This is a genomic window from Streptomyces sp. NBC_00536 (assembly GCF_036346295.1).
Classification (GTDB): Bacteria; Actinomycetota; Actinomycetes; order Streptomycetales; family Streptomycetaceae; genus Streptomyces.
In genome coordinates this window covers 6,283,398-6,398,740 of sequence record NZ_CP107819.1, presented here as the reverse complement: position 1 = coordinate 6,398,740, position 115,343 = coordinate 6,283,398, and the positions used below count along the sequence as shown (strand labels likewise).

General features: G+C 71.1%; 83 protein-coding genes and 1 riboswitch (2 of these 84 cut by a window edge). Of the genes, 34 read left to right on the top strand and 49 right to left on the bottom strand.

Annotated features, from left to right (window positions below; translation table 11 throughout):
• Positions 1–264 carry the 5' end (the start) of a beta family protein gene (locus OHS33_RS27825; RefSeq protein WP_330333142.1) on the bottom strand. It extends 795 nt beyond the left edge of the window, so 264 of the gene's 1,059 nt are visible here — the first part of the coding sequence; the start codon lies at positions 262–264; its stop codon lies beyond the left edge, outside the window.
• A gap of 339 nt (positions 265–603) precedes the next feature.
• Here OHS33_RS27825 and OHS33_RS27820 point away from each other — a divergent pair, with 339 nt between their 5' ends.
• Positions 604–2,466: a DUF2075 domain-containing protein gene (locus tag OHS33_RS27820; RefSeq protein WP_330333141.1), complete on the top strand. Its 1,863-nt coding sequence runs from the start codon at positions 604–606 to the stop codon at positions 2,464–2,466.
• A gap of 196 nt (positions 2,467–2,662) precedes the next feature.
• Positions 2,663–2,791 carry a DUF6408 family protein gene (locus OHS33_RS27815; protein ID WP_330333140.1) on the top strand — a complete coding sequence of 43 codons (129 nt, stop codon included), beginning with the start codon at positions 2,663–2,665 and terminating at the stop codon, positions 2,789–2,791.
• Between the two features lie 61 nt (positions 2,792–2,852).
• On the opposite strand, the gene OHS33_RS27810 is transcribed toward OHS33_RS27815, so the two are convergent.
• Positions 2,853–4,961, bottom strand: a complete 2,109-nt coding sequence (locus OHS33_RS27810; RefSeq protein WP_330335234.1) for a DUF2075 domain-containing protein — start codon at positions 4,959–4,961, stop codon at positions 2,853–2,855.
• A 326-nt stretch (positions 4,962–5,287) separates the two neighbouring features.
• Between OHS33_RS27810 and pglW the strand changes: the two genes are divergently transcribed.
• Together pglW and pglX are read left to right on the top strand one after the other, a co-directional pair.
• The gene (pglW, locus tag OHS33_RS27805; protein WP_330333139.1) at positions 5,288–9,931 is read left to right on the top strand and encodes a BREX system serine/threonine kinase PglW; all 4,644 of its coding nucleotides are present in this window, start codon (positions 5,288–5,290) and stop codon (positions 9,929–9,931) included.
• Positions 9,928–13,560: a BREX-2 system adenine-specific DNA-methyltransferase PglX gene (pglX, locus tag OHS33_RS27800; protein WP_330333138.1), complete on the top strand. Its 3,633-nt coding sequence runs from the start codon at positions 9,928–9,930 to the stop codon at positions 13,558–13,560. Before pglW ends, pglX begins: the two co-directional genes overlap by 4 nt.
• Before the next feature lie 72 nt (positions 13,561–13,632).
• Here pglX and OHS33_RS27795 read toward each other — a convergent pair whose 3' ends face one another.
• A complete protein-coding gene (locus tag OHS33_RS27795; RefSeq protein ID WP_330333137.1) occupies positions 13,633–13,842 on the bottom strand; it encodes a DUF397 domain-containing protein in 210 nt (69 codons plus the stop codon).
• Entirely contained in the window at positions 13,824–14,666 is an 843-nt protein-coding gene (locus OHS33_RS27790) for a helix-turn-helix domain-containing protein (protein WP_330333136.1), read from the bottom strand. The genes OHS33_RS27795 and OHS33_RS27790 overlap by 19 nt, the downstream gene beginning before the upstream one ends.
• Positions 14,667–14,855: 189 nt before the next feature.
• On the opposite strand from OHS33_RS27790, the gene OHS33_RS27785 reads away from it, so the two are divergent.
• The 7 genes from OHS33_RS27785 to OHS33_RS27755 all read left to right on the top strand — a co-directional run bounded on the left by OHS33_RS27785 (position 14,856) and on the right by OHS33_RS27755 (position 27,622).
• Positions 14,856–15,086, top strand: coding sequence for a hypothetical protein (locus OHS33_RS27785; protein ID WP_330333135.1), 231 nt, complete (start codon positions 14,856–14,858; stop codon positions 15,084–15,086).
• Positions 15,083–15,322: a hypothetical protein gene (locus tag OHS33_RS27780; protein ID WP_330333134.1), complete on the top strand. Its 240-nt coding sequence runs from the start codon at positions 15,083–15,085 to the stop codon at positions 15,320–15,322. Before OHS33_RS27785 ends, OHS33_RS27780 begins: the two co-directional genes overlap by 4 nt.
• A 186-nt stretch (positions 15,323–15,508) precedes the next feature.
• Complete coding sequence (gene pglY, locus OHS33_RS27775; protein WP_330333133.1) at positions 15,509–19,405, top strand: BREX-2 system ATPase PglY; 3,897 nt, start codon at positions 15,509–15,511, stop codon at positions 19,403–19,405.
• Positions 19,402–22,302, top strand: coding sequence for a BREX-2 system phosphatase PglZ (pglZ, locus tag OHS33_RS27770; RefSeq protein WP_330333132.1), 2,901 nt, complete (start codon positions 19,402–19,404; stop codon positions 22,300–22,302). Before pglY ends, pglZ begins: the two co-directional genes overlap by 4 nt.
• 38 nt (positions 22,303–22,340) lie before the next feature.
• Positions 22,341–24,089: an AIPR family protein gene (locus OHS33_RS27765; RefSeq protein ID WP_330333131.1), complete on the top strand. Its 1,749-nt coding sequence runs from the start codon at positions 22,341–22,343 to the stop codon at positions 24,087–24,089.
• Positions 24,090–24,134: 45 nt separating this feature from the next.
• Positions 24,135–25,460, top strand: coding sequence for a BREX system ATP-binding protein BrxD (brxD, locus tag OHS33_RS27760; protein ID WP_330333130.1), 1,326 nt, complete (start codon positions 24,135–24,137; stop codon positions 25,458–25,460).
• Entirely contained in the window at positions 25,460–27,622 is a 2,163-nt protein-coding gene (locus OHS33_RS27755; protein ID WP_330333129.1) for a DEAD/DEAH box helicase, read from the top strand. The genes brxD and OHS33_RS27755 overlap by 1 nt, the downstream gene beginning before the upstream one ends.
• 842 nt (positions 27,623–28,464) lie before the next feature.
• On the opposite strand, the gene OHS33_RS27750 is transcribed toward OHS33_RS27755, so the two are convergent.
• Positions 28,465–29,799: a class I SAM-dependent RNA methyltransferase gene (locus tag OHS33_RS27750; RefSeq protein ID WP_330333128.1), complete on the bottom strand. Its 1,335-nt coding sequence runs from the start codon at positions 29,797–29,799 to the stop codon at positions 28,465–28,467.
• 165 nt (positions 29,800–29,964) lie between these two features.
• A complete protein-coding gene (locus OHS33_RS27745; protein WP_330333127.1) occupies positions 29,965–32,037 on the bottom strand; it encodes an APC family permease in 2,073 nt (690 codons plus the stop codon).
• A 277-nt stretch (positions 32,038–32,314) separates the two neighbouring features.
• Between OHS33_RS27745 and OHS33_RS27740 the strand changes: the two genes are divergently transcribed.
• Together OHS33_RS27740 and OHS33_RS27735 are read left to right on the top strand one after the other, a co-directional pair.
• Positions 32,315–32,983, top strand: a complete 669-nt coding sequence (locus OHS33_RS27740) for a potassium channel family protein (protein ID WP_330333126.1) — start codon at positions 32,315–32,317, stop codon at positions 32,981–32,983.
• A complete protein-coding gene (locus tag OHS33_RS27735; protein WP_330333125.1) occupies positions 32,980–33,642 on the top strand; it encodes a potassium channel family protein in 663 nt (220 codons plus the stop codon). Before OHS33_RS27740 ends, OHS33_RS27735 begins: the two co-directional genes overlap by 4 nt.
• A 91-nt stretch (positions 33,643–33,733) precedes the next feature.
• Here OHS33_RS27735 and OHS33_RS27730 read toward each other — a convergent pair whose 3' ends face one another.
• The 7 genes from OHS33_RS27730 to OHS33_RS27700 form a co-directional block, all read right to left on the bottom strand.
• A complete protein-coding gene (locus OHS33_RS27730) occupies positions 33,734–34,501 on the bottom strand; it encodes a DUF3159 domain-containing protein (RefSeq protein ID WP_330333124.1) in 768 nt (255 codons plus the stop codon).
• Positions 34,502–34,504: 3 nt separating this feature from the next.
• Positions 34,505–34,924 carry an OB-fold nucleic acid binding domain-containing protein gene (locus tag OHS33_RS27725; protein WP_330333123.1) on the bottom strand — a complete coding sequence of 140 codons (420 nt, stop codon included), beginning with the start codon at positions 34,922–34,924 and terminating at the stop codon, positions 34,505–34,507.
• Positions 34,925–34,948: 24 nt separating this feature from the next.
• Complete coding sequence (locus OHS33_RS27720) at positions 34,949–35,635, bottom strand: response regulator (protein ID WP_330333122.1); 687 nt, start codon at positions 35,633–35,635, stop codon at positions 34,949–34,951.
• The gene (locus OHS33_RS27715) at positions 35,632–38,259 is read right to left on the bottom strand and encodes a sensor histidine kinase KdpD (protein WP_330333121.1); all 2,628 of its coding nucleotides are present in this window, start codon (positions 38,257–38,259) and stop codon (positions 35,632–35,634) included. Before OHS33_RS27715 ends, OHS33_RS27720 begins: the two co-directional genes overlap by 4 nt.
• Before the next feature lie 169 nt (positions 38,260–38,428).
• A complete protein-coding gene (locus OHS33_RS27710; protein ID WP_330333120.1) occupies positions 38,429–39,205 on the bottom strand; it encodes a DUF3710 domain-containing protein in 777 nt (258 codons plus the stop codon).
• A gap of 1 nt (position 39,206) precedes the next feature.
• Positions 39,207–39,743 (bottom strand): dUTP diphosphatase, encoded by a 537-nt coding sequence (dut, locus tag OHS33_RS27705; protein ID WP_330333119.1) that lies wholly within the window; start codon positions 39,741–39,743, stop codon positions 39,207–39,209.
• Positions 39,743–40,327, bottom strand: coding sequence for a PaaI family thioesterase (locus tag OHS33_RS27700; protein WP_330333118.1), 585 nt, complete (start codon positions 40,325–40,327; stop codon positions 39,743–39,745). Before OHS33_RS27700 ends, dut begins: the two co-directional genes overlap by 1 nt.
• A gap of 58 nt (positions 40,328–40,385) precedes the next feature.
• Here OHS33_RS27700 and OHS33_RS27695 point away from each other — a divergent pair, with 58 nt between their 5' ends.
• Positions 40,386–40,841: a DUF3093 domain-containing protein gene (locus tag OHS33_RS27695; RefSeq protein ID WP_330333117.1), complete on the top strand. Its 456-nt coding sequence runs from the start codon at positions 40,386–40,388 to the stop codon at positions 40,839–40,841.
• Here the strand turns inward: OHS33_RS27695 and OHS33_RS27690 are convergent.
• From OHS33_RS27690 to OHS33_RS27675, 4 genes are all read right to left on the bottom strand, one after another.
• On the bottom strand, positions 40,836–41,753 hold the full coding sequence (locus tag OHS33_RS27690) for a hypothetical protein (RefSeq protein WP_330333116.1): 918 nt from the start codon (positions 41,751–41,753) through the stop codon (positions 40,836–40,838). The two genes, OHS33_RS27695 and OHS33_RS27690, sit on opposite strands and share 6 nt — an antisense overlap.
• 11 nt (positions 41,754–41,764) lie before the next feature.
• On the bottom strand, positions 41,765–42,061 hold the full coding sequence (locus OHS33_RS27685) for a DUF4193 domain-containing protein (protein ID WP_283449648.1): 297 nt from the start codon (positions 42,059–42,061) through the stop codon (positions 41,765–41,767).
• A 383-nt stretch (positions 42,062–42,444) separates the two neighbouring features.
• Positions 42,445–43,692: a sensor histidine kinase gene (locus OHS33_RS27680; protein WP_330333115.1), complete on the bottom strand. Its 1,248-nt coding sequence runs from the start codon at positions 43,690–43,692 to the stop codon at positions 42,445–42,447.
• 5 nt (positions 43,693–43,697) lie between these two features.
• Positions 43,698–44,351, bottom strand: a complete 654-nt coding sequence (locus OHS33_RS27675) for a response regulator transcription factor (protein ID WP_030008767.1) — start codon at positions 44,349–44,351, stop codon at positions 43,698–43,700.
• 266 nt (positions 44,352–44,617) lie between these two features.
• Here OHS33_RS27675 and OHS33_RS27670 point away from each other — a divergent pair, with 266 nt between their 5' ends.
• Positions 44,618–44,797 (top strand): hypothetical protein, encoded by a 180-nt coding sequence (locus OHS33_RS27670; protein WP_330333114.1) that lies wholly within the window; start codon positions 44,618–44,620, stop codon positions 44,795–44,797.
• A 282-nt stretch (positions 44,798–45,079) separates the two neighbouring features.
• On the opposite strand, the gene OHS33_RS27665 is transcribed toward OHS33_RS27670, so the two are convergent.
• Positions 45,080–45,880, bottom strand: a complete 801-nt coding sequence (locus tag OHS33_RS27665; RefSeq protein ID WP_330335233.1) for an inositol monophosphatase family protein — start codon at positions 45,878–45,880, stop codon at positions 45,080–45,082.
• A gap of 55 nt (positions 45,881–45,935) precedes the next feature.
• Complete coding sequence (locus tag OHS33_RS27660) at positions 45,936–47,123, bottom strand: ferrochelatase (protein WP_330333113.1); 1,188 nt, start codon at positions 47,121–47,123, stop codon at positions 45,936–45,938.
• A gap of 171 nt (positions 47,124–47,294) precedes the next feature.
• Between OHS33_RS27660 and OHS33_RS27655 the strand changes: the two genes are divergently transcribed.
• Together OHS33_RS27655 and OHS33_RS27650 are read left to right on the top strand one after the other, a co-directional pair.
• Positions 47,295–48,569, top strand: coding sequence for an MFS transporter (locus OHS33_RS27655; protein WP_330333112.1), 1,275 nt, complete (start codon positions 47,295–47,297; stop codon positions 48,567–48,569).
• Positions 48,499–49,848: a D-arabinono-1,4-lactone oxidase gene (locus tag OHS33_RS27650; protein WP_330333111.1), complete on the top strand. Its 1,350-nt coding sequence runs from the start codon at positions 48,499–48,501 to the stop codon at positions 49,846–49,848. The genes OHS33_RS27655 and OHS33_RS27650 overlap by 71 nt, the downstream gene beginning before the upstream one ends.
• Positions 49,849–49,880: 32 nt before the next feature.
• On the opposite strand, the gene OHS33_RS27645 is transcribed toward OHS33_RS27650, so the two are convergent.
• Complete coding sequence (locus tag OHS33_RS27645; RefSeq protein WP_330333110.1) at positions 49,881–50,786, bottom strand: hypothetical protein; 906 nt, start codon at positions 50,784–50,786, stop codon at positions 49,881–49,883.
• Positions 50,787–51,342: 556 nt separating this feature from the next.
• Between OHS33_RS27645 and sepH the strand changes: the two genes are divergently transcribed.
• Complete coding sequence (gene sepH / locus OHS33_RS27640; protein WP_330333109.1) at positions 51,343–52,374, top strand: septation protein SepH; 1,032 nt, start codon at positions 51,343–51,345, stop codon at positions 52,372–52,374.
• Between the two features lie 523 nt (positions 52,375–52,897).
• On the opposite strand, the gene OHS33_RS27635 is transcribed toward sepH, so the two are convergent.
• Positions 52,898–53,770 (bottom strand): sulfurtransferase, encoded by an 873-nt coding sequence (locus OHS33_RS27635; protein WP_330333108.1) that lies wholly within the window; start codon positions 53,768–53,770, stop codon positions 52,898–52,900.
• Between the two features lie 183 nt (positions 53,771–53,953).
• Between OHS33_RS27635 and OHS33_RS27630 the strand changes: the two genes are divergently transcribed.
• Positions 53,954–54,742: a VOC family protein gene (locus OHS33_RS27630; RefSeq protein ID WP_330333107.1), complete on the top strand. Its 789-nt coding sequence runs from the start codon at positions 53,954–53,956 to the stop codon at positions 54,740–54,742.
• Here the strand turns inward: OHS33_RS27630 and OHS33_RS27625 are convergent.
• Positions 54,708–55,472 carry a hypothetical protein gene (locus OHS33_RS27625; RefSeq protein ID WP_330333106.1) on the bottom strand — a complete coding sequence of 255 codons (765 nt, stop codon included), beginning with the start codon at positions 55,470–55,472 and terminating at the stop codon, positions 54,708–54,710. The two genes, OHS33_RS27630 and OHS33_RS27625, sit on opposite strands and share 35 nt — an antisense overlap.
• A 218-nt stretch (positions 55,473–55,690) precedes the next feature.
• Between OHS33_RS27625 and OHS33_RS27620 the strand changes: the two genes are divergently transcribed.
• Complete coding sequence (locus OHS33_RS27620; protein WP_330333105.1) at positions 55,691–56,317, top strand: TetR/AcrR family transcriptional regulator; 627 nt, start codon at positions 55,691–55,693, stop codon at positions 56,315–56,317.
• Between the two features lie 52 nt (positions 56,318–56,369).
• Positions 56,370–57,887, top strand: a complete 1,518-nt coding sequence (locus OHS33_RS27615; RefSeq protein ID WP_330333104.1) for an MFS transporter — start codon at positions 56,370–56,372, stop codon at positions 57,885–57,887.
• Between the two features lie 59 nt (positions 57,888–57,946).
• On the opposite strand, the gene OHS33_RS27610 is transcribed toward OHS33_RS27615, so the two are convergent.
• The 5 genes from OHS33_RS27610 to OHS33_RS27590 all read right to left on the bottom strand — a co-directional run bounded on the left by OHS33_RS27610 (position 57,947) and on the right by OHS33_RS27590 (position 65,636).
• Positions 57,947–59,050 carry a zinc-binding dehydrogenase gene (locus OHS33_RS27610; RefSeq protein WP_330333103.1) on the bottom strand — a complete coding sequence of 368 codons (1,104 nt, stop codon included), beginning with the start codon at positions 59,048–59,050 and terminating at the stop codon, positions 57,947–57,949.
• Positions 59,050–59,862, bottom strand: a complete 813-nt coding sequence (locus OHS33_RS27605) for a phytanoyl-CoA dioxygenase family protein (protein WP_330333102.1) — start codon at positions 59,860–59,862, stop codon at positions 59,050–59,052. Before OHS33_RS27605 ends, OHS33_RS27610 begins: the two co-directional genes overlap by 1 nt.
• Positions 59,863–59,916: 54 nt before the next feature.
• Positions 59,917–60,693 (bottom strand): SDR family NAD(P)-dependent oxidoreductase, encoded by a 777-nt coding sequence (locus OHS33_RS27600; RefSeq protein WP_330333101.1) that lies wholly within the window; start codon positions 60,691–60,693, stop codon positions 59,917–59,919.
• 25 nt (positions 60,694–60,718) lie between these two features.
• The gene (locus OHS33_RS27595) at positions 60,719–61,696 is read right to left on the bottom strand and encodes a TauD/TfdA dioxygenase family protein (RefSeq protein ID WP_330333100.1); all 978 of its coding nucleotides are present in this window, start codon (positions 61,694–61,696) and stop codon (positions 60,719–60,721) included.
• Between the two features lie 61 nt (positions 61,697–61,757).
• Complete coding sequence (locus OHS33_RS27590; protein ID WP_330333099.1) at positions 61,758–65,636, bottom strand: amino acid adenylation domain-containing protein; 3,879 nt, start codon at positions 65,634–65,636, stop codon at positions 61,758–61,760.
• 328 nt (positions 65,637–65,964) lie between these two features.
• Between OHS33_RS27590 and OHS33_RS27585 the strand changes: the two genes are divergently transcribed.
• Positions 65,965–67,776 carry a phosphatidylglycerol lysyltransferase domain-containing protein gene (locus OHS33_RS27585; RefSeq protein ID WP_330333098.1) on the top strand — a complete coding sequence of 604 codons (1,812 nt, stop codon included), beginning with the start codon at positions 65,965–65,967 and terminating at the stop codon, positions 67,774–67,776.
• Positions 67,777–67,863: 87 nt separating this feature from the next.
• On the opposite strand, the gene OHS33_RS27580 is transcribed toward OHS33_RS27585, so the two are convergent.
• Positions 67,864–68,661, bottom strand: a complete 798-nt coding sequence (locus tag OHS33_RS27580) for an AfsR/SARP family transcriptional regulator (protein WP_330333097.1) — start codon at positions 68,659–68,661, stop codon at positions 67,864–67,866.
• A 910-nt stretch (positions 68,662–69,571) separates the two neighbouring features.
• Between OHS33_RS27580 and OHS33_RS27575 the strand changes: the two genes are divergently transcribed.
• From OHS33_RS27575 to OHS33_RS27550, 6 genes are all read left to right on the top strand, one after another.
• Complete coding sequence (locus OHS33_RS27575) at positions 69,572–69,934, top strand: hypothetical protein (protein ID WP_330333096.1); 363 nt, start codon at positions 69,572–69,574, stop codon at positions 69,932–69,934.
• Positions 69,935–70,072: 138 nt separating this feature from the next.
• Positions 70,073–70,789 (top strand): DUF5819 family protein, encoded by a 717-nt coding sequence (locus OHS33_RS27570; protein ID WP_330333095.1) that lies wholly within the window; start codon positions 70,073–70,075, stop codon positions 70,787–70,789.
• A complete protein-coding gene (locus OHS33_RS27565) occupies positions 70,789–71,856 on the top strand; it encodes a hypothetical protein (RefSeq protein ID WP_330333094.1) in 1,068 nt (355 codons plus the stop codon). The genes OHS33_RS27570 and OHS33_RS27565 overlap by 1 nt, the downstream gene beginning before the upstream one ends.
• Positions 71,849–73,033 carry a M23 family metallopeptidase gene (locus OHS33_RS27560; RefSeq protein WP_330333093.1) on the top strand — a complete coding sequence of 395 codons (1,185 nt, stop codon included), beginning with the start codon at positions 71,849–71,851 and terminating at the stop codon, positions 73,031–73,033. The genes OHS33_RS27565 and OHS33_RS27560 overlap by 8 nt, the downstream gene beginning before the upstream one ends.
• A gap of 88 nt (positions 73,034–73,121) precedes the next feature.
• Positions 73,122–75,128 carry a S53 family peptidase gene (locus OHS33_RS27555; protein ID WP_330333092.1) on the top strand — a complete coding sequence of 669 codons (2,007 nt, stop codon included), beginning with the start codon at positions 73,122–73,124 and terminating at the stop codon, positions 75,126–75,128.
• Complete coding sequence (locus OHS33_RS27550; protein ID WP_330333091.1) at positions 75,125–76,567, top strand: phytoene desaturase family protein; 1,443 nt, start codon at positions 75,125–75,127, stop codon at positions 76,565–76,567. The genes OHS33_RS27555 and OHS33_RS27550 overlap by 4 nt, the downstream gene beginning before the upstream one ends.
• A gap of 13 nt (positions 76,568–76,580) precedes the next feature.
• Here the strand turns inward: OHS33_RS27550 and OHS33_RS27545 are convergent, their stop codons facing one another.
• The 4 genes from OHS33_RS27545 to OHS33_RS27530 all read right to left on the bottom strand — a co-directional run bounded on the left by OHS33_RS27545 (position 76,581) and on the right by OHS33_RS27530 (position 82,572).
• A complete protein-coding gene (locus tag OHS33_RS27545) occupies positions 76,581–77,231 on the bottom strand; it encodes a thymidine kinase (RefSeq protein WP_330333090.1) in 651 nt (216 codons plus the stop codon).
• Between the two features lie 68 nt (positions 77,232–77,299).
• Complete coding sequence (locus OHS33_RS27540; RefSeq protein WP_330333089.1) at positions 77,300–78,505, bottom strand: alkaline phosphatase family protein; 1,206 nt, start codon at positions 78,503–78,505, stop codon at positions 77,300–77,302.
• A complete protein-coding gene (locus tag OHS33_RS27535; RefSeq protein WP_330333088.1) occupies positions 78,505–79,104 on the bottom strand; it encodes a DUF5998 family protein in 600 nt (199 codons plus the stop codon). Before OHS33_RS27535 ends, OHS33_RS27540 begins: the two co-directional genes overlap by 1 nt.
• 45 nt (positions 79,105–79,149) lie before the next feature.
• Positions 79,150–82,572, bottom strand: a complete 3,423-nt coding sequence (locus tag OHS33_RS27530) for a GNAT family N-acetyltransferase (RefSeq protein ID WP_330333087.1) — start codon at positions 82,570–82,572, stop codon at positions 79,150–79,152.
• Between the two features lie 244 nt (positions 82,573–82,816).
• Between OHS33_RS27530 and OHS33_RS27525 the strand changes: the two genes are divergently transcribed.
• Positions 82,817–83,098, top strand: coding sequence for an HPr family phosphocarrier protein (locus OHS33_RS27525; protein ID WP_330333086.1), 282 nt, complete (start codon positions 82,817–82,819; stop codon positions 83,096–83,098).
• 213 nt (positions 83,099–83,311) lie between these two features.
• Here the strand turns inward: OHS33_RS27525 and OHS33_RS27520 are convergent, their stop codons facing one another.
• The 4 genes from OHS33_RS27520 to OHS33_RS27505 all read right to left on the bottom strand — a co-directional run bounded on the left by OHS33_RS27520 (position 83,312) and on the right by OHS33_RS27505 (position 88,093).
• A complete protein-coding gene (locus OHS33_RS27520) occupies positions 83,312–83,977 on the bottom strand; it encodes a GntR family transcriptional regulator (RefSeq protein ID WP_330333085.1) in 666 nt (221 codons plus the stop codon).
• Positions 83,978–84,131: 154 nt separating this feature from the next.
• A complete protein-coding gene (locus OHS33_RS27515; RefSeq protein WP_330333084.1) occupies positions 84,132–84,935 on the bottom strand; it encodes a M23 family metallopeptidase in 804 nt (267 codons plus the stop codon).
• Positions 84,936–84,947: 12 nt separating this feature from the next.
• Positions 84,948–85,105: riboswitch (cyclic di-AMP (ydaO/yuaA leader) on the bottom strand.
• 238 nt (positions 85,106–85,343) lie between these two features.
• A complete protein-coding gene (locus tag OHS33_RS27510) occupies positions 85,344–86,711 on the bottom strand; it encodes a M16 family metallopeptidase (protein WP_330335232.1) in 1,368 nt (455 codons plus the stop codon).
• 20 nt (positions 86,712–86,731) lie between these two features.
• Positions 86,732–88,093, bottom strand: coding sequence for a M16 family metallopeptidase (locus tag OHS33_RS27505; protein ID WP_330333083.1), 1,362 nt, complete (start codon positions 88,091–88,093; stop codon positions 86,732–86,734).
• 187 nt (positions 88,094–88,280) lie between these two features.
• On the opposite strand from OHS33_RS27505, the gene OHS33_RS27500 reads away from it, so the two are divergent.
• Entirely contained in the window at positions 88,281–90,740 is a 2,460-nt protein-coding gene (locus OHS33_RS27500) for a DNA gyrase/topoisomerase IV subunit A (RefSeq protein ID WP_330333082.1), read from the top strand.
• Positions 90,741–90,746: 6 nt separating this feature from the next.
• Here OHS33_RS27500 and OHS33_RS27495 read toward each other — a convergent pair whose 3' ends face one another.
• A complete protein-coding gene (locus tag OHS33_RS27495; protein WP_330333081.1) occupies positions 90,747–91,823 on the bottom strand; it encodes a CobW family GTP-binding protein in 1,077 nt (358 codons plus the stop codon).
• A gap of 41 nt (positions 91,824–91,864) precedes the next feature.
• On the bottom strand, positions 91,865–93,022 hold the full coding sequence (locus OHS33_RS27490) for a citrate synthase/methylcitrate synthase (protein WP_443065362.1): 1,158 nt from the start codon (positions 93,020–93,022) through the stop codon (positions 91,865–91,867).
• Between the two features lie 70 nt (positions 93,023–93,092).
• On the opposite strand from OHS33_RS27490, the gene OHS33_RS27485 reads away from it, so the two are divergent.
• Entirely contained in the window at positions 93,093–94,367 is a 1,275-nt protein-coding gene (locus OHS33_RS27485) for a citrate synthase (RefSeq protein ID WP_330333079.1), read from the top strand.
• Positions 94,368–94,406: 39 nt separating this feature from the next.
• On the opposite strand, the gene OHS33_RS27480 is transcribed toward OHS33_RS27485, so the two are convergent.
• The 7 genes from OHS33_RS27480 to OHS33_RS27450 all read right to left on the bottom strand — a co-directional run bounded on the left by OHS33_RS27480 (position 94,407) and on the right by OHS33_RS27450 (position 107,537).
• Entirely contained in the window at positions 94,407–96,884 is a 2,478-nt protein-coding gene (locus tag OHS33_RS27480) for a discoidin domain-containing protein (protein ID WP_330333078.1), read from the bottom strand.
• 63 nt (positions 96,885–96,947) lie between these two features.
• Positions 96,948–98,552, bottom strand: coding sequence for a glycoside hydrolase family 13 protein (locus OHS33_RS27475; RefSeq protein ID WP_330333077.1), 1,605 nt, complete (start codon positions 98,550–98,552; stop codon positions 96,948–96,950).
• A 37-nt stretch (positions 98,553–98,589) separates the two neighbouring features.
• Positions 98,590–99,465 (bottom strand): carbohydrate ABC transporter permease, encoded by an 876-nt coding sequence (locus OHS33_RS27470; protein WP_330333076.1) that lies wholly within the window; start codon positions 99,463–99,465, stop codon positions 98,590–98,592.
• 30 nt (positions 99,466–99,495) lie between these two features.
• A complete protein-coding gene (locus OHS33_RS27465; RefSeq protein ID WP_330333075.1) occupies positions 99,496–100,401 on the bottom strand; it encodes a carbohydrate ABC transporter permease in 906 nt (301 codons plus the stop codon).
• 106 nt (positions 100,402–100,507) lie between these two features.
• Positions 100,508–101,911, bottom strand: a complete 1,404-nt coding sequence (locus tag OHS33_RS27460; protein WP_330333074.1) for an ABC transporter substrate-binding protein — start codon at positions 101,909–101,911, stop codon at positions 100,508–100,510.
• Between the two features lie 225 nt (positions 101,912–102,136).
• Positions 102,137–103,147 carry a LacI family DNA-binding transcriptional regulator gene (locus OHS33_RS27455; protein ID WP_330333073.1) on the bottom strand — a complete coding sequence of 337 codons (1,011 nt, stop codon included), beginning with the start codon at positions 103,145–103,147 and terminating at the stop codon, positions 102,137–102,139.
• 103 nt (positions 103,148–103,250) lie between these two features.
• Complete coding sequence (locus OHS33_RS27450) at positions 103,251–107,537, bottom strand: discoidin domain-containing protein (protein WP_330333072.1); 4,287 nt, start codon at positions 107,535–107,537, stop codon at positions 103,251–103,253.
• Between the two features lie 215 nt (positions 107,538–107,752).
• Here OHS33_RS27450 and OHS33_RS27445 point away from each other — a divergent pair, with 215 nt between their 5' ends.
• On the top strand, positions 107,753–109,384 hold the full coding sequence (locus OHS33_RS27445) for a sensor histidine kinase (protein WP_330333071.1): 1,632 nt from the start codon (positions 107,753–107,755) through the stop codon (positions 109,382–109,384).
• Positions 109,381–110,091: a DUF7342 family protein gene (locus OHS33_RS27440; RefSeq protein WP_330333070.1), complete on the top strand. Its 711-nt coding sequence runs from the start codon at positions 109,381–109,383 to the stop codon at positions 110,089–110,091. Before OHS33_RS27445 ends, OHS33_RS27440 begins: the two co-directional genes overlap by 4 nt.
• A 15-nt stretch (positions 110,092–110,106) precedes the next feature.
• Here the strand turns inward: OHS33_RS27440 and OHS33_RS27435 are convergent, their stop codons facing one another.
• The 3 genes from OHS33_RS27435 to OHS33_RS27425 all read right to left on the bottom strand — a co-directional run bounded on the left by OHS33_RS27435 (position 110,107) and on the right by OHS33_RS27425 (position 114,514).
• Positions 110,107–111,699 carry a solute symporter family protein gene (locus OHS33_RS27435; RefSeq protein WP_330333069.1) on the bottom strand — a complete coding sequence of 531 codons (1,593 nt, stop codon included), beginning with the start codon at positions 111,697–111,699 and terminating at the stop codon, positions 110,107–110,109.
• Complete coding sequence (locus OHS33_RS27430) at positions 111,696–112,208, bottom strand: DUF485 domain-containing protein (protein ID WP_330333068.1); 513 nt, start codon at positions 112,206–112,208, stop codon at positions 111,696–111,698. Before OHS33_RS27430 ends, OHS33_RS27435 begins: the two co-directional genes overlap by 4 nt.
• A gap of 185 nt (positions 112,209–112,393) precedes the next feature.
• Positions 112,394–114,514: a DNA gyrase/topoisomerase IV subunit B gene (locus tag OHS33_RS27425; RefSeq protein ID WP_330333067.1), complete on the bottom strand. Its 2,121-nt coding sequence runs from the start codon at positions 114,512–114,514 to the stop codon at positions 112,394–112,396.
• Between the two features lie 444 nt (positions 114,515–114,958).
• Between OHS33_RS27425 and OHS33_RS27420 the strand changes: the two genes are divergently transcribed.
• The gene (locus OHS33_RS27420; protein WP_330333066.1) at positions 114,959–115,192 is read left to right on the top strand and encodes a DUF7455 domain-containing protein; all 234 of its coding nucleotides are present in this window, start codon (positions 114,959–114,961) and stop codon (positions 115,190–115,192) included.
• Between the two features lie 144 nt (positions 115,193–115,336).
• Here OHS33_RS27420 and OHS33_RS27415 read toward each other — a convergent pair whose 3' ends face one another.
• On the bottom strand, positions 115,337–115,343 hold the 3' portion of the coding sequence (locus OHS33_RS27415) for a S1 family peptidase (RefSeq protein ID WP_330333065.1). 833 nt of this gene lie beyond the right edge of the window; the window shows 7 of its 840 coding nt (coding positions 834–840); its start codon lies off the right edge, out of view; it ends in the stop codon at positions 115,337–115,339.

Here is a 115,343-nt window from a genome sequence, read left to right as displayed (position 1 = left end):
CGGTATCAACTTGGTAAGGACAGATACGTCCTCCGCGCCCGCGAAGGGGGCGTCCAGCCAGGCTGGACTGTATCGATGGGCCTTGGACACCGTGGCCACATCCCGGCGGACCTTCGCGGCCAACTCGGCCGGCGGGAGACCAGGGCGTGGTGGCAGGTTCCAGACCGGTGCCAATGCGCTCTGAACGTCCGGGCGGAGCCGGGAGTAGGCGGCGGCCGCATGCGGCCGGGTCGGCAGGACGGGAACGTACAGCAGTCCGGACATGGCGGTTCCCCCTTCGGCACTGCCCGTGCCCTACCCCATGGGTCATCAGGGTGGGCAGTCGTGCCGGGCCAGGAAAGAGCGCCGTTTCGGCCACGTCTGCGAGTCGCGGCAGAACTTCCGGCTCCGGTTGGTCCGCCTCCACGATTCGTCTGCGACCGCTGAAGCCCCCTGAGGTCCCCCGAACTGGGTCAGGCGATCGCCCTGCCGCATGATCCACGCACTGCCATAAGATGACGAAGACCATCTCAGCGGCCCGCCGGGCTTCCGTTCCACTGCCGTGGGACCGAAGGACATGCCCCCACCCGCACGAGTTACTCCGTGCTGCCTGGGGGCGATTTCTTGCTGTTCCGTGAGTCTGCGGCGTCCTTGGCCAACCCCACCCGTCTCGAGGGACGGCTGACGGAAATCCTGACCGAGAACTTCCTCCACAGGCACGGTTACCAGCCCCGTTCCTCGGAAGTCCGGTCATGGGAGCACAGCATTCCGGCCCTCACGAATGCCCTGGTCGAAGCTGGGCTCGGTGAGGTCGAAATACTGCTGGAGTACGGGCTGCCCCTGACCAGCAAGCGCGCGGACGCGGTACTGGCCGGCGTACATCCGGCCTCGGGCGAGCCGTCGTACGTCGTCGTGGAGCTCAAGCAATGGAGCGAGGCTCACCCCGAGGAAGACGATCCGCTGCGGTGCCGCGTCCCCTCCTACCGGGATCCCGTCCTCAACCCGATCGAGCAGGTGCGGGGCTACTGCGACTACCTGGTGTCGTTCAACGGGGCGCTCGAGCGGAACCCCGAGTCCGTCACCGGAGTGGCCTTCCTGCACAACGCGACCGAGTTCGGGGTCGCGGGACTGCGCGAGGTCGAGGAGGACAACCGGGGCCGGATGTTCACCGGCGACCAGCGCGGCGCCTTTCTGGACTACCTGCGCTCGAGGCTGGCCCCCAAGCCGGGTGCCGCTGCAGCAGACGACCTCCTGCAGGCCAGGGTGAAGCCGTCCAGGCAGTTGATGGCCGTGGCCGCCGACGAGGTCCGCGACCGGGAGCAGTTCGTGCTGCTGGACGAGCAGCGACTCGCCTACGAGACGGTGATGGCAGCGGTCCGCAAGGCCCGGCGGTCCAAGCGCAAGCAGGTGGTCGTCGTGACCGGCGGGCCCGGATCCGGCAAGAGCGTGATCGCCCTGTCCGTGCTCGGCGATCTGTACCGGCGCGGTGTACCCGCCCTCCACGCCACCGGGTCGCAGTCGTTCACCAAGACGATGCGCAAGGTCGCGGGCGCACGCAAGCCCGAGGTCCAGCGCCTGTTCCGCTACTTCAACAGCTTCATGGACGCCGAGCCGAACGACATCGACGTACTCGTCTGCGACGAGGCCCACCGGCTCCGCAAGACCTCCGCCAACCGATACACCGCGGCCGCCCTGCGTACCGGGCGCCCACAGGTGGCCGAGCTGATCGATGCGGCCCGGGTTCCGGTGTTCCTGCTCGACCAGCACCAGGTGGTGCGTCCGGGCGAGATGGGTACGGTCGAACAGATCCGGCAGGCTGCGGACGAGCAGGAAGTGGACTTCACCCTGGTGGAACTGGACAGCCAGTTCCGGTGCGGAGGCAGCGACGCTTACCTGCGCTGGGTGACCGGTCTCCTCGCCCTGGAGGACGACGGGCCGATCGAGTGGAAACCGGACGGCAAGGTGCAGCTGTCGACGGTCGACGGTCCACGGGAGTTGGAGGACTTTCTCGACGACAAGCGCGCTCAGGGCTACGGCGCCCGGCTGTCCGCCGGCTACTGCTGGAGGTGGACCACGAAGATCACTCCGGCGATGACGACGCTGCCCGCCGACGTGGTGATCGGCGACTGGTCGAAGCCGTGGAACCTGTTCGGGGACCGATCCTTCCTGGGCGCACCCCCGGCCCCGCTCTGGGCCACCGACCCGGCGGGCTTCGGCCAAGTCGGTTGCGTGTACACGGCGCAGGGTTTCGAGTACGACTGGTCGGGCGTGATCATGGGGCCCGACCTGGTCTGGCGGACCGACCGATGGGTGGTCGACCGTACGGCTTCGAAGGACCCATCCTTCGCCAAGGCGACGCCGGACGAAGACGTCGACCGTCTCATCCGCAACACGTACAAGGTCCTGTTGACCCGCGGCATGATCGGAACGGTCGTCTACTCAACGGATCCCGAGACGCGCGAGAAGCTCCGCTCGCTAATTTCCTGAGTCAGGGAACCGATCGACCGATATCATGATCCCGCTGCGCACCTTCCCGGAGGGTACGAGGCTGCGGTTCATGCACGAGGCCGAACAGGCTGTGAGTGACGAATGGTTGTGCCCGTCGTGTGGTGACACACGACGTGAGCGTGGCTGCCCGCAGGGCGCCCCCTGCCATTCAGTTCTCACAACCTGGAGTGGCCGTATGACCTCCGTCGAGTACAAGCCTGCGCGTCGTGAACGGATTCGCGAGATCCTGACCGACATCGCTGTCGGAGTCGTCTCCAGTCTTCTGGTGACGGCCTTGACCACGGTGGCAGACCTGCTCTTCTGACGCAGGTAGGTGGCGGGCCCGGCGAGCCCGCCACTCCACTGCCCGGTGCCGATTCTCCGCATCAGAAGAGTCGCGGGTCGGGAGGGCCCTTCCGCCGCTTGCGATTGCGCCTCCCCTTGGCTTTCGGCAGGTGGGGTGGGCGGGCCTCCTTCGAGAGGTTCCCGTAAGTGGGCCGTAGCCCGTGGATCTCCACCTTCCCTGCCCATGCCTTCAGGTAGGCACGCGTCTCCTCGTCCGTGGAGTACAGGACCGTCGCGCGGCTCGCCCGGGTCAGCAGCACCTGGTAGGCCTGGCGGACGAGCCGCGCGAAGTCGTCGTCGTCCACGCCGGAGGCGCTGACCTTCGGGTCGAACGAACCGGGCCGTTCGACACGCTTGATGTCCGACTCCGGGCCTTCTTTGCGCTCCTTGCCCCGGCGGAACACCCACTTGTTACCACGGCGCACCATGTCCTCGCCCATGATCACACCGCACCAGTCCCATTCCAGGCCCTGCGCCGTGTAGACGCAGCCGATCTGGCCAAGGCCTTTGGGATGGACGGACCAGATGTCCGAAGGCGGCACCCCGTCCGCGCAGTAGGTTTCGCTCTTCGCGTTCCACGGCCGGTGCCAGTCACCGATCCGGACATCGGCTTCCAGGTGCTTCTCGGCACCCACCGGCTCCGTCCAGGGCCAGCAGTAGCCGGCGACCATGCGCGCGGACGCGCCGGCCCGGGCCTCCGTCAGGATGATCCGTTCGAGCTCCTCCGGGGTGTCCACGACCTCAATGTGCATCAGCCCGTCCGGCCGCCAGGGCTCCGGCTTCTCGTCCGTCGCACGGAGTACGGTGCGTACCCACCGGATGTAGGCGTCACTGCCACCGCACCGGAACTGCTCGCGCAGGCCGTACTCGAGAAACTCGGCACCGCGACGCTCGGCCGCGTCCTTGATCAGCGCGACGGTGCCGACTTCCTTGGGGCGCACGGACTGCCCCTCGTCCAGGAAGAACACCGTCAGCCGGGACGCGTCGAGGAGCTCGTCCACCTGCGGCCCCTTCCCGTATTTCTCCCGCTCCTGCTCCGTCCAGAACCGATTCGTCGAACGGTCACGCAGGCGGTGCGCCTCATCGCAGATCAGAACGTCCAGCGGAGGGACCGGGGTCTCGACGAATTTGCTGAAGTAGACGAACGTCTCCTTGAACTCCTTGTCGCCATAACCGACGTGCTCCTGAATGGCCGCGTTGAAGGCCCGGCTTCCGCTGGCGTACTTCACGGTCCGGCCCTGCGCCTCGAGCTGCGCCTTGATCTGCAGGCCGATGGCGCTCTTGCCCGTACCGGCGCCACCTGTCACCACGAAGATCACGCGCCTCTCGTCGGGAACCAGAGCGGGCTCGTAGGGGTCGGGAAGGACCTTGGACGCAGCGTCCAGGATCTGTTCAGCAACGGCCCTCTGCCGTCCGCGCAGGGTGAAGACGGTGTCGTCGCCTCGGGACCAGTTCATGGCATCCAGCAGCGGAGTGTTGCGCAGCCCCATGGTCCGCAGCATGGTCTCCGCTTCCGAGGCCCCTCCCTCGGCGGCAAAGTTCGCCCGGAGGTCGTCGAGGAACTGGGCGCGCCGGTCGGCCGTGTAGACCCGGGCGTACGCACCCGTCGGTGCATCCACACCGATCAACGGACGTACGGAGTCGTCCGTGGCGTTGTGGAGATAGGTGAAGCCCCCGCACTCGAAGGCGGCGTTCCCGAAGGGACCCTTGCTGCTCGTGAACGCCTCGTAGCACTCGCGCAACTGCAGCGCAGGGTGCTTCTTGTCGCCGAAGTCCGGCACGTGCACCAGTTCCGCAGTGGCCCGTTCGATCCTGGTCACCGTCGACCAGCGCTTCAATTCGACGAGCTGCACGGACGGCCGGTGTTCGTGCGGATGCCGCCCGACCAGGACGACGTCGACGAGCAGGGGATCCGGACCGTCCGCCTCGGCGAGCGAGGCGGCGCACTCGACCACCATCTCCACGTTCCCACGGCCGGCGGCGACCAGGTCGTTCGCCAGGCTGATCAGGCTCTCCGCCCATGCGGATCGCTCCGTGACCGAGGCGTCCGAGCCCCGGAAGTGCCGCCAGCGCGCAGCGAGGTGCGGCACCATGTGGCGCCGCGAATGCAGAGTGAGCAGGTCCTGCGCCGAAAGCTTCAGCAGGAGCATGGACACGGGTGGTTCCCCCAGGGCACGAGTAGCTCGTGCGGGTGGGGGCATGTCCTCGCCTGGCAAGGAAGTCCGTCGGGCCGCAATCGGTATCGGTGATCTTAGGGAAAGGCTTCGCCTCCCGGGAAACACGGCAGTGGCCCTTGGCCAGAACCTGGGCAACGCGGCCGGATCACACCCGTCCCGCAAGCAGGAGCAACCCTGCCCGCTTCGTCACAGCTGCCCCTGATGTCACCACTCACCGTTAGGATCTCCGAAGAGCATTTACCGCCGGATGGCCGAGCCGGACAGCTCTTCAGCAGGAAGCTACGAAGCGGGGGCGGCACATGCGGGAAGGCCGGTGGACCACGGTCACCGAGTCCGAGTACGACCACGAGCACCGCGGTCTGGAGTCCATCCGCGAGAAGCTGCCGGACTCCGATCCGTGGCGGGCCTGGTCGAACTTCACCTTCACCGCGAACACGGGTCACGTCCGCGAGATCGACCTCCTCGTCATCGCCCCCGGCGGGGTCTGCATGATCGAGCTGAAGAACTGGCACGGCTCTCTGACCAGTGAGAACGGCACCTGGGTCCAGACCACGCCCAACGGCCGCCGGGTCCCGCACGGCAATCCGCTGCACCTGGTCAACAAGAAGGCGAAGGAGCTCGCCGGCCTGCTGGGCCAGAACGGCAAGCGCGTCTGGGTCGCGGAAGCCGTCTGCTTCACCGCCGACGATCTGCGCGTGCGGCTCCCCGCCCACGACGAGAACGGCGTCTACACCGTCACCGACCTGGTCGCGATGCTGAACCAGCCGCCGCGCGACGAGCGCCGGCGGATCACTGCCATCGACTCCCGCGAGATCAAGACCGCACTGGAACGCGTCGGCGTCCGCCCCAGCAACGCCAAGTACAAGGTCGGCCCGTACGAGCTGGACCGGAAGTCCTTCGACTCCGGCCCCACCTGGGCCGACTACCTGGCCCGCCACAGCGAGCTGCCCGAGCTGGCCCGCGTACGCATCTACCTGCGCGAGCGCGGCTCCGACGCCACGATCCGGCAGTCCGTGGAGAGCGCGGCGCGGCGGGAGGCCGCCGTACTGCGCCGCTTCCGCCACCCGGGTGCCGTCCAGCTCAAGCAGTACGACCCGTCCGGGCACGCCTCGGGCCCCGCCCTGATCTTCGACTACCACCCGCAGACCCTGCGCCTGGACGAGTACCTCCTCCAGTACGGGGAGAAGCTCGACATCCTCAGCCGCATGGCCCTCATACGACAGCTGGCCGAGACGATGCGCTCCGCGCACTCTAGCCGCATCCACCACCGGGCGCTGGCCGCCCGCTCCGTGCACGTCATGCCGCGCAACCGGGGCCGCGAGGGACAGGCCGTCGGTGAGGACGCGGCCTGGCTCTCCCCCCACCTGCAGATCTCCGACTGGCAGATCGCCACGCAGCGCAGCGGCACCGGCGGCGCCGGGCAGGGCATGACCCGGTTCGCTCCGACCGCCCTGTCCGCGATGCACCTGGCCGAGGGCTCCGACCCGTACCTCGCCCCCGAGCTGACCGCCCTCAACGCCGACCCGGTGTACCTCGACGTCTACGGCCTCGGCGTCCTCACCTACCTCCTCGTGACGGGCAAGGCCCCGGCCGCGAGCCAGGCGGAACTGCTGACGCGGCTGGAGGCCGGCGAGGGCCTGCGCCCCAGCTCCCTCGTGGACGGCCTCTCCGAGGACATCGACGAGCTGGTGCAGGCGGCCACTGCCTACCGGCCGGAGCAACGCCTCTCCACCGTCGACGAGTTCCTGGAGATGCTGGAGTTCGTCGAGGACGCCCTCACGACCCCGGCCGCGCCTCCCGCGCCGGAGGCGCCCGAGAAGGACCCCCTCGAAGCCGTCGCCGGCGACGTGCTGGGCGGCCGCTGGCAGGTCCGGCGCCGCCTGGGCACCGGCTCGACCAGCCGCGCCTTCCTCGTACGCGACCTGGAGGCCGAGGCGCGCAAGACGCGCCCGCTGGCCGTCCTGAAGGTGGCGCTCTCCGACAACCGGGGCGAGATCCTCGTCCACGAGGCCGAGATCATGGGCCGGCTGCGCGCCGACTCCCGCGTCATCCGGCTCGTGGAACCGGAGCCGATCAAGATCGCCGACCGTACCGTCCTGGTTCTCGAGTACGTGGGTGACGAGCGCGACGAGTCCGGCGAAGGCGCCGAGTCCGGGGCCACCCGTACCCGCCGCCGCGAGGAGACTGTCGCCCGCCAGCTGCGCGAGAGCGGCCGGCTCCAGATCGACCAGCTGGAGGCCTACGGCGACTATCTGTTCGGCGCCGTCGACTTCCTGGAGGGCGAGAGCGTCTGGCACCGCGACATCAAGCCGGACAACATCGCCATCCGCATCCGCCCGAACCGCACCCGCGAGCTCGTCCTCATCGACTTCTCCCTGGCCGGATACCCGGCGAAGGACTACGAAGCCGGTACGGAGGGCTACCTCGACCCCTTCATCGGCACCCTCACCCGCACCGCCTACGACTCCCACGCCGAGCGGTACGCGGTCGCCGTCACCCTGCACCAGATGGCCTCGGGCGAGCTCCCCAAGTGGGGCGACGGCTCCCTTCCGCCCCGGATGACGGACCAGGAGACCCACCCGCACCCCACCATCGCGAAGGACGCCTTCGAGCCCGCGGTGCGGGACGCACTGGTCGCCTTCTTCGAGAAGTCTCTGGCCCGGGACGCCGCCCGGCGCTTCCCCGAGCTGAAGCCGATGCGGGACGCCTGGAAGAAGATCTTCCTGGATGCCTCGCAGACCGTGCCGTCCAGCCACCGCTCCCGCCACCCGGAAGCAGCCGAGGGCCCTGCGGGCGGCAATGCCCAGCCCGTCATCGCGGACGCCGAACCGCTTACGGCCGAGCAGCAGCGCGAGCAGCGGGCGGCGGAGGTGACCCGCGACACCCACCTCTCGGCGGCTGGCCTCACCCCGGCCGCCGAGGCGTTCCTCTACGGCCTGCACGTCACCACGGTCGGCGAACTCCTCGACTACAGCCGCCGCAAGCTCCTCAACCAGCCCGGCCTGGGCGCGAAGACCCGCAGCGAAGTACAACGCCGCCAGCGCGAGTGGGGCGACCGGCTGCGCGAGACCCCGATCTCGCCGCTCACCCCGAGGGGCCGGGCCGAGGCCAAGGAAGAACTGGCCCAGCTGTCCGCCACCGAGTCCGCGCTGCTGAGCACTCTGGCCACCGGCGACGACGCGGGCGGCCTCACCGGCTCCGCCCTGCGCGCGATCAGCCTGGACACGTTGGCCACGATCTTCGTCCCGGAGCTCAACAACAACCGCTCGAACCACAACAAGGTCGAGACGGTGCGCCTGCTCCTGCGCCTCCCCAATGCCCAGGGCGACCTCCCGGACATCGGAGTCTGGCCCAAGCAGAAGGACGTGGCGGACGCACTCGGTCTCTCAGCCGGCCGGATCCCGCAACTCCTCAAGGAGGAGCGCAAGCGCTGGAAGAAGCACCCGGCGGTGCGGGCGCTGCGCGCCGAGATCCTGGATCTCCTCTCCGACCTGGGCCGGGTCGCCTCCGCCGCCGAGATCGCCGACGCGCTCGCCGTGCGCCGGGGTACGCAGCTGTCCGAACGCGAGCAGCGGCGTGCGCTGGCGCTCGCCGCCGTACGGGCCGTGGTGGAGGTCGAGCAACTGGAGCCGGAGGAAGCCGAGTTCCAGCACCAGCCGAACCGCAAGGCCACGGAGGAGGCACTGGGCGCGGGCCTGCTCGCCCTGGACGTCCGCGAGGACGACTCCCCCGACACCCCGACGGCACCCGGGCTGCTCGACTACGCCACCCGCCTGGGCCGCACGGCGGACCGCCTGGCCAAGCTCGAAACCCTGCCGACGGCGACGACGGTGCTGAGCGAGCTCGGTTCCCTCACCCCGCCGCCGGGCTCGGTGGAATGGGACGAACGCCGCCTGGTGGAACTGGCGGCGGCCGCCTCCCTCAACGCGGCGGCGACCCCGCGCCTGGAGGTCTACCCGCGCGACCTGTCCCTGGTACGCGCCCTGCGGCTGACCCAGGCCGGTCTGGTCCGCCTCATCCCGGGCGTACCGGAGGCGCGCCAGCCGGGCGTGACGGGCGAGGACGTCCACGAGCGAGTCCGGGCCCGCTTCCCGGAACTGGTCCTCCCGGATCCCCGAGGCGGCTTCTCCCACGACCTCCCGACGGCCGGCCCGCTGACCAAGGCCCTGCGGGACGCCGGCTTCGACCTGACGGAGTCCACACGCGCGGACACCAAAACCCTGCGCTACCTCCCGACCCGGATGGACAGCGCGTCCAGCTACCTGACCACCGGTGCGTGGCGGCAGGCCACGGATGTGGGGGCGGTGACCCCCTACGCGGACGACGCCGTGGTGGCGGGCGCCGCCCGCGCGAGGGAACGCCTGGCAGCGTCGGCTCGCCGTGACGGCTACCGCGTCCTTACGGTGCACCACCACCGCCCGGAGGAAGCGGTACGCGCGCTGGGTGCTGACCCCATCGGCGCCCAGGCCGTCTCGGTGACGGCGCTCTTCCTGGAGGCGATGCACGCGCTGGCCCCGGAGGGGTCGAAGCCGACGTGGGAGACCCTGCTGAAGGCGGACGTGGCGGAGGCGGGCTCGCGGGGCGCGGTGAAGTTCGCGGAGTACGCACGGACGGCGTGGGGTGCGGTGGAGCCTCAGGTACGCAACCTGCTGGACCGCGCCACCGGCACCGGCCCGGTCCTCCTGACGGAGGCCGCGGTCTTCGCCCGCTACGACGCGATGGGCGTCCTGGACCGGCTGGCGGAGGCCGCACGCCAGGGCGGCCGCGGCCTGTGGCTGCTGGTCCCGCAGGGCGACCCTTCGCGGGAGCCGAAGCTCAGCCAGGTCGCGGTGGCGTACCAGGCAGGCCTGGGCGAATGGATCGAACTTCCGGACTCGTGGGTCAAGGACGCGAATCCGAGCAAGGCAGCAGTGATGGACGGAACCGAGGGAGACACCAAGTGATCGACCGCAAGGCCCTGTTGAACGACCTGAAGCAGCAGGTCAAGGCGGTCGAGACGGACCTCGGCAAGCAGGTGAAGGCTGTTGCCGAGGTAGGCACCCGCCTGCGTACCGAGTACGACCAGGCCCGCAAGCTGGGCCGCACGGCGGCGACGTGGAACTCCTGGCTGGACGACCGGGTCACGCAGGTCGCGGTGGCCTGGGTCCTGGGCACGGTCTTCGTCCGCTTCTGCGAGGACAACGAGCTCATCCCGGAGCCGTACTTGACGGCCCCGGACCCGGATCGTCGTGACCTGGCGCTGGCCCGGTACGAGGAGTACGTGGCGAGTGACGCCGACCCGACGTTCCGCGGCTGGCTGGAGCGCGCGTTCGCGGACTTGGGGGCCGGCCAGGCGGGCAAGTTGCTGTTCGACCGCAAGCACAACCCGCTGTTCCAGATCCCGTTGTCCCACGACGGCGCACGGGAACTGATCGCGTTCTGGCGCGAGCGCGATGAAGCGGGCATGCTGGTCCACGACTTCACCGACAAGCTGAACGAGGACGGCACTGAGGGCTGGGACACCCGCTTCCTCGGCGACCTGTACCAGGACCTCAGCGAGGCGGCCCGCAAGACGTACGCGCTGCTCCAGACCCCTGAGTTCGTGGAGGAGTTCATCCTCGACCGGACGATGGACCCGGCGGTCCGCGAGTTCGGCTACGAGGGCCTGAAGATGATCGACCCGACGTGCGGATCGGGCCACTTCGTGCTCGGCGCGTTTCGTCGCCTGGTGCGCGTGTGGGGCGATGCCCAGCCTGGCAGAGACATTCATGAGCGCGTGCGCGCTGCCCTGAATTCGGTGCACGGCGTCGACCTGAACCCGTTCGCGGTAGCCATTGCGCGATTCCGGTTGCTGGTCGCGGCGATGGCTGCGAGCGGGGTCCGGACGATGACGAAGGCCGCGATGTACGAGTGGCCAGTGCACGTGGCGGTCGGGGACTCGCTAATTAAACGCCGACACCAGCAGGGCAGCCTGTTCGAAGGTTCAGAGGCCGAAGGCACAGACGAGCTGGCCGAGTTTCAGTATGTGACGGAAGACGTGCACGAGCACCCTGAGATCCTCCGCCAGGGGCGATACCACGTGGTGGTCGGTAACCCGCCGTACATCACAGTGAAGGACAAGAAGCTCAACGATCTGTACCGGCGGCTGTACGACGCCTGCGCCGGCAAGTACGGCCTGTCAGTGCCGTTCGCACAGCGCTTCTTCGAGCTAGCCAAGGCGGGGGATCCCGAGAGCGGGCGCGGATACGGCATGGTCGGCCAGATCACGGCGAACTCATTCATGAAAAGGGAGTTCGGTGCAAGACTGATCGAGACGTTCTTCGGCCACGAGGTGGAGCTGACGGAGGTCATCGACACGTCAGGTGCGTACATTCCAGGGCACGGGACCCCTACGGTCATCCTGGCGGGCAGGCGGCGCGGGGGGAGCCACCGATCCGCAACGATTCGCACGGTGCGAAGTGTCCAGGGGGAGCCCGCCGCGCCTCATCGCGGCGAAGAGGGAAAGGTTTGGAGGGCAATTGTCGATCAAATCGACCAACCGGGCACCGTTAGCCAATGGGTCTCGGTTGATGATCTGAAGCGTGAGCGCTACTTCGGAAAGCAGCCTTGGGTACTGTCAGATGGCGGCCTGGAGATGCTTGAGAAGATCACCGAAGTCAAGCAGGCGGTCTTGAAACAGGACGTTTCGCGCATTGGGTTCTACGGAATCATGGGCGCTGACGACGCGATGACAGCCGTCTCCCGCACATTCCGCAGGTTCCAGGCGGAGGAAGCATACGTCAGGCGGCTCGTTGCGGGCGACGAGGTGCGAGACTTCGCGTTCCTGGATGGGGACAACGCCTTCCACCCGTACGACGTTAAGCGCAATCTGCAACAGCTCAGCTCGTTCGCTCGACTGAACCGCTGGCTCTGGCACTCTCGTACGGAACTAGGAAACAGGGCCACCTTCTCCGGAGGAACCTACTTCAGTGACGTTCGCCCCTGGTGGCAGTGGCATCAGCTCCCCAAGGATCCCAAGACACATGCTTGGACGATAACGTTCGCGGAAGTAGCAACACACAACCATTTCGTGTTGGATCGCGACAGAAAAGTCTTCAAGCAGACTGCACCGGTGATCAAACTGGCTGAGGATGCCAGCGATGAGCAGCACATTCAACTCATTGGCCTGCTCAACAGTTCTACAGCGGCGCTATGGCTCAAGATGCGGTGCCACAATAAGGGGAGCACCGTCGACGCCAAGGGGGCACGTCAGTCGACGGTTCCGTTCGAAGATTTCTACCAGTTCAATGGCACCAATGTGGCCGATTTCCCGCTGCCTGCCAAGTACCCGAGCCTCCTGGCCACGGCACTAGATAGCCTCGCCCAACAGCTCGCTGCGGCAAGCCCCTCCAGCCTGGCCGACGGGGCCATCCTTAGCACTCCCAAACTCCGGGTGGACCGCGACACGTGGCACTCCACCCGCGCCCGCATGATTGCCCTTCAGGAGGAGCTGGACTGGCAGGTCTACTCGCTCTACAAGCTCAACCCCGAAGACCTGCGCGCCTCTGAGGACCCCGACTCGGCCGACATCCCCAACCTCGCCCTGGGTGAGCGCGCTTTCGAGATCGTACTCGCACGGCGGGTAGCAGCCGGCGAGGCCAGCGATGAGTGGTTCAAGCGGCACGGGTCCACGCAGATCACCGAGATCCCCGAACGCTGGCCTGCCGCTTACCGGGAGGTCGTCCAGAAGCGGATCGACGCCATCGAGTCGAGCCGCGCCATCGGCATGGTCGAGCGGCCGGAGTACAAGCGGCGCTGGGCCACCGAAGGGTGGGACGCGCTTCAAGACAAGGCGCTTCGGTCCTGGCTGCTTGACCGTATCGAGAACCGGGACCACTGGTTCGACGAGAACGGGATGCCCGCCCTCGTCACGCTCTCCCGGCTCACCGACGCGCTCTCCCGCGACGAGGACTTCGTCTCCGTCGCCAAGATTTACGCGCCCCGCAAGGAACTGCCCGCCGTCGTCGCCGAGCTGATGACCGACGAGCACGTGCCGTTCCTCCCCGCCCTGCGCTACAAGCCCTCCGGGCTGAAGAAGCGTGAGGACTGGGAGCACGTCTGGGACCTCCAGCGGCAGGAGGACGCCGCACCGGACGAGCCGGCCAAGCGGAAGATCCGGGACGGCATCCCCGTACCGCCGAAGTACACCTCGGCGGACTTCCTGCGCGCCTCCTACTGGAAGGCACGCGGCAAGCTCGACGTGCCCAAGGAGCGGTTCATCTCGTACGGGCAGACCAACGCCCCCACGCCCGACCTCTACGGCTGGGCCGGTTGGGACCACCAGGAGCAGGCGTACGCCCTCGACGCGTACATCGCTTCCCACGAGGCGCTGACCTCCGAGGAGCTGACGCCGTTCCTCGCCGGGCTGCTGGAACTCCAGCCCTGGCTCGAGCAGTGGCACGACGAGTTCGACGCGAACTTCGGCGCCTCACCGGCCGCGTTCTTCCGGGGCGACCGGCAGATGGTGCAGGGCGAGCACGGCCTGACCGACGACGACCTGCGCACCTGGCGCCCGGCCGCCACCACCCGAGGCCGCCGCACGACCAAGAAGTAGAGCCAACGACCACATCCAGACGGCCTCCGAGAACCCAAGGGTTCTCGGAGGCCGTCTGGATGTGGTCGTTCCTCAGCTAGGCAGTTGGAAGTCCTTGACGGCGGTGACGAAGGCCGACCAACCGCCTGCCGGAAACACGAGCACCGGACCGTGCAGGTCTTTGCTGTCCCGCACGGGGACGATGGCGGCGAAGCCGTCGGCGACCTCGACGCATTGGCCGCCGTCCTGGTTGCTGTAGCTGCTCTTGCGCCACGTCGCGGCGGTCAGGTCGATGGATCGCACGGCACTTCCTCCAACATGCGCAGGATGAACTTCCGCGACTCGGCCGGGGAAAGCGCCAGGTCACGTGTCGCATCGTACGCACGTTGCAAGCGCTCCACCGTCGCGTTCTCCTCGATGAGCTCGCCCCGGTAGCCGTTCTCTGTGTAAGCCACGGTACGCCCGTCAGGCAGACGGAGGAACATGACATCGGTGGTCGAAAGTCCGTGCAACCCGGCTTTCTCCGGCAGCACTTGAATCGTCAGGGTCGGCGCCTCCGCCAGCTGAGCCAAGTGCTCCAACTGCTCCCGCCACTCCCCCGCGTCCTGCAGCGCCGTTCTGAGCACGGCATCGGAAAGGATGGTCCGGAATGGTGGCGCCCCCTCCCCTTCCAGCAGGCCCCTCCGTCCCATCCGCGCTTCTACCTGCTGCGTCAGCTCTGCTCCGCTGAATCCACCAGAAGCCAGCAACTCCCTTGCGTACCCAGGCGTCTGAAGCAACCCCGGCAACACACTCACCGCGAAGTGCCACAGGCTCACCGCCTCGGCCTCCAGCGTCATGTACCGCCGATACCGCTCCCTGAACTGCGTCTTGTCCCCGCGCGCCAGCTCCCACAGCACCAACAGCATCCCCGACGTCCCGTAGTGCTGGTCCAGCGCCTGGACCACCTCCGGACCGCCCAGGGTCTCGCCCTTCTCCATCTTCCCGAACAGCGACCAGTCCCACCCCAGCCGCTCCCCCAGCTGCCGCAGGCTCGCCCCGCTGCCCGTCCGCAGCTGCCGCAACTCCTGCGCGAACCGCTGCCGCGGCTCCTGGCTCCGGCCCGTAACGACCCGCCGTGGCGGCATCGCGGCTCCCTTCCCTGATCTCCGTGGAAGGTGTGGAACTACCGCTCCGGGCCGGGGAACCACACCCCCGCCCACGGTGTCGCCGGCCTCCTGCGGATGCATGCTCGTAGTGCCCGGGCTACGCACCGTAATCCACCCCGCGCCCTCAGGTCCGGGAATCCAGAGCACAGCCAGCCGAAGGAGTCCGCCATGCCCACCTCCCGCCCCACCACCCCCAACCAGCTCAAGGTCAAGGAGGCCATGGACGCCCGCGACGCCCTCGCCACCGCCCTCCACCGGGCCGGCATCCAACTGCCCGCCATGGATGTCCGTACCCCCTGGGCCGACGAGGCCCGTTACGCCCTCGTGCACCTCGGCCTCTGCTCCGCGCCCGTGGCCCACGCCCTCGCGGAAGTGATCACGAAGGGCGCCTCCACGTGACGGACGCCCCAGTCCCTGTCCCTGCCATCGGCGACACCGTCCGGGACACCCACCACAACCGACTCGGCATCGTCACCGACCGCCTCGGCCCCCACCTCCGGCTCCGCCCCCTCGCCGGCGGCCTGGAGTGGGACGCGGAACCGGAAGACACCGAGCCGGTCAGCTCCCTGGAAGCCCTCCGGGCCCGCCTCGCGGAGGTGAACGCCCGCAGCCGCGCGCCCCGTCCGAACGGCTGAGCGGGCCACCCGCCCCGCGCCCCGTCGTTGTCAGTGCCCGCTGCCATCCTGATCCGCGGGGGATTTCCGCCCATCAGCCCCGTAACCAGCGATGATGCCGGACAATGTCCCGAGGACCTTGACCCGGTACCCGTACCGGCACGGACAGCGACGGCGACGGCCGTCAGAAGGTGAGCGAGACGCGCAATGGCCCAGCAGCCGCCCCTCCTCCGCGATGTGATCAACATCAAGGAGTCGATCTCCACGTCCGACTTCGTCCTTCAGCTCTCCGAGGCCACCACCCCCGAGGGTGCCGAGCTCGCGCTCAAGGACTACGTCGTCACGGAGCGGCTGCTGGAGAACTTCGACGAGGCCCTCGGGCTCATCAAGGCCTCCCTCGACGGTCACACCTCCAAGGCCGCGTACCTCCACGGTTCCTTCGGTTCCGGTAAGTCGCACTTCATGGCCGTGCTGCACGCCCTGCTCAGCGGAAGCCCGGCCGCCCACCACCGCGCCGACTTCGACTCCGTGCTGACCAAGCACGAGTGGCTGACCGCGGACGGCAAGAAGTTTCTGCTCGTGCCGTACCACATGCTCGGGGCCAAGGCCCTGGAGCAGCGGGTCCTCGGCACCTACGTGAGCCACGTCAAGAAGCTCCACCCCGAGGCCCCGACCCCCCGCGTCTACCGCACCGACTCCCTCTTCGCGGACATCCGCGCCATGCGGGAGCGGATGGGCGACGAGGCCGTCATCAAGGGGCTCGCCACCGTCGGCGGGGCGGCGGACGAGGACGACGAGTGGGGCGAGTCCTTCGCCTGGACCCCTGCCCTCCTCGACACGGCGATCGCCGCCGAGGAGATCCACGAGGCCGGGTACGCGCTCAACCTCGTCGCCCCCTCCACCCCGGTGGAGCTGCGCGCCCGCCTGGTCCAGGACGCCAGCACCAACCTGCTGCCCGGCTTCACGCAGAACGCCACCGAGAACGAGCACGGCTTCATCTCGCTCGATGCCGGCCTGTCCGTCATCGCCGAGCACGCCAAGTCGCTCGGCTACGACGGCCTGATCCTCTTCCTCGACGAGCTGATCCTGTGGCTGGCCACCCTCATCCACGACCAGAAGTTCGTGGCCCGCGAGGCCGGCAAGATCACCAACTTCGTGGAGGGCGCCGACGCCCGCCGGTCCATTCCGATCGTGTCGTTCATCGCCCGCCAGCGCGACCTGCGCGAGCTGGTCGGCGAGGAGCTGTCCGGAGCTGCCGAGTCCTCCATCCAGGACACCCTCAACCAGGCCTCCGGCCGGTTCGACAAGATCACCCTGGAGGACCGCAACCTCCCCCAGGTCGCGCACGCCCGCCTGCTCCAGCCCAAGGACGACGGGGGGACGTCGGCCGCGCTCATCAACGCCGAGTTCGAGAAGACCCGTAAGGTCCGCCAGGAGGTGTGGGACACCCTCCTCGGTTCCGACCGCGGGGCCGACGGCGTCGGGGCCGACGAGGAGAGCTTCCGGCTCACGTACCCCTTCTCCCCGGCCTTCATGGACACCCTCGTCCACGTCTCCTCCGCGCTCCAGCGCAACCGCACCGGTATGAAGCTGATGGGCCAGCTCCTCGCCGACCATCGCCACGAGCTGCGCCTGGGCGACCTGATCCCGGTCGGTGATCTATACCCGCTGATCACCGCGGGTGGCGACAAGCCGTTCACCGACAGCCTCAAGGTCGTCTTCGAGGCCGCCGACAAGCTGTACCGGACGAAGCTCCGGCCCTTCCTCCTCGCCACGTACAACGTCTCCGAGGAGGACATCGAGCAGTACACGCACCGGCCCGAGAGCATCACCGACGCGGCTCTGCGGGGCCGGGTGAAGACCTTCGTCGGCGACAACCGCATCATCGGCACCCTCCTGCTCTCCGCGCTCGCGCCGAGCGTGCCCGCCCTCGCCGACCTGACCATCCGCAGGCTGTCCGCGCTCAACTACGGCTCGGTCGTCGCCCCGATCCCCGGCCGTGAGTACGGCATCCTGAAGAACAAGGTCGACGACTGGGCCGGCCGCTTCCCGGAGATCAAGGTAACCGGCACCGACACCAACCCGGGCGTACGTCTGGAGCTCTCCGGCGTGGACGTCGACTCCGTCATCGCCAACGCCAACGTCAACAACAACCCGGGCAACCGGCTCGCCCTCGCCAAGCGCCTACTCTCCGAGGAACTCGACGTCACCCACGGCCAGTTGGTCGAGGAGCTGCAGTTCGTCTGGCGCGGCACGAGCCGCGCCGTCGAGGTCATCTTCGGAAACATGGCGGATGAGGACGAGCTGCCCGACCACGACCTGATGCCCCGTGAGGAAGGCCGTTGGCGCATCGCCATCGACCTCCCCTTCGACGACGGCGAGTACGGACCCCGCGAGGACGCCATCCGCATCCAGCGCCTGCGGGAGAAGCAGCAGGGCGAGCGGTCGCGCACCGTCGCCTGGCTGCCCACCCACCTCTCCAGCCAGCGGTACGCGGACTTCTGCCGGCTCGTGGTCATCGACAAGGCCCTCGCCGACGACCAGCGCTTCGACAGCCAGTACGCCGGCCATCTGAACGCCGACAACCGCGCCCGCGCCAAGGGGCTCTTGGAGACCCAGCGCGAATCCCTGCTCAAGAACGTCAAGGCGGCCTTCAAGCAGGCCTACGGTCTGGCCGAGAAGAAGCCCGCGGACGTGGAGCTGGGCTTCGGCGACCACCTGGAATCACTGCGCGAGGTCGACGGGCTCACTCTCTCCTTCGGCCAGTCGCTGCGCGACGGCATCCGGCACATCGCCGGCAAGCTGCTCGCGACGCAGTTCCCGGACCACCCGGACCTCGACCCCGAGAACAGTGGGACGGTCGTCAAGCCCGCCGACGCCAAGCGGGTCTTCACGCACCTCCGGGCCGCAGCCGAGGCGCGCGACGGCCGGACCGAGGTCCCGGCCGCCGACCGGACGCTGATGAAGCGGATCGCGGGGCCGCTGCGCCTCGGGCAGCAGAAGGAGGCGTACTTCGAGCTGTCCCCGTACTGGGCGGACCACTTCCGCCAGCTCGCCCGCGAACAGGGCGTCACCGGCGACCTCACTCTCATCACGCTCACCGACTGGACCGACAAGCCCGCTCCGCGCGGACTGCCCGACTTCCTCGCGCGGCTCGTCGTGGCGGCCTTCGCCGAGATGGACGACCGCGTCTGGGTGCGCGAGGGCGCTCCCCTCGACCCGGCTCCGGAGCTCACCCAGATCAAGGACCGCGACGCCCTGCGCAGTCAGCCGCTCCCTTCCCCGGAGGACTGGGAGTCGGCCCGGCAGCGCTTCGCGACGGTCTTCGGCCTGCCGGCGCCCACCCTGCTGCGCGGACGCATCGTCAACCAGTTCGCCCGGCAGATCGCCGACCAGGCCCGCGGCGTCCAGGAGGCCTCCGCCGAACTGGCCGAGCGGCTCAACGAGCACGCCGGGTTCCTGCACCTCGACCAGACCGCGGAGACGGGCCGCCTCGCACTCGCCCGACGGGCCGTGGAGTTGCTCAAGGAGGTGACCGGCGCGGCCGGTCACGGGGCGGCCGGGGCGAAGAAGACGGTAGAGGCCCTCGCCCGTTTCGACCTCGGCCCGATGACCGCCGAGCAGTACGGGACGTCGGTCAAGCAGGCCCGGAAGGTGGCCGAAGCGCTTGCCACGGCCTCCTGGAGCACCCTGGACCTTGCCTCGGCCGAGGGCCCGGAGGGAGAGGCGCTCCTCGACTCCCTGCGCAACGTGGCCCGCAGCGATCACCAGCGGACGGACAAGCTGGAGGAGGCCCTCGTACGCACCCAGCGCGAGGTCCTGGCCCTGGTGAAGCGGAACCGGGCGGTCTCTCCCCCAACGCCGGTGGCTCCCGCCCCGGGGCCCTCCGATGTCCCGCTGGACACGCCCACCCGCGATCCCCGGGTTCCCCACGACCGGCCGCAGCCGGTCTCCCCCACCCCGGCCCAGAAGCAGCGCACCAGCGGCGCCCGCACCACGACGGCCTCGCGCGCCGTGGCCGAGCTCCAGGCCGAGCTGGCCGAGCTGGCCGCCGCCGAGCCCGGCGCCACGATCGAGATCACCTGGCGGGTCGTCGGCCGATGAGTGTCGCCTCCCCCACCGTCGCCGTCAGACTGAACCTCGCGACCGTCACCCAGTACCTGTCCTCCCAGAGCTCCCTCACCGGTTCCCTGGGTGGGAGCGGCCGGCGCCGTGCCGTGCTGCTTCGCTCGGCTCCCCAGTGGGAGGGTCCGGCCGAGCCCGCGTGGGGCGACGGGCTGACCGCGCGCATCGCACCCGCGCCCTCACCGCTGGCCGTGCACGAGCTGCTGCTCGACCACCTCGACGGCAAGGCGCCCGGACCGGCCGTACTCGTCGTGCTGACCGACCGCGAGCAGAACGAGCTCGACCCCGCCATCCTGGCCCGGGCGCACAAGAAGCGCGTGGACACGGTCGACAGCTGGGACGTCGTCCGCGACGCGTTCCGTGCCCAGCAGGTCGATCCCCGGCTCAAGGAATCCAACTGGGCCGCGGAGGCCCTCCTCGACGCCACACCGCCCAAGGGCGGGGGCTGGCCGCCCGTCGCGGGCGGCATGCTCTCCCGGCGCACCGCCCTGTCCTCCCTGGCCCTGCGCCGGCTGCGGCTCGGCAGGTACGACAACGAATCGGAGTCCACGGGCAGGGCGCCGAGCGGTGACACCTTGGACACGCACACGCTGTTCGGCTGGTCCCTGTCGGCCGGCGGACCCGAACTCCTGCTGAAGCTGCGCCGGCCGGAGCGGGCCGGGCTGGCCGCGTTCCTCGGCGAGGAGGACCAGGCCGGTCTCGCCGGACGGGCGCTCCTCGCGCTCGTCGAAGCCGACCACGGCGCGGATGCGGTGGCCTTCGGGCTCGTCTGTGCAGCGTTGTGGGTCCACTGCGAGGCGGACTCCGCCGCCTACACGGCCCGGGGCCGAGCCGAACGGTGGTTCGGCGAGCAGCCCCTCGCCAAGGGTGAGGAGCTCGACCTCCTCGTGTCCCGGTTCGGGCTCGCCGCCGAGGAGTACGTATCCGCACTGCTCACCTCTGCGGCCCGTGGTCCCGGCGGTGACTCGGAGGCCGTGCGCGAGGCCCGGCGGCTCAGTGACACCGTCCTGGACCGGGCGTCCGTACTAGTCCGCCAGTTCGGTGCGGAAGACGCTGCCGAAGCCAGCTCGCTGCTCGCGGCGGGCCTGGAAGCACGCTTTGCGGCAGTGGGCCGCGCCCTTGCCGCGGGGCAGCCCCTCGTCGTCTCGGAAGCCGTACACGCCTTGGGCGAGCACCGGCGGGCCGACGGGCTCGAGGCCCGGGCCCGGGTGGAACGGGCCCGGATGGGCCAGCGCCTGGCCCAGTGGCTGGCCGGTGACCCGGCCGTCACGTCGGACACGTTGGCCGATGCCCTGCAGCGCCATATCGCCGAGACCGGCTGGGTGGACCGGGCGCTGGAGCACGTCGAAGCGGGCGGCGATCCGGATCCCGCACTGAAGTCGGCGTACGACAAGCTCGGCGAGCAGGTGCGCCGCAAGCGGCGCGAGATCGACGGCGACTTCGCCCGCGCACTGGCCGGCTGGACCTCCGCCGGTACCCAGCCCGGCTCGATGCTCACCGTGGAGACGTTCCTCGACCGGGTGGTGAAGCCGGTCGTGCGCAGCGGGACGGACCGCCGCGTCCTCTTGCTGGTCCTGGACGGGATGAGCGCGCCGATCGCCAGTGAGCTGGGCGAGGAACTGCGCGCTTCATGGGCCGAGTTCGATCCGCTGGACGAGGGGGCCCCGCGCCGCCGCGCCATGGCCGCGGCTCTGCCCACGCTGACGACGGTCTGCCGTACGTCCCTGTTCGCGGGAAGGCTGACGAAGGGCACCCAGGCGGAGGAGAAGAAGCTCTTCCCGGCTCACGCCTTCTGGGGCGGGGCACCGGCCGCCGTCTTCCACAAGGATGAGCTGCGTGCAGAGGGATCCGGGGACACCTTCGGCCCGGCGCTCACCGAGGCCCTCGGCGACGGGCGGACGCATGTCGCCGTCGTGCTGAACACCATCGACGACCGGCTCGCCAAGGAGCAGAAGCTCGGTGACGGGGCCTGGCGCCTCGACGAGATAGGGCGTCTGCGCGATCTGCTGCGGGTGGCCGCCGCCCAGGGCATGGCGGTGATCCTGACCAGCGACCACGGCCACGTCGTGGACCGGCGCGGTGTCAAGGTGGATGCGGCCGCCCCGGATTCGGCGCGTCACCGGGCGCCCGGTGGCGCTCTGGCCGAGGCGGAGGTGGCGCTGTCGGGCCCCCGCGTGATCTGGCCCGAAGCGGGCGGCTCGATCGTCGCGCTGTGGGACGCGGACTCGCGCTACACCGCGCTCAAAGCGGGCTATCACGGGGGCGCGTCCCTGCGTGAGTTCACCATCCCCGTGCTCGCCTTCCTCCCCTTTGGTGCGACACCGCCGGGGAGTTGGCGCGAGCTGGGCGATCAGCGGCCGGCGTGGTGGTTCCTGGACGGTCAGGAGCCCTCTCATGCAGCCCTCCCTGCCCCCGCATCGCCTGCTCCACTGGAGCGGCACAGCCGACAGAGGCCGACGAAGGCCCAGGCCGAGCTGGCCCAGACCCACGATTCCCTCTTCGATGTCGCGCTGGTTCCCGCAGGTGAGGACGAACAAGCCCTCCTCACACCGACCCTGGTGTCTCCCGACGATGCCCTCGTCGCGGCGCTCTTCACCGCGGAGGCGTTCAACGACCAGGTGGGCCTCCTCGCCCGCAAGCCACCGATGGACAAGGTCGAGAGGGCCGTTCGGGCTCTTCTCGATGCGGGTGGCACCCTTCCTGTCACCGCCGTGGCACAACGCGTCGACTATCCCGCAGCCCGGGCGGACGGTTTCGCCGCGGTCCTGCGCCAACTGCTCAACTACGACGGCGTCCAAGTGCTGGAAACCTTGCCGGACGGCCGCACCCTTCGGCTGAATTCCGCTCTTCTTCGCATGCAATTCGATCTAGGCTGACGGCTTGTACGCAGCTGCACTGATGATCCGAGGAATGCATGAGCGCCAATGACCGCGTCCTGATCAACCAGATGGTCGAGGAGTGGCGGAACTCCCGTACGGTTCCGCTGTCCTTCGACGCCGCCTTCGAACGGTTCGCCTGTGAGCATGCGCTCCACGGCTTCGGGTTGTCCGAGGAGGAAGTGGAAGCCGGGGTCATTGGCGGCTCCGACGACGGTGGGCTCGACGGGGTCTACGTCTTCCTTGGGAACCGGCTGCTGCACGAAGACAGCGACATCCTGCACGACTCCTCCGCCGCCTCGAACGTGGAGTCGGGGACGCAGCTGACCCTGTGGCTCGTCCAGGCCAAAACGAGCGCCACCTTCTCAGAAGTCGCCCTCGACAAGGTGGCATCGACCTGCTCGACCCTGCTCGACCTCTCGGCTGAAGAGTCGGCCCTGAAGGTGCTGTACGCCGATGACCTCATCGCCCGCTTCAGGCTGTTCAAGGACGCGTTGCAGCGACTGCTGAAGCGGCACCCCACCGTGCTGATCAAGTTCTCCTATGTGACGCGCGGCGAGGCGAACGAGGTCCATCCCAAGGTTCAGGCCAAGGCGAAGCTCCTGGAGGCCCAGTTCAGCAATGCCTTCGCCGTCTCTACGGGCGAGGTCGAGTTTCTGGGTCCGGCGGAATTGTGGAAGCGCGCCAGCACCCTGCCCTCGTACACGCTGGAACTCCCCTACATGGAGAGCATCACCCACGGCACCAGCCACGTCGCCCTGGTCGCCCTCGGGGACTACATCGACTTCCTCAGCGATGACTCCGGGACGATCAAGTCGCACATCTTCGACTGGAACGTTCGCGACTACCAGGGGAACGTCGAGGTCAATCGGGAGATCACCGCTTCCCTCCTGAATCCGGACGCACCCGAATTCTGGTGGCTCAACAACGGCATCACCATCGTCTGCTCCCAGGCGACGTCCATCGGGAAGCGGCTCAGCCTGTCGGACGTACAGATCGTCAACGGTCTCCAGACGTCCTACACGCTGCACGAAACACTGCGCGAGCGGTACAGCACAGAACCGTCCGACGATGTCTTCAGCCGCCTCGTGCAGGTGCGCATCCTCGTCACCGCGGACCAGGCCGCTCGCGACGCCGTCATCCGGGCCACCAACCGCCAGACGTCGGTTCCGGTCGCGTCGCTGCGCGCCACCGACGACATTCAGCGCCAGATCGAGTCGTACTACCTGGAACACGAGTGGTTCTACGACCGCCGCAAGAACTTCTACCGCAATCAGGGCAAGACCACCGACCGTATCGTCAGCATTCCGCTGCTGGCCCAGTCCGTGATGGCGATGGCTCTCGGGCGTCCCGACGACGCACGGGCTCGCCCGTCGAGCCTCCTGAAGTCGGACGCAGACTACCGGCGCGTCTTTTCGGAGAAGACGGAACTGCCGGTCTACCTGTGGCTGTCCAAGGCGCAGAGGCAAGTGGACGAGTTCCTGCAGACGCGTCCGGAGCCTATCTCACGCTCTCAGTACACCAACCTCCATTTCCACCTCGCCATGCTCGGAGCCACCGATCTGGTCGGCAGGGTGTTCAACCGTCCCGACTTCCTGAACAATTCTGCTCGCGAAGATGTTTTCCCGCTCCCCGCCAAGCTCGAATCCCTCTGGAACTCCCTGCTGGAACAGTTCGAGAACTTCCAGAAGGAGCGCGGGTGGGGCCCGGACAAGGCTGCAAAGAGCGGCGAGTTCGTGACCTACCTGACGACCAACCTGGGTTACGGGAGCCTGCGCCAGAAGTGACCCCGGTCAACGGGCCCGACCCGCGGCGGATGGGAGACTGAAAGGGTGATCGAGCCTCGCCCCACTTCTGTCTCCGCCGCCCGTCGGCGGACCGCCATCGACGCGCTGCGGCGTGGCGCCGTCCCCGAGAGCGGACTGGACCTCCTGGCCACCGGCCTCGACCGGTTCGAGTCCGCTCTCGACGCCGAGCTGGACGGCGTCGCTTCCGGCGGGTCGGTGTTCAAGGCGGTGCGTGGCGAGTACGGGTCGGGCAAGACCTTCTTCACGCGGTGGCTGGGAGAACGGGCCAAGCGGAGGGGTTTCGCCGTGGCCGAGATCCAGGTCTCGGAGACCGAGACCCCGCTCCACAAGCTGGAGACGGTCTACCGGCGCCTCACGGAGCGGCTGACCACGGCGAGCTTCCCGCCGAGCGCGCTCCGGCCCGTCGTGGATGCGTGGTTCTACGCCTTGGAGGAGGACGTCCTGGCGTCCGGCGCCGACGAGGAGGATCTCCCGCAGGAGGTGGAGATGCTGCTGACCTCGCGCCTGGCCGAGGTTTCCCGGCATGCCCCGTCTTTCGCCACGGCGCTGCGGGGCTACCGGTCCGCCCTCGCCGAGGGTGACGAGGCGACGGCGGCGGCCGTCCTGGCCTGGCTGGGCGGCCAGCCGCACGTGGCGGCGGCTGCCCGGCGCTCCGCCGGCGTCCGGGGCGACCTCGACCACTTCGGGGCCTTCGGCTTCCTGCAGGGCTTGTTGACGGTGTTGCGTGACTCCGGGCACAAGGGTCTGTTCGTCGTCCTGGATGAGGTCGAGACCCTGCAGCGCGTCCGTTCGGACGCCCGGGACAAGGCGCTGAATGCCCTTCGACAGCTCATCGACGAGGTGCACTCCGGCCGGTTCCCCGGCCTCTACCTCGTGATCACCGGAACTCCTGCGTTCTACGACGGACAGCAGGGCGTGCAACGGCTGGCTCCGCTCGCCCAGCGCCTCGCCACCGATTTCACCACCGATCCGCGCTTCGACAATCCGCGTGCGGTCCAGCTGCGGCTGTCCGGCTTCACGCAGGAGTCACTGGTCGAGCTCGGGGTGACCATCCGGGACCTCTACGCGGAGGGGGCCGGCTCCCCCTACCGCGTCAAGACGCTCGCCGACGATGCGTACGTCGCAGACCTCGCCCGGGCGGTCGGCGGAGCCCTCGGGGGGAAGGTCGGTGTGGCGCCTCGGCTGTTCCTGAAGAAGCTGGTCGGAGACGTCCTTGACCGCGTCGACCAGTTCGAGGACTTCGATCCCCGTCAGCACTACCGCCTTACGGTGACGAGAAGCGAGCTCACGGACGTGGAACGCAACCTCGCCGCCGCGGGATCGGCCGACGACATCGACCTGGACGTGTAATGGGTGACGCAGACCCGGTGGACCGCCTCGATCCCGTCGTCCTTCACCATGTGGTGAACACCCTCGGCTGGCCCGACCTACGACCGCTGCAGCGGGCCGCGATCAATCCCCTCATGGACGGCGAGGATGCGGTGCTGCTCGCGCCCACCGCGGGCGGCAAGACCGAGGCCGCCTGCTTGCCGATCCTTTCCGCCATGTCCGAACAGCACTGGTCCGGTACCTCCGTTCTCTACCTGTGCCCGCTCAAGGCCCTGCTCAACAACCTGGTCACGCGTGTCGACTCGTACGCCCAATGGCTGGGCCGCCGCGCCGAGCTGTGGCACGGAGACACCAAGGAGTCGCAGCGCAGACGCATCCGTACGGACTCGCCCGACATCCTGCTCACGACTCCCGAGTCGCTGGAGGCCATGCTCATCGGGGTCAAGACCGACCACGCCCACCTGCTGGGCAACATCCGGGCGGTCGTCGTGGACGAGGTGCACGCCTTCGCGGGGGACGACCGAGGCTGGCACCTCCTGGCGGTCCTGGAACGGCTGGAGCAGGTCACGGGCCGCCCCATCCAGCGCATCGGACTGTCTGCGACCGTTGGCAATCCGCAGCAGCTCCTCACGTGGCTGCAGGGCTCCGGGGCGGGGAAACGCCCGGGACGGGTCATTGCCCCGGACCACGTCGTCGCGCCCGCTGTTGCCGGAAAGCCCGGCACCTCGCCCGCGAGCACGCGCCCCGCGGGCGAGGTGGAGCTGGACTACGTAGGGTCCCTCGACAATGCCTCCAAACTCATCGCCACCTTGCACCGCGGTGAGAAGCGGTTGGTGTTCTGCGAGTCCAGGCGGCAGGTGGAGGAGCTGGGGGCCGCATTGCGGGCGCGCGAGGTGACGGTGTTCCTCTCGCACGCCTCGCTGTCGGCTGACGAGCGAGCCAGGTCGGAGCAGGCCTTCGCCGAGGCTCGCGACTGCGTCATCGTCTCCACTTCCACGCTGGAACTGGGAATCGACGTAGGCGACTTGGACCGGGTCATCCAGATCGACTCGCCCCACACAGTGGCGTCTTTCCTCCAACGCATCGGCCGTACGGGCAGGCGCCCAGGAAGCACGCGCAACTGTCTTCTCCTCGCCACCGGCAAGGACTCCCTGCTCCAAGCTGCAGCCCTCCTGCTGCTCTGGGGGCGCGGCTGGGTCGAACCGGTGACCCCTCCGCCGGAGCCGCGCCATCTCGTCGCGCAGCAGCTGCTCGCCGCCACACTCCAACAGCACCGCATCGGCGACCAGCTGTGGCAGGAGATGTGGAACGGGCTCGCCCCCTTCGACCGCTCGGCGGCTCCGGTCCTGCGTCACCTCCTCAGCGAGGGCTTCCTCGACGAGGACAGCGGAATGCTGTTCATCGGCCCCGAGGCAGAACGTCGTTTCGGCCGACGGCACTTCATCGAGCTGACGGCCTCGTTCACCGCGCCTCCGCAGTTCACCGTTCTGTCCGGGCGCACCGAGATCGGGCAGACCGATCCTTCCGTACTGACGGAGGAGAGGCCGGGGCCACGCCGTCTGCTGCTCGGCGGGCGCAGCTGGCAGGTGACGTTCGTCGACTGGGGGCGCAAGCGGGTCTTCGTCGAGCCGGTCGACAGCGGCGGTGTCGCCAAATGGTCGAGCGGATCGCTCGCCGGCCTGTCGTACGCCTTGACACGCGCGATGCGCGACGTACTCCTCGGCGCAGACCCTCCGGTGTCCCTCACCCGGCGGGCCGAAGTCTGCCTGCTCGAATGGCGCGAAGAGGACGCCCCCCAACTGGTCGATCCTGACGGATCCCTGATCACTCGCCTGGGAACCGACGTGCGCTGGTGGACCTGGGCCGGCTACCGCACGAACGCCACGCTGGCGGCGACCCTCCCATTGATCACCGACCCCATCCAGCGTCCGACGGACTGCTGCGTACGGCTGCGGGAGGATCTGACGCCCGAAATGTGGCGTACGGCTCGGGACGGCGCCGATGGCGGTGCTGCACTGGTACTGCCAGATGTCGACCATCGGGCAGTGCACGGCCTGAAGTTCTCTGCAGCACTGCCGGAGCGCCTCGCGGTGGCAACGGTCGCCGCTCGACTGGCCGACTTCGACGGAGCACGCGCCGCGTTGGAGGGGCCGGTGCTCTTCTACACCGGGCCTGCCGCCTGACACCTCCTGCAGCGCACTGCCCCAGTCTGGCCCTTTCCCACAGATGAGCTCTGGAGACCAGGAGTAGGAGGCCACCTCGGCTCCCGGTCCCGTGGCAACCTGATCCCGATTCACCCCACTGACCGTGGCCCCGCCTGCAAAGAGGGCTGCGGCCGCTGCGAGCCCACCTGTCGCGCTGGTCACGCCGAACACAGCTGTGGCGCAGGGCGTCAGAGACCAGATGTGCCAGTTCACGTGCGAGCGGCCTCCCCCTGCCTGCTCCCGAAGCAAAGAGGTAGTGCTCGTTCCGCTGTACGAGCGCTGCGATCAGCCGTTCCGTGCCCAGGCGGACCCTCCGACGCACAGTGGCCGAGAACTCTCTCGTCGCATGCCGGGCTTGAGCCCGCAGCACACGACACAGTCCGCGGAAGACCTTGCCTGCCGGATGGGCCGGAGAGAGACGGTGCTGAGGCATTGATTGCGTAGGCCGACGGCCACGTGCAAGAGCTGAACCCACTCAACGAGACGCTCCGCCTACCGGATGTTCCCGAACCCCGCGCCGAGGAGCTGCAGGCGTTCCTGCGTGGCTGGAGCGGCTACGGCGCCCCGGCCAAGAAGGCCCTCTCATGTCACAGAGAGTATTCGGAGAGGTAAGGCCAGAGCGCCGGTATGGACGGGCCAACCAGGTCACCGAAAGCGAAATTGGGCGCCTCTCGCAGCAGGGTCACAACCTGATGCGAGGGGCACCCTTCCTCGACTGACGGCCCATCAGGCATCGCTGACTGCGTGCGTCAAATGTGCGTCACGAGCGTCGTGATATCGCCCACAACGCGCACATAATGCACACTGCCCGAACCTACAGGTCAGGCGCCTTTCGCGACCGGCTCCAGGATTGCCACGCACTCCACGTGGTGGGTCATCGGGAAGAGGTCGAAGACGCGCAGGGTGCGGACCTTGTAGCCGTTGTCCTTGAAGTACGCGAGGTCGCGGGCCAGGGCGGCCGGGTCGCAGGCGACGTAGGCGATGCGGCGGGGGGAGAGGCCGGCCAGGTGGCGGACCGTCTGCTTGCCCGCGCCCGCGCGGGGCGGGTCCAGGACGATCAGGTCGCACTCGCTGATCTTGGTGCGCGGCAGGACCTGCTCGACCTTGCCGTGCTCGATGCGGACGCGCTCCATGTCCTGGAGGTTGTGCCGGGCGTCCTCGACCGCGCGCTTCGTCGACTCGATGCCGAGCACCGCGCCCGTGTCCCCGAGTCGCTCGGCCAGGGCGCCGGCGAAGATGCCGACGCCGCAGTAGAGGTCGAGGGCCATCTCGCCCTTGCGCGGCATCAGGCCCTGCATGACGGCCTTGACCAGGGTGTCGGCGGCCTGCGGGTGGATCTGCCAGAAGCCGCCCATGCCGACGCGGTAGGTGCGGCCGTCGGAGCGCTCGCGGACGAAGGCGCGGCCGTGGACGCGGTGGATGCCGCCGTCCTTCTCCTCGACCCGCAGGACCGAGACCGGCTTGTCCAGCTCGACCAGCGGCAGGCGGCCGCCGGGCTGCGGGGTGAGGACGACCTGGCGGTCACCGGAGCCGGAGGCGGCGATGGCCTCGACGGCGGCCAACTGGGGCCACTCGCGCTTCTCGATGCCCAGCTCGGTGACGCCCGGGGACGCGATCATGCAGTGGTCGACCGGCTGGATGTCGTGCGAGCGGTGTTTGCGCAGACCGGCGTGACCGTCCTCGTCGATCGCGAACTGCACGCGGGTGCGCCAGGCGGGCACCTGTCCGGCGGGCAGCTTGTCGCCCTCGGCGGGCAGGACCGTACCGTCCCAGCCGGCCTCTTCGGGGGTGAGTCCGGCCAGCCGCTGGAGCTGCTCGGTCACCACTTCGCCCTTGAGCCGGCGCTGGGCGCCGGGCTTGGCGTGCTGCCAGTCGCAGCCGCCGCACTTGCCGGGGCCGGCGTACGGGCAGGGGGCCTCGATGCGGTCCTTGGACGCTTCGAGCACGGTGATCGCGTCGGCGCGCAGGAAGCGGGAGTCCTCGTCGCCTTCCGTGACCTTCGCGATGATCTTCTCGCCGGGCAGGGTGTGCCGGACGAACAGGACCCGGCCCTCGGCGGTGCGGGCGATGCAGTGGCCGCCGTGGGCGACGGCGCCGACCTCGACCTCGTACTCTTCCCCGACCAGTGACTTCTTCGTCTCGTTCTGCTCGGTCATGGTGGGGAAACTCCAAGGATCAAGGGCGGGGCGTACAAAAACGTGCGGGGCGTACAAGAACGTACAGGGATGTTCCGGGCGCATGAGAACGGCCGGACAGCCGACCCACCAGTTTACGTGGATCTCGTCCGGCCGTTCACCAATCGTTCAGCGGGTCGCGGCGGGCTACTTCGCCGCCGCGTCCTTGTCCTTCGACTTCGGCGGGCGGGGCGATCGCGGCGTGTCCACGGGACCGCGGCGCACCGCACCCGGCGCGTTCCAGTCCGCACGGCGCTTGGCGCGCTTCTTCGCCAGCTCGGAGGACTCCAGCTGGTAGGGCACCGAGGTGACCATCACACCGGGGGTGAAGAGCAGACGCCCCTTGAGCCGCAGCGCGCTCTGGTTGTGCAGCAGGTGCTCGTACCAGCGCCCGACGACGTACTCAGGGATGTAGACGCTGACGGCGTCGCGCGGGTTCTCGCTGCGCAGCCCCTTCACGTACTCGATCACGGGCCGGGTGATCTCCCGGTACGGCGAGTCGAGGATCTTGAGCGGCACGTTGATCCCGCGCCGTTCCCACTCCTCGCGCAGCGCCTTCGTCTCGACCGGGTCGACGCTGATGCTGAGCGCCTCCAGGGTGTCCGAGCGGGTCAGCTTGGCGAAGGCCAGGGCCCGCAGCGTGGGCTTGTGGACCTTGGAGACGAGGACGATGGAGTGGACCCGGGAGGGTCGCACGCTGTCCTCGGAGGGGCCTTCGGCGGCCGCGATCTCGGTGGCGACCCGGTCGTAGTGCTTCCGGATCGCGGTCATCGTGCCGTAGAAGATCACCATGCCGAGCAGGGCGACCCAGGCGCCGTGCGTGAACTTGGTGGCGAGTACGACGACGAGCACGAGCCCGGTGAAGATCGCGCCGAAGGTGTTGATCGCCCGGGAGCGGTGCATCCGGCGGCGGGCCGCCGGCTCCGTCTCACTGCGCAGGTGGCGGTTCCAGTGCCGGACCATGCCGATCTGGCTGAGCGTGAAGGAGACGAACACGCCGACGATGTAGAGCTGGATGAGCTTCGTCGAGTCGGCGTCGTAGATCCACACCAGCAGCATCGCGGCGCCGGCGAGCAGCACGATGCCGTTCGAGAAGGCGAGCCGGTCACCGCGGGTGTGCAGCTGGCGCGGCAGGTACCGGTCCTGGGCGAGGATCGAGCCGAGCAGCGGGAAGCCGTTGTACGCCGTGTTGGCGGCCAGGAAGAGGACGAGCGCGGTGGCCGCGGCGAGCACGATGAACAGGAAGCTGCCGTTGCCGAAGACTGCCTCGGCGACCTGGGAGATCACCGGGTGCTGGACGTAGCCCGCGCCGACCGGGACGCCCTTGTCCAGCAGGTCGGTGCCGGGGCTCTCGGCCATCCGCACGTTGGTGGCCATGGCCAGGGCGATGATGCCGCAGAACATGGTGACGGCCAGGCCGCCCATGAGGGCGAGGGTGGTGGCCGCGTTCTTGCTCTTGGGCTTGCGGAAGGCGGGGACGCCGTTGCTGATCGCCTCGACGCCGGTGAGCGCGGCGCAGCCGGAGGAGAAGGCCCGTAGCAGCAGGAAGACCAGCGCGAAGCCGGCCAGCCCCTGGTGTTCGGCCTTGATCTCCAGATGGGCCGTCGGGGCTTCCATGGTGTCGCCCACGACGAGGCCGCGCCAGGCACCCCAGGCGATCATCACGAATACCGCGCCGACGAACACATAGGTCGGGATGGCGAAAAGATTCCCGGATTCCTTCACGCCGCGCAGATTCATCAGCGTGAGCAGCAGAATCATGATCATCGCCGAGAGCACCTTGTGCTCGATGACGAAATCGACGGCGGAACCGAGGTTCTCGACTCCGGAGGAGATGGATACGGCGACGGTCAGGACGTAGTCGACCAGCAGGGCGCTGGCGACGGTCAGGCCCGCCTTGGGTCCGAGGTTGGTGTTGGCGACCTCGTAGTCGCCGCCGCCGCTCGGGTAGGCGTGGACGTTCTGCCGGTAGGAAGCGACCACCGTGAACATCAGCACGACGACCGCTACCGCGATCCACGGGCTGAAGTGGTACGCCGACACGCCCGCGATCGACAGGACCAGCAGGACCTCGCCAGGGGCATATGCCACTGAGGAGAGCGGGTCGGAGGCGAAGACGGGGAGGGCGATCCGCTTGGGGAGGAGCGTTTCTCCGAGGCGGTCGCTGCGTAGCGCCCGGCCGATCAGGATCCGTTTGGGCACGTCGGTCAGTTTGGACACGCAGAGGATCGTAAGCGTTGGGAAATTCGCCTGGCCAACCACCACCCCCACCGCGGGGGCATTCGCAGACCACACGCCCCCAAGAGGCGGCACCGGGGCGGCATCGAGATGACACTCGGGCCACACTGGTGACCGCCCGTGTGTAGCTTGGGCCATGGTCTGAGACCCTGTTAAGCCTGAGCAGGTAACAAGGCTGGTCCCCGTGGGACACCCGACGGAAACTCCGGAAGGGAATTCCACGGCAGGCCGCCAGCCGCCGACAGCCGGAAGGACGGCCGTGCACATCGTCATTATGGGCTGCGGAAGAGTGGGCTCCGCCCTCGCGCAGACCTTGGAGCAGCAGGGGCACACGGTCGCCGTCGTCGACCAGGACCCCACCGCGTTCCGCCGACTGGGGGCGTCCTTCGGGGGCCGCCGCGTCACCGGCGTCGGCTTCGACCAGGACACCCTGCGCGAGGCCGGCATCGAGGAGGCGGGAGCCTTCGCCGCGGTCAGCAGTGGTGACAATTCCAACATCATCGCCGCTCGGGTGGCCCGGGAGATGTTCGGCATCGAGAACGTCGCCGCCCGGATCTACGACCCCAAGCGCGCCGAGGTCTACCAGCGCCTGGGCATCCCCACCGTCGCGACCGTGCGGTGGACCGCCGACCAGATGCTGCGCAGGCTGCTGCCGTCCGGGGCCGAGCCGCTGTGGCGCGACCCCAGCGGCGGGGTCCAGCTGGCCGAGGTGCACACCTCCGCCGCCTGGATCGGCCACAAGGTGAGCAACCTGCAGGAGGAGACCGGCGTACGCGTCGCGTTCCTCACCCGGCTGGGCGAGGCGATGCTGCCGACCTCCCAGACCGTGCTCCAGGAAGGCGACCTCGTCCACGTGATGATGCGCACGGACGAGATCGACAAGGTCGAGGCGGCCTTCGCCGAAGGCCCCGAGGAGGCACACGCATGAGGGTCGCGATCGCCGGTGCCGGCGCAGTGGGCCGCTCCATCGCGGGCGAACTGCTGGAGAACGGGCACGAGGTCCTCCTCGTCGACAAGGCACCGACCGCCATTTCGGTGGAGCGGGTGCCGCAGGCCGAGTGGCTGCTGGCCGACGCCTGCGAGATCACCTCGCTGGACGAGGCCGCGCTCCAGCGCTGCAACGTGGTCATCGCGGCCACCGGTGACGACAAGGTCAACCTCGTCGTCTCGCTGCTCGCGAAGACCGAGTACGGGGTGCCGCGCGTGGTGGCCCGGGTCAACAACCCGAAGAACGAGTGGCTCTTCAACGAGGCCTGGGGCGTGGACGTCGCCGTCTCCACCCCGCGCCTGATGTCGGCCCTGGTCGAAGAGGCGGTGAGCGTCGGTGACCTGGTCCGGCTGCTGCGCTTCAGCCACGGCGACGCCAACCTCGTCGAGCTGACCCTGCCGCCGGAGTCCCCGGTCGCCGGGACCCAGATCGGCGAGATCAGCTGGCCCGAGGACACCTCGCTGGTCACGATCATCCGCGGCAACCGGGTGCTCACCCCGCACCCGGAGGAGACCCTGGAGTCCGGCGACGAACTCCTCTTCGTGGCCGCCCAGGCCCGCGAGGAGCAGCTGGAGGAACTCCTCCAGGCCCGGCGCTGACCGGGGCGAGCACGCCCGTACGTACGGAGAAGGGGGCGGGAGGCCATCGGCCTCCCGCCCCCTTCTCCGTGAATCCCTGTGAACGCCGTGCTCAGACCTGCCGGTGGCGCGCCGCCTTGGCCGCCTTCGCCTCGGCCTTGCGCTCCTTCTCGGCGGCCTCCTCGGCCTCCCACTCCGCCATCACGTCGATCGGCGGCGGCGCGGTGGCCAGGAACAGCCAGGTGAAGTACACGGCCAGCACCATCGGCGGCAGCTTGAGCGCGATCAGCACCCAGCCGAGCTGCGTCGCGTCTCCCCAGAAGTACAGCGGGAAGAGGATCGCGTACTTGGCGAGGAAGATCAGCCCCCAGGCCAGGCTGGCCTTGGTGTAGGCCTTCTTGCGCCCCGGATTGCGGGTGCGCCAGGACAGGTTCTCCTTGAAGACCGGTCCGAGCATCACCCCGAGCAGCGGGAAGCCCACGAGCGCGGAGAGCGTGAAGGCCACGCCGAGTCCCGCGCCGTAGATCATGCCGGGCAGGTAGAAGCCCTTGGCGGTGCCCGTGAACAGGGCGAAGGCCACGCCCACGCCGACGCCGAACACTCCGCTGAAGGCGTGCTTGACGGTGTCCTTGCGGGCGAGCCGGACGATGACGAGCAGCACGGCCACCGCGCCCGCCGCGATGGCGGAGATCGTCACGTCCTTGTTGACCGTGTAGACCATGACGAAGAGCAGGCCCGGGAACATGGTCTCGACCGTGCCCCGGATGCCGCCGAAGGCGTCGAAGAGCGCCGCCTGGGTCACGGCCTTCTGGTCGGCGGTCGGCTGCGCGTCGGGCTGCTGGCCCGTCGGCTGATGGGTCGGTTTGTCGAGTGACGTCACCGGCTAGTGCTCCTGTCCGAGCGGTCGGAGTTCGTACTTCGGGTTGAAGAGGACCCGGCGTCCATGGCTCATGGAGATCCGCCCGGAGGCGATCATGCGCCTGCCCGGTTCGATACCCACGATCGAGCGACGGCCGAGCCAGACGACGTCCAGCGCGGCGGAGCCGTCGAACAGCTCCGCCTCCAGCGCCGGCACGCCCGCCCTCGGCCGCAATGTGACCGTGCGCAGCGTACCGGTGACCTTGACTATCTGGCGGTCGTGGCAGTCGCAGATCCGCGTGCACCCCGCGGCTTCTGCGTCCTCCTGCAGCTCCGCCGAATGCAGCTCCTCCTGGGAGGTGGACAGCCGCTCTATCATCCGGCGGAACCGGCCCCCCGGCCTGGCCGGTTTCGCGGGCTTCTCGGGACGCGGTTCAGCACTCATACAGGAAGCGTACCGGCGCGTCGGCTACCTCTCGAAGCGGTATCCCATGCCCGGTTCGGTGATGAAGTGCCGGGGGTGCGAGGGGTCGGCCTCCAGTTTGCGGCGCAGCTGCGCCATGTAGACCCGGAGATAGTTCGTCTCGGTGCCGTACGAGGGCCCCCAGACCTCCTGGAGCAGCTGCTTCTGGCTGACCAGCTTGCCCCCGTTGCGGACGAGGACCTCCAGCAGGTGCCACTCGGTCGGGGTCAGGCGTACGTCGCGCCCTTCCCGTACGGCCTTCTTCGCGGCCAGGTCCACGGTGAAGCCCGCGGTCTCCACGATCACCTCGTCCTCGCCCGACCCCGCGCCGGGTTCGGCCCGGCGGACGGCCGCGCGGAGCCGGGCCAGCAGCTCGTCCATGCCGAAGGGCTTGGTGACGTAGTCGTCGGCGCCCGCGTCGAGCGCCTCGACCTTCTCGTCGGAGCTGTGCCGCGCGGAGAGCACCAGGATGGGGACCCGGGTCCAGCCGCGCAGCCCCCTGATCACCTCGACCCCGTCCATGTCGGGCAGGCCGAGGTCGAGGACGACCACGTCGGGGTGACGGGCCGCGGCCAGTTCCAGGGCCTGCGCCCCGTCGGCGGCGGCGTCGACCTCGTACTTGCGCGCCTTGAGGTTGATCACGAGGGCTCGGACGATCTGCGGCTCGTCGTCCACCACGAGCACCCGGGTCATTGAGGTCCTGCCTTCTGTCGTACGTCGGTCGGTGCGAGGGAGTCGGTCGGTGTCAGGGAGTCGGTCGGGCTGAGCGGGTCGGTCGGTGTGAGGGAAAGCCGCGCGGCCGGGCGGGGCCCGGCCGGGGCGGCGGCGCGCAGGGTGAGCACCATGGTCAGTCCGCCGCCGGGGGTGTCCTCGGCGGCCAGGGTGCCGCCCATGGCCTCGGCGAAGCCCCGGGCGACGGCGAGCCCGAGGCCCACTCCGGCGCCGCGCGGGGCGTCCCCGTGGCGCTGGAAGGGGGCGAAGATCTTGTCCTTGGCCTCGTCGGGGACGCCGGGGCCGCGGTCCACCACGCGGACCTCGACCCGGTCACCGAGGAAACTCGCGGCGACGGTCACCGGTTCCCCGCCCGGGCTGTACTTGACGGCGTTCTCGACGACGTTGGCGACGGCCCGCTCCAGCAGCCCCGGGTCGACGGCGACCATCGGCAGCGACTCGGGCACGTCCAGCAGGACGCTGTCCTCCGGTACGCCGCCCAGCGCCATCGGGACCACCTCGTCGAGGTCGATCTCCCGGATCAGCGGGGTGACGGTGCCGGTCTGCAGCCGGGACATGTCGAGCAGGTTGCCCACGAGGTGGTCGAGCCGGTCGGCGCCCTCCTCGATGCCCGCGAGCAGCTCGGCCCGGTCCTCCTCGGACCAGTCCACGTCGTCGGAGCGCAGCGAGCTGACGGAGGCCTTGATCGAGGCGAGCGGGGTGCGCAGGTCGTGGCTGACGGCGGCGAGCAGGGCGGTGCGGATCCGGTTGCCCTCGGCCATCCGGCGGGCGTCCTCGGCCTCGCCGACCAGGCGCTGGCGGTCCAGTACGACGGCGGCCTGCGCGGCGAAGGCGCCCAGGACGCGGCGGTCCTCGGCGGGCAGCACCCGCCCGCTCAGGGCCAGCGCCATGTGGTCCCCGATGGGCATGTCCACATCGGCGTCCTCGGGGCGGGCCACCGGGTCCGGGCCGACGCTCCCGGCGGGGGTCCAGGGCTCCACGTCGCTCTCCCGTTCCAGCAGGGCCACGGACTCCATGGCGAAGGTCTCCCGGACCCGCTCCAGCAGGGCGTCGAGGGTGGTCTCGCCGCGCAGCACGCTGCCCGCGAGGAAGGAGAGGATCTCGGACTCGGCGCGCAGCCGGGCGGCCTGGTGGGTGCGCCGGGCGGCCAGGTCGACCACGGAGGCGACCGAGACGGCCACGCCGAAGAAGACCGCGATGGCCACGATGTTCTTGGGGTCGGAGATGGTGAACCGGTGCAGCGGCGGCGCGAAGTAGAAGTTGAGCAGCAGGGACCCGAAGGCCGCGGAGGCGAGCGCCGGCCAGAGGCCGCCGAGCAGCGCGGAGGCGACCGTCAGCGAGAGGAAGAGCAGCATCTCGTTGGCGAGGCCGGGGTCGGCGGCGACGTGCGTGAGCACCAGGGCGAGCAGCCCGGGCAGCACGACGCCGACCACCCAGCCGGCCACGATCCGGTTGCGCCCGAGCCGGGCCGCCGAGCGCACGACGGGCAGCCCGCGCCCCTTGGCCACCGCCTCGTGGGTGACGATGTGGACGTCGAGGTCGGGTCCGGAGTCGCGGGCCACGGTGGCGCCGACGCCGGGGCCGAAGACGTACTGCCAGGCCTTGCGGCGGCTGGAGCCGAGGACGATCTGGGTGGCGTTGACGCCCCGGGCGAATTCCAGCAGGGCGTCGGGGACGTCGTCGCCGATCACATGGTGGAACGTTCCGCCAAGATCCTCGACCAGGGTCCGCTGGACCGCCAGCTCCTTGGGCGAGGCCGCGGTCAGCCCGTCGCTGCGGGCGATGTAGACGGCCATGATCTCGCTGCCGGAGCCCTTGGCCGCCATCCGGGCCGCGCGGCGGATGAGCGTACGTCCCTCCGCGCCGCCGGTCAGCCCGACGACGATCCGCTCGCGCGCCTGCCAGGTGGAGCGGATGTTGTGCTCGCCGCGGTACTGCTGGAGGTATTCGTCGGCCCGGTCGGCCACCCACAGCAGCGCCAGTTCGCGCAGCGCGGTGAGGTTGCCGGGCCGGAAGTAGTTGGACAGGGCCGCGTCGACCTTGTCGGGCTGGTAGACGTTCCCGTGCGCCATCCGGCGCCGCAGCGCCTGGGGCGACATGTCGACCAGCTCGATCTGGTCGGCCCGCCGGACCACCTCGTCGGGGACGGTCTCCCGCTGGCGGACCCCGGTGATCGCCTCGACCACGTCGCCGAGGGACTCCAGGTGCTGGATGTTCACGGTGGAGATCACGTCGATGCCGGCCTTGAGCAGGTCCTCGACGTCCTGCCAGCGCTTGGCGTTGCGCGAGCCCGGCACATTGGTGTGCGCCAGCTCGTCCACCAGGGCGATCACGGGCTTGCGGGCGAGCAGCGCGTCCACGTCCATCTCGGTGAAGGCGGCTCCGCGGTAGGTCACCTGGCGGCGCGGCGTCTGCTCCAGGCCGTGCAGCATCACCTCGGTGCGCGGGCGCCCGTGGTGCTCGACGAAGCCCACGACGCAGTCGGTGCCCCGTTCCACCCGCCGGTGGCCCTCGGACAGCATCGCGTAGGTCTTGCCCACACCGGGCGCCGCACCGAGGTAGATCCGTAGTTTGCCGCGTCCCATGCGCTCATTCTCCGGGACGAGTCGGCCGAATACGCACGGATGACCACCCGTACGGACATCCCTGACGCTTCTCTGACGGCTTCCGACGCGATCGCGCCGCCCCGGACGCAGCTGTGGGCCGCACCCCGCGAGGGTGCGGCCCACGGCCGGAAACGCGTCGTACGGGTGCTCAGCGGACCTCGGTGATCTCCGGTCCGCGCTCCAGCTGCCCCATGCCGCCGGAGAAGCGCGAGCCTTCCTGCTCCTCCGTCTGCACGCCGTCCGGCACCATCTGGGCGTCGTTCGGCAGCTTCAGGACGATCGGGTCGCGCGGGGCCATAGGGCCCTCGCCACGGACCACGACGGTGTCGCGGAAGATCTGCTCCAGCACGCCGGCGGCCTCGGGACGCACCGCGCCCTGGCCGGAGATGACACCGCGCAGGAACCAGCGCGGGCCGTCGACGCCGACGAAGCGGACCAGCTGGGCGCCGGTCTGGCCGTCGGGCAGCGGAACCGGGACCTGCGCGCGCAGCTCCCAGCCCAGCGGGCCCTGGACCTCTTCGATCATGCCGCCCTGCTGGGTGATGCCCGCGCCGATCTCCTCGCGGACCTCGCCCCAGATGCCTTCCTTCTTCGGCGCGGCGAAGGCCTGGAGCTGCACCGCGCTGTCGTGCAGCACGACGGTCGCGGCGACGATCGCGTCCCCGGCGACCTCGACACGCAGCTCCATGCCCTCGACACCCGGTACGAGGATGCCGCCGAGGTCGACCCGGCCCTCGGCCGGAGCCGAGACCTCGGAGTCGTCCCAGGGGCCGTCCGGACGCGGGGCCGGCGGCAGGTTCAGCCTGCGCGGCTCGCTCGCGGCGGAGTCATCGTCGACGTCCTGGCCCTCGGCCTCGATGCCGTCGACCTGCTCGGCCGCGCTGCCGTCCTTGACGGAGTCGTTCTTCTTGCGACGTCCGAACACGTCACTGTCCTTCCCGGTCGGTTACGACCGAAGCGTAGCCATTCCCACCCTGCTGACCAGCCCCGGATCCGGCCACGGCCGTATGACCGCCGGTGGACCCGAAGCCCCCCTCGGCCCGTGCCGAGCCGGGAAGCTCCGCCACCTCGTGGAAGCGCACCCTCTCGACCCGCTGGACAACCAGCTGGGCAATGCGGTCGAAACGCTCGAACCGTACGCTCTCGCGCGGGTCGAGATTGACCACGATCACCTTGATTTCCCCACGGTACCCGGCATCCACCGTCCCCGGGGCATTCACCAGCGCGAGCCCGCAGCGTGCGGCCAGTCCGGAGCGCGGGTGCACGAAGGCGGCGTACCCGTCGGGCAGCGCGATGGACACGCCGGTGGGCAGCACGGTCCGCTCGCCGGGAGCCAGCTCGGCGGCCTGGGTGGTGACCAGGTCGCAGCCGGCGTCACCGGGGTGACCGTAGGCGGGCAGGGGCACCTCGGGGTCGACGCGGCGGATCAGTACGTCGACGGGCGCGTGGGCGTTCTGGGACATCAGGGGTTCACCTCGAAGGCGCGAGCGCGCTTGGCCTGGTCCGGGTCGGCCATCGCCGCCCGGATCTCCTCGGGTCGTCCGTTGTCGATGAAGTGGTCGACCTTGACCTCGATGAACAGGGCGTCGGCACGGAGCGCGACCGGGCCCTGCGGGCCGCCTATCCGGCCGACCGCCGTGGAGTAGATCTTCCGTCCGGCGACGGCGGTGACCTCGGCCTCCAGGTACAGCACGGTGTCCACCGGCACGGGCCGCACGAAGTCGGTCTCCAGCCGTCCGGTCACCGCGATGACGCGCAGCAGCCAGTTCAGGGAGCCGAGGGTCTCGTCGAGCGCCGTGGCGAGCACACCGCCGTGGGCCAGGCCCGGGGCGCCCTGGTGGGCGGGCTTGACGGTGAACTCGGCGGTGACCCGCACGCCCTCGCCCGCCCTGGCCTCCAGGTGGAGTCCGTGCGGCTGGCCCCCGCCGCAGCCGAAACAGTGCTCGTAGTGCGCACCGAGGAGTTCGCCGGGTGCCGGGGCATCGGGGTGCCGCACCGGCGCCGTGGCATCGGCGGGAGGCGTCAACGCTGTGTTTCGTCCACTCACAGGCGCAGACCTTACCCGCGCCACCGGCCACGGGTCGCCCCGTGCCAAGCTTGGAGCCATGCAGCTCTCCCCCGCGCACCACGACGAACGACTGACCGCCCCCCGCGCCTGGTGGGGGATCTCCGTACTGCTGGGTCTGTCGTGCGCGCTGATGCTGCTGCCGCTGGGCACGCTGCCGCTGCTGGCCGGGCTGGTCGGCGGGACGGCCCTGGCGGGGCTGGTGGTGAGTTCGTACGGGTCCGCCCGCGTCCGGGTGGTGAACGGGGCGCTGAGCATCGGGGACGCGCGGATCCCGGTCTCGGCACTGGGCGAGCCCGAGGTGCTGGACGCCGAGGAGGCGCGCGCCTGGCGGACGTACAAGGCCGATACCCGCGCCTTCATGCTGATGCGCAGCTACGTGCCGACGGCGGTCCGCGTGGAGGTCACCGACCCCGCGGACCCGACGCCGTACGTGTACGTCTCGACGCGGGAACCGGAAGCCCTGGCGGCGGCCCTGCGCGCGGCGCGGTCATAGTCCCTGCGGGGCGGGCCCTTCGAGGGCGGCCCTGGTGGCCTCGGGAAGGGGCTGGGTGGGCTGCTCCAGGGGCGGCAGCTGTCCCAGTGCGCTCCAGGGCACGGCCCGGGTCCGCAGGTCGCTGCGGACCTTCTCGGCGAGTTTGCGGGTGTCGCGGCGGTTCATCACCGCGCCGACGGCCGCGCCGACCATGAACGGCATCAGGTTCGGCAGGTTCCGCACCATCCGCTTCATGATCTGCTGGCGCAGCTCCCGCTTCATCTGGCCGCCGAGGGCGGCATTGAGCGTCGTGGGCCGGGAGAGGTCCACGCCCCGCTCCTCCGTCCACGCGGTGAGGTAGCCGAGGCTGCGCTCCTTCAGCGTGCCGGGGGGCCGCAGGCCGTAGACCTCGTGGAGCTCGGCGATCAGCTTGAACTCGATCGCCGCGACGCCGGTGATCTCCGCGGCCAGTTCGGCCGGCATGGCGGGCGGCACGGGCAGCATCGCCGCCGCACCGATTCCCGCGCCGACGGTCGAGCTGGCGTTGGCGGCGCCCGCGATCAGCTTGTCGGCAAGCTGATCGGGACCCAGGTCCGGGAACTGCGCGCGCAGGGTCGCGAGGTCCCGTACCGGAACGCGCGGGGCGTTCTCGATGATCCGGTCGGTGACGAACAGGGCCACGGCCCTGACTCCCTCACCGCCCTTGCGCACCCCGTTCTTGACGGCGTGCAGCCGACGGGCCGCGGCGGCTCGCCGGGGCTCCTCGGCAGCCCCCGCGGCCGAGGGAGCGAGTCCTCCGGCCCCGGAGGGCAAGGCGGGCACGCCGGGCGCTTCGGGACCCGTTGCCGGGTCCGTGGCTCCCTCGTGCGTTTCCACCGGATCATCCTGCTGTTTTCGCAAGCGCAGCCTGCGAAAAGGCGTCGAGCCCGTCACGGCCGACGCTCCTAGTCGCAGTCGCGACAGATCGGCTGACCGTTCTTCTCCCGCGCCAGCTGGCTGCGGTGGTGAACCAGGAAGCAGTTCGTGCAGGTGAACTCATCGGCCTGCTTGGGCAGGACCCGGACGGCCAGCTCCTCATTGGAGAGGTCCGCACCGGGAAGCTCCATGCCCTCCGCCGCGTCGAAGTCGTCGACATCGACGGTCGAGGACGACTTCTCGTTACGACGAGCCTTCAGCTCTTCAATGCTGTCGTTGTCGACATCGTCGTCTGTCTTGCGTGGGGTGTCGTAGTCCGTTGCCATTTTTCGCTCTCCCCCTCTGGGATTTAGCGGTGTCTCAGCGCACGTAACGCGCGAGAGGCCGGACTTGTGCCCGACCTGAGGCGGAGATTTTGCCTCACATCAAGGTCTGTTACTCAATCGACACCCAGCCGCTCGCCATATGAAGCGCTCAGCTGGGATGACGACCGGGACCGTACACGGTCCGGGGGTCGCCTTGCACGAGTGCCACCTCGTGTATTTCCCGCCAGGAGGGGGGCCGGAAACCCGGACTTCCCGGGCTTTCCGGCCGCCCCAGGGGTCACTGAACGTACATGACCCCCCACTCGACACTGTGATCGATCACACAGAATCCACCCCCGTGGCCGCCCTTCGATTCAGCCAAGAGCGAACACGGGCATGAAGTATCAGATGGGCAAAGTGACACGCATCACGAGGCCACCGCCCTCGCGCGGCTCCGCGTGGATCCGTCCGCCGTGCGCGCGGGCCACCGAGCGCGCGATGGAAAGGCCGAGACCGACCCCCTTGTCGCTGCCCGTGCGCTCCGTGCGCAGCCGCCGGAACGGCTCGAAGAGATTGTCGATCTCGTACGCGGGAACCACGGGACCCGTGTTCGATACCAGGAGCACCGCCTGACCGTGCTGCACCTCGGTGGTCACCTCGACCCAGCCGCCCTCCGGCACGTTGTACCGGACGGCGTTCTGCACCAGGTTGAGGGCGATCCGCTCCAGGAGCACGCCATTGCCCTGTACGACGGCCAGCGCGCGCTCGCCGCGGATCTCCACCCCCTTGGCCGCCGCCTCACCCCGCGCCTGGTCCAGGGCCCGGGAAGCGACCTCCGCGAGGTCCACCGGCTTGCGCTCGATGATCTGGTTGTCGCTGCGGGCGAGCAGCAGCAGGCCCTCGACGAGCTGCTCGCTGCGCTCGTTGGTGGCCAGCAGGGTCTTGCCGAGCTGCTGGAGCTCCACCGGCGCCCCGGGATCGGAGAGGTGCACCTCCAGCAGGGTCCGGTTGATGGCCAGCGGCGTTCTCAGCTCGTGCGAGGCATTGGCGACGAACCGCTGCTGGGCGGTGAACGCCCGCTCCAGCCGGTCGAGCATCTCGTCGAAGGTGTCGGCCAGCTCCTTCAGCTCGTCGTCGGGCCCGTCGAGTTCGATCCGCCGGGTCAGGTCCGAGCCGACCACGCGCCGCGCGGTCCGGGTGATCTTGCCCAGCGGCGACAGCACCCGGCCGGCCATCGCGTAGCCGAAGGCGAAGGCGATGATGCTGAGGCCCAGCAGGGCCATCAGCGAACGGCTGAGCAGGTCGTCCAGCGCGTGCTTGCGCTGGACGTTGACGCACTCGGTGATCACCTGGTTGAAGCGGTCGAGCGACTGTTCGATCGACTGCACGCCCGGACAGGTGCTGCTGGAGACCTCGACCTTCGTCCCGCCCACGATCTTGAACGGGAGGCCGTTGCCCTCGCGCAGCGCCTGGGCGGCCAGCAGGTAGATGATCGACAGCAGCAGGATGCCCGCGATCAGGAACATGCCGCCGTAGAGCAGCGTGAGGCGTATGCGGATCGTCGGCCGGAGCCAAGGGAAGGGACCCTCGGGCTGGCCGGGGTCCCAGGTCGGTTTCGGTGGCGCCGGTGGCGGCGCGGGAGAAGCGGCCATCCTCGTCAGATCCGGTATCCGGAGCCCGGCACGGTCACGATGACCGGCGGCTCGCCCAGCTTGCGCCGCAGCGTCATGACGGTCACCCGCACGACGTTGGTGAAGGGGTCGGTGTTCTCGTCCCAGGCCTTCTCCAGCAGCTGCTCCGCGGACACGACCGTGCCCTCGCTGCGCATGAGGACCTCCAGCACCGCGAACTCCTTCGGCGCCAGCTGCACCTCCTTGCCCTCCCGGAACACCTCGCGCCGGTTCGGGTCCAGCTTGATCCCGGCCCGCTCCAGTACGGGCGGCAGCGCGACGGTCGTACGCCGCCCCAGCGCGCGCACCCGGGCGGTCAGCTCGGTGAACGCGAACGGCTTGGGCAGGTAGTCGTCAGCGCCCAGTTCCAGGCCCTCGACCCGGTCGCTGACATCGCCGGAGGCGGTCAGCATGAGCACCCGGGTGGGCATCCCCAGCTCGACGATCTTGCGGCAGACGTCGTCGCCGTGCACCAGCGGGAGGTCCCGGTCCAGCACCACCACGTCGTAGTCGTTCACACCGACGCGCTCCAAGGCGGCCGCGCCGTCGTACACGACGTCCACCGCCATGGCCTCGCGCCGCAGTCCGGTGGCCACCGCATCGGCGAGCAGCTGCTCGTCCTCGACGACGAGTACGCGCACGTCGTTTCCTTCCTCCGAGCCCTTCAGGGCACACGTGTATTGCGTCGTCCATCCTGCCCCTTTCAGCCGTAAACCGGCTGTAAGGCGCCTCTGAGGCGCCCCTGGGGGGCTCCTGAGGGGCTCCGGCGGGGGGAGATGAGGATTCCCCCGCCTCACGAGGTTTCTGCGCCCAGGGTGCCGGGGAGGACGACAGCACACCCCGATCACCCTCCCAGTGGCGCGCCACGTGCCCGCCGCCGCCGACCCACGAAGAGGGGGCGCATCCCATGGACGCATTCACCGCGGGTCTCCTGCAGCGCATCAGGAGCACGCAGACGGACCTCAGGCAGGCCCGCGAGGCGGGCGACGACTTCCTCGCGGACGTCGAGCAGGCGGAGCTGGAAGACCTCCAGCGCCTCGCCGCCGAGCACGGCGTGCAGGTGCAGGTCTCCGCCTCCGCCGCCTGACCGACCACCGGCCCACCGGCCCGGGGCTCGCCCCGGACCCGACCCTCACCCCCGTACGCCCCGTCCGGCCCCGGCGCCCTCAGCGCCGGGGCCGGACGGCGTACGTGCCCCCTCCGGACCCGCGGGCCGTCCCGAAACCGGGGCTCCGCCCCGGACCCCGGTCCTCAAACGCCGGACGGGCTGAAATTGCCCTGCGGGCAATCCAGCCCAGCCAGGCAAATCCAGCCCCGCCGGCGTTTGAGGCGCGGGGTCCGGGGCGGAGCCCCGGCAACGGTCCGCAGGTCAGTCGTGCCACGCCCCGGCCGCGTCCAGCAGCGGCTGGAGCGACGCGAAGACGGCCGGTGACCCGGCGACCGCCAGCTCCCCGGAGGCCCGCTCCCCCGGCCGACCGCCCGTCAGGGCCCCCGCCTCGCGGGCGATCAGGTCCCCCGCCGCCAGGTCCCAGGGGTTCAGCCCGCGCTCGTAGTAGGCGTCCAGCCGTCCCGCCGCGACGTCGCACAGGTCCAGCGCGGCCGATCCGCCCCGCCGGATGTCCCGCACCAGCGGAACGATGTGCCGGGCCACCTCGGCCTGGTGGTCGCGCCGCGTCTGGACGTAGGCGAATCCGGTCGCCACCAGCGCCTGGTCCAGCGGCGCGGCCGGCCGGCAGGACAGCCGTACGCCGTCCATCCACGCCCCGCCGCCGCGCACCGCGTGGCAGGTCTCGCCGCGCATCGGCGCCGCCACCACGCCCACGACCGTCTCGCCCCGGTACTCGGCCGCGATCGAGACCCCCCAGCTGGGCAGGCCGTAGAGGTAGTTCACGGTCCCGTCGAGCGGGTCCACGACCCACCGCACCCCGCTCGTGCCGGGGGTGTCCGCGCCCTCCTCGCCGAGGATCCCGTCCGCGGGCCGGCGCTCCGCGAGGAGGCCGGTGATCAGCTTCTCCGCCGCGATGTCCATCTCGGTCACCACGTCGATCGGGCTGGACTTGGTCGCCGCCACGGCCAGATCGGCCGGGCGGCCGTCCTTCAGCAGCTCACCGGCGCGCCGGGCGGCCTCCTGTGCCACCTCCAGCAGTTCGGCGAGCAGCTCGTCGCTCACGGGGTTCACAGGGGTCACAGGGTTCTCGGGGGTCTGAGCGGTCACAGCAGGCTCCTCACGCGTCCGCGTACGGACTGTCGGCGCCCGCGGCCGCGGGCCGGGGCGAGCGCGCCGGGCAGCAGCCCACCGCGCACAGATCGTGGCTCGGTCCGAGCAGTCCGAGCGCGCAGCGCTCCACGGCCTCGCCCCGCTCGCCCGCCGCCCGCTCCAGCACCAGCTCGCGCACGGCGGCCGCGAAGCGCGGGTCGGCGCCCACGGTCGCGGACCGGGCCACGGGGAGGCCCAGCTCCGCCGCCTTCGCGGTCGCCTCCGTGTCGAGGTCGTACAGGACCTCCATGTGGTCGGAGACGAAGCCGACGGGCACCATCACCGCCGCGGGGGCCCCGGCGGCGTGCAGGGCCTCCAGGTGGTCGCAGATGTCCGGCTCCAGCCAGGGCGTGTGCGGGGCGCCGCTGCGCGACTGATAGACCAGCCGCCAGGGCCGCTCGACGCCCGTCTGCGCCCGTACCGCGTCCGCGATCACGCGGGCGACGTCCAGGTGCTGCTTGACGTACGCACCGCCCTCGCCGTTCTCCGTGTGGTCCTCGGCCGGGCCCGAGGAATCGGCCGCGGAATCCGGGATGGAGTGCGTTGTGAAGGCGAGGTGGGCGCCCGCGCGGGCCTCCTCGGGCAGCGACTCCAGCGCGGCGAGCACCCCGTCGATCATGGGCTGTACGAAGCCGGGGTGGTTGAAGTAGTGCCGCAGCTTGTCCACCCGGGGCCGCTCCAGGCCTTCCGCTTCGACCGCGGCGAGCGCGTCGGCCAGGTTCTCGCGGTACTGGCGGCACCCGGAGTACGAGGCGTACGCGCTGGTGGCGAGGACGGCGATGCGGCGGCGCCCGTCGGCGGCCATCTCGTGCATGACGTCGTTCAGGTAGGGCGCCCAGTTCCGGTTGCCCCAGTAGACCGGCAGGTCCAGCCCGTGCCCGGCGAAGTCCTTGCGCAGCGCGTCGAGCAACTCGCGGTTCTGCCCGTTGATCGGGCTGACCCCGCCGAAGCCGAAGTAGTGCTTGCCGACCTCCTTCAGCCGCTCGCGCGGGATGCCGCGGCCGCGCGTGACGTTCTCCAGGAAGGGCACCACGTCGTCCGGGCCCTCCGGACCGCCGAAGGACAGCAGCAGCAGGGCGTCGTAGGGGGCGGCGGGTCCGGCGGCTCCGGTCTCGTGACCGGCGGGACGGGCGGCGGCGGAGTGCTGGTCTGACATGCCCCGAATCCTGCCACCCGGCCACGGCGCCCGGGAATCGGCCTCGGCGGTCGGATCCCGATCACCGCGCAGGTAAGGTCAGCCTAACTTGCCGCTTCTCGCTCACCCTGCGGGTACCGCACCTGCGGTCGTAACCTGTATGGGCCACCGACGTCCCTTACGGAGGGCCCCTTGCCCAGTCCCTACCGCGCGATCTTCGCCGCCCCAGGCAGCAAGAGGTTCAGCGCCGCCGGCTTCATCGGCAGGATGCCGCTGTCCATGGTGGGCGTCGGCATCCTCACGATGATCTCCGAGATCACCGGGCGGTACGGGCTCGCCAGCGCGCTCACCGGCTCCCTCGCCCTCTCCGCGGCCGCGGTCGGCCCCCAGGTGTCCAAGCTGGTCGACCGCTACGGCCAGCGGCGCGTCCTGCGCCCCGCCACCCTCTTCGCGGTCGTCGCGGTGACCGGACTGCTGCTGGCCGCCGCGAACGGCTGGCCGGACTGGACCCTCTTCGTCTTCGCCGTCCTCGCGGGCTGCGTGCCCAGCGTCGGCTCGATGATCCGCGCCCGCTGGACGGCGATCTACCGGGACACCCCGAGCCTGCACACCGCCTACTCCTTCGAGTCCGTCGTCGACGAGATCTGCTTCATCTTCGGCCCGATCATCGCCATCGGATTGTCCACGACGTGGTTCCCCGAGGCGGGGCCGCTGATCGCCGCGGTCTGCCTGCTGGTGGGCGTGTGGTGGCTGACGGCGCAGCGCGCCACCGAACCCGAGCCGCACCCGCACGACGAGCACACCGACCGGACCTCCGCCCTGCGCTCCCCCGGACTCCAGGTGCTGATGGGCACCTTCGTCGCCACGGGGGCGATCTTCGGTTCGATCGACGTGGCCACCCTGGCCTTCGCGGACGAGCGGGGCCACAAGCCCCTGGCGAGCGTGATCCTCGCCGTCTGGGCGCTCGGCTCCTGCCTCGCCGGGATCGCCTTCGGCCTGCTCCACCTCAAGGGCAAGGCCGAACGCAGGTGGGTGCTGGGCATATGTGCGATGGCCGTGAGTATGATCCCCCTCCTACTGGCCGGGAACCTTCCGTTTCTGGCCGTGGCGCTCTTCGTCTCGGGCCTCGCCATCGCTCCCACGATGATCACCACGATGGCCCTGATCGAGGCGCACGTACCGCGCGCGAAGCTGACCGAGGGCATGACCTGGATCAGCACCGGCCTCGCGGTCGGTGTCGCCGTCGGCTCCTCCGTGGCCGGCTGGGTCATCGACGCCTCCGGCGCGCGCACCGGGTACGTCGTCTCCATATCGGCGGGGGCCGCCGCGGCGGCGGTGGCGTTCGCGGGTTACCGCCGGCTGACGAGGCCGGCGCAAGGGGAGGAGCCCTCTAGCGATGGCGACGACGGGGACAGCAGGCAAGAGCGGGCCGGGCAGCAGCACGGCACCGACCGCAGCGTGGCGTAACTGGGCGGGCAACGTCTCCGCGACACCCGCCCGTGTCGTGACCCCGGCCTCGGTCGGGGAGCTTCAGGAGGCGGTCCGCCGGGCCGCCTCGGACGGTCTGCGGGTGAAGGCGGTCGGCACCGGCCACTCCTTCACCTCGGCCGCCGCCACCGACGGCGTCCTGATCCGCCCCCAGGCCCTGGCCGGGATACGGGAGATCGACCGGGCCGCCGGGACGGTCACGGTGGCGGCGGGCACGGTCCTCAAGGACCTCAACCTCGCCCTGGCCCGGGAGGGCCTCTCGCTCACCAACATGGGCGACATCATGGAGCAGACCGTCTCCGGGGCCACCAGCACCGGCACCCACGGCACCGGCCGGGACTCCGCCTCCCTCTCCGCGCAGATCCGCGCGCTGGAGCTGGTCACGGCGGACGGACGGCTGCTGACGTGCTCGGAGAAGGAGAATCCGGAGGTCTTCGCGGCCGCCCGGCTCGGCATCGGCGCCCTGGGCATCGTCACCGCGATCACCTTCGCCGTGGAGCCGCTGTTCTTCCTGACCGCCCGTGAGGAGCCGATGGCCTTCGACCGGGTGACCGCCGAGTTCGACCAGCACTTCGCGGAGAACGAGCACTTCGAGTTCTACTGGTTCCCGCACACCGGCAACTGCAACACCAAGCGGAACAACCGCAGCCAGGGCCCCGCCGCCCCGCCCGGCGCGGTCAGCGCCTGGGTCGAGGACGAGCTGCTCTCCAACGGCGTCTTCCAGGCCGTCAACTCCCTCGGCCGCGCGGTCCCGGCCGCCATCCCGGGCATCGCCCGGATCGCCAGCCGCGCCCTGTCGGCGCGCACCTACACGGACATCCCGTACAAGGTGTACACGAGCCCGCGCCGGGTCCGTTTCATCGAGATGGAGTACGCCGTTCCGCGCGAGCGGGTCGTCGAGGCGCTGCGGGAGCTCAAGGCCATGGTCGACCGCTCCAGCCTGCGGATCAGCTTCCCGGTGGAGGTGCGCACGGCCCCGGCGGACGACATCACCCTGTCCACCGCCTCCGGCCGCGAGAGCGCGTACATCGCGGTGCACATGTACAAGGGCACCCCGTACCACGCCTACTTCACCGCCGCCGAGCAGATCTTCACGGCGCACGGCGGGCGTCCGCACTGGGGCAAGGTGCACACGCGGGACGCGGACTACTTCGCCCGGGTCTACCCGCGGTTCGGCGAGTTCACCGCGCTCCGGGACCGGCTGGACCCGGAGCGGGTGTTCGCGAACGACTACCTCCGGCGCGTGCTGGGCGACTGACCCGGGGTCAGGGGCCGGGGCAGGGGCCGGGGTCAGGAGGGGCTCGCCCCGCCCTGGCCGGCCGTCGGCGTGGACTTCTCCGGGGTCGGCGTGGGCTTGGAGGGCGTCGGCGTCGGGCCCGCGGACCGCGAGGGATCGGGGCTCGGCGTCGGTCCGGTGGAGTGCGAGGGACTCGGGTCGGGGCTCGGGTCCCGGCCGCCGTGGGACCGGGACGGGCTCGGGGAACTCCCGGCCGCCGGCTCCTCGTCGTGCCGCCGCTCCCCGGTGCCGGGGCTGCGCTGCCCGTCGGGGGCGGCGGGCGGGTCCTGCTTCCTGCCGCTGTCGCCGGAACTTCCGGTGACGGCGGTGTAGAGGGGCCGGTCGCTGACCGACCGGCCCGAGAGCCCCTCGTACGCCGCGATGCCGCCCAGCGCGATGGCGAAGGCGCTGCCGGCGGCGACCGCCGTGCGCTTCCAGCCGCGGGCCGTGGTGCCGTGGGTGGTGGCCCGGCTGAATTCCTCGTCCGGCGCGGCGCCGGGCGGCCCGGCCACGGGCAGCACGGTGGTGGCGTCGGCGCGGTGCACGGGCAGGACGGTGGTCGGGTCGGCGCCGTGCACCGGGAGGACGGTCGTCGGGTCGGCGCCGTACACCGGGAGGACGGTCGTCGGATCACCGCCGTGCACCGGCAGGAGGGTCGTGGCCTCGGCTCCGTCCACGACGGGAACCTGCCGGGACTTGGGCCGGGCCGTCTCGCGCAACTGGCCCCCGGTCCGCCGGAAGAAGTGGCCGATGACCGGCCCACCCGCCGTGGCGACCACGCTCACCACGCCCGCACCGATGATCGTCCCGTACACGCCGAGCCCCTGCGCGAGGACCGCCGCGGCGACCGTGGCCAGGGAGGAACCCGCGACCTGAGCCACGCTCAGATCCAGCTTCTTCTTCTCCTCCGGCTCCCCCACACCCCCGATCGGCCCTATCGCTTCGATCCCTTGCGTCCTCTTGTGACCCATCCCCATCCTCTGCGCGCCCAGACCCCGTCCGTTTCAGTGCTTCCTGCAGTTACTGACACGCGAGCGAAACGGATAGTTCCATTTCAGGCGATTCTGTGAAGCAAGACACCACGTACGGAAGTACGGCCTTTCAACTGCCCCCGCCCTGGACAAGTTCGGCGGCGCGGCGGTCCACCCGCATGGCCCGAATGGAGTACTGTGGCGAGCCCTGGGGCCGTCCTTCCTTTCGGATGTCCGGACTCGGGAGAGGGGGCCGGCTGGTGCAGAATCGGCGCTCGAAACCGGCAATGCCGCGGAATCTCACGGATTCCTGATGCGCAGAGTGACTGTCCGGTCACTGTGTGTGGCCAACAGGTAACCGTGCCATAACGGCGATCAAGGGCGCATGCCCGACACGCCGGATGAACTCGGCAAGGTTGTGGCAGGCTGCACCCGGGCAGGCCACACTCGACTAGCGGAAGCAGCGACGCACGTGACGTCGGCAGGCACCACCCGGGAGGTCCCCATGCCCGAACTGCGTGTCGTGGCCGTCTCCAATGACGGCACACGACTGGTGCTCAAAGCTGCGGACAGCACGGAGTACACCCTTCCGATCGATGAGCGGCTGCGGGCAGCCGTGCGCAACGACCGCGCGCGTCTGAACCAGATCGAGATCGAGGTGGAGAGCCACCTCCGCCCCCGCGACATCCAGGCCCGGATACGAGCCGGTGCCTCCGCGGAGGAGGTCGCTCAACTCGCGGGCATCCCCGTCGACCGGGTACGCCGCTTCGAGGGCCCCGTGCTCGCGGAGCGCGCGTTCATGGCCGAGCGGGCCCGGAAGACCTCCGTGCGACGTCCCGGCGAGAACACGAACACCGGACCCCAGCTCGGCGAGGCCGTGCAAGAGCGGCTGACGCTGCGCGGGGCCGACAAGGAATCCGTCCAGTGGGACTCGTGGCGCCGCGACGACGGCACCTGGGAAGTCCTGCTCGTCTACCGGGTGGCGGCCGAACCGCACTCCGCGAGCTGGACCTACGATCCCCCGCGCCGCCTGGTCGTGGCCGTGGACGACGAGGCCCGCTCCCTGATCGGCGAGTCCGACGACCTGCCCGCGACGCCGGAGCCGAGCTTCCCGTTCGTGCCGAGGATCGCGCGGCTGCCGCGGGACCGGCCGCTGGACCGCGCCCTGGACCGGCAGCTGGAGCGCCCCGCGCCCCCGCCGCCCCCGGAGCCGGAGGAGGAGCGGGACTCGCTGACCAGCCTGCTGGAGGCGGTGCCGAGCTTCCGGGGCGACCTGGTCGTACCGGAGCGGCCCTCGGCGGCCGAACCGCCGGAGCCGGACGAGCCGGTGGCGGAACAGCCGCCGGCCGCGTCGGCGAGTGCGGGTGCCGCTTACGCGGACGTCCTGATGCCGCGCACCGTGGCGGGTCACCGGGAGCGCCTCACCGGCACCACGGACCGCCAGGCGGAAGCCGACGGCGTCCGCCCGGGCCGCCGCGCCGCCGTCCCGAGCTGGGACGAGATCGTCTTCGGCACCCGCCGCAAAAAGCAGGAGTGACCCACCTCCCTGGTGGGGCCGGGCCCCCCGTCCCCACCAGGCAGAGGCGGCCCCCAGCGACCCGCCGCCCGTGGCCTCCGGCCGGGCGGACGCCAGAGGCAGCCCCCAGCCCGGGCCGCCGGGCAGACGGCGGAAGCGCCTGCGCCCGCCCGGCCGGTACAGCCTCCGGCGGGCCCTCAAACGCCGGGCAGGCTAAAAACTCCCGCCACACCTCCAGCCCCGCCGGCGTTTGAGGCGCCGCCGGAGGCCGGACCGGGCGCTGCCGCCCCGCCACCCCAGCCACTTCCAGCCCCGCCGGCGATTGAGGCGCCGCCGGAGGCCGGACCGGGCGCTGCCGCCCTGCTACCCCAGCCACTTCCAGCCCCGCCGGCGTTTGAGGCGCCGCCGGAGGCAACACCAGCCGCGCCGGCGGCCACCGGGCCCAGCCACCGCAGAGGCAGCCGGGCCGCTTGGGCTGTCACCGGAGGCCACCCCCAGCCCCGCCGGCGTTTGAGGCGTCGCCGGAGGCCGGGGCCGGGCGCGGCTACTGGGGGGTCGGGCCCGTGGCGACGGGGCGGGTGGGGTCGGAGGACCACTCCGACCAGCTGCCCGCGTACAGCGCGGCCCCGATCCCCGCCACCTCAAGCGCCAGCACCTCGTGCGCCCCGGACACCCCCGACCCGCAGTAGACCCCCACCGGCGCCGACCCCCCGGCCCCCAGCCCCGCGAAGCGCTCCCGCAGCACGTCCGGGGCCAGGAACAGCCCGTCCGCCCCCACGTTCTCCGAGGTCGGCGCCGACACCGCTCCCGGAATGTGCCCGCCGACCCGGTCGATCGGCTCCACGTCCCCCCGGTACCGCTCCCCCGCCCGCGCATCCAGCAGCACCCCGGCCCTGGCCAGCGCCGCCGCCCCGTCGGCGTCCAGGAGCCCGGCCCCGCCCTCCGCACCCGGGTTTGGCTTGAAATCACCCTCGGCCGGTGCCACCGCCTCGGCCGTCACCGCACCCCCGGCCGCCGTCCACGCGGCCAGTCCCCCGTCCAGGACACGGACGTCCCCGTGACCCGTCCAGCGCAACAGCCACCACGCGCGGGCCGCCGCCCACCCCTGACCGCCGTCGTACACGACCACGGGCGCCTGGGCCGAGACCCCGGCCCGCCGCATGACCGCCCCGAAGGCCTCCGGGTCCGGGAGCGGGTGGCGGCCACCCGACCCCGCGGGACCTGCGAGTTCGTGATCGAGGTCGACGTACACCGCACCGGGCAGGTGCCCGGATTCGTAGGCGGCGCGCAGGTCGGGGCCGCCGAGCTGCCACCGGACGTCGAGGAGCACCGGCGGCCGGCCTCCCGCCAGCTCGGCCGTCAGTTCGGACACGGAGAGGATCGCGGGCTTCGCGGACTTCGCGGGCTTCACAGTCATGCGGGCCATCTTCCTCCCCACCCGGTCGGCCCACGTAACAAGCCGGACATCGACGGGCCGTAGTGATTCGGTCATCTCTGTCGCGGCACCCGGAAAAGCGGCCCGGTCGGGGCGCGCGAGGGCTCCCGGGGTGGAAGCATCAGCCCCGACACGGGGCGCGGTACGACGGAGGAGACGGCTGACATGACCGAGGCAGCGGGAGCGACGCGGCGCACTCCCGGCACACCGTGCTGGGTGAGCCTGATGGTGCACGGCCTCGGCACGACCGAGGACTTCTACGCCGATCTGTTCGGCTGGGAGTACGCTCCGGGCCCCGCGCAGCTCGGCCCGTACGTCCGGGCCCTGCTGGACGGCGTCGAGGTGGCGGGCATCGGTGAGATGCCGCGCGACCGTCAGCTCCCGGTGGCCTGGACGACGTACCTCGCCACCGATGACGCCGACGCGACGGCGGAGGCCATCCGCGCCTGTGGCGGCACCGTCGCGGTCGGCCCGCTCGACGCGGGCGCCGCGGGCCGGGTCGCGATCTGCTCGGACCCGGCGGGTGCGATCTTCGGCATCTGGCAGGCCGAGGGCCACATGGGCACCGGGCTGGCCGGGCCCGCCGGCACCCCCGTGTGGAACGAGCTGATCACTCAGGACACCACGACCGTCGGCAAGTTCTACGAGACGGTGTTCGGCCACGACTGCGAGGCCGCGGAAGAGCCCGACTTCGACCACCTGACCCTGCACCTGGAGGGCAGCCCGGTCGCCGCGGTGCACGGGGTCGGCCGCGCGCTGCCGCACGAGCGCGGCGCGCACTGGATGACCTTCTTCGCGGTGGCCGACCCGGACGCGGCGGCGGCGCGGGTCGTGGAACTGGGCGGCCGGGTGCTCGACGCGCCCCACGACGCCGCGCTCGGCCGCCTCGCACTGGTCGCGGACCCGGAGGGCGCGGTGTTCACCCTCGTCCGGCGGCACCCGACCGCGAGCTGACGCCGGACACCGGACGCCCCAGGGCCGCGCGCAGGGTGATCCCGTACCGCACCCGCAGCCGGCGAAGTTCCCAGCCGGACAGGGCGGTCACGGACAGCGGCGGCCCGAGCAGGAAGAGGATCCGGACCGGGAGCGGGGCGTCGACGGGCCCCTTGTCGAAGACCTGCACGATCGCCAGCGCCCACACGAGCACGGGTGATATCAGCGGCGGCAGCACCTCGTGGACGTCGGCGGTGCGGAAGGCGTGGTGCACGCAGAGCGCCGCCGACGCGAGGGTGAAGGGGAGGGAGAAGAGGGCGAGGAAGCCGAGGACCGGCGTCAGCAGCATGCCGAGCGCCCCGGCCCCGAACAGCGTGTTCGTGTAGCCCTGTTGGAGCACCCCGGCCCAGAACGCGACGGCGGTGGCGAGCAGCACGCCCAGCGAGAGCAGCGGTCCGCGCAGCCGTCGCCGGTAGAAGGCCGGGCCCGGCGGGCGCGCGGAGAACACGAAGGCCCCGATCATGAGCGGGGCGAGCACCAGCAACAGGCCCGCGCTGATGATCAGTTCGACCAGCCGGTCCTCCATCAGCCCCTTGGCCGACTCCTGGACGGGGTAGGAGTAGAGCAGCCAGAAGGTGGCGCCGAGCCCGATGAGCGAACGGGCGATCTGGGCCCGCTCGATGGCCTGGTCCACCAGCCGGTCGGCCCGCGTCGGCCGGTGCACCCGCCCCGCGAGGTGCACCGGCAGCAACAGGAACCCGACGCACCCCCGCCGCCGCCCGCCAACGGGTCTGTTTTCGTAGCCACTTCCGCCCGTGTACGCACTCACGCGTCGCCCCGTCCCCCATGCCGTGATGATCACCGAATGATACGGCGGGTCCTGGTCCGGACCTGAGCACCAGTCATGGCGGCGTGACGTCCGGAGAGTTCGATACACCATGTATTAAATACATGTTGTATCGTTCCCGCGTGGCTCCCTCCCAGACTGCTTCCACCGATTCCGATCGGCCGCCCCGCCGACGCGTCCACACCCGTGCGCGACTGCTCGACGCCGCCGGGCGCGTGCTGGTCGAGCGGGGGTACGCGAAGACCACCATCGAGGACGTGTGCGCGGCCGCGGGGTACACCCGGGGTGCGTTCTACTCCAGCTTCGAGAGCAAGCAGGACCTCGTCCTCGCGCTCTTCGACCGTCATTCCGCACACCGGCTCGACCAGTTGGAGAGCCTGCTGCACGCACCGGCCCCGGGGTCGGCCCGCCGGATCGGGGAACTGCTCCTGGCGGTGGATCCAGACGAGCGGGGCTGGATCCTGCTCTTCCTGGAGTTCCGGCTCGACGCGGCCCGCAGCCCGGAGCTCAGCGCGCGGCTCCACGAGCACGACAAGGCCGTCACCGGAGCCCTCGCGCTCCTGCTGGAGCGCAACGGCAAGAGTGCCGGCGCGCAGAGCCTCGCCACCTTCCTGCTCGCCTCCCGCGAGGGCGTCCTCGCCCGGACCGCCACGGGCGGACCCGGCAGCGATGAAGTGCTGGACGCCGCGGTCGACGTACTCGCCGAACTCCTGCCCGCCCTGCTGCCCTCGCTGAACCACGCTCCCTGAGCAGCCCCGCCCACCCTGCCCACCCCGGCCGCCCGGTCAACCGAAAGACGTCATGCACGCAACTCCTCAGTCGGACCCGCAGCGCTGGAAAGCGCTGTTATTCATAGGCCTCGCCCAGTTGATGGTCGTGCTCGACACGACCATCGTGAACATCGCCCTGCCTTCGGCCCAGCACGACCTCGGCATCTCCGACGGCAACCGGCAATGGGTGATCACCGCCTACTCGCTGGCCTTCGGCAGCCTGCTGCTCTTCGGCGGGCGCATCAGCGACCTCACCGGCCGCAGACGCGCGTTCATCATCGGCCTGCTCGGCTTCGCCGGCGCGTCCGCACTGGGCGGCCTCGCGGTCAACCCCGGGATGCTGCTCGGCGCCCGCGCCCTGCAGGGCGTGTTCGGCGCGCTGCTCGCCCCGGCCGCGCTCTCGCTGCTCGCGGTCACCTTCACCGAACCCGGGGAGCGGGCCAAGGCGTTCGGGATCTACAGCGCGATCTCCGGTGCCGGCGGCGCCGTCGGCCTGATCATGGGCGGCGCACTGACCGAGTACCTGAACTGGCGCTGGGCGCTGTTCGTCAACATTCCGTTCGCCATCGCGGCCGCGTTCGGCGCCGTCACCGTGATGCGCGAGCCCGCCGGTGCCCGCAAGACCGGCCGCCTGGACCTCCCCGGGCTCGTCCTCGCCACCTTCGGCCTGCTGTCACTGGTGTACGGGTTCACCCGCGCCGAGTCCGACGGCTGGACCGCCCCCGTCACCGTCGCGCTCTTCATCGCCTCGGTGGTGCTGCTCGGCACGTTCGTCCTGGTCGAGAGCAAGGTCGCGGCCCCGCTGCTCCCGCTGCGGGTGGTGACCGAACGCAACCGGGGCGGCATCTACCTCTCCCTGGGGCTGGCCGTCATCGGCATGTTCGGGCTCTTCCTGTTCCTGACCTACTACCTCCAGGTCGTGAAGGGGTACACGCCGGTCCTCACCGGATTCGCCTTCCTGCCCATGATCGTCGGCATGGTGATCGGGTCGACGCAGATCGGCAGCCGGCTGATGACCCGCCTGCCACCGCGGCTCCTGATGGGTCCGGGCTTCCTGACCTCGGCACTCGGCATCGCGCTGCTCACCCAGATCAAGGTCGACAGCTCGTACGCCGGGGTGATCCTGCCCGCGCAGGTGCTCCTCGGCCTCGGCATGGGCACGGCGTTCATGCCCGCGATGAGCCTGGCCACCCGCAGTGTGCGGCCGCAGGACGCCGGTGTGGCGTCCGCCCTGGTCAGTACCTCCCAGCAGGTCGGCGGCTCCATCGGCACCGCCCTGCTGAACACCATCGCGGCGGGTGCCACCACCGACTGGATGGCCGAGCACGCCCGTTCGGCCGCCGACCGGGCCAGGCTGGCCGACGCGGCGGCCGTGCACGGCTATGCCACCGCGATCTGGTGGGCGGTCGGCATCCTCGTCGCGGCCGCGGCCGTGGCCTTCACCCTCATCAACGCGGGGCGGCAGAACGGCGGTACGGGGTCCCAGGGCGCCGGGGCCGGAGCCGCCACCGGGAAGACCGACGCCGTCCCGATGACGGTCTCACACTAGTGCGGAGCCGCCGGATGGGATCCGGCGGCTCCGCACGCGCGACACCTCTCGCTCACCTGCTACCGGTTCGTGAGGACCGCCTTCATCACCGAACCGTCCGCCACGGCCGCGAGCGCGGCCTCGTGGTCGTCCAGCGGATAGGACGACACCAGGCTGGCCAGGTCGAAGCGGGCCGTGAGGGCGGGCAGCAGACGTACGTACTCGACGAGGTGCGCGCCGGTGAACGCCCAGGATCCGACGACGTCGAGCTGCCGGTACACGATCTGGTGCGGGTTGAGCAGGGTGTCCCCCGCGTCCGTGTACTGGCCGATGACCAGGTACGAGCCGCCGCGGCGGGCCATGGTGAGGCCCTGCGCGACGGCCGCGGGCACGCCCGCGCACTCGATGACGAGGTCGGCCCCGGCGCCTCCGGTCTCCGCGCGGACCCGCTCCAGGACGGCCTCGGCGCCACCGGGCGCGGTGATGTCGAGGTGGACGTCACCGATCCCGGCGGCGGCCGCGAGGGCCAGGCGGCTGTCGGGGCCGCCCACGAGGATGACCTTGGCGGCCCCGGCCAGCTGCGCGAACGCGGCGGCCGCGAGGCCCACCGGGCCGCTGCCCTGGACCACGACCGTCTCACCGAGGCGCACCGGCCGCCGCTCGTGGAGGGCGTGCACGACGGTCGGCCCCGCGCAGGCCAGGGACATGGCCGCGAGCGGGTCGATGCCGTCGTCGAGCTTCACGACGGTGGTACCGGCCTGCAGCACGATGAACTCGGCCCAGGCACCCGATAGTTCGGGGCCCTCGGTGGTGGAGCGATTGACCCCGTAGGTGCGGCGGTTCTCGCACAGGGTCGGCTCGCGGTGGAGCCGGCACGGCACGCAGGAGCCGCAGGCGATCGAGGAAGCCCACATCACGGTGTCGCCGGCGCGCAGTGCGGCTCCCGTGGCATCGTGCGCGGGGGCGTCCGGGCCGAGCTCGTGTACGGTGCCGAGGCCTTCGTGGCCGAGGACCAGCGGGGTGGGGATCGGCAGATGACCCTGCTGGAGGTGGAGATCGGTGCCGCAGATGCCGCCGTGGCGGCAGGCGACGAGCATGCCCCCGGCCGGGGCGGCCGGGACCTCGTACTCCCGCAGCGCGAGCGGCCGGCCGAACTCCTCCAGGACGACTGCCTTGCCGCGCATCACGCCGACACCCCTTCGAGGGCGTCGAGGAAGGGGGCGTCGAGGACGCGCAGGGCCTCGGTGTCCCGGCACACGACGTAGTCGGGCCGCGGTTCGCCGGGCCAGCTCGGCAGGTTGGCCGTGTCGTTGTAGGTGGTGATGAGCAGGCGGCGCGGGAAGGGCGACATGTTGGGCGCCGAGCCGTGCACGATCTCGGGCGAGAAGAAGACGAGGGAGCCGGCCGGGCCCTTGGGGCTGACCATGCCGCGCTCGGCGACCAGCGCGGACAGCTGGTCGGGGGTCAGCGCGATGTCGTCCGGGTCCAGGTGCTGGGCGGACCTGGCCTCGGCCGTGCGGCTGTCGCGCACCAGGCCGGAGCGGTGCGATCCGGGCAGGAAGATCACGGGGCCGTTGAACTCGTCGACGGCGTCGAGGAAGACACCGACGTTGACCTGGAGCGGGGCGGGCAGCTGGTCGGCGATGCGCCAGGCGACGTAGTCCTGGTGCCAGGACCACTTCTCGCCGCCGAACGCCGGCTTCGCGTTGATCTTGAACTGGTACACGTACACGTCGTCCGTGAGCAGCTGCCGCACCGGCCCGAGCACGCGGGGGTCGCGGATCAGCCCGGCGTATTCGGGCTGCCGGTGGTGGGAGGCGTACACCGCGCGCACCTCGTCCCCGGACTCCTCCCTGATGACCTGCGGACCGCGGACGTCGCAGTCGCGCTGGAAGGCGGCCCGCAGCCGGTCCATTTCCCGTTCGTCCAGCGCGGACTCCACGAAGAGGAATCCGTCCTCGTGGTACCGGGCGATTTGTTCTTCACTGAGACGCATGATGTTCCTTCGTGTGACGGTGGGCGGCGGTGCGGGGTGCGGCTGGCCGACTGCTCAGCCCATGAAGTTGCCGCCGTCGATGATCAGTTGCTGCCCCGTGACGTAGCGGCCCGGGCGGCCGACGAGGAACTCCAGCGCGTCGGCGATGTCCTCTACGGTGCCCAGGGAGCGCAGCGGGATCTGCCCGAGCACCTCGGCCCGCCGGACGGGGTCTTCCAGCCCGTACCGTTCGACCACCTCCGGAGTGTCGGTGAACCCGGGGACGAGCGAGTTGACCCGGATCGTGGGGGCCAGTTCCAGCGCCAGGCACCGGGTGAAGTGCAGCAGACCAGCCTTGCTGGCGCAGTAGTTGACCCCGTTGGCCCGCGGACGGATGCCGGTGGTCGCGCCGACGTTGACGATCGCGCCGCGGCCCGCCGCCACCATCGCCGGGGCGAGGGCCCGGGTCAGGTGGAACGGTCCGGACAGGTTGGTCGCCAGGACCTGGTCCCAGTCCTCGTCGCTGAGTTCCAGGAACGGCCGGTCCCGGTTGATCCCGGCGTTGTTCACCAGCACCTCGGGCGCGCCGTGCTCGGCGAGCAGCCGTTCGGACACGGCACGCACCTCGTCGGGGCGGGTCATGTCGACCTGGTGGGTCTCGATCCGGCCCGCGCCGAGCGCGGCCGCCTCCCGCGCGGCCTGGTGGTCGCCGCGGTAGAGGGCGGCCACCCGGTGGCCGAGGTGCGCGAGGCGCAAGCTGAGGGCGAGGCCGATGCCCCGGGTGCCGCCGCTGACCACGGCAAGGGATCCGGTCGTGCCGAAGGTCGTGCCAAAGGTCATGTCAGAGGTCATGTCAGAGGTCTTCTCGGAGGTCATGTCAGAACGGCCGATCTCCGGCGATGGCGGTCCGGTCCGCCACCCGGCGCTCCGGGTGGTAGTCCGAGGTCGCGTAGTGCTGCACGGCCCGGTTGTCCCAGAAGGCGACGGACTTCGCCTCCCAGCGGAAGCGCACCTGGTACTCGGGGTACTCCAGCTGGTGGAAGAGGTACGAGAGCAGTTCCTCGCTCTCGTCGGCCGGCAGGCCCGCGAGGTGCGTGGTGAAGATCGACGTCAGGAACAGCGTCTTGCGCCCGGTCCTCGGGTGGGTGCGCACCAGCGGGTGCTCCACCGGCGGGTAGACCCCCTGGAAGTGCGCCCGCTGCTCGTCGGTCATCAGCTCGCGGTAGTTCGCCGACGGGGTGAAGTCGTTGACCGTCTTCAGCCCGTCGATGCGCGCCTTCACCTCGTCGGGGAGGTTGTCGTACGCGGCGGCCGCGTCCGTGAACAGGGTGTCGCCGCCGCCCCCTCGGGGCAGCTCCACCATGCGCAGGACGGCGCCCAGCGGGGGCCGCTCGATCCAGGGGAAGTCGTAGTGCCAGACGTTCTCGAAGCCGGGGTTCCGCGTGCCCTTCTCCAGTCGCACGACGTCCTCGCCGGTGCCCGGGGGCAGGAACGGGTGCCCGTCGACCGCGCCCCACCGGGAGGCGAAGGCGCGCTGCTGCTCGGCGGTGATGTCCTGGTCACGGAAGAACAGCACCTTCCATTCGAGCAGGGCCCGGTCGAGCTCGCCGAACACCTCGTCGCTCAGCGGGGTGCGCAGGTCGACGCCGTGGATCTCGGCGCCGATCAGCGGCCCCGAGGGGCGTACCTCGACGTGCTCGTACGGGCCCCCCTGCTGCCCCTCGGCGAGCCTGCGCAGGAGCCGGGGGCCGTGATAGTCCGTCCGGCCCTCGATGCCACGGCGGGCCAGCGACCGTACGTCGGCCGGCTCGGCGTCGACGTCCGCCGTCTCGGGGTGGGTCGGGGTGGATGTCATGGGGGTGGACCTCCTGGTCCTCGGGGGGCGCCTGTGCGTGGGGTGGGTGGGGGCCGGGCCGTTACGCGTCGGCGGACCGCAGCCGCGCGGCGAGGACCGGGCCGATCCGCGCCAGGGCCGGGGGCCGCATCATGCGGTGGTGGGTGGCCGGCACGTCGTGGGAGGCGACGGCGCCGTCGACGTGGCCCGCCCAGGCGGCCGCCGTGCCGCGACCGGGTTCGTACGGGTCGTCGGGGTCGATCTCCGCGGCGCGGAAGAAGAGCAGGCCGCCCTGGAACCTGCCGGGCCTGAAGTCGGCCATCAGGTCGAGGTCGTTGCGGTAGACGTCGAGGAGCGCGGCGCGGGCCCGGTCGTCGCCGAGGGGGAACTCGTCGTCGCCGGCCGACTGGAGCAGGGAGCGGTCGAACTCGTCCTCGCTGAACCGGGGCATGTCGGCCCGGAGCCGTTCGTCCACCGGATACGAGTCCACCATCACGAGCAGGTCGACCGCCGCGCCCGCGCTCTCCAGGAGGGTGGCCATGGCGTGGGCCACCAGACCCCCGAAGGACCAGCCGAGTATCCGGTAGGGGCCCTCGGGGCGGACGGCCCGGATCTGCGCCACGTAGTCGGCGGCCATCTCCTCGACGGTGGCCGGGAGGCCCGCCGCGTCCCCGGGGCCGCGCGCCTGGAGTGCGTACACGGGCTGGTCGGGACCGAGGTGCGGCAGGAGCCCCGCGTAGGGCCAGCCCATTCCGGCGGCCGGATGGACGCAGAACAGCGGGGGCCGGGAGCCCTCCGCGCGCAGCGGCAGCAGGGACCGCGGCGCGGCGCCGGACGACGGGTCGGCGATCCGCCGTGCGAGCCCGGCCGGGCTCGGGGACTCGAACAGGGCGTGCACCTCCAGCGGTGTGCCGAGGGCGGCCCGGATCCGCGCGACGAGGCGGGCGGCGAGAAGGGAGTGCCCGCCGAGGTCGAAGAAGTTCTCGTCGACGCCGACCGCGGGCAAGTCCAGTACCTGGGCGAAGAGGGCGCACAGCACGCGTTCCTGCTCGGTGGCCGGTTCGCGGGCCGGTGCGGCGCCGGAGAGACGCGGTTCGGGCAGCGCCCGGCGGTCCAGCTTCCCGTTCGGCGTGAGCGGGAGCTCCGCCAGCTCGACGACGGCCGAGGGCACCATGTGGGCCGGCAGCCTGCCCCGGACGAACGCGCGGACCGCGTCCGTGTCGCAGCCCGGCGTCCCGGGCACGACGTACCCGACGAGCCGCTTGTCCCCGGGCCGGACCTCGCGGGCGACCACCTCGGCGTGGACGATGCCGGGGCAGGCGGCGAGGGCCGCCTTGATCTCGCCGGGCTCGATCCGGAAGCCACGGATCTTGATCTGGTCGTCGGACCGGCCGTGGTACTCCAGCTGCCCGTCGGGCATCCAGCGGACCACGTCCCCGGTGCGGTACATCCGGCTTCCCGGCGGCCCGTACGGGTCGGCGACGAACCGTACGGCGGTGAGTCCGGGGCGGTTGAGGTAGCCCCGGGCCACCCCGGCCCCGGCGAGGTACAGCTCGCCCCGCGCCCCCTCCGGAACCAGGCGCAGCCCGGCGTCGAGGACGTACGCCCTGATGTTCGGGATCGGCCGGCCGATCGGGGCGGCGGCCGGCCAGGCATCGACGTCCGCCGCCATGGTGTGGGCCGTCACCAGGTGGGTCTCGCTCGGGCCGTAGTGATTGTGCAGGCGGCGCCCGGCCTGGCCGTGCACGAACTCGCGCACCCGGTGGCTCGGGGTGAGCGCTTCGCCGCCCTGCGCCAGGAGCCGCAGTGACGGGATGGTCCGTCCCTGGTCGAGGGCCGCCTCGCACAGGGCCTCAAGGACGAGGTTGGGGGCGAAGAGCTCGTTCACGCGCTCCTCGTCGAGCCAGGCGGCGAGCAGCTCGGGGTTGCGCCGGACCTCGTCGGCGGGCACCACCAGGGTCTTGCCGAACAGCACCGCGGACAGGATCTCCTGTACGGACACGTCGAAGCTCAGCGCGGTGAACTGGGCGATCCTGGTCCCGGCGGCCGAGTGGAAGGCCTCGTCGTGCCACGACAGGAGGTTGACCATCGCCTGCCCGGGCATCACCACGCCCTTGGGCCGGCCGGTGGTGCCCGAGGTATAGATGACGTACACGGGATGCGCCGGGTCGAGCCGGCCCGGCCGCTGCTCGTCGTCGATCGCCGTGTCGGCCAGGCCCGCCAGCTCCCGTACGGTGTCGGGCGCGTCGAGGAGCAGGCGGGGGGCGTCGGTGTCCGGCAGCCGCCGGGCCGTGTCCGCGGTGGTCAGTACGACGGCGGGCGCGGTGTCGTCCAGCATGAACGCGAGGCGCTCGGCCGGGTATTCGGGATCGACGGGCAGGTAGCAGCCGCCCGCCTTGAGGACGGCGAGGACGGCGGCGGCGAGGCCGGCCGAGCGGGGCAGCGCGAGGGCGACGATCCGCTCGGGCCCGACGCCCCGCGCGATGAGGAGCCGGGCGAGCCGGTTCGAGGCGCTGTCCAGCTCCCGGTAGGTCAGGGTGGTCTCCGCCGAGACGACGGCCGGCAGGTGCGGGGTGTCCGCGGCCTGCCGGGCGAACAGCTCCGGAAGGGTGGCTTCCGGGTATTTGTGCTCGGGGCCGCCGAGCTCGGTGAGCAGCCGGACCTGCTCGCCCTCGGTGAGCAGCTCGACGGAGCCGACCGGCACGTCCCGGTCCGCGATGAAGGCGCGCAGGACGCGCAGGAAGCGCGCGTGGTGCGCGGCCGACTCGTCGGCGCCGTAGCGGGCCGGGTTGGCGACGAGGTCGATGCGCAGCCCCCGGCCGTCCGCGCGGTCGAAGGCGGTGAACGACAGGTCCTCGACGAGCCCCTGCGTCAGGTGGTGGGCGGTGGCGGGCAGCCCGGCGAAGTGCACGTCGTAGTCGAAGGCCATGATGTTGACCATGGGACCGGTCCGGTAGCGTCCGGTGTCCGGCAGGCCGAGGTCGCGCCCCAGGTGCTCGCCCCGGTGCCGCTGGTGGCGGATCATCTGCCGGAATCCACCGGCGACTTCACGGATGAGCCCGTACGCCGTGAGGTCGGGGCGGACCGTGACGCGCAGGGGCAGGACGTTGGAGTACATCCCGGGCATGGCGCGCGCCGCGGCGTCGGTGCGGGCGGCCATCGGCAGGCTCAGGATGACGTCCTGCTCGCCGGAGATCCGGTGGACCTGGGCGGCCGCGGCGGCGATCACCAGGACGGACCAGTGGGTGCGGGCCGCGCGGGCGGCGGCCTTGAGCCCCTCGGTCTCGGCCGCGGAGAGGCTGCCGGTGTGGCTGATCTGTCCCTGCGCGGCGGGCCCGCCGGCCGGCCCGGAGGCGAGGGTGGCGACGTCCGGTCCGTCCGCGAACCGGGTCGTCCAGTACGCCCGGTCCGCCGCGCCCCGGTCGGAGGCCTGGTAGTCCGCGTCGTCCGTCAGCATCTCCCGGATGTCGCCGAACGGGCCGTCCGGCAGGGGGAGTCCCTCGGTCATGGCGGCGTACAGCTCGGACACCCGCTGGGCGATGAGCGCTCCCGTGTGCCCGTCCGCGACCGCGTGGTGGGCGCTGAGGTACCAGAAGCTGCGGTCCGGCCCGAGGGTGAACAGCGCGTACGAGAAGAGCGGCCCCCGGGAGAGGTCCATCCGGCGGGACAGATCGGCCCGCATCCAGGCCCGCGCGGCGGCCGCGGGGTCCGGCTCGCCGGTGACGTCGAGGACCGGGAACTCCCAGTCGGTGAAGGGGACGACGCGCTGGCGGGGTTCACCGTCCTCTTCGACGAACCGGGCGTGCATCGGGACGGCCTCCGCGACGGTCTGCCGCACCGCCGTCTCGAAGACCCGCCGGTCGACGGGCCCGTGGATTTCCAGGTATTCACCGATGCGCTGCTGCGGAGCGGTCGGATCGACCTGCTCGGCCAGCCACATCTCGCGCTGGGCCGTTGACACGGGAAGGTACATGCCGCCGGATCCGGACCCTGACACTTCTCCCACACTCCTCATGTTGCGCAGCGGTCAGCGACTTCTCGCCGAATGCGGGGACGGAATACGGAGGGTGTACGGAAAAGCCGGGGAGCAGAAAACGCATCGTCGCGATCCCTCCCCGCAAGTACAGCTCCAACTGCCCCCACCTGCGAGAAGAAGGCTAAACCCGGGCGCTAAACCCTCGCATGCACGCCCCTTATATTTCACCCCGCTAAAGCGCCTCTTAACTCCGATGGGATCTCATTCTTCAGGATGAGGAAAATCTCCGGAGCCCGCTTTAGATTCGCGCTCTATGGACATTCCAGCACCCCCGCACCCGGGTTCGGCCACGAGCCGTCGCCCGGCGCCGCGCACGCTCCGTGACCGGGCGACCCCCGCGTCCCGGCCGCGCGTTCCCGCCCTCGCCGCGTACGCCTGTCTGCTGATCGGGCTGATCGACCTCGCGGCGGCCGTCTTCCCGGGCTTCCGCCACAACCGGGTGCGCCTGCTTGCCGGTCAACTGCCCGGCGGGACCACCACGGTGGCCGCGGTCGGCTCACTGATGGTGGGCGTGCTGCTCATGCTGCTGGCGCATGCGCTGCGTCGCCGCAAGCGGCGCGCCTGGCGCGCGGTGGTGGTGCTGCTGCCGGTGGGCGGGCTGCTGCACTTGCTGCGTTGGCACACCACGGCCGCCGGCATGCTGTCGTTCGCGCTGCTCCTCGTCATGCTGCTGTACCGACGGGAGTTCTACGCGCTGTCCGACCCGCGGACCCGCTGGCGGGCACTGCTGAACTTCCTCGCGGTGGGAGGCGCATCCCTCATCCTGGGGCTGCTGATCACCAACGTGCACCCGCACTACGAGGCCGGCTCGCCCTCCCTGGCAGAGCGACTGCGGCACACCGCGTACGGGCTCGTCGGGGTCGAGGGGCCGGTGCGCTACACCTCGGACCGGGTCGGGGATCTGGTCGGCTACTCGCTCGGCGCGCTCGGTCTGATCACGCTGCTGACCACCTCCTACCTGTTCCTGCGGCCCGAGAAGCCGTTGGCGGAGCTCTCCGCCGAGGACGAGGCGCGGGTGCGTCGGCTGCTGGAGCGGCACGGGGCGCGCGACTCGCTGGGGTACTTCGCGCTGCGGCGCGACAAGAGCGTGCTGTTCTCGCCGACCGGCAAGGCCGCCATCGCCTACCGCGTCGAGTCGGGTGTGATGCTCGCCTCCGGCGACCCCATCGGCGACGTCGAGGCCTGGCCCGGGGCGGTCAAGGCGTTCATGGACGAGGCCGGGCGGCACGCCTGGGTGCCCGCGGTGATCGGGTGCGGCGAGACGGGCGGCGAGGTGTGGACGCGCGAAACGGGCATGGACGCCCTGGAGTTGGGTGACGAGGCGGTCGTGCACACGGCCGACTTCTCGCTGAGCGGGCGGGCCATGCGCAATGTGCGCCAGATGGTCAAACGCGTCGAACGGGCCGGCTATTTCTGCCAGGTCCGCCGGGTCTGCGACCTCGACGAAGCGGAGCGGGCGCGGATCGCGGACGCCTCGGCCCGCTGGCGCGGCACCGACATCGAGCGGGGGTTCTCCACCGCTCTTGGCCGCTTCGGTGACGCGCGGGACACCGGCTGTGTGGTGGTCACCGCGCACAGGTCCCCGGACGGTGAAGAGGGCGGGACCGGCGGGGCGGCTGACACCGACGACCTCGCGGCCGTGCTGCACTTCGTGCCGTGGGGCCCCGAGGGGATCTCACTGGAACTGATGCGCCGGGACCGCGCCGCCGACCCCGGCCTCAACGAGCTGCTGATCGTCGCCGTCCTGCAAGCGGCGCCCGCGCTCGGCATACGCCGGGTCTCGCTCAACTTCGCGATGTTCCGCTCGGCCCTGGCCCGGGGTGAACGGCTCGGCGCGGGACCGGTGTTGCGGGCCTGGCGGGGGCTGCTCGTGTTGCTCTCGCGCTGGTTCCAGATCGAGTCGCTGTACAAGTTCAACGCGAAGTTCCAGCCGGAGTGGGTGCCGCGGTTCCTGGTCTTCCCGCACACCCGCGATCTGCCGCGGATCGGGCTCGCGGCGTTGCAGGCGGAGGCCTTCCTCACCCTCGGCCTGCCGAAGTGGGGCCGGAAGCGGGCGCGGGCGTGAGATGCCTCCGGCCCCGCGAGCGGAGCGCGTCGCGGGGCCGGAGGGGTCGTAGGGCCGTAGGGCCGCGTCAGCCGGGAAAGTGGCCGTTCAGCAGGCGAGGTGGGCGAGGGTGTGCTCTTCGAGGTCGGCGTCCCGCGACAGGACCGACTGCTGCAACTGCCGTAGTCTGGGGCCCGGTTCGATGCCGATCTCGTCGATGAGGACGCGCCGGATGCGGTTGTAGATCATCAGGGCTTCGGCCGGTCGGCCGCTGCGGTACAGCGCGAGCATCAGCAGACCGTGGAAGGTCTCCCGCATCGGCTGTTCGTCGATCAGCCCGTAGAGCTCGCCGATCAGCGGCTTGTGCCGCCCCAGGAGCAGTTCCGTCTCGGCCCGTTCCTCCAGGGCCGCCGACCGCTTCTCGTCCAGTTGGTGGCCCAGGCTCTGCAGGAGCGGAACGGTGCGCAGGTCCGCCAGGGCGGGGCCGGACCACAGCCCGAGCGCCTGGGAGAGCAGCCGCGAGGCCTCCTCCAGCCGGCCCGCCGTCCGCGCCTCCGCGGCCCGCAGGCACAGCGATTCGAATCTGTGGAGGTCCAGGGTGAGCGGGGCCAGTTCCATCATGTAACCGGGCGGCCGGGTCAGCAGCCCGGAAGCGCCGAAGCCCGCACCCGCCAGATGTTTGCGGAGCCGGGAAACATAGACCTGAAGCGCGGTGGACGCGGTGCGTGGCGGCGTACCCGACCAGAGGCCGTCGATGAGCTGCGCCGCGGACAGCGGGCGGCCGTCGTTCAGGCACAACAGGGCTAACAGGGTCCGGAGTTTCAACGCCTGCGGCGTGTGCGGCGTCCCGTCATCGGTCTCTACTGCAAGTGCTCCAAGAACGCGAAAATACACGATCCTTCTCATCCCCCGATGTGAAAAGACCCCGAACCCTCAGAACCGGCGGTCCGGCGAGTCCGGGCTTGGTGTGCGGATAAAGCAGAAGCCGCGCCGGCAGCTCCTGGCACAGGTTGGCGAGTGCTCACCTTTACGCATGCACCCCTCGCCGACGCGCTTGAATTGCCGAGGGCGATCCGACGACACCGGGCCGCCTGGATTCCCCCAGGAGGCCTGGCTGGTCTGCGCCGGGCCACCAATTCTGGACACTATCACGCGCCGGATGGGCCATTCCTGCCCCTGCGGGCGGCGCTCCGGGCTACCGGTACGACTCGGCGGCGCACGCCTCACGGATCCTCAAGTCCCCATGGCTCGAAGGGTGATGACACATCGTGACTCCCCTTTGGGTCAGGTGGGGGAACGGCGACTCCGAACCCTTTACGCCGGTAAAGATTCCCTGGTGGATGTAAAGATTCCGCTTGAATCTCCGGGGTTCGAGGGCGGCGCCGTCACGTACAGGTAAAGAAAATTTAATGAATCTGAGGTCCACCTGAGGATCCGGGCAGCCGCCACTCTCCGTGACCGCGATCCCGATTGCCTCGCTATTGATCATCCTGCTAGGTTACTTTTCAGGAAAGGCGCCCCAGCCGCATTCATCGGGTATCGACCCGGGGATGCCGCACAACGGGGGAAGGGAAACCTGCAGATTCCCGACCTTCCCGCGGCATCCGCGAGGGGGAACCGGCGTTTCTTTCCGTCGGAAGAGCTGACCCCTCTTCCGGATTTCACCTCACCGCTTGCACGTCAGCCATGGAGCCGCGTGCACAGCGCACCGTTTCGCGAGCGAATCGATTCGAGCGGTCTTTTCATGTTCCGGGCCGGGATTCCCCATGTCCGGATCCATCCCACACACATCAATTACATACAGAAGGCGAGCACAGTGAACGCCAAGCGTTTCATCGCAGGAGCCGTCGTCACCGCCATTGCCGCGACCGGGGCCGTCGGCCTCGGCTCGGCCAGCGCGTCGGCCACCTCGCTGCCCGTGCAGAAGGCGGCGGCGCAGCAGTCCGTCGCCACCGCGACCGTAGTCAACGACGGCGTGCAGCCGCAGTTCTGGCACGCCGTCGCCCAGAGCGTGGTCGCCGCCACCGCGGTCAAGGCCACCGAGGCCGCCGTGAAGGTCACGACGAAGGTCAGGTCCTCGTCCAGCGAGTCCTCGTCCTCCTCCAGCGGCGGTCCCGCCATCAGCCCGAAGGGCGCGCACGGGGTCATCCCGGGCGACGTTCAGTACGACGCCAACTGATCCGGTGTGCCGGGCCCTTCACACCGGGCCCGGCACCCTGCACGGCACCACCTGAAGACGTGCCCGGCGGCGTCCCCCGCGCCGTCGGGCACCCTCACCGCGTCAAGAACCCCGACATGGAACGGAGGTGTCCCCACCATGAAAGCCTTCGGGCGGGCCCCCAGGAGCACCGGTGGCGGCCCGGCACCGGCGCCCGAGCGCGCGATCACGGCCCGACTGCGCGTCTGCACCGCGCTGGCACTGGTGCCGGTGGCGCTGTACACGGTCGCCTGCCTCGCCTACAACGCGCCCGACTCGCCGGTCAAATCCCGCGTGCAGGGCATGGCCACCAAGGCCCTCCAGCCCTATTTCTGGCAGGACTGGCAGCTCTTCGGACCCACCCCGGGCAGCAACAACGACCTGATCTACATGACCGTGCGCATGAAACCCGCCGGGTCGGACGCCGTCGTGGAGACGAGTCCCGTGGAAATCGAGGACGCCATCGACCGGACCCCGCGCGAATTCCCGCTCAACCCGACGAAGCTCCCCGGTCTGCCGCTGGCCTTCGACGCGGCGGCCAACCGCTACGCCACCGCGGTGACGAACTTCAAGAACCTCCCCGAGGCCGATCGCAAGCAGGCACAGGACCTCCTGGACCAGCAGTACACATCGGAATTCAAAGAGATCCAGCGGTTCCTGTCCACCCAGGCCGACTCGATGTATCCGCAGGCGCGGATCGTCTCGGTTCAGGCCACGTTCAAGAACAAGGCCATGGTTCCCTTTTCCCAACGCTATGCGAGTCCAAAGCCCGACCAGCCGGTCAAGTCCATTCTCGAGACCTCCTGGATGGACTACGTTCCGGGGGTGGCCCGCTGATGCACGCATGGGCGATGTCCGGCATGGCCCGGCTCGACGCCGGACTGCTGCGACTGGCGGGCCGCAAGCACCGGCTGATCGGGATAGCGCTGCTGCGGATCGTGATCGGTCTCGCGACCGTCATGTACTGCCTCTCCGACTACGGAAACCGGCGGTTCCTGTGGGGCCCCGACTCCTACAACTCGATCGAGACCGCGCAGGCCGCGCTGTCCCACGGGAGTTTCTCCCTCTATTTCTTCAGTCATTCCACGGTATGGTTCGAGATCGTGTTCCACGGCACCATCCTGATGTCCGCCGTCTACATGGTGTACGGCGGCAGGGCACTCACCCTGCTTCAGGCCGTACTCATGTGGTCCTTGCACAACCGGAACCAGGATGTGCTCGAAGGCGGCGACAACCTCGCGCAGATCCTCATCATCTTCATGGTGTTCACGGTATCCAATGCCTATTTCGCACCCGGCGCGAAACGACGCCGTGAGCGGTTCCAGAAGGAAACGGGGCCTTCCCTGCCCACGGTCCTGCACAACCTGGCGGCCTATCTGATCGTCTTCCAGACGGCGGTCCTCTATTTCGCGGCCGGGTACTGGAAGATCACCGGGAAGATGTGGCAGGACGGTGTGGCCATGTACTACATCAGTCGGCTCACGGGCTTTCAGGTGTGGCCGGCCTACGCGCACCTGATGACCAACGCGTACGTCACCACCGCCGTCAGTTACTTCACCATCTTCATCGAGCTGGCCCTCCCCTTCGCGATCCTGTCCGCCCGCGGCTGGGTACGGAAAGCCAACGCCTTGGCGCTGGAAGGCATGCACCTGGGCATCATGGCCCTCATGGGACTGGTGTGCTTCGGCCTGCTGATGATCGGCGCGGACTGCACCTGCCTGCGCGACGAGGACTACCTGTCCCTCAAGACCCGTGTCAGCGGCCTCGCTTCGCGCTTCGTCCGGCGCGGCCGGGCGGCCGCGCCGTCCGGGCCGTCCGGGCCGTCCGGGCCGTCCGGGCCCGCACCCGTCTCGGACCCGGCAGTGAGCTTGCTCCAGACCCACGGCAGCGGCGCCGATGCCTGATCCCGGCCCGGAGCACGCCGACGCGGCCCGCGCACTCGAACGGTTCCTTCTCGCCGACCCCGGACAGTGGCCACGGCTGGCGCCGCGCGTCGTGGCCGCCGTCGGCCACGAGCGGCTGCGCGGGATCGTCGCGGCGACCCGGGAACACGCCGGCGAGTTCACCGGCGTCACCGACGGCCCGGACGGGCTGGTGATCGGGGGAACGGCCGGCCGGGCCCTCGCGTTCGCCCGGGCGGACGCCGACGGGAACCTCGCCCACCTGCGCATCTCCCCCGGCCCCTACCGGCCCGCCCGGCTGCGCGTCCCGCCGGGTGTGCGCGGCGCCGTGGGCTGGGCCGTGTGGTGCCTGCTGCTGTCGCTGCGGGTCGCGGCGTGCTGGAGCGCCCCGGCCGTGACCTCCTGGTGCGCCGACGTACTCCTCGTGGGCGCCGCCTATCTGGTCATGGAGGGGCTCTTCACCCCGGCCCGGCTGCCCCGGTGGATCCGCCGGGCCCTGGAGGCGGGCTCGCTCGTCGCGCTCGCCTCCGCCTGGCGCCTGCCGCACCTGCCCGTGGGCCGGGCCGACGCGGAGCTCGCGGGCGGCCTCGCCCTGGTGGCGGGCTGCGCCTGGTTCCTGATGCGGGCGCGCCGCCACCGCTGGGGCGCGCCCCTGTCCGCGCCCCTGCACTTCCCGCTGCGCGACGGGACCTGGCTCATCGCCCAGGGCGGCGGCCGCGGCCTCAACCACCACCTGTCCCTGCCCGAACAGCGCGGGGCGCTCGACGTCATCGCCATCGGAGCACGGGGGGACCGCCGCCACGGGGGCTCCGCCCCGGACGCCTACCGGATCTACGGTGCGCGGCTGTACGCCCCCTGCGACGGGTACGTCGTGTCCGCCGCCGACGACTACGCCGACCAGACGCCCGGCGCGATCCGCTACGAACCCCCGTACGGCAACCACGTGTTCATCGACACGGGCGGTGAAGTCGTCAAACTCGCGCATCTGCGACCGGGCAGCGTGACGGTGGCCGTCGGCGACCGGGTGCGCGCCGGTCAACCGCTCGGCGAGGTGGGCAACTCCGGCAACACCAGCGAGCCGCACCTGCACATCCACGCCGAACGCGACGGCCTCGGACTCGACCTCCGGTTCACCGGCATCTCCGGGACGCTGCACCGCGCGCGCGTCCTGCGCACCTGACCCCCCTCCCACCCCGGTGTCATACGGCCCCCGCACGTCCCGCGGTCCGGGACGCTTCCGCCATGTCCGCCTGCCAGAAGGGCATTTCGTGTCCCCGTCGTCCCCGCACGTCCGCATACGGCCCCGCACGCTCGCCGCCGCGGTCTGCGCCGCGCTCCTGGGCACCGCGCTCGCCGGACCGGCCGCCCACGCCGATTCCCCCGCCGAGCAGCGCCACATCCTGCCCGGCTCGCACCCCGGCTACGCCACCGCCTCGGCCGACACCGGTCCGGTCCCCGCCGAGGAACGCCTCACCGCGCGCTTGCACCTCGACTCCCGCGACCCGGCCGGCCTGGCGGCATTCATCAAGGGCGTCAGCGACCCCCACAGCCCCTCCTACCGCCACTTCCTGACGCCCGACCAGTACCGCCGGCGTTTCGACCTCAGCCCCCAAGAGCACCGGGCCCTCGCCCGCTGGCTCACCGGCGCCGGGCTCACCGTCACCCGGGACACCCCGCACTACCTGGAGATCTCCGGCCCGGCGAAGGCCGTACAACAGGCTCTCGGCAGCCCGGTCCACCGCTACCGGACCCCCCGGGGCACGGTCAGCGCTCCCAGCGGCGACGTGAGCGTCCCGGGCGCCCTGGGCGCCGACATCGTCGCCGTGTCCGGACTGTCCGCGCCCGCGGCGGTCCGCCCCCTGTCCTCGCGCACCACCGGGCCCGTCAGTACGCCCGCCGACGCCCCCACCGGTGCGCCCGCCGTCTGCTCCGACCACTTCGGGCAGAAGCCCGCCGCAGACCTGCCCCCCGCGTACGGCAGGACGACGGCCTACTCCCCCTGCCCGTACGTCCCCGCGCAACTCCGCCGGGCCTACGGCGCGGGAGGTGCCGGCGCGACCGGCAAGGGTGCCACCATCGCCATCGTGGACGCGTACGGCTCCCCCACCATGCCCGCCGACGCGGACCGGTTCGCCAAGGCGACCGGCGACCGGCCGTTCCGCCTGGGCCAGTACCGCCAGCAGGTCACGCCGAAGGACTGGAACCTGAGCCCCGCCTGCGCACCGCCCGCGTCCTGGGCCGGGGAGCAGGCCCTGGACGTGGACATGGCCCACGGCCTCGCGCCCGACGCCGACGTGCTCTACGTCGGCGCCAACTCCTGCCTGGACGACGACCTGATGGATGCCGAGGCCGCCGTCATCGACGGGCATCTGGCCGACTCCGTCTCCAACTCCTGGGCGGAGATCGTCCATTCCGAGCCCGGACATCTGACGCCGGACCTGGTCAATGCCTGGAACCTGCTGTTCCAGCAGGCCGCCGCCGAAGGCATCGGCATCTACTTCGCCGCTGGCGACTGCGGCGATTCCTCTCCCGGTGCGGCCGAGACCGGAGTCAACTGCGACGCGAAGACCACCGCGGCCCAGGCGGACTTCCCCAGCGGCTCGCCCTGGGTGACCTCCGTCGGAGGCACCACCCTGGCCCTGGACGAGCACGGCGACTACGCCTGGGAGACCAGCATGGGCGACGAGCTGTCGGTCCTCACCGGCGCCGGCGCCGCGCGGGCCTGGGGCCCCGTCCCCGGGGTCTTCGCCTTCGGCGGCGGCGGTGGGCTCGGCGACTCCCCCGAGCCGTGGTACCAGCACGGCCGCGTCCCCGCCCCGGCCGCGGGCAAGCCGGCCCGCAGGGCCACCCCCGACGTGTCCATGGAGGGCGACGGCGCCCTGCCCGTCCTGGTCGGACTGACCGACGCCGGAACGTTCCAGCTCGTGGGCTTCGGCGGCACCTCCGCCGCCGCCCCCGCCTTCGCCGCGCTGCAGGCGGACGCCCAGCAGGAGACCGGCCACCCCCTCGGCTTCGCCAACCCGCTGCTGTACTCCCTCGGTGGCACGGCCGCCTTCCGCGACGTCACGGACCAGCCGCCGGCGGCCGGCCCCGGCCCCCTCACCGCCGTGCGCGACTACGGGCCTTCGGACGACGAGACGCAGCGCTACGTCCTGTACGCCCTGGGCCGCGACTACGGCCTGCACGCGAGCCCCGGCTACGACTACGCCACCGGACTCGGTTCGCCCTCGCCCGCCTACCTCCAGCGGTTCCGGCGCACCGGTGGACGCCCGTGACGGCCCTGGACGCGATCGTGGTGGGGGCCGGCCCGAACGGGCTGGCCGCCGCCGTCGCCCTGGCCCAGCGCGGGCTCTCGGTCACCGTGCTGGAGGCGGCCGAGACCATCGGCGGCGGCACCCGCACCAGCGAGCTGACCCTGCCCGGCCTGCTCCACGACCACTGTGCCGCCGTCCACCCCATGGCCGTGGCCTCGCCCTTCCTGCGCTCGCTCGCGCTGGAGCGGCACGGCCTGACGTGGGCCTGGCCCGAGATCGACCTGGCCCATCCGCTCGACCGGGGCCCCGCGGCGGTGCTGCGGCGTTCGCTGGACGAGACCGTACGCGGCCTCGGCGCGGACGGCGACGCGTGGCGGCAGCTCTTCGCACCGCTGGCGCACGACTACGATGCCCTGGCCGCCGAGCTGATGGGCCCCCCGCTCCACCTGCCCCGCCACCCGCTCCCCCTGGCCCGCTTCGGGCTCCGCGCCCTGCGCGCCGCGACCGCCGTCGCGGACCGCTGGCACACTCCCGGGGCCCGCGCCCTGTTCGCCGGTGTGGCCGCGCACGCGCTGCAGCCCCTGACCGCGCCCGGCAGCGCCGCCATCGCCCTCATGCTCGTCGCGGCCGGACACCGGCACGGCTGGCCCGTCGCACACGGCGGGTCCCAGGCCGTCACCAACGCCCTGGCGGCACGCCTCACCGAACTCGGCGGCACGGTGGAGACCGGCGTACGGATCCGCTCCCTCGCCGAACTCCCGCCCAGCCGCGTCACGTTGCTGAACGTGGCACCGCGTGCCGCTCTCGCGCTGTGCGGCGACCGGCTGCCCGCGCGCACCCGGTGCGCCTACGCGCGCTGGAGCCACGGGCCGGCGGCGTTCAAGGTCGACCTGGCCGTCGCGGGCGGGGTGCCGTGGCGCGACGAGGCCTGCCGGCGCGCCGGGACCGTACACCTGGGCGGCACGCTGGAGGAGGTGGCCCACGCCGAGCGGACCGTCGCGCGCGGCCGCATGCCGGAGCGCCCCTTCGTCCTCGTCGGGCAGCAGTACCTCGCCGACCCGGTCCGTTCAGCAGGCGACGTCCACCCCCTCTGGGCCTACGCGCACGTCCCGCACGGCTACACCGGCGACGCCACCGAAGCCGTGCTCGGCCAGCTGGAGCGGTTCGCGCCGGGGGTGCGCGAGCGCGTGGTCGCCCGCGCGACCACGTCCGCCGGACAGCTGGAGGCGTACAACGCCAACTACATCGGCGGCGACATCCTCACCGGCGCCAACACCCTCTCCCAGATGATGCGGCGCCCGCGCGTCGCGCTGGACCCCTACAGCACCGGAATACCAGGAGTCTTCCTGTGCTCCGCCGCGACCCCGCCGGGGCCCGGCGTCCACGGCATGTGCGGCTACCACGCCGCCCGCTCGGCCCTGCGCCACCTGGGCGTGCCGACTCCCCCCTCCCTCCCCTGAGGAGCCCGAACGGTCAGGCGTGGTTGACCGGGAGGACGTCCGGGGAGAGGGGGCTCGCGTGGGCGGCGGCCGAGGTCATGCGGCGGCGGTGGTGGCGGCGGCAGAGGACCTCGTAGCCGATCTCCTCCGCGGGGCGGTTCACGTCTCCGACGACCACCTGGGCGCCTTCGACGACCATCTCCCCGCCCACCGTGCGGGCGTTGTGCGTGGCGCGGGCCCCGCACCAGCACAGGGCCTCCACCTGGAGCTGCTCGATCCGGTCCGCCAGCTCGATCAGCCGCTGCGAGCCGGGGAAGAGCTTGGTGCGGAAGTCCGTGGTGATGCCGAAGGCGAAGACGTCCAGGCCGAGGTCGTCCACGATCCGGGCGAGCTGGTCGATCTGGTCGGGGGTCAGGAACTGGGCCTCGTCCACGATCACGTAGTCCGCCCGGCCGCCCTTGGAGATCACGGCGACCAGGTACGCGTACAGGTCCATGTCCTGCGGTGCCTCGACCGCCTCCGTCACCAGGCCCAGCCGCGAGGACAGCTTGCCCTCGCCCGCCCGGTCGTCCCGGGTGAAGATCACGCCCTGGAGCCCCCGGGCGTCGCGGTTGTGGGCGATCTGGAGCGCCAGCGTGCTCTTCCCGCAGTCCATGGTTCCGGAGAAAAACGCCAGCTCGGGCATGGGAAGTACGGGACCTTTCGGGGTGGGAAGGCGGGGAGGAGGCGGGACGGGAGGGGCTGCGGGGGCCGCTAGGAGGAGCGGATCTCCAGCAGCGGGACGAGCTGCTCGGCCGCGGTCATCGAACCGTGCATGCCGGCGAGCGCGGACTCGTTCGGCTCGGTCCGCGAGGCCGTGATCGCGACCTGCGCGTGGGCGGCGGCGACGACGTCCCCGATCCGGCCGAGCACCCGCTCGTCACAGACGCCGGGAGCCCCGAACCAGCCGAGTTCCAGCGCTTCCTCACGGCTCGCGATCCAGAACCGGTCGCCGAGCACCTCGCGCCACACGGTGAGTACGTCGGCCTGCGCGCCCGGGACGGCGTACACGTGCCGGGCCCGGCCCTCGCCGCCCAGCAGGGCCACGCCCGCGCCCAGCTCCCAGTCCTCGTCGAAGTCGATCCGCGCGTCCTCGTCGAAGGGGATGTCGACCATGCCGTGGTCGGCGGTGACGTAGAGCGCGGAGCGCGGCGGGAGCTGCTCGGCGAGGCGCTGGACGAGCCGGTCGACGTACATCAGCTGGCCGCGCCAGGCGTCGGAGTCGACGCCGAAGCGGTGACCGGCGCCGTCCAGCTCGCTGTAGTAGGTGTAGACGAGCGAGCGGTCCCCGGCGGCGAGGCGCAGGGCCGCGAGGTCCATCCGGTCCTCGCCTGTGATCCGGCCGTGGAAGCTGCCGCCGCTCAGCGCGATCTTGGTGAGCGGGGTGTGCTGGAAGTCCGGGGAGGACACCTGCGAGGTGGCGACCCCGGCGGCGTCGGCCAGCTGGAAGACGGTCGGGTAGGGCTGCCAGGTCTTCGGCTGGGTCCAGGGCTTCCAGCGCAACTGGTTCATCAGCTCGCCGCTCGCCGGGTTGCGGACGGCGTAGCCGGGCAGGCCGTGCAGGGCGGGCGGCAGGCCGGTGCCGACGGAGGCCAGCGAGGTGGCGGTGGTCGCCGGGAAGCCCGCGGTGATGGGGCGGCCGGTGCCGCCGCGCGAGCTGCCGAGCAGGGAGGTCAGGAACGGGGCCTCGGCCGGGTGGGCCTTGATCTGCTCCCAGCCGAGCCCGTCGATCAGGAACACGCAGTTCCGGTCGGCCGGGGTCAGCTCGGCGATGCCCGCGGTGAGACCGGGGACGCCCTGGCCCGCCGCGAGGGTCGGCAGCAGATCGGCGAGGGAGCCGGTGCCGTACTGCGGAACGGGCGCGCCGGAGAGGTCCAGCAGTTCCGGCTCCTGCCAGTTCTGCTGTGCGGAATACGTCATCAGCGGGCGGCCTGGGTGGTCGTGGCCGCGGTGGCCTCGCTGAGCGCCTGCGCGAAGACGAGGGTCTGGCGCACGGCCTCGGGGCCGTCGCCCGCCTCGCTGACCCGCAGGCTGAGGTCGTCGGCGGTGGAATTGCCGGTGTAACCGTGGTCGGAGTCACAGTTCGGGTCGCCGCACGCGGCGGGCTCCAGGTCGATCCGGGAGACCGCGCCCCAGCCGATGGTCAGGACGACCTCGCGGGGCAGGGTGCCCGGAGTGTAGGACTCCGGATTGGCGACGACGCGGCTGAGCACCACGGAGGAGATCCCGGCGACCTTGACCGACTCGGTCGAGGTGGTCGCGTACGGGGACGGCGACCCGGCGTCGGCGGCCTGCTCGTCGGTGTGGCTCACGATGAAACGGTTGCCGGTCAGGACGAGGACGGTGACGTGCCGGCGGACCTCGTTGGAGTCGAAGGTGGTCTCCTGGTGGACCAGGTACGACGAGATCGGCTCGCCGCCCACGGCGGCCTCCACCGCCTCGGCCACGAGGGCCGGGTAGTAGCCGCTGCGCTCGATCGCCGCGCGCAGCCCCTGGGTCGTCGTACCGGATTTCGCCATGAGGTCCATCCTAAGGCCCGTACGGGGCACCTCGGCCTGCCCGGCCTAGTAACTGGGAAGGGTGCGCGGTCCGAGGTCGGTGCGGGCGGGGGGACGGGCGATGCGGAGGGTGGCGCTGAGCACCGAGAGGCCCTCGGTGGCGACCACGACGGGCTCCAGGGAGACGGCCACCACCTCGGGGTGGTCGTCGACCAGCCGGGACAGCCGCAGCAGCAGTTCTTCGAGGGCCGGGGTGTCCACGGGGTCGCTGCCGCGCCAGCCGAAGAGGAGCGGAGCGGTCCGGATGGACCGGATCAGTTCGGCGGCGTCCCGGTCGGTCGCGGGGACCAGCCGGTGGGCGGTGTCGCCCAGGAGTTCGGAGGCGACCCCGGCGAGCCCGAAGGAGAGCACGGCGCCCGCGCCGGGGTCGACCACGGCCCTGACGACCGTGTCCACCCCACGCGGCGCCATGGCCTGGACGACCGGCAGCAGCTCGGCCGCACTGCCGAGGGACTCCGTCAGCTCGTCGTAGGACCGGCGCAACTCCGCCTCGGTGGTCAGGTCCAGCCGTACGCCGCCCAGGTCCGCGCGGTGGCGCAGGTGCGGGGCGGTGGTCTTGAGGACCACCGGGTACCCGAGCGTGCGGGCTGCCTCGGCGGCGGCGTCGGGGGTGGGCGCGGGGAGGGTGGGGCGCACGCGGATCCCGTAGCGGGCGAGGAGTTCCCTGGCCGTCTCGTCGGGCAGGGTCAGGGCGCCGTCGCTGCCCGCGAGGAGGCCGGTGAGCTGGGCCGCCGCGCCGGTCTCGTCGATGTCGTCGAACTCGGGCACGCGGCCGGGGTGGGCGGTGTCGCGGCGCCAGTGCGCGTAGCGGACGGCCTCGGCCAGGGCGCGCACGGCGCGCTCCGCCGCGGGGTACGCGGGCACCCTGCCGCGCCCCTGCCCCGCCGCGCCCGCCGCCGCCCCGGGCCGCGCCCCGGCCGGGCCCGCCTGCGGCGGGGAGCCGGGGTGGGCGCCGGCCGAGTGCGGTCCGGCCGAGCCTGCCTCCGGCGGGGGGCCGGGATGGACGCTGGCCTGCGGCGGGGGGCCGGGGTGCGCCGTGGCCGGGTGCGGGGCCGTTCCGGCCGATCCTGCCTCCGGCGGGCCCTCAAACGCCGGGCGGGCTGGATGTGCCCCGGGGTCGGCAGCCCCCGCCGGAGCCCCACCAGGGCCGACCCCACCCTCGCCGAGGAATCCAGCCTCGCCAGCGCTTGAGGCGGACGGCTCAGCCCCACCAGGGGCGGGAAATCCAGCCCCGCCGGCGTTTGAGGCGAAAGGCCCAGCCACCGCCGGGCCCGAGGCCGACAGACCAGCCCCGCCGGCGCTTGAGGCGGAGGGATCGGCCGGGCCGGGGCCGGGGAATCCAGCCCCGCCGGCGTTTGAGGCGGATGGCTCGGCCGCGCCAGGGCCCGGGAATCCAGCCCCGCCGGCGCTTGAGGCGGACGGCTCGGCCGCGCCAGGGCCCGGGAATCCAGCCCCGCCGGCGCTTGAGGCGAAAGGCCCAGCCACGGCCGGGCCCGAGGCCGACAGATCAGCCTCGCCGGCGCTTGAGGCGGAGGGATCGGCCGGGCCGGGCGTTGAGGTGAAGGGGCCGGTCCCCGGGGTCGGGGGGCGGGTTGTGGCGGCGGAGAGGGCTTCGGCCAGGGCGCCCAGTTCCACGTGGACGACGGCCACCGGCTTGCCCGGTACTTCCGCCACCGCCTCCCGGATGGCCACCGCGAGCCCCTCCGTCAGGTCCTGGCGCCCGACGGCCGGGATCGCGGTGACGATCACCGCGTCGTTCGCGTCGGCGGCCAGCGCCGTCACCAGCGCCGCCCGGAAGTCCTCCGGGGTCGCCTCCGTCGTGAGGTCCAGCTGCGGCCACGGCCGCAGCCCTTCGGTCAGGCAGGCGTCGTACGTCAGCACGCCCAACGACTCGGAGTTCCCGAGGATCGCCACCCGCGGCCCGCCCGGCAGCGGCTGGGACCCGAGCAGCAGGCCGACGTCGATCAGCTCGGTCACCGTGTCCACCCGGATGACCCCGGCCTGGCGCAGCAGTTCCGAGACGGTGGCGTCGGGCAGCCGGGTGCCGGGGACCGCGTGGCCCGCCGGGGTGACTCCGCTGTGGCGGCCGCCCTTGACCACGACCACCGGTTTCACGGCCGCCGTGCGCCGCGCGATGCGGGTGAACTTGCGCGGATTGCCCAGGGTTTCGAGGTACAGCAGGGCGACGTCGGTGGCCGGGTCGTCGTACCAGTACTGGAGGATGTCGTTGCCCGAGACGTCCGCCCGGTTGCCCGCCGAGACGAAGGAGGACAGGCTCTCGCCGCGCCGCAGCAGCCCGGCGAGCAGGGCGATGCCGATGGCGCCGGACTGGGTGAAGAGGCCGATCCGCCCGGGTTCGGGGGTCGGCGCGGGCGCCAGCGAGGCGTTGAGCCGGACCCCGGGGGCGGTGTTGATCACGCCGAAGGCGTTGGGGCCGACGATGCGCATGCCGTAGGTGCGGGCCTGGCGCACCAGTTCCCGCTGGCGTTCGAGTCCGGTGGGACCGCTCTCGCCGTATCCCGCGGAGAGCACCACCAGGCCCTGGACCCCGTGCTCCCCGCAGTCGGCGACCACCGGGGGGACCCGCTCGGCGGGGACCGCCACGACGGCGAGGTCGACCGGCTCGCCGATGGCGCCGAGCGTGCGGTACGCCCGTACGCCGAGCAGGGTGTCGGAGGTCACGGCGTGGTTGACGGCGTAGAGCGCGCCGTCGAAGCCGCTGTCGCGGAGGTTGCGCAGGGCGGCGGCGCCCACGCCGGTGCCGGTGCGGCTGGCGCCGATGACGGCGACGGAGCGGGGGGCGAGCAGGCGCTGGACGGAGCGGGCCTCGGCGCGCTGTTCGCGGGCGCGCTGGACGGCGAGCGACTCTGCGGTGGGTTCGAGGTCGAGGGTGAGGTGGACCGAGCCGTCCTCGAAGGTGCGCTTCTGCTCGTAGCCGACCTCCTTGAACACCTTGATCATCTTGACGTTGGCGGGCAGGACCTCGGCGGCGAAGCGGCGGATCCCGCGCTCGCGCGCGACCGCGCCGATGTGTTCGAGGAGGGCGGAGGCGACCCCGCGGCCCTGGTGGGCGTCCTGGACGAGGAAGGCGACCTCGGCCTCGTCGGCGGACCCGGAGGCGGGACGGCCGTCGGCGCCGATCCGGTCGTAGCGGACGGTCGCGATGAACTCGCCGCCGACCGTCGCGGCGAGGCCGACCCGGTCCACGTAGTCGTGGTGCGTGAAGCGGTGCACGTCCTTGTCGGACAGGCGGGGGTAGGGGGCGAAGAAGCGGTAGTACTTCGACTCGTCCGAGACCTGTTCGTAGAAGCTGACCAGGCGGTCCGCGTCCTCGGTGGTGATGGGGCGGATCCGGGCGGTGCCGCCGTCGCGCAGCACGACGTCCGCTTCCCAGTGGGCCGGGTACGAGGGGTCCGACGCGGTGGTCATGGGGCCACCCTAGAGCCTGCCTTGGGCGGATGGCGGGCGGGCGGCGGGCGGAGGCCGGGCGGGGCCGCGCCGGGGGCGCATCGGCCGGGCCGCGTGCGCGCGGCGCATTAGGCGAGCCGGGGCAAACCAGTGCAAGCTGGGGAGGGCCGAACGGCAGGCGGATTGGGGCCGAAGGTCGGCCGGAGCATTCGGAGTGCCGTGAGAGACTGGTCTAGACAACCGTAAGAACCTGAAGGGCATCACCATGGCAGAGCGCCGCGTCAACGTCGGCTGGGCCGAGGGCCTGCACGCTCGTCCCGCCTCGATCTTCGTCCGGGCGACCACCGCTTCCGGCGTCCCGGTGACGATCTCCAAGGCCGACGGCAACCCGGTCAACGCCGCGTCCATGCTCGCGGTTCTGGGCCTGGGCGCCCAGGGCGGCGAGCAGATCATCCTCGCGTCCGACGCCGAGGGTGCGGACGCCGCGCTGGACCGCCTGGCGAAGCTGGTCGAAGAGGGTCTGGAAGAGCTTCCCGAGACCGTCTGACCCGTCGGGCCCCCGGGGGTCCGGCCCACGCACCACCCACGCACCACACACGGCGGAGCCGTGGCCCCCGAATACCGGCGGCCACGGCTCCGCTGCTTTTCCCGGTTATCACCCGCCCCGGGCCATTTATCGCGAGTGCGCGCAGCGGTATATGACCGGGTCCCGATATTGCCACCGGCCGCAGCGATATCCGTCCTTTGTATACGGGTGTTGTTAAAGCCCGCCGCTCGCCATGTTTACGGCAGGTTGCGAAGTCCTCACGCGCAGCCGGTGCGCCCCCGCCGCGCGCTCCGCGTGCGCAGCGGTCAGCGCCCGGGCCCGCTCCGCGTCGCCGCGGGCCACCGCGTCCACGATCGCGCCGTGCTCCGCCCAGGACTCCACCGGCCGCACCGGGGCGTCCACGGCGTACATCCAGGCGACCTTGTGCCGCATCTGGGTGAGCAGCGCGATCAGGCCGGGGCTGTCCGAGGCCTGGGTGAGCGTCTCGTGGAACCAGCCCCCCAGCGCCCGCAGATCCTCCCCCTGGCCCCTCCTGGCCCGTTCCTGGCCCAGTCTGACCAGCCCCCGCAGCACTTTGAGGTGCGCCTCGCTGCGCCGCCGGGCGGCGCGGGCCGCCGCGAGGGGCTCCAGCAGTGTCCGGACCTCCAGGAGATCGGCCGCCTCCTGCGCGGTCGGCTCGGCGACACAGGCGCCCGCGTGCCGACGGGTGGTGACGAAGCCCTCGGACTCCAGGGTGCGCAGGGCCTCGCGGACGGGGACGCGGGAGACTCCGTAGCGGCGGGCGAGCAGCTCCTCGGTGAGCCGGCCGCCCGGGCCGAAGACCCCGGAGACGATGTCGTCGCGGATCGCCGTACAAACCGCGTGCGCGGGAATTCGCAAGACCGGACCTCCGCTGAATGTCGTTTCCGCCGATTCCATTGCCGCGACTCTATTGCAACACGCGATATTTTCCGAGGACAGGCGGAAATGAGCACAACGCGAAGACCCCGGCTCGGTGAGCCGGGGCCTTCGGGAAGTCTGTGTGCCGCGGAGATCAGATGCTGACGCCCTTGGAGCGCAGGTAGGCGACCGGGTCGATGTCCGAGCCGTACGACGGGCCGGTACGGGCCTCGAAGTGCAGGTGCGGACCGCTGGTGTTGCCGGTGTTGCCCGACAGGCCGATCTGCTGGCCCGCGGTGACCTGCTCGCCGACGGAGACGCTCAGCAGGGACAGGTGCCCGTACTGGGTGTACGTACCGTCGTTGTGCTTGATGACGATGTTGTTGCCGTAGGCGCCGCCGTCGCCGGACTCGACGATGACGCCCGCGCCCACGGCGTGGACGACGGTGCCCTGGTCGGCGTGGAAGTCGATGCCCGTGTGGCTGCCGGAGGACCACATGCCGCCGCCCGCACCGTACTGGGTGCTGACGTAGGAGCCGGTGATCGGCAGCACGAAGGCGTTGAGGCGCTTGCGCTCCTCTTCACGGTCCGCGCGCTCCTTGGCCTCGCGCTCGGCCTTGGCCTTCGCCTCGGCCATCCGCCTGGCCTCGGCGGCCTTCGTCTTCGCCTCGGTCTCGGCCTGCACCTTGAGGGCGGCGGTGTCGGCGGCGTTGCGCTGCGCGTCGGCCTGGGCCTCCAGGTCACCGGCGAGGGTGTCGGGGATGACGAAGGCGCCCGTGCCCGAGTCCTGAGGAGTGCTGTGGTGGTTGTCCGCGGCGAAGGCCGGGGCTGCGAGGGTGGCCGCGACGCCGGTGGCGGCGAGGGCGGCTATACCGGCGACGCCTGCGGTCTTCCGGCTCAGACGGCTGGAACCACGGTGCTTGCCGCCGGAGGTGGCACGAGAGCTGCCGAACGCCATGAAGGGGCTGATCCTTTCCTTCCCTCTCGCCTACCGGGTTAGCTGACGGGTTCGGAGCAGGAAGGTCTCCTACGGGCCCCCTCTTGCGAGGCGGGTCCGATTCACCCCAGGGACGGTGGGTCCCCGGCTCCCCAGGCTCGCGCCTGACGGGGACTCGGCGATCGCTGTCCGGTGCCGCGATTGCGGCGGTTACCACTGACGGACAGCACGCCCGACGCTAGGCGGATCATCAGTCAATCGCCAAACACACGAGCCCCATTGTTACCTACGTCACGTGACATAGAAGCAACCTCTCCGCCAAACGGACAAAAGGGGTTCCGGTGGCCAAGCCACCGAAACCCCTTTCGCGCACGTCGGTTCACGCCCGACGCGCGAGCGCCACGCGCCCGACGCACGACCTCCGCACGCTCAGTTGGCGACGACGCTCACGTCACCGATCCCGAGCGCGCGCACGGGCGCCTCGATCTGCGCGGCGTCGCCGACGAGCACCGTGACCAGACGGTCCACCGGGAAGGCGTTGACGACAGCCGAGGTGGCCTCCACCGTGCCCGTCGCGGCCAGCTGCGCATACAACTGCGCCTGGTAGTCGTCCCGCAGGCCCTGCTCGACCTGGTCGGCCAGCGTGCCCGCGACGGACGCCGCCGTCTCGAACTTCAGCGGGGCCACGCCCACCAGGTTCTGCACCGCCACGTCCCGCTCGGCGTCCGTCAGGCCGCCCTCCGCGAGGGTGCGGAGCACCTTCCAGAGGTCGTCCAGCGCCGGGCCCGTGTTCGGGGTGTCCACCGAACCGCTGATCGCGAGCATGGACGCGCCGGTGCCCTCGGCGGTGGAGCGCAGCACCTGCCCGAAGGCGCGCACGCCGTAGGTGTACCCCTTCTCCTCCCGCAGGACCTTGTCCAGACGGGAGGTCAGGGTGCCGCCCAGGCAGTAGGTGCCCAGCACCTGGGCCGCCCAGACCCGGTCGTGCCGGTCGGCGCCGATCCGCCCGATCAGCAACTGCGTCTGGACCGCGCCCGGGCGGTCCACGATGACCACGCGGCCCGTGTCGTCCGCGGTGACCGGCGGCACCGGGAGCGGCTCGGCGGCGTTGCCCGTCCAGGTGCCCAGGGTGTCCGCGAGCACGGCGTCCAGGTCGATGCCGGTCAGGTCGCCGACGACCACCGCGGTGGCCGTGGCGGGGCGCACGTGGGCCTCGTAGAAGGCGCGTACGGCCGTGGCGTCGATCCGGGCCACCGTCTCCTCGGTGCCCTGGCGCGGGCGGGACATCCGCAGCGTGGCCGGGAACAGCTCCTGGGAGAGCTGCTTGGCGGCCCGGCGCTGCGGGTTGGCCAGCTCGTGCGGGATCTCGTCGAGCCGGTTGCGCACCAGGCGGTCCACCTCGCTGTCGGCGAAGGCGGGGGCGCGCAGCGCCTCGGCGAGCAGGCCCAGGGCCTTGGCCAGCCGGGAGGCCGGGACCTCCAGGGAGACCCGGATGCCGGGGTGGTCGGCGTGCGCGTCGAGGGTGGCGCCGCAGCGCTCCAGCTCGGCCGAGAACTCCTCGGCGGAGTGCTTGTCGGTGCCCTCGGACAGGGCGCGGGCCATGACGGTGGCCACGCCGTCCAGCCCGGCCGGTTCGGCGTCCAGCGGGGCCGCGAGGTTGATCTCGACGGCCACCACCTGCTGGCCGGGCCGGTGGCAGCGCAGCACGGTCAGGCCGGTCGCCAGCGCGCCGCGCTCGGGGGCGGGGAACGCCCACGGCTTGGCCTCGCCGGGCTGCGGCTGGGGGTGGAAGGTCATCGTGACGGCTGCGGTGTCGCTCACTGCTCCGCCCCTTCGGTCTCGTCGTTCTCGGCGGCTACGTCGGCGTCCTCGGCGTCCTCGGCCGCGAGCGGCTCGTAGACGAGCACCGCGCGGTTGTCCGGGCGCAGCCGGGCCGCGGCCACGGCCTGGACCTCCTCGGCGGTGATGTCGAGGACGCGGCCGACGGCGGTGAGCGCCAGCTGCGGGTCGCCGAAGAGCACCGCGAAGCGGCACAGTTCGTCGGCGCGGCCGGCCACGGTGCTGAGCCGGTCCAGCCATTCGCGCTCCAGCTGGGCCTGCGCGCGCTCCATCTCCTCGGCCGTCGGGCCCTCGGCGGCGAACCGCGCGAGTTCCTCGTCGACGGCGGCCTCGATGTCGGGCACCTCGACCCCGCCGGAGGTCTTGACGTCCAGCCAGCCGAGCGAGGGGGCACCGGCCAGGCGCAGCATGCCGAACCCGGCCGCCACGGCGCTCTGGTCGCGGCGGACCAGGCGGTTGTGGAGCCGGGAGGACTCGCCGCCGCCCAGGATGGTCAGGGCCACGTCGGCGGCGTCGCAGTCGCGGGTGCCGTCGTGCGGGAGCCGGTAGGCGGCCATCAGGGCGCGGGCCGGGACCTGCTCGACGATCTCCTCGCGCAGCTGGCCGCCCATGGTGTCGGGCAGCGAGCCGTCGCGCGGCGGCTGCTTGCCGTCGTGCGCGGGGATGGTGCCGAAGTACTTCTCGACCCAGGCGAGCGTTTGCTCGGGGTCGATGTCCCCGACGACCGACAGGACGGCGTTGTTGGGCGCGTAGTACGTGCGGAAGAAGGTCCGCGCGTCCTCCAGCGAGGCCGCGTCCAGGTCGGCCATCGAGCCGATCGGGGTGTGGTGGTACGGGTGGCCCTCGGGGTAGGCGAGGGCGGTCAGCCGCTCGAACGCCGTGCCGTAGGGGACGTTGTCGTAGCGCTGGCGGCGCTCGTTCTTGACGACGTCGCGCTGGTTCTCCATGGACTCGTCGTCCAGGGCGGCCAGCAGCGATCCCATCCGGTCCGCCTCCAGCCACAGCGCGAGTTCCAGCTGGTGCGTGGGCATCGTCTCGAAATAGTTGGTGCGCTCGAAGCTGGTGGTGCCGTTGAGCGAACCGCCCGCGCCCTGCACCAGTTCGAAGTGCCCGTTCCCGGACACGCTCTTCGAACCCTGGAACATCAGGTGCTCGAAGAGGTGAGCCAGCCCGGTGCGGCCCTTGACTTCGTGACGCGAACCGACGTCGTACCACAGGCAGACCGCGGCGACCGGGGTCAGGTGGTCCTCGGAGAGCACCACGCGCAGGCCGTTGGCCAGGCGGTGCTCGGTCGCTGTCAGGCCGCCGGAGCCGGCCTGAGCTGTGGCCGTGTGACCCATGGGCATGTGGTCCCTTCGATCGCGATGTAGAGAATTCCGTCAGACCTGTCACTGTATGCAAGCGCGTCGGCCCCTGGAGAAGTTCCCGGGTCACTCCTGGGTCGGAGTCGGCGTTGTCGGTGCCTCGGGCCACAATGGTCCGCGTCAGACCCAGCCCCCATCACCATGGTTAAGGAGCCGCGCAGCGATGGCCCGCCGCAGCACGAAGACCCCGCCGCCGGAGGATTTCGAGGAGAAGATCCTCGACATCGACGTCGTCGACGAAATGCAGGGCTCCTTCCTCGAGTACGCGTACTCGGTGATCTACTCCCGCGCCCTGCCCGACGCCCGGGACGGCATGAAGCCGGTACACCGCCGCATCGTGTACCAGATGAACGAGATGGGGCTGCGCCCCGACCGCGGCTATGTGAAGTGCGCCCGCGTCGTCGGCGAGGTCATGGGCAAGCTCCATCCGCATGGTGACGCGTCGATCTACGACGCCCTCGTGCGCATGGCCCAGCCCTTCTCGATGCGCCTGCCGCTGGTCGACGGCCACGGCAACTTCGGTTCGCTCGGCAACGACGACCCGCCCGCCGCGATGCGGTACACCGAGTCCAAGATGGCCGACGCCGCCTCGCTCATGACGGAGTCCATCGACGAGGACACCGTCGACTTCACCCCGAACTACGACGGCCAGGAGCTCGAACCCGCGGTTCTGCCCGCGGCGTACCCGAACCTGCTGGTCAACGGCGCGTCGGGGATCGCGGTCGGCATGGCCACCAACATGCCCCCGCACAATGTGGGCGAGGTCATCGCCGCCGCCCGGCACCTGATCCGCTATCCGGACGCGGACCTGGAGGCGCTGATGCGCTTCATCCCGGGTCCGGACCTGCCGACCGGCGGCCGGATCGTGGGCCTGTCCGGCATCAAGGACGCCTACGAGAACGGGCGCGGCACCTTCCGGATCCGCGCCACGGTCTCCGTGGACAACGTGACGGCCCGCCGCAAGGGCCTGGTCGTCACCGAACTGCCCTTCTCGGTCGGCCCCGAGAAGGTCATCGCGAAGATCAAGGACCTGGTCGGTTCGAAGAAGCTCCAGGGCATCGCCGATGTGAAGGACCTCACGGACCGCTCGCACGGCCTGCGCCTGGTCATCGAGATCAAGAACGGCTTCCACCCCGAGGCCGTGCTGGAGCAGCTGTACAAGCTGACGCCGATGGAGGAGTCCTTCGGCATCAACAACGTCGCGCTGGTGGACGGTCAGCCGCTGACGCTGGGCCTCAAGGAGCTGCTGGAGGTCTACCTCGACCACCGCTTCGAGGTCGTGCGCCGCCGCAGCGAGTTCCGCCGCACCAAGCGGCGCGACCGGCTGCACCTGGTCGAGGGCCTGCTGGTGGCCCTCATCGACATCGACGAGGTCATCCGGCTCATCCGCGACAGCGAGAACTCCGCGCAGGCCAAGGCCCGGCTGATCGAGCGGTTCTCGCTGAGCGAGATCCAGACCCAGTACATCCTGGACACCCCGCTGCGCCGGCTCACCAAGTTCGACCGGCTGGAGCTGGAGAGCGAGCAGGACCGGCTCAACGGCGAGATCGACGAGCTGACCGGGATCCTGGACTCGGACACCGAGCTGCGCAAGCTGGTCTCCAGCGAACTGGCGGCGGTCGCGAAGAAGTTCGGCACCGAGCGGCGCACGGTGCTGCTGGAGTCGGCGGGCGCGACGGTCGCGGCGGTTCCGCTGGAGGTCGCGGACGACCCGTGCCGGGTGCTGCTCTCCTCCACGGGCCTGCTGGCCCGTACGGCCAACGGCGAGCCGCTCGCGGTCGCCGAGGACGGCGCGGCCCGGGCCAAGCACGACCTGATCGTCTCGCAGGTCGCGGCGACCGCGCGGGCCGATGTCGGCGTGGTCACCTCGGCCGGGCGGCTGCTGCGGCTCGCGGTGATCGACCTGCCGCAGCTGCCGGACACGCACGCGGCGCCGAACCTGGCGGGCGGGGCCCCGGTCACGGAGTTCCTGTCCGGGCTGGAGGCGGACGAGACGGTGATCTGTCTCACCTCGCTGGACGAGTCCTCGCAGGGCCTCGCCCTCGGCACCGAGCAGGGCGTGGTCAAGCGGGTCGTACCGGACTATCCGGCCAACAAGGACGAGCTGGAGGTCATCACCCTCAAGGACGGTGACCGGATCGTCGGCGCGGTCGAACTGCGCACGGGCGAGGAGGACCTGGTCTTCATCACCGACGACGCCCAGCTGCTGCGCTATCCGGCGGGGCAGGTCCGTCCGCAGGGCCGCCCGGCGGGCGGCATGGCGGGCATCAAGCTCTCCGACAACGCCAAGGTGATCCACTTCTCGGCGGTGGACCCGGCGGGCGACGGCGTGGTGTTCACGGTGGCCGGTTCGCACGGCACCCTGGACGATTCGGTGCAGTCGGGCAAGCTCACCCCGTTCGACCAGTACCCGCGCAAGGGCCGGGCCACCGGTGGCGTGCGCTGCCAGCGGTTCCTCAAGGGCGAGGACGTGCTGGTGCTGGCCTGGGCGGGCGGTACCCCGGCCCGGGCGGCGGGGGCGAACGGCGCCCCGGCCGCGCTGCCGGAGCCGGACCCGCGCCGCGACGGCTCGGGCACCCCGCTTCCGGCGACGGTGACCGCGCTGGCCGGAGCGGTGCTCTAGCCGGTCCTACGGGGACTCGGGGGCCTCGGCGGCCTCCGGGTCCTGGCGGACGTAGCGCAGGACGCCCCACATGCTCCTCGCGGGGGCGTCCTGCGGGGCGCTCTCGCGGCACGCCTCCAGCCCGCTCAGCAGGGCGGGGCCGTCGGTGCCGGAACCGATGAGGACGAGCTGGGTGCGCCGGGGTTCGGCCCGGGCCCAGGGCAGCGGGGCGAAGCGCAGGAACCGGCCGACGGCGTGGACCTCGTACTTCTCCTCGTGGCCCGGCACGCCGAAGTGGACGAAGCCCTTGATCCGGTAGAGCCCGGCGGGGCGGGCGTCGAGGAAGTCGATGAACCGGCGGGGCGAGAGCGCCCCGTCCACGGCGAACTCGGTCGTCTCGTACTGGCTGTGCGCGTGCCCGCTGTGGTCCCCGTCCTCGCCCTCGTCGGCGGCCCGGGTCAGCAGGTCCTCGAAGGACAGCTGGCCGCGCGTCTCGGTCCAGGGCCTGCGGTCGAAGAGCAGCTCGGGGTCGATCCGGCCGTGGTCGGCCGCGACGAGCGGGATCCCGGGGCACAGCCCGCCGAGCACGGACTCGATCCGGGCACGCTCGGCGGCGTCGACCCGGTCGGTCTTGTTGAGCACGACGAGGTCGGCGACGGCGAGGTGCCGGTCGGTCTCGGGGTGCCTGCTCCGCGTCGCGTCGAATTCGGCGGCGTCGACGACCTCGACCATGCCGCCGTAGCGGACGTCCGGGTTCTCCCCGGCCACCAGCATCCGGATCAGCTCCTGCGGCTCGGCCAGGCCGCTCGCCTCGATGACGATCACGTCGATGCGGTGGGCGGGATCGGCCAGCTTGGCGAGGTACGCGTCCAGCTCGCTGCCGTCCACCGCGCAGCACAGGCAGCCGCCGCCGAGGGAGACCATCGAGTCGCCGACCTGCCCGGCGACCGACATCGCGTCGATCTCGATGGAGCCGAAGTCATTGACGACCACCCCGATCCGGGTCCCCGCACGGTGCGCGAGGAGGTGGTTGAGCAGGGTGGTCTTGCCGGATCCGAGGAATCCGGCGAGGACGACGACGGGGATGGGCTGGCTGGTGCTCATCCGGTCGATGGTAGGGCGTGCGCGTCAGCGGGGAGTGCGGGTCAGCCGAGCGGGGGCACCGGCTGCGGCGGGGTCGGGCCGACGTAACGGGCGGCGGGCCGGATGATCTTCGAGTCGGCCGCCTGCTCCAGCACGTTCGCGCTCCAGCCGACCACGCGCGCCGCGCAGAAGGTGGGGGTGAACATCTCGCGGGGCAGTCCGCACAGTTCCATGACCACACCGGCATAGAACTCGACGTTGGTGTGGAGTTCGCGGCCCGGCTTCAGCTCGGCGAGGATCTCCTCGACCTGCCGCTCGACCTCGACGGCGAAGTCGACGAGCGGGCCGCCGAACTGCAGCGCGATCTCGCGCAGCATGCGCGAACGCGGGTCCTCGGTGCGGTAGACGGGGTGGCCGAATCCCATGATCCGCTCCCCCGCGAGCACGCGCTCGCGGATCCACGGGCCGATCCGGTCGGCCGTGCCGATGGCGTCGAGGGTGTCCAGGGCGCGGCTGGGGGCGCCGCCGTGCAGCGGGCCGGAGAGGGCGCCGATCGCACCGGTCAGGCAGGCCACGACGTCGGCGCCGGTGGAGGCGATGACCCGGGCGGTGAAGGTCGAGGCGTTGAAGCCGTGGTCGACGGTGGAGATCAGGTAGCGCTCGACCGCCCGGGCGCGGACCGGGTCGGGTTCCTCGCCCGTCAGCATGTACAGGTAGTTGGCGGCGTACGGGAGGTCGTCGCGCGGCTCCACCGGTTCCAGCCCCTGGCCGAGCCGGTGCAGCGCCGTGAGCAGGGTGGGTACGGCGGCGCACGCGGCCAGCGCGTCGGCGGCCCGGCGCTCGGGGACGAGGTCGTAGACGGGGCGGAACCCGGCGGACGCGCCGAGCAGCGAGAGCGCGGTGCGCAGACCGGCGAGCGGTCCGGAGAGCGCGGTGGCCCGGGCGAGGGCGGGCAGCGCCCCGCGGACGTCGGCGGGCAGGTGGCGCAGCGGGGCGATGTCGGCGGCGAAGGCGGCGCGTTCGGCGGGCCCGGGCAGCGAGCCGCGGAACATCAGGTGCCAGACGTCCTCGAAGGTCCGGCTCGTGGCGAGGTCGACGGCCGAGTACTGGCGGTAGTGGTAGAAGCCCTCGCGGCCCCGGACGTCGCCGAGGGCGGTCTCGGTGACGACGACTCCGGCGAGCCCACGGGGTGCCGTGGCGGTGCTGAGGTTGGTGTCCATGGACCGACCATCCATGATGGATTGAATCACTGTCAATATTGATTGAATCAATATATGTAGGCTGGGATCCATGGATCACGAGGACCCCGACGCCACCGACGCCTCCGACGGCCCGGACGAGCGGCGGCTCACCACCCGGCAGGCCGCCGAGCTGCTCGGGGTGAAGCCCGCGACCGTCTACGCCTACGTCAGCCGCGGCCAGCTCACCAGCCGCCGCGACCCCGTCGGCCGCGGCAGCACCTTCGCCGCCCGGGAGGTCGAGGAACTGGCGCGCCGCACCCGCCGGGAGGCCGCGCTCCCCCGGGCCGCCTCCGGCGGCGAACTCGCCGTCCGCACCGGGATCACGCTGATCGAGGACGACCGCTACTGGTACCGGGGCGTCGAGGCGACCGAGCTGGCCGCCCGGCACTCCTACGAGGAGGTCGCCGACTGGCTCTGGACCGGTGCCCTGCACCACGGGATCCGGTTCGAGGCCCCGGAGCCGATGCTGGCCGCCGCCCTGCGGGCGGTGGCGGCCCTGCCGGAGCACAGCGGCCCGCTGGACCGGCTGCGGGTGGCCACGGCCGCCGCCGCGGTGGCCGATCCGCTGCGCTTCGACCTGTCCGAGGAGGCCGTGCTCGGCTCGGCGCGCTGCCTGATCCCCACGCTCGTCGGCGCCCTGCCGGTGGTGGGGCGGGCGCACCGCGGGAGCGGCCCGCTGGCCTGGCGGCTGTGGAGCACGCTGACCGCGCGGGAGGCCGATCCGCTCGCGCTGGACGTGCTCGACCTGGCGCTGGCGCTGCTCATCGACCACGACCTGGCCGCCTCGACCCTGGCGGTACGGGTGGCGGCCTCGGCGCGGGCGCATCCGTACGCGGTGGTGTCGGCCGGACTCGGCGCGCTCGAAGGCCCGTTGCACGGGGCGGCCGGGCGGCTCGCGCACCGGATGCTGGTGGAGGTGGTCGAACGGGGCGGGGCCGCGCCGGTGGTGGCCGACCACCTGCGGGCCGGGCGGCGGGTGCCGGGGCTCGGGCACCGGCTCTACCGGGGCGAGGACCCGCGGGCGACCGCGCTGTTCGCGCGGCTGGAGGCACTGCCGCAGGCCGGGCCCGCGCTGGCGGCGGCCCGGGACGTGGTCGGCGCGGTGGCGGCCCGCCGCCCCGGGCTGCACGCGAACGTGGACCTGGCCCTGGCCGTCCTGACGGTGTCCTGCGGGATGCCCGCGGAGGCGGGCGAGACCGTGTTCGCGGTGGCCCGTACCGCGGGCTGGATCGCGCACGCGCTGGAGGAGTACCAGGAGCGGCCGCTGCGGATGCGGCCGAGCGGGCTGTACGACGGGCCCCGCCCGCCACAGCCGATGCCGTGACGGACGGGGTCCGGGTACGCGGGCCGCACGCGGGCCGGGTCAGCCCGCGTAGGCCTCGAACTCGCCGATCTGACCGGCCGGCCAGCCCGTGTTGCCGGTGACGGTCACCCGCAGGTGGCGCGGGTCGGCGCCCGCGGGGAGGGCGATGGTCACCTGGTTGCCGGTGGCCGGATCGAAGCGGTAGTCCCGGGCCGCGACGAGCGTGGTGAAGGCCGTGCCGTCGGCGCTGCCGAGGACCGCCAGGGTCTGGGTACGGGCCCCCCAGGCGGCCGGCGGCGGCAGCTTGAGCACGACGCGCTCGACGTGCGCCGCGGCGCCGAGGTCGGCCGTGAGCGACTGCGGGAAGGCGTTGTTGGCGCTCTCCCAGTAGCTGCCCGGGTCACCGTCGACGGCCTTGGCCGCGTCGTAGACCTGGGTGTGGGAAGTCTCGGTCACCGGGCGGCCCCGCAGCAGGTTGCGCGTCGGGTCGGGAGTGGGGGTCGGGGTGGGCGTGGGTGTCGAAGTGGGCGTGGGAGTCTGGGTCGGGGTCGCGGTGGGCGTGGGGGTCGGCGCCGTCGGGGTCGGGGTCGGGTCCGGTCCCGGCTGCTGGTTCGCGGGCGGGAACGGCCCGCAGTAGGTGTTCGGCAGCTTCCCGTTCCACCCGGAGTTCCCGGTTCCCTGGGTGAGTTTCAGCTGCGCGCCGAGGCAGCTGTAGACCGGCTCTCCGAAGCCGATCCGGGTGGCCCTGACGTTGGTCATGGACAGTTCGGCCGGGTCGTTGAACTGGAGCGCGAAGGTCCCCGTCCCGTCGATGTTCACGTTGTCGAGGCGGACGCCCTTGGTGGTGCCGGAGACGAAGTGCACCGCCGCGTAGGAGCTGTCCAGGATGTCGCTGTCGGTCACGTTGATCGTGGCCTTGTCGATGGAGCTGTTCCGGCTGTCGAACCAGACCGCGCCGATCGGGAAGTTCCACCCGTAGTCCGTGTTCCCGGTCCTGATCAGGGTGTTGCGGGCGAGCGTGAAGGTGCCCTGGACGTCCGTGCCCTGCCCCGCGGTGACCCCGGGGTAGCGGTTGCCGACGTGCAGTCCGCCGCCGTTGGTCAGGGTCTCGGCGGCCACGTTGTCGGTGACGCTGATGTCCTTGCCGCCGTAGACCGCGATGTTGTTGGCCAGGACCGGCGCCACCACGGTGTTGTGGCTGAACGAGTTCCCGACGTTCGCCTTGGTGTCGGCCCACATGGCCAGGCCGTCGTCCCCCGTGTTCCGCAGGAAGGTGTTCTCGACCGAGGAGTTCGTGACGCCCCAGTGGAAGTTCACCCCGTCCGCGCTCTGGTCGAGGATCCGGCTGTTCCTGATGTGGAAGTTGTCCATCGGGCCGTCCATCCAGGCCCCGACCTTGGTCCGCTGCATCCAGACGTCGTCGACGACGGAGTCCGTCATCGCCCCGCCGATGGCGTTGACCTGGTCGTCGTCGATCCGGTCACCGATCTCCCCGATGATCGCGAAGTCCTTGAGCGTCACGTTGCGGCTGGGGCCGTTGTCCTCGTACGGGCGGATCTGGCCGCCGTACCCGCCGCCGCGCGCGTACTTGCCGTAGATCCCGGCGGCGCGGCCCCGGTCGGTGGCGTGCCGGCCGGTGAGGACGGAGTACCAGGGTCCGGCGCCGCGCAGGGTCACCTTGTCGACGACCACGTGATCGGTGAGCTTGAAGGTGCCCTGCGGGATCCACACCTCCTTCGACTGGGCCGCTCCCGCGTCCACGGCCTGCTGGAAGGCGGCCGTGGAGTCGGCCGAGCCGTTCGGGTCGGCCCCGAAGTCGGTGACCGAGAGCGAGCCGGCGGGCCGCGCCGCCGGGTCCGCGACCTGCTCGAAGTCGGCGAGGTCGACCACCGCCCAGGGGGTGGCCGCGGTCTGGGCCAGGGTGAGCCGGACCTTGGCGCCCGCGGGGAGGGTCCTCCCGAACAGGGTCCGGGTCTCCTCGTAGAAGTGGTGCGGTTTCTCGCCCGGCTGGTTGGTGAACGGATAGCTGCCGTAGTACCAGCTGTACTTCGAGGTGAAGTCGAGGTCCTTGAGCCTGGTCCCGTCCAGCTTCAGTTCCACGGGGGCCGTGATGCCCGTACCCGCCGCGTTGTCCGGGACGGAGTAGCGGACGTTCATCGCGTTGGCGGGTTTGGTCAGGGTGAACTCGACATACTCACCCGCCGCGTCCAGCCGGACCGCGCTGCGGCCGGAGGCCTCGGCGGGCAGGGTCGTGTAGGTACGGTCGGGGCCGATCACGGACCCGTTGGTGGCCGCCCCCTCCGCCTCCTGCTCGGTGAAGGGGACGGTGGCCCCGCGGCCCTGGACGTCCAGGGGCGACAGGGCGGCGGCGGAGGCCGCAGCGGCCGGGGCCGCCGCCGTGAGGACGGGCAGGGCGGCGGCGGTTCCGAGGATCGTGGTGGCCAGGGCGGCGAAGAACGCGGCGCGCGCCGGCCTGCCGCGGGGTGGTGCCGGGCGAGGTACTGGGCTCGTGCGGCTCGTGCGGCTCATGCGGCTCATGCAGGGGGCCTCTCCATGCGTGGGGGGACGTGCACGGGTGGTACCGGCGGCCTGGCTGCGGCGTCAGGTCCGCAGCCAGGCCGCCGTGTCCTGCGGGAGCAGCCCCGCGTCATCCAGGGGAGCGCTGCTCAGCAGGAGCCTGGTGTGGCCGGGCAGCGGCACCGGCGGGCCGGACAGGTTGACCACGCACACCAGGCCGTCGGGGCGGGCGAAGGCCAGCACCCCGTCCGGTGCGTGCAGCCATTCCATCGAGCCCGCCCCGAAGCCGCGCGCGGCCCGGCGCAGGCCCAGGGCGAGCCGGTAGAGGGTGAGCATCGACTCCGGGTCCTCGGCCTGCCGGTCCGCGGCGTACGTCGCCCAGTGCTCCGGCTGCGGCAGCCACGGGTCCTGCCAGGGCTCGGCGGACCAGGGCAGCGGCACCCGGCAGCCGTCCCGGCCGGGGTCGCGGCCGCCGGAGCGGAAGTGCATGGGGTCCTGGATCCGGTCGAGCGGGACCTCGGCTTCCGGCAGGCCGAGTTCCTCGCCCTGGTACACGTAGACCGCGCCGGGCAGGGCCAGGGTCAGCAGGGCCGCGGCACGTGCCCGGCGGGTGCCGAGGGCCAGGTCGGTGGGGGTGCCGAAGACCTTGGCCGCGAAATCGAATCCGGTGTCGTGGCGCCCGTACCGCGTCACCGTGCGGGTCACGTCGTGATTGCAGAGCACCCAGGTGGCGGGGGCGCCGACGGGGGCGTGTTCGGCGAGGGTCTCCTCGATGGAGGTCCGCAGCCGGTCCGCGTCCCAGGGGCAGCTGAGGAAGGAGAAGTTGAAGGCGGTGTGCAGTTCGTCGGGGCGCAGGTAGCGGGCGAAGCGTTCGGAGTCGGGCAGCCAGACCTCGCCGACGAAGACGGCGCCGAACTCGTCGGCGATGGCCCGCCAGGAACGGTAGATGTCGTGGAGTTCGTCCCGGTCGATGTAGGGGTGGATCTCGCCGGGCCAGGGTTCGCCGGGGCGGCCCGCCAGGTCGGGCAGGGCGGGGTCCTTCGCGAGCAGGGCCGCGGAGTCGATCCGTACGCCCGCCACTCCGCGTTCGAACCAGAAGCGCAGGACGTCCTCGTGCTCGCGGCGGACGGCGGGGTGGGCCCAGTTGAGGTCGGGCTGTTCGGGGGTGAACAGGTGCAGGTACCACTCCCCGTCCGGTACCCGCGTCCAGGTCGCCCCGGCGAACTGCGAGGGCCAGTCGCCCGGGGGCAGTTCGCCGCGGGCCCCGCGGCCGGGGCGGAAGTGGAAGAGTTCGCGCTCCGGGCTGCCGGGCCCGGCGGCGAGTGCGGCGCGGAACCAGGCGTGCTGGTCGGACACGTGGTTCGGGACGATGTCGACGATGGTGCGGATGCCCAGGCCGGTGGCCTCGGCGATGAGCTTCTCCGCCTCGTCCAGGGTGCCGAAGGCGGGGTCGATGGTGCGGTAGTCGGCCACGTCGTAGCCGCCGTCGGCGAGCGGGGACAGGTACCAGGGCGTGAACCACAGTGCGTCGACGCCGAGTTCGGCGAGGTAGGGCAGCTTGGCGCGGACACCCGCGAGGTCGCCCGTGCCGTCGCCGTCGCCGTCGGCGAAGCTGCGCGGGTACACCTGGTAGATCGCCGCGCTGCGCCACCAGTCGGCGGCGGCTGCGGGCAGGGGAAAGTCGGCCACGAGGGGTGGTCCTTTCACACGGGGCGGAGGAGGGTGGTCAGCCCTTGAGGGAGCCCGCCGTGAGGCCGCTCATGATGTTGCGCTGGAAGATCAGGAACACGATGAGCGTGGGTGCGCAGGCCATGGCGAGCGCCGCGATCAGGTGGTTCTCGGGCACTCCGGTCGACAGGGAGTAGATGCCGACGTTGAGCGTCTGCAGGGCCGGGTCCGGCAGGGTGAGCATCGGCCAGAGGAAGTCCTTCCAGACGCCGACGATCGCGAAGATGGACACGACTGCGAGGATCGGCCGGGACATCGGCAGGACGACGGAGCGCAGGGTGCGCAGGGCGCTCGCGCCGTCGATGGAGGCCGCGTCGAGGATCTCCTGGGGGATCGAGTCGAAGAACCGCTTCAGCAGGAAGATGCTGAAGGCGTTCGTCACGGACGGGAGCCAGATCACCCAGGGCGTGTTCAGGAGGTTCCGCTGGATGAGCGGCATGTCCAGGACGGTCAGGTACTGCGGTACGACGAGCACGGTGGCCGGGATCATCAGCGTCGCCAGCATCATCCCGAGGACGGCCTTGCCGAAGACCGGGCGCAGCCGGGAGAGCGAGTAGGCGGCCGCGACGTCGAGGACCAGCTGGAAGGCCAGTGCGCCGAAGGCGTAGTAGAGGGTGTTGAACAGCAGCTTGGCCAGGTCCATGACCTTCCAGGCGCTGGTGTAGTTGCCGGTGTGCAGGGAGCCGGGCACCAGGGTGGGCGGGACCTTGGCGAACTCCTCGGTGCTCTTGAGGCCGTTGGCGACCATCCAGTACAGGGGACCGAGGAAGACGAGGGTGAAGCCGCCGACGACCAGGACGAGGACCGTCCAGTAGAGGATCTTCCCCCGGGTCCGGCCCAGTTGGGCCGGCGAGATCAGCGTGCGCTCTGCCATGTTCGGGCTCCGGTCCTTTCGCGTCTCGGGTCAGTTCTCGTTGTCGCGGCTCAGCCGGACGTACGCGGCGGAGAAGCCCGCGAGCAGGACGAGCAGGCACAGGCCCAGGGCCGCGGCGCCGCCGTACTGGTTGAAGTTGAAGGCGTACTGGTAGATGAGGACCACCACGGTCGTCGTGGAGCCCTCGGGGCCCGCGCCGCCGGTGAGCAGGAACGGTTCCACGAAGACCTGCATCGTCGCGATGATCTGCATGAGCAGCATCAGCGAGAGGATCAGCTTGGTCTGCGGGATGGTGATGTGCCAGATCTTGCGGAGCAGGCCCGCGCCGTCGAGTTCGGCGGCCTCGTACAGCTCGCCCGGGATGCCCTGGAGGGCGGCGAGGTAGATCAGGGTCGCGCCGCCCATGTTCATCCAGGTGGCGGCGAGGACCACGGAGAGCATGGCGGTGTCGGTGGACTGGAGCCAGTCCTGGGCCGGCAGGTGGAGGAAGACGAGGATCCGGTTGAACAGTCCGTAGCCCGGGTCGTAGAAGTATTTGAACAGCAGCACCGAGGCGACCGGCGGCATCATGACCGGAAGGTAGACGAGCAGCCGCAAAAAGCCCTGCGCGTGGCGGAATTCATTGAGGACGACGGCCACGACGAAGGGAACCGCGAAGCCGAAGACGAGCGCGAGGCCCGTGAACAGCAGGGTGTTGCGCCAGGCCTGCCAGAAACTCGGGTCGTTGAAGACGTAGCGGAAATTATCGAGACCGGCCCAGCTGGTGACGCCGTTCTCGGTCTTCTGGAAGGCCAGTACGAACTCCCGGACCATCGGATACCAGGAGAAGAAGGCGAAACACAGGACCGCGCCGATCAGGAATCCGTGGGCGGAAACGTTCCGCTTGAATGCCCGGACGAAGGCCTCTCTGGATCCGGGCAGGGTGGGGGCCGACATCGCCGCTCCTCGGTCGGTCGCAGGGCTGGCTGAACGCTGAACATGGGGCGGGGCGGGGCGGGCGGGACCGGGCCGGGGAGGGACCCCGGGCCCGCCCGGCGCCGCACTACTGGTTGCCCAGCACCTGGTTGACCGCCTTCTCCGCGTCGCCGAGGAGCTGCGCGGGGTCGGCGTCCTTGTTGGTGAGGACGCCCGACATCACCTTGTCGAGCACCTTGTAGACCTCCTGGGCCTTGGCGGGCTCGGCCTTGGGCGGCACCGGGTTGTCCAGGAAGGACTTGAAGTTGGCGACCGGCATCGTGGCGCTCGCGGCCTTCAGCGCGTCGCTCTGGTCCTTGGCGGCGCCGGTGAAGAAGGCGGGCTGGGGCAGGCCGACCGGGAGGCCGTCGGCCTTGCTGCGCGCGAAGTCGAACTGGCCCTTGCCGACCGTGAGGGTCTTGAAGTTCAGCCAGGCGATGGCCGCCTTGATCTTGTCGGGCGAGCTGCCCTTCTTGATCATGTAGGCGTTGCCGCCGGAGAGGGTGGACGCACCGCCGGGCAGCGGTCCCATCCCGAAGTTGTCGTACTTCGCGCCGAGCTGCTGGACCATGTACGTGATGTCGTCCGGGGCGGCGAGGAACATGCCGAGCTTGTCCGAGGCCATCTGCTTCTGCAGGTCACCCCACTTGAGCAGCTGGGTCTTGCCCATGCTGTCGTCCTGCCAGCGCATCGCCTTGAGGTTCTCGACGATCTGGCGGCCGGCGGGGTTGTTGAAGGCTGCCTTGCCGTCGGCTCCGACGACGTCGCCGCCCATGCCGTACAGGGTGGCGGTGTAGTGCCAGCCGCCCGTGTTCTCCACGCTGTACTCGCCGAAGCCCGCGGTGCCGTTGCCGAGGGCCGCGATCTTGTTGGCGGCGGCGCGGACCTCGTCCCAGGTGCGCGGCGGGGTGTCGGGGTTGAGCCCGGCCTGTGTGAACAGCTTGCGGTTGACCAGCAGGCCCATCGTGTAGTTGCTGGTCGGCAGGCCGTAGAGCTTCCCGTCCTGCTTCAGGATGTTCATGACGTTCTTGTCGATGGTGTCGATCGCGGGGACCGACTTCTGCGTGACGTACGCGGAGATGTCCTCGGCCCCGTCGTTGTCGCGCACCTGCGCCAGGTCGGTGAAGTACGTGTAGAACACGTCCGGCTGGGACTTCGCCTTGAGCATCGCGGTGAACCGCGGGGGTTCCAGGCACTGGCCGGGGGTGGAGCGGCCGTCGATCGTGACGTTCGGGTAGATCTTCTTGAACGCCGCTACGTCCGCCTTCCACTCCTTCAGCTCGGCCGCCTTGGCCGCGGGCGGCATGCAGTCGATGGTGATCGTGACCTTGGTGTTCGGGTCGAGCGGCGCGGAGGCGTCGGCGGAGGCGCCGGGCGTCGCCTTGTCCGCCTTGCCGTCGCCGCTGCTGCTCGTACCGCAGGCCGCGAGGGCGGTGACGGCGAGCGCGGAGACGAGGGCAGCCGCGACGGTGCGGCGGGTGTTGCTTCTCATCGGTGGACCCCTTCGAGCATCGAGCAGGAGTGCGTGGGGGCGAGCGCGGCACACTCAACCACCAGCCACAGATGAACGCAATATCTCGCGCAGACTTCGTAATACATTGACAGGACGGATCGCATCGGCTGTGTCGTCGCACGCAAAAACAGGGTCCCCGTACGTCACGTGGACGTACGGGGACCCTGCCGTATGGCCGGACGGCGGCGCCCGGAGCCGGACCGCCTAGGCGCGCGGGGCCTGCGCGGTGGAGCCGCGCACCACCAGCTCCGGCTCGAAGAGCAGCTCGCCGGGCTGTACGGCGGCTCCCTGGATCTGCGCCGTCAGCAGCTCCACGGCGGCCCGGCCCATGGCCTCGATGGGCTGGCGGACGGTGGTCAGCGGGGGTTCGGTGCAGTTCATGAACGCCGAGTCGTCGTAGCCGACCACGGAGACCTGCCGGGGCACGTCCAGACCCCGGCGGCGGGCCGCCCGTACGGCCCCCAGGGCGAGCGGATCGCTCGCGCAGATGATGCCGGTGACCCCGCGGTCCAGCAGCCGGGAGGCGGCCGCGTGCCCGCCCTCCAGGGAGAACAGCGTCCGTTCGACGTGGGCGGCGGGCAGCTCGGTGCCGGCCGCCGCGGCGACGGACTGGGCCGCGACGAGCTTGCGCAGCGAGGGCATGTGGTCGGGCGGCCCCAGCACCAGGCCGATCCGCTCGTGCCCCAGGGAGGCCAGGTGGCGCCAGGCCTGTTCGACCGCGACGGCGTCGTCACAGGCCACGCAGGGGAAGCCGAGGTCCTCGATGGAGGCGTTGATGAGCACCACCGGGACCTTGCGGTCGGACAGCAGCCGGTAGTGCTCGTGCGGCGCGTCGGCCTGGGCGAAGAGCCCGCCGGCGAAGACCACGCCGGAGACCTGCTGCTGGAGCAGCAGTTCGACGTAGTCCGCCTCGGAGACCCCGCCGGTGGTCTGGGTGCAGAGCACCGGGGTCAGCCCCTGCTGGGCCAGGGCGCCGCCGATCACCTCGGCGAAGGCCGGGAAGATGGGGTTCTGGAGTTCGGGCAGGACCAGGCCCACCAGCCGGGCGCGCTCGCCGCGCAGCTGGGTGGGCCGCTCGTAGCCGAGAACGTCGAGAGCGGTGAGCACGGACTGGCGGGTCGCGTCCGAGACGCCCGGCTTGCCGTTGAGCACCCGGCTGACCGTGGCCTCGCTGACTCCCACCTTCTTCGCTACCTGAGCAAGTCGTCGCGTCATGAGCGCAAGACTAGCGCAAGCGACGCAAGTCGCTTGCGCTAGTCTTCGGCCCTCTTACCGGCTCCCTTACCGGCTCTCTTACCGGCTCTCTTCGGGGGGACCGTTACGGCAGTTGGTTGATCTTCAACGTCGAGGTCGTGTTCCGCACGTCCACGGCGTTGCCGCTCATCCGGAGGTTGTGGATCTCGACTTCACCGACCGCGGGGCCCTGTCCCGCTTCCGGCATCTCGTTGGCCCAGAGGCCGAAGCCCGATTTGGCATCGTAGGCGTCGCCGCTCTTCTTGGCGCCCGTGATGGTGATGTCGCGCAGGATCGTGTCCTTGATGGGATTGACCGGCTGTCCTCCGATGTACTGGGTCTGGAACATGATGCCGCTGTAGGTCGGATCGACGATGTCGACGTTGTTGATCCGGATCCCCTGGAACACCTTCGAGGCGGAGAAGATCCAGATTCCCGGGAAGGTCTGCGCCCCCCAGAAATGACCGCCGGCGCGAATGATCGAGATGTTCTCGAAGGTCGTCGGGTCGGTGCCGAATCCATTCATCGGATACCCGAAGTCCAGCGAGCTGACGGTGATGCCCGAATAGACGAGGGTGTCCGCGATCAGGATGTTGCGGAAGGTGTTGTTGAACCCGCCGTAGACCGCGACTCCGGCCGCGCGCCAGGTCAGGAGCGTGGTCAGGTTCTCGTACACGTTGTTCTTCATGTCCGCGCCGCCCGCGTCGATCGCGGAGAACAGCGCGAAGCTGTCGTCGCCCGTGGAGCGCGCCTCGTTGTTGGAGACGAGGTTGTCCGTGCTGCCGTTGGTCATGTTGATGCCGTCGGCGTAGGTGTCCCGGATCCGGGAGTTCTTGATGGTGATCCGGTCGGTGTTGGCTCCCCAGTAGAAGCACACCGTGTGCTCGTCCCAGATGTTGTCGATGGTGATGTCGGTGACGTTGGAGAAGTCGAAGACCTTGCCGGGGCCGTCGATGCGCGAGGTGTAGTTGCCGAAGTAGGCGAAGCCGGAGAAGGACGAGCCCTTGGCCGTGCCCTCCGCCCGCCAGCCGATGTCGGTGTTGTCCTGCGCGGCGGGGGCGTGGAAGCGGGTGAACCAGGGGCCCGCGCCGACCACCTGCACGGCCTTTCCGTACACCTGGAACTTGCTCGCCGTGTCGTAGTCACCCGGCGGCAGGTAGACGCCGACGAGTTTGCCGGTGGTGTCCATGCGGACCTTGTCCAGGGCGTTCTGCACGTCCTGGTGACCGAATCCGGCCGGCACGGCGTACGTCGCCGGGTCCGGGTTGGGGATCACCGTGGCCTGCTCCAGGCTCACGAAGTCGATGGCGTAGGTGGAGGTGTTGCCCGCGTCCTTCTGGAGGCGGATCTTGCTGCCCGGCGGGACGGTCTCGCCCAGCAGGACGCTGGCCTCGTCGTAGATGTGGCGCGGGGCGCCGGAGCCGGGCGAGTTCCCCGGGGAGGCCTCGGCGCCGTACAGCCAGGCGTACTTGGAGGTGAGCGGGAGGGTCTTCTTCAGGGTGCCGTTGATGTAGACGTCGATGGTGGAGTCGATGCCGCCACCGCCCGGGGCGTCCGGGATGGAGAAGCGGGCGACCAGGGTGTTGGTGGCGGCCCGGGTGGTGAACTCGACGTACTCGCCGGTCGCGTCGAGGCTGACGGCCTTGCGCCCGGAGGCCTCGCCCGCGATGTCGCCGATGGTGCGGTTCGGGCCGACCACGCTCGCGCCGCCGCCGACGGCACCGTCCTCCGCCTCGTACGTGTCGAAGGGCATGTTCGCCCCGCGGCCGACGAAGAAGGAGGTGGTGCTGCTGTTGTTGGCGCGCTTGACCGGAAGTTCGTTGGCGTCGTCGGCGAGGACCACCTTGACGGTGTACTTGCCGTTGGCCGCCGGCCAGCTGCCGAGGGCGACCGGGGCCGCGGCGGCGCCGGGGGCGAGGGCGCCGCTGAAGGAACCGGTCAGGGTGCGGACGGTCGCTCCGTTCGCGTCCAGCAGGGTGAGGGTGATGCCGTGCGAGCCGCCGGCGGCGGCCACGCTGCCCTGGTTCTTCACCGTGACGGAGAAGGCGACGCTCTGACCCACGGCCGGTGCGCTCGGGGTCCAGTTGACGGCCACGGCCACCAGGTCGGAGCTGTCCACCGGGCGGATCACCAGGGGCGATCCGGTGAAGGTGTTGTTGGTGTCGTTCTGCTCGATGACCGCGTTCGCCTCGTCGACGATCGCGCTCAGCGGGTAACTGCCCGCGTCGCGCGGGCCGATGGCGGCGCTCACGTTCGCCTGCGCTCCCGCGGCGAGGGCCGGGACGTTGGCGGTGGCGACCTTGGAGCCGCCCAGCTGGAAGGTCACCGCGGTGGCGGCGGCCGGGGCGGGGCCGGTGTTCTTGACCGTGGCGGCCAGGGTGACGGTGTCCGACTCGACCGGGGCGGCCGGGGCGGCGCTCAGCGCGCTGATCTCCAGATCGGGGTTGGGCGCGGGGACGCCGATGACCTGGAACTCGGCGATCTGGCCGTTGCCCGCGCCGGAGTTGGCGGTGAAGCGCAGCTGTACGTCCGCGACGCGGGCGGTCAGCGGGATGGTGACGGTGTTGCCGGACGCCGGGTTGAAGACGTAGTCCTTGGCGGCGACCAGGCTGGTGACGCCCGGGGCCGCCTGCTCGCGGCCGAGCACCTCGATGTGCTGGGTGCGGGTGCCCCAGCTGCTGTCGGGATTGAGCCTGAGGACCAGCCGGTCCAGGTCCGCGTTGGCGCCGAGCCTGACCGTGAGGGTGCTCGGGTAGGCGCCGCCCGCGCCCTCCCAGTAGGTGGCGGGGTCGTTGTCGTCGGCGTTCTCCGCGACGAAGGAGTTCACCACGGAGGAGGCGGTGATCGCCTTGCCGACGGCCAGGTTGGAGCCGCCGCCCCCGGTCCCGTTGCGGGTGACGGAGTTGCTGTCGCCGGACCGGTTGCCCGCGGCGTCCTTGGCCCGCACGAAGTAGGTCACGGTCGCACCGGCGGGCTGGGCGTCGGTGTAGGTGGTGACGTCGCCCGCGACGGTGGTGCGCAGCTGGTTGTTCGCGTACACCTCGTAGCCGGTGACGCCGACGTTGTCGCCGGAGGCCTGCCAGGTGAGCTTGATCTGTCCGGCCGCGGGCTCGGTGAGGGCCAGGGCGCCCGGGGCGGTCGGCGCCTGGGTGTCCCCGGTGTCACCGGCGCGCGTCACGCTGTTGCTGTTCGGCGACTGGTTCCCGGCGGCGTCCTTGGCGCGGACGTAGTAGGTCACGGTCGCACCGGCGGGCTGGGTGTCGGTGTAGGTGGTGACGTCGCCCGCCACGCTGGTGCGCAGCTGGTTGTCGGCGTAGACGTCGTAGCCGGTGACGCCGGTGTTGTCGGTGCCCGGCTGCCAGGTGAGCTTGATCTGTCCGGTGGCGGGCTCGGTGTAGGCCAGCGCGGTGGGGGCGGTCGGCGCCTGGGTGTCCCCGGACTGGGGACCGTAGATCTCCAGCTCGGACAGCTGGCCGCCGGGCTGCACGCTGTTCAGCGATATCAGGACCCGGACGTAACGGGTGGTGGTGGCGTCGAAGGTGAGGGGCACCGTGTTGCCGTTGGCCGCGTTGAAGTCGTAGCCCTTGGAGGCGGTCAGGTCGGTGAAGTCGGTGCCGTTGGCGCTGCCCTGGATCTTGAGGGTCTGGGTGCGGGCCCCCCAGTTCTCGGGCAGCCGCAGGACCACCCGGTCCACGCGCAGCGACGCCCCGAGGTCGGCCTGGATCCACTGCGGCATCGCGTTGTTGGCGCTCTCCCAGTAGCTGGCGCGGTTGCCGTCGTTGGCGTTGGAGGCGACGTAGGCCTGCGTGTTGCTGCTGGCGGTCAGGGTCTTGCCCAGGGCCAGGTTGTCCGAGGACTCACCGGGTGCCCGGACCTCCAGTTCGGCGAGCTGGGCGGCCGGCCAGCCCGTGTTGGCGGTGATGTCGATCCGGACGAACCGGGTCTGGGTGGCCGGGAAGCCGATGGTCACGGTGTTCCCGCTGCCCGGGCCGAAGGTGTAGGTCGCCGAGCCGACCAGGGTGCTGAAGCCGGTGCCGTCGGCGCTGCCCTGTACGGACAGGGTCTGGTTGCGGTTCTCCCAGCCCGCGGGGAGCTTCAGCACCACCTGATCGACCCGGGTGGTGGCACCGAGGTCGGTCTGCACCCATTGCGGGAAGGTGCTGCCCGCGCTCTCCCAGTACGTGGACTGGTTGCCGTCGGTGATGTTGGCGGCCGTGAAGGAGCCGTTGGTACTGCTCGCGGATGCGGGCCTGCCCGCGGCGATGCCCGGGCCGCCCACGGCCGTGGCGGTCAGGGCCGGCCCGCCGAGCATCAGCAGGGCCGTGCTGACCAGGGCGGCCAGGACCCGCCATCTCCAGCTGTGCCTTCTCATACGTCCTCGTCCCTCGACATGAGTTTTCTGAACCAGGTGACATAGGATTTTGCGTACTGCGGTGCGAGAATTGCAGAGCCTTGGTCAGTCGTCTACGGTCATGACCGCACTTTCCCTGCTGAAGCGCTTGCGCAAGCAGCGCGCAAGTACCGCAAGTAATTTGCGTGCCCCATGGAAATTCCTAAAAAGCGGAACCCGCCCTACGGTTCGTACTCATGCGGTTCCCCCTCACCAGTGCCACCGGCGCGGCCGGCGCCCGGCGCTTCGGCCGCCCCCGGCGGGCCGTCTCCCAGATCCTGCTGACCCAGCTGGCGATAGCCGCCGGGGTCGCCGTTCTGGCCACCGGCCTCTTCCTGGCACCGCTCGGCAACCAGCTCGACGACCAGGCCATGCGGCGCGCCCTCGCCATCGCGCAGGCCGCCGCCGCCGACCCCGACCTGCCCACGGCCCTCCTGGCCGGCCCGCCCAGCCCGGAAGGGCGTGTTCAGGCCACCGCCGAACGGATCCGCCGCGCCACCGGAGCCGAGTACGTCGTCGTCGTCGACCTCCGGGGCATCCGCCGCTCCCACCCCAACCCCGCACTCATCGGGCGGCGCGTCTCGACCGACCCCGGCGACGCACTGGCGGGCCGCGAGGTCATGGAAATCGACGAGGGCACCCTCGGCCGCTCCGCCCGCGGCAAGGTCCCGCTGGTCGCCGCCGACGGCGAGATCGTCGGCGCCGTCTCCGTCGGCATCGCCTACGACAACGTCCACGACCGGCTGGTCGGCGCCATCCCCGGGCTGCTCGCCTACGCGGGCGGCGCGCTGGCGGTGGGCGCCCTCGCCGCCTTCCTGCTCTCCCGCCGGATCCAGCGGCAGACCCGTGACCTGGCCTTCTCCGATATCGCCGGACTGCTCGCCGAGCGCGAGGCGATGCTGCACTCCATCCGCGAGGGCGTGGTCGCCCTGGACCGCACGGGCCGCGTCCGGCTGGTCAACGACGAGGCCGCACGGCTGCTGGGCCTCGCCCCCGGCGCCCCGGACGCGGCCGGCCGCCCCCTTGAGGAGCTGCTCGGCCCCGGGCGGACCACCGAGGTGCTGGCGGGCCGGGTCACCGGGCGGGACCTGCTCACCGTCCAGGGCTCCCGCGTGCTGCTCGCCAACCGCATGCCCACCGAGGACGGCGGCGCCGTCGCCACCCTGCGCGACCGCACCGAGGTGGAACACCTGGGCCGCGAGCTCGACTCCACCCGTGGCCTGATCGATGCCCTGCGCGCCCAGGACCACGAGCACGCCAACCGCCTGCACACCCTGCTCGGGCTGCTGGAACTCGGCCTGCACGAGGAGGCCTCGGAGTTCCTCACCGAGGTCGTCGGCGTGCACCGGAGCACCGCCGAACAGGTCACCGAGAAGGTCCACGATCCCCTGCTGGCCGCGCTGCTGGTGGGCAAGGCCACCGTCGCCGCGGAGCGGGGCGTTCCGCTGCGCCTCGCCCCCGCCACGCTGCTGCCGGACCGGCTGGTCGACCCCGGCGGCCTCGTGACCATCGTCGGCAACCTCGTCGACAACGCCCTCGACGCCGCGGTCGGCTCGGCCGACCCGCTGGTCGAGGTGGAGCTGCGCGCGGAGGGCCGCACCGCCGTGCTGCGGGTGCGCGACAGCGGCCCCGGGGTCCCCGCCGACCGCCGCGAGGAGATCTTCACCGAGGGCTGGTCCACGAAGCTGCCCAGCGGGCACCGCGAGCGCGGGCTGGGGCTGGCGCTCGTACGCCGTCTCGCGCAGCGCCAGGGCGGCAGCGCCCGGGCCGGTGAGGGGGCGGACGGCGGGGCCGAATTCTCCGTCGAGCTGCCGGAGGCCCTGCGATGAGCGGCTCCCCGCTGCGGGTCCTGGTCGTGGACGACGACCCGCTGGTGGCCCGGATCAACGCGGCCTACGTGGCGAAAGTGCCCGGTTTCACGGTCGCGGGCCAGGCCCATGCGGCCGCCGAGGCGCTGGAGTTCATCACGTCGAGCGCGCCGGACCGGCCGGTGGACCTGCTCCTGCTGGACCACTACATGCCGGACGGCAGCGGACTCGACCTGGTCGGATCACTGCGCCGGCTCGGCCATCAGACCGATGTGATCATGGTGACGGCCGCCCGGGACCTGGCCACGGTGCAGGCCGCGATGCGGCTCGGCGCCCTCCAGTACCTGGTGAAACCGTTCACCTTCGCCGGGCTGCGCGCCAAGCTGGAGGCGTACGCGGCCCTGCGCCGCGCGCTGGGCGGGGGCGGCGAGGCCGAACAGGCCGAGGTGGACCGCATCTTCGGAGCCCTCGCCGGGGCCGCCACCCCCAACGAACTCCCCAAGGGCCACTCCCCCACCACCGCCGACCTCGTCCGCCAGGTGCTGCGGACCGCCGACGGCCCGCTCTCGACCCAGCAGATCGCCGACCGCGCGGGCATCAGCCGGCAGACCGCCCAGCGCTATCTGAAGCTCCTCGAACGGAGCGACCGCGTCCGGCTCTCCCTGCGGTACGGGGAGACCGGCCGCCCCGAGCACCGCTACACCTGGGTCCCGACCGCGCGCCCCTAGGGGGTGTTTTGAGCCTCACACCGCTCCGGCGCCGGTCAGGGAGCGGACCTCGGTCTCGGCGTGCCTGGCCTCGTCCGGAACCTCGGCCGAGGTGACCGTGCCCAGCCAGCCCGCCAGGAAGCCGAGCGGGATCGAGACGAGCCCCGGGTTCTGCAGCGGGAAGTACTGGAAGTTCACGTGCGGGAACAGGGCGTCGGGACTGCCGGAGACCACCGGCGACAGCACCACCAGCAGCATCGCCGGGACGAGCCCCCCGTACACCGACCAGACGGCGCCCCGCGTGGTGAAGTCCCGCCAGAACAGCGAGTACAGCAGGACGGGCAGGTTCGCGGACGCGGCCACCGCAAAGGCCAGCCCCACCAGGAACGCCACGTTCAGGTCCTGGGCGAGCAGCCCGAGGGCGATCGCGACCGCCCCGATGCCCACCGCCGCCGCCCTGGCCACGGTCACCTCGCTGCGCTGGCGGGCGTGGCGCCGCTTGAGCGAGGCGTACAGGTCGTGCGCGACGGACGCGGACGAGGCCAGCGTGATCCCGGCGACCACGGCGAGGATGGTCGCGAACGCGATGGCCGCCACGATCGCGAACAGGACCGCGCCCCCGGTGGAGTCGGCCCCTCCGCCGAGGTAGGCCGCGAGCAGCGGGACCGCCGTGTTCCCGGAGGCGTTGGAGGCCCGTACCTGCTCCGGCCCCAGCAGCGCGGCCGCCCCGAAGCCGAGCACGATCGTCATCAGGTAGAAGCCCCCGATGAGCGCGATCGCCCACACCACCGAGCGGCGGGCCGCCCGTGCGGTCGGCACGGTGTAGAAGCGCGACAGGATGTGCGGCAGTCCGGCGGTGCCGAGGACGAGCGCGAGCCCGAGGCTGATGAAGTCGAAGCGCGCCGTCCAGTCCCCGCCGTACTTGAGCCCGGGGCTCAGGAACGCCTTGCCGTGGCCGCTGCGCTCGGCCGCGCTGGTCAGCAGGTGGTTGAAGTCGCCGTGGAAGCGGAGCAGGACGAGCACCGTGAGCGCGATGGCACCGCCCATCAGCAGGACCGCCTTGACGATCTGGATCCAGGTGGTGGCGCGCATGCCGCCGAAGGACACATAGATCACCATCAGCGCGCCGACCCCGATCACGGTCAGGGTCCGGGCGCCGGTGCTCGAATTGCCGAGCAGCAGGCCGATCAGGCTGCCCGCGCCGACCATCTGCGCCACCAGGTACAGCACCGAGACGGTGACGGACGAGACGCCCGCGGCGATCCGGACGGGCCGCTCGCTCATCCGGGCCGCGACCACGTCGGCAAGTGTGAACCGGCCGCAGTTGCGCACCAGCTCGGCGACCAGGAACAGCACCACGAGCCAGGCCACGAGGAACCCGACGGAGTAGAGCAGGCCGTCGTAGCCGAAGAGGGCGATCAGACCGGAGATGCCGAGGAAGGACGCGGCGGACATGTAGTCGCCCGCGATGGCGAAACCGTTCTCCAGAGGGGAGAACAGCCGCCCCCCGGCATAGAACTCCTCCGCCGACCCGTGCCGGTTGCGGCTCACCCAGGTGGTGATGCCCAGGGTGACCGCGATGAAGAGGCTGCACAGGATGAGCGCGAGCGTCTGGTGTTCGGTGGTCACCGGTCCGCCCCCCGGTTGCGCTCCTGGTCCCGTTCCTGCTCGAAGACGGTCCACCGCAGATCGAGGGCGGCGCGGTCCCGGCGCAGCCGCGCGTGCCGGGTGTACGCCCAGGTCAGCAGGAAGGTGCTGAGGAACTGGCCGAGTCCGGCGAGCAGGGCCACATTGACGGCGCCCACGACGGGGCGGGCCATCAGCCCCGGCGCGGCGGTCGCCGCGACGATGTAGGCGAGGTACCAGAGGAAGAAGCCGAGGGTGGCCGGGACGACGAACCCGCGGTAGCGGCTGCGAACCTCCTGGAAGGCGGCGCTGCGCTGCACCTCCAGGTAGATGTCGGCCGCCCGGGGGTCGCGCCGCCCGTCGTCGGGCGTGGTGGCCGAGCGCGGGCCGGGCGGCCGGCCGTCCCCGTCGGCCTCCCCCTCGCCCTCGCCCCAGCCCGCGGCGAGGGCCTCGTACCAGGGGTCGTCATACCGGATTATCGTTCCGGCATCGCGCCCTTCTTGCTTGTCCACCGGGCTCTCCTTGTCCGCCGGCCGCAGTGGCCGCGTACCGCCAAGGATGTGCGGAGGGAAGGGTTCAGGACCGGTGTCCGGGTTCTCTTCACTCCATCAGGTGATGGACGGGTGCGGAAGCGAAGAGAACCCGGCCGGGCCGGGCGTCGGCCCGGCCGCGGACCAGGCGTCGGCGCGGGAGCTGATCAGGCGTCGATGCGGGAGCGGTCCAGCGTCGCCGCCGAGCTGGTGATGAACTCCTTGCGGGGCGCCACCTCATTGCCCATGAGCAGGTCGAACACCGACTCCGCCGAGTCCAGGTCGCCGATGTTGATCCGGCGCAGGGTACGGAAACGCGGGTCCATCGTGGTCTCCGCGAGCTGGTCGGCATCCATCTCGCCGAGGCCCTTGTACCGCTGGATGGTGTCCTTGTAGCGGATGTTCTTGCGCTGGTACTCCAGCAGCGTCTGGCGCAGCTCGTTGTCGGAGTACGTGTAGACGTACTTGTCCTGGCCCTTTTTGGGCTGGACCAGCTCGATCCGGTGCAGCGGGGGTACGGCCGCGAAGACCCGGCCCGCCTCGACCATCGGGCGCATGTAGCGCTGGAAGAGGGTCAGCAGCAGGCAGCGGATGTGGGCGCCGTCCACATCGGCGTCGACCAGGAGGACGATCTTCCCGTACCGGGCGGCGTCGATGTCGAAGGTGCGGCCCGATCCGGCTCCTATGACCTGGATGATCGCGCCGCACTCGGCGTTCTTGAGCATGTCCGAGACCGACGACTTCTGGACATTGAGGATCTTCCCGCGGATCGGCAGGAGGGCCTGGAACTCGGAGTTGCGCGCCAGCTTCGCGGTGCCCAGGGCCGAGTCGCCCTCGACGATGAACAGCTCGCTGCGCTCCACGTCGTCGCTGCGGCAGTCGGCCAGCTTCGCGGGCAGCGAGGAGGACTCCAGCGCGGTCTTGCGGCGCTGTGCCTCCTTGTGCTGGCGGGCCGCGATCCGCGTCCGCGCCGCCGCGACGATCTTCTCCATCACCGAGCGGGCCTGCTGCTTGTCATCGCGCTTGGTGGAGGTCAGGAACGCCTTCAGCTCCTTGGCGACCACGGCGGCGACGATCCGGGTGGCCGCCGAGGTCCCCAGGACCTCCTTGGTCTGGCCCTCGAACTGGGGTTCGGCGAGACGGACGGTCACGACAGCCGTCATGCCCTCCATCGCGTCGTCCTTGACCACGTCGTCCTCGGCCACCCGCAGCAGCTTCGCCGAGCGCAGCACCTCGTTCACCGTCTTGGTGACCGAGCGCTCGAAGCCGGAGATGTGCGTGCCGCCCTTGGGCGTGGCGATGATGTTGACGAAGGACTTGACCGCGCTCTCGTACCCGGTGCCCCAGCGCAGCGCGATGTCCACGCCCAGCTCACGGGTGACCTCGGTGGGGGTCATGTGCCCGCGCTCGTCCAGGACCGGGACGGTCTCCTTGAAGGTCCCCGAACCGGTCAGCCGCAGCACGTCACAGACGGCCTTGTCCTGCGCGAGGTACTCGCAGAACTCGCTGATGCCCCCGTCGAAGCGGAAGGTCTCCTCCGTCTTGCCCGCGCCCTCCAGGGCCCGCTCGTCACGGACCACGATCGTCAGGCCCGGAACCAGGAACGCCGTCTGCCGTGCCCGCTGGTACAGCGTGTCCAGCGTCAGCCGGGCGTCCTTCAGGAAGATCTGCCGGTCGGCCCAGTAGCGCACCCGGGTGCCGGTGCGGCCCTTGGTGACGCGCTTGCCCTTGCGCAGGCCGTTGGCCGGGTCGAAGGGGCTGTCGGGCCCCTGCTCCGTGAACATGCCCGGGACGCCGCGCCGGAAGCTGATCGCGTGCGTGGAGCCGTTGCGGTCGACCTCGACGTCGAGGCGGGCGGAGAGCGCGTTGACGACGGAGGCGCCGACGCCGTGCAGGCCGCCGGAGGCCGCGTACGAGCCGCCGCCGAACTTGCCGCCGGCATGCAGCTTGGTCATCACGACCTCGACGCCGGACAGCCCCGTCTTCGGCTCGACGTCGACCGGGATGCCCCGGCCGTTGTCGCGGACCTCCACGGAGGTGTCCTCGTGGAGGATCACCTCGATGTGGTCGCAGTAGCCCCCCAGGGCCTCATCGACGGAATTGTCGATGATCTCCCAGAGGCAGTGCATGAGACCACGGCTGTCCGTGGACCCGATGTACATGCCGGGGCGCTTGCGGACGGCCTCGAGGCCCTCGAGGACGAGCAGGTGCCGCGCGGTGTAGTTGGATGCGTCCCGGTCTGCTCCGGACAGCAGCGCGCTGGAAGGCACGGACGTGTCGGCGGTCACGCAGTTCGCTCCTCGCTGAATTTCTTTTCTGGCCCGGTCGGGCGCAGGGGTGGCTCGGGTGCCGGTCAGAGGGTACCGAGGCCTGGTAGAGCCGATGTAACGCCACCCTCGTGATCCTTCAGCCTAGTGCAGGCCCGTACGGATGTTCGATCGCTCGTTGGAGTGAAGCAAACATCACGTTCCCTTCCAGGCATGAACCATTTAGGGTTCGGGCACGTCCTCATGAACAACCGGCGCTTCGCCGGAGAGGGCCGAACCTGCAAGAAGCAACGACAGACAACGCGAAACCGTAAAGCAATGCAATACGGCTCCTTCGCCGCCAACCGGCAACAGCCGGCCAGCTTCGGAAGGAAGTTTCGAGGAAAAGCCGCGAGCGGGAACGTTTTCGGCCTGGTTGGATGTTGACCCTGGTACGACAGCTCGTCGAGCTAGAGAAGAGGCGACGTGACTACTGTTCTGACACCCGCGACCCCGCTGACGGCCGCTGATCGATGCGACCGTTGCGGCGCCCAGGCATACCTGCGCGTCGTCCTGCTGAGCGGCGGTGAACTGCTCTTCTGCGCCCACCACGGGCGTAAGTTCGAGCCGGAACTCAAGAAGATCGCCGCGGAAATACAGGATGAGACTGAGCGGCTCACGACCGCTCCGGCCGCTGTGGCCGACCCCGAGGACCGCTGACACAGGCCTATACCTCGCATCCCGACGAGCCAGGACCGGCTTATGCCGGTCAACGGGCGGTACCCCTGAGACCCAGGGGGACCGCCCGTCCTCATGTCCGGGCACGGGCCGTACGGGACGCCTCCCGGCGCACGCGGCCCGCGCTCAGCCC

Excerpts from the sequence above, each read along its gene's own strand:
- OHS33_RS27815 (WP_330333140.1), top strand. The coding sequence starts at position 2,663 with ATGACCTCCGTCGAGTACAAGCCTGCGCGTCGTGAACGGATTCGCGAG.
- OHS33_RS27810 (WP_330335234.1), bottom strand. The coding sequence starts at position 4,961 with ATGCTCCTGCTGAAGCTTTCGGCGCAGGACCTGCTCACTCTGCATTCG.
- pglW (WP_330333139.1), top strand. The coding sequence starts at position 5,288 with ATGCGGGAAGGCCGGTGGACCACGGTCACCGAGTCCGAGTACGACCAC.
- OHS33_RS27790 (WP_330333136.1), bottom strand. The coding sequence starts at position 14,666 with ATGCCGCCACGGCGGGTCGTTACGGGCCGGAGCCAGGAGCCGCGGCAG.
- OHS33_RS27785 (WP_330333135.1), top strand. The coding sequence starts at position 14,856 with ATGCCCACCTCCCGCCCCACCACCCCCAACCAGCTCAAGGTCAAGGAG.
- pglY (WP_330333133.1), top strand. The coding sequence starts at position 15,509 with ATGGCCCAGCAGCCGCCCCTCCTCCGCGATGTGATCAACATCAAGGAG.
- pglZ (WP_330333132.1), top strand. The coding sequence starts at position 19,402 with ATGAGTGTCGCCTCCCCCACCGTCGCCGTCAGACTGAACCTCGCGACC.
- OHS33_RS27765 (WP_330333131.1), top strand. The coding sequence starts at position 22,341 with ATGAGCGCCAATGACCGCGTCCTGATCAACCAGATGGTCGAGGAGTGG.
- OHS33_RS27755 (WP_330333129.1), top strand. The coding sequence starts at position 25,460 with ATGGGTGACGCAGACCCGGTGGACCGCCTCGATCCCGTCGTCCTTCAC.
- OHS33_RS27750 (WP_330333128.1), bottom strand. The coding sequence starts at position 29,799 with ATGACCGAGCAGAACGAGACGAAGAAGTCACTGGTCGGGGAAGAGTAC.
- OHS33_RS27735 (WP_330333125.1), top strand. The coding sequence starts at position 32,980 with ATGAGGGTCGCGATCGCCGGTGCCGGCGCAGTGGGCCGCTCCATCGCG.
- OHS33_RS27725 (WP_330333123.1), bottom strand. The coding sequence starts at position 34,924 with ATGAGTGCTGAACCGCGTCCCGAGAAGCCCGCGAAACCGGCCAGGCCG.
- OHS33_RS27720 (WP_330333122.1), bottom strand. The coding sequence starts at position 35,635 with ATGACCCGGGTGCTCGTGGTGGACGACGAGCCGCAGATCGTCCGAGCC.
- OHS33_RS27715 (WP_330333121.1), bottom strand. The coding sequence starts at position 38,259 with ATGGGACGCGGCAAACTACGGATCTACCTCGGTGCGGCGCCCGGTGTG.
- dut (WP_330333119.1), bottom strand. The coding sequence starts at position 39,743 with ATGTCCCAGAACGCCCACGCGCCCGTCGACGTACTGATCCGCCGCGTC.
- OHS33_RS27695 (WP_330333117.1), top strand. The coding sequence starts at position 40,386 with ATGCAGCTCTCCCCCGCGCACCACGACGAACGACTGACCGCCCCCCGC.
- OHS33_RS27685 (WP_283449648.1), bottom strand. The coding sequence starts at position 42,061 with ATGGCAACGGACTACGACACCCCACGCAAGACAGACGACGATGTCGAC.
- OHS33_RS27680 (WP_330333115.1), bottom strand. The coding sequence starts at position 43,692 with ATGGCCGCTTCTCCCGCGCCGCCACCGGCGCCACCGAAACCGACCTGG.
- OHS33_RS27670 (WP_330333114.1), top strand. The coding sequence starts at position 44,618 with ATGGACGCATTCACCGCGGGTCTCCTGCAGCGCATCAGGAGCACGCAG.
- OHS33_RS27660 (WP_330333113.1), bottom strand. The coding sequence starts at position 47,123 with ATGTCAGACCAGCACTCCGCCGCCGCCCGTCCCGCCGGTCACGAGACC.
- OHS33_RS27650 (WP_330333111.1), top strand. The coding sequence starts at position 48,499 with ATGGCGACGACGGGGACAGCAGGCAAGAGCGGGCCGGGCAGCAGCACG.
- sepH (WP_330333109.1), top strand. The coding sequence starts at position 51,343 with ATGCCCGAACTGCGTGTCGTGGCCGTCTCCAATGACGGCACACGACTG.
- OHS33_RS27635 (WP_330333108.1), bottom strand. The coding sequence starts at position 53,770 with ATGACTGTGAAGCCCGCGAAGTCCGCGAAGCCCGCGATCCTCTCCGTG.
- OHS33_RS27630 (WP_330333107.1), top strand. The coding sequence starts at position 53,954 with ATGACCGAGGCAGCGGGAGCGACGCGGCGCACTCCCGGCACACCGTGC.
- OHS33_RS27615 (WP_330333104.1), top strand. The coding sequence starts at position 56,370 with ATGCACGCAACTCCTCAGTCGGACCCGCAGCGCTGGAAAGCGCTGTTA.
- OHS33_RS27610 (WP_330333103.1), bottom strand. The coding sequence starts at position 59,050 with ATGCGCGGCAAGGCAGTCGTCCTGGAGGAGTTCGGCCGGCCGCTCGCG.
- OHS33_RS27605 (WP_330333102.1), bottom strand. The coding sequence starts at position 59,862 with ATGCGTCTCAGTGAAGAACAAATCGCCCGGTACCACGAGGACGGATTC.
- OHS33_RS27600 (WP_330333101.1), bottom strand. The coding sequence starts at position 60,693 with ATGACCTCTGACATGACCTTTGGCACGACCTTCGGCACGACCGGATCC.
- OHS33_RS27595 (WP_330333100.1), bottom strand. The coding sequence starts at position 61,696 with ATGACATCCACCCCGACCCACCCCGAGACGGCGGACGTCGACGCCGAG.
- OHS33_RS27585 (WP_330333098.1), top strand. The coding sequence starts at position 65,965 with ATGGACATTCCAGCACCCCCGCACCCGGGTTCGGCCACGAGCCGTCGC.
- OHS33_RS27580 (WP_330333097.1), bottom strand. The coding sequence starts at position 68,661 with ATGAGAAGGATCGTGTATTTTCGCGTTCTTGGAGCACTTGCAGTAGAG.
- OHS33_RS27570 (WP_330333095.1), top strand. The coding sequence starts at position 70,073 with ATGAAAGCCTTCGGGCGGGCCCCCAGGAGCACCGGTGGCGGCCCGGCA.
- OHS33_RS27565 (WP_330333094.1), top strand. The coding sequence starts at position 70,789 with ATGCACGCATGGGCGATGTCCGGCATGGCCCGGCTCGACGCCGGACTG.
- OHS33_RS27560 (WP_330333093.1), top strand. The coding sequence starts at position 71,849 with ATGCCTGATCCCGGCCCGGAGCACGCCGACGCGGCCCGCGCACTCGAA.
- OHS33_RS27545 (WP_330333090.1), bottom strand. The coding sequence starts at position 77,231 with ATGCCCGAGCTGGCGTTTTTCTCCGGAACCATGGACTGCGGGAAGAGC.
- OHS33_RS27540 (WP_330333089.1), bottom strand. The coding sequence starts at position 78,505 with ATGACGTATTCCGCACAGCAGAACTGGCAGGAGCCGGAACTGCTGGAC.
- OHS33_RS27535 (WP_330333088.1), bottom strand. The coding sequence starts at position 79,104 with ATGGCGAAATCCGGTACGACGACCCAGGGGCTGCGCGCGGCGATCGAG.
- OHS33_RS27530 (WP_330333087.1), bottom strand. The coding sequence starts at position 82,572 with ATGACCACCGCGTCGGACCCCTCGTACCCGGCCCACTGGGAAGCGGAC.
- OHS33_RS27525 (WP_330333086.1), top strand. The coding sequence starts at position 82,817 with ATGGCAGAGCGCCGCGTCAACGTCGGCTGGGCCGAGGGCCTGCACGCT.
- OHS33_RS27515 (WP_330333084.1), bottom strand. The coding sequence starts at position 84,935 with ATGGCGTTCGGCAGCTCTCGTGCCACCTCCGGCGGCAAGCACCGTGGT.
- OHS33_RS27510 (WP_330335232.1), bottom strand. The coding sequence starts at position 86,711 with ATGACCTTCCACCCCCAGCCGCAGCCCGGCGAGGCCAAGCCGTGGGCG.
- OHS33_RS27505 (WP_330333083.1), bottom strand. The coding sequence starts at position 88,093 with ATGGGTCACACGGCCACAGCTCAGGCCGGCTCCGGCGGCCTGACAGCG.
- OHS33_RS27500 (WP_330333082.1), top strand. The coding sequence starts at position 88,281 with ATGGCCCGCCGCAGCACGAAGACCCCGCCGCCGGAGGATTTCGAGGAG.
- OHS33_RS27495 (WP_330333081.1), bottom strand. The coding sequence starts at position 91,823 with ATGAGCACCAGCCAGCCCATCCCCGTCGTCGTCCTCGCCGGATTCCTC.
- OHS33_RS27490 (WP_443065362.1), bottom strand. The coding sequence starts at position 93,022 with ATGGACACCAACCTCAGCACCGCCACGGCACCCCGTGGGCTCGCCGGA.
- OHS33_RS27485 (WP_330333079.1), top strand. The coding sequence starts at position 93,093 with ATGGATCACGAGGACCCCGACGCCACCGACGCCTCCGACGGCCCGGAC.
- OHS33_RS27480 (WP_330333078.1), bottom strand. The coding sequence starts at position 96,884 with ATGAGCCGCATGAGCCGCACGAGCCGCACGAGCCCAGTACCTCGCCCG.
- OHS33_RS27470 (WP_330333076.1), bottom strand. The coding sequence starts at position 99,465 with ATGGCAGAGCGCACGCTGATCTCGCCGGCCCAACTGGGCCGGACCCGG.
- OHS33_RS27465 (WP_330333075.1), bottom strand. The coding sequence starts at position 100,401 with ATGTCGGCCCCCACCCTGCCCGGATCCAGAGAGGCCTTCGTCCGGGCA.
- OHS33_RS27460 (WP_330333074.1), bottom strand. The coding sequence starts at position 101,911 with ATGAGAAGCAACACCCGCCGCACCGTCGCGGCTGCCCTCGTCTCCGCG.
- OHS33_RS27455 (WP_330333073.1), bottom strand. The coding sequence starts at position 103,147 with ATGACGCGACGACTTGCTCAGGTAGCGAAGAAGGTGGGAGTCAGCGAG.
- OHS33_RS27450 (WP_330333072.1), bottom strand. The coding sequence starts at position 107,537 with ATGAGAAGGCACAGCTGGAGATGGCGGGTCCTGGCCGCCCTGGTCAGC.
- OHS33_RS27445 (WP_330333071.1), top strand. The coding sequence starts at position 107,753 with ATGCGGTTCCCCCTCACCAGTGCCACCGGCGCGGCCGGCGCCCGGCGC.
- OHS33_RS27440 (WP_330333070.1), top strand. The coding sequence starts at position 109,381 with ATGAGCGGCTCCCCGCTGCGGGTCCTGGTCGTGGACGACGACCCGCTG.